The sequence below is a fragment of the Kocuria salsicia genome, assembly GCF_007681555.1.
In the GTDB taxonomy this organism is placed as follows: domain Bacteria; phylum Actinomycetota; class Actinomycetes; order Actinomycetales; family Micrococcaceae; genus Kocuria; species Kocuria salsicia.
Genome location: NZ_VELE01000003.1, coordinates 115,344 through 230,686, shown reverse-complemented (window position 1 = coordinate 230,686; position 115,343 = coordinate 115,344). Strand labels below are relative to the sequence as shown.

Below are 115,343 nucleotides of genomic sequence, written 5' to 3'. Positions count from 1 at the left end.
CGGTCCCAGGGGCTCCACGGTGGTCACCACGGGGTCCTCGAAGAGCTCCTGGGCGCGGGTGATCGCGGCCTCGAAGAGGCGACGCTGCTCGTCGTCGGCGGGGAACATGGCGGAGCGGTACTGGGTGCCCACGTCGTAGCCCTGCCGGTTCAGCGTGGTGGGGTCGTGGCCCGTGAAGAAGAGGTCCAGGATCACGTCCGCGGGAACCACGGAGGGGTCGAACGTGACCTCCACGGCCTCGGCGTGGCCGGTGGTCCCGGAGCACACGGACTCGTAGTCCGGGTGCTCGGTGTGGCCCCCGGTGTAGACGCTGCGGACCCCGAGCACGCCGCGCACCCTGCGGTAGACGGCGTCGAGGCACCAGAAGCAGCCACCGGCGAGCACGAACGTCTGCGGTGTCGATTCAGTCATGCCCTGTACAACGCGGCGCGCGGCGGAAGATTCCCGGGCCGCTGCGTGGCCGTGCTCATAGGATGGGCCCATGAGCACCGATCAGCCGTCCCGAACGCCCCACCCCACGGTCCAGGACGTGGTCCGCGCCGCGGACGCCCTGTGGCCGTTCCGGCTCCAGGAGTCGTGGGACGCCTCCGGCCTGGTCACGGGCCGCCCCGGCGCGGTGGTCAGGCGGATCCACTTCGCCGTGGACCCGGTGGACGGCGTCGTGCGGGAGGCGGTCGACGCGGGCGCGGACATGCTGCTCACCCACCACCCCCTGCTGCTGCGCGGCGTCACGTCGGTGTCCGCGGAGGGCTTCAAGGGCCGCGCCATCCACGACCTGGTCGAGAACCGCTGCGCCCTGCTGTGCTGCCACACCAACGCTGATGCCGCGCGCCGCGGCGTCTCGGACGCCCTGATCGCGACGTGCGGGGTGAATCCCGACGACGCCGCACCGCTGGTTCCGCACGCCACGGACCCGGCTGTGGGGCTGGGACGGGTGGGCACCCTCGAACGGGCCGTGACCCTGCGCGAGCTCGCCGAGCGACTTGCCGCGCGGATTCCCCAGGGGGTGCAGGGACTGCGCGTGGCCGGGGATCCGGAACGTCGCGTGAGCACGGTCGCGGTGTGCGGGGGCTCGGGCGATTCCCTCTTCGACGAGGTGCGGGAGCACGGGGCGGACGTCTACGTCACCGCGGACCTCCGCCACCACCCGGCCTCCGAGGCGCGGGAGCGGGCGGTGGGACCGGGTGGGCACGGCACGCCCGCCCTGATCGACGCCACCCACTGGGGCAGCGAGGCGCTGTGGCTACCGTGGGCCGCGGAGGATCTGCAGCGACTGCTCGCCGAGCGCGGTTTCCATGTGGAGACCCACGTGAGCACGTTGCGCACCGACCCGTGGGACTTCCGGGTCTCTGCCGATCCCCAGCCCCAGGACTGAACTGCCACCACTCCCATCGTCCGCACCGCCGCAGCTCCGCCCACCCCACACCGCCGTACCGCTGACCTCGAGGAGAACGCCATGGCACCGTCTCGAACCTCCCTTCCCGCGCTCCTTGAGCTGCAGGGCGTCGACTCCCGACTGCTGACCACCGTCAACCGGGCGCGGCAGCTGCAGAATTCCGAGTCGGTGGCCACGCTGCTGCGGCGCCGGGCGCAGGCGATCGCGGCGTCGCGCGATCTGGACGCGGCGAAGGCCGAGGCCGAGTCCGCCATCGTCGCCGCGGAGACGAAGGTGGAGGAGGTCCAGTCCAGGATTGAGCGGGACGAAAAGCGGCTCAACGCCGGTGGCACGTCCAAGGACCTCCTGGGCATTCAGCACCAGATCGAGTCCCTCACCGCCCAGCTCGCCGTGGTGGAGGAGGAGCAGCTCGTGGCGATGGACCATGCCGAGGAGGTGGCGGCGGACCGTGAGCGCAAGCTGCCCCTGCTGCGGGCCGCGGACGCGGAGGCCCGCGCGGCCGTGGCCGAGCGCGATGCCGAGCTGGCCGCCCTGAAGACGGAGCACGAGCGTCTCACGGGGGAGCGGGCACGCATGGCCGCCGCGTTCCCGGACGCAGGCCTGCTCGCCCGCTACGACGAGCACCGCACCGCACGCGGGGGAGGGCGGATCGCCGTTGCGCGCTATGAGGACGGGACGTGCGGGGCGTGCGGCACCCGGCTGAGCCCAGCGGACGCCGCCGCTCTGGAGGCGACGCCCGAGTCTGCGATCCCGCAGTGCCCCGAGTGCGCGGCGATGCTCCTGCTCTGAGACCCGCCCATCCCGCGCTCGTGCCTGCGCCGCGTGTCCCTCGCGGTAGGATCGGGGTGGACAGGTGGGCTGGGCGACCGCGCGGCGTCGTCGTCATGACGCGTCTCGAGGAAAGTCCGGGCTCCACAGGGCAGGACGGTGGGTAACACCCACTCGGGGAAACCCGCAGGACAGTGCCACAGAAAACAGACCGCCCGCCGTGTGCGGGTCAGGGTGAAAAGGTGGTGTAAGAGACCACCAGCACACCGGGTGACCGGTGTGGCTCGGTAAACCCCGTCCGGAGCAAGGCCATGCAGGGCGCGTTCGAGGGCTGCTCGCCCGAGCGTCCGGGTAGGCTGCTCGAGCCGTGCGGCAACGCACGGCCTAGATGGATGGTCGCCACCGCGGTGCGGGCAACCGGCCGCGGCACAGAACCCGGCTCACAGGCCCACCTGTCCACCACACCCACAGAAATGTGTGCATTGTCATGGACTTCTCTGTGGTGTGCGTCATGATGGTTTTATCGGATCCCCCCACCCCCCCCAGGACCCCCAGGCCTCCCAGCTGGAGACCGGGCGGACCGTGTGGAGCGGCGGCAGCAACCACGCCGACGGCGCCTACGGGCGGACTTCAGATCCTGGTGGGCCGCGAACCCGGCACCCTCAAGAAGGTCGGGGCCATGGTCACCGAGGCCCTCCACGCGGTGGGTGCGCGTCCGCTGTGAGGGGCTCCTGGATCCGTCGCGCGGACCGCTGCGGTGGTGGCCGCGCGTCGGCTCCAGGGACTCGTGGGTGACCTGTCCCGGGAGCCTGCCGCGCGCCGTCGTCGTGGAGCTGTCGGGACGATCCGCACGGTCCCTGGCAACACGAAGGGTGGGGCCACGCCGCCTACACTCGTGGGGTGCTGATTCTGCTGCCGCCCTCCGAGTCGAAGACCGCCCCCGCGAGCGGCGATCCGCTGGATCTCGCATCCCTGGACCTGCCCGCCCTCACCGGCGCGCGGTCCGAAGTGGCGGATGCGCTCGCCGCAGTGAGCGAGCAGCCGGACGCGCTCGCCGTGCTGGGTGCCGGGCCTTCCCTGGCCGACGACGTCGCCCGCAACCGTCGGCTGCGCACCGCGCCGGCCGCGCCGGCCCTGGAGGTCTACACGGGAGTCCTCTACGACGCCCTGGACGCGAGCTCGCTCTCCCCGGAGGCGAAGCGCGTGGCTGCCGAGTCGCTCCTCGTGGTCTCCGCGCTGTGGGGAGCGGTGCGTCCGACGAACCGGATTCCCGCCTACCGGTTGTCGATGGGAACAGCGCTGCCCGCCACCGGGAAGCTGAGCACATGGTGGAAGCCCCGGCTGACCCCCGTGCTCGACGAGCTCGCCGCGGACGGTGTGGTGGTGGACTGCCGCTCAGCGGCGTACGGGGCGGCCTGGAAGCCCCCGGCAGCGCGGACGGTCACGGTGCGGGTGGAGCAGTTGAAGCCGGATGGCTCCCGCTCCGTGGTTTCCCACCACGCGAAGCACACGCGCGGCGTCGTCGCGCGGCAGCTGTGCGAGGCGGCGGCGTCGGGGACGGAACCGGCCACCGTGGCAGACGTGCGGGACGCGCTCGCCGAGCAATGGACCGTGGAGCTCACAGAACCGACGGCCCGCAAGGCAGGCGTGCTCACGGTGGTGCTGGACCCGCAGTGATCCGGGGGTGACCCGGACGTGGCCCGGCCCCGGTCGCCCGCCCCAGTGCGCGTCAGTGGCCGAACGGGTCCTCGTCCACGCCCGGTAGCCAAGAGGAGTCCGTGCCCCACTTCTCCCTGGCGATCGCCTTGCGGGCCTTCCTGGACCACTTGGGGTTGAGCCGGTCCACATAGAGCTTGCCGTCCAGGTGGTCGTACTCGTGCTGCATCACGCGGGCGAACCACCCGGTGGCCTCGAACGCCACGGGGTCCCCGTTGCCGTCCTGGCCCGCGATCCGGATCCAGTCCGCGCGCTTGAGCGGCCACGCCTGGCTGGGCACGGACAGGCAGCCTTCGGCCTCCTCGTCCGGGTCCGGGGCTTTCTCGCTGATCTTCCCCGTGGTCAGCACGGGGTTCACGAGCGTGCCCCGTGGTGCCACGCCGTCCTCGTTCTCGAAGATGTAGGTGAAGATCCGCAGGCACACTCCGATCTGCGGGGCGGCGAGCCCCACGCCGTGGGACGCGTCCATCGTCTCGTGCATGTCCGCGATCAGATCCCGCAGGGCGTCGTCGAACTCCGTGACCCGCGCGGCGGGGCGGTGCAGCACGGGATTGCCGGAGATCACAATGGGACGGATGCTCATGCGGGGGTACCTCGGGTTTTGCGGACGGGGCCCCGGGGCCTGCCCGGGGGTATGAAGTGCGTGGTCCGCGCGGTGACCGCGCGGCCGGAGCACAATATATCGTGTCGTGACCATCAGCATGTTGTGTATCGTCAGCCCGGGGGCCGTGCGCTCCCGTCGGTCCGCAACCCCGCCAGCGGCGAGGCCGCGGGCAGGAGCACCCCCGGAAGGCGACGACGTCGTCCGCGAGCCCTTCGCACGCCGCGACGCCGTCCGCACCGGGCGCGCTCCCGACCCCAGCGTGTTCTGCAGTCCACCGTCGTCCGTCCCGAGCGCAGGAGGTTCCACCGAGTGAGGATCGCGTCCCTGCCCCACGGCCACGCGTACGTCCGGCACCTGAGCGACCCCGCCGGTGAGACGGGCGTCCACCGGCTTCCGGACCCCGCGCCGGCGCACCCCGTTCCGGGCGCCCCGTGGTGGCCGCTGGTGATGCTCGACGACGCCTGGATCCGCGAGCACGCGGACGAGTTCGACCTCTACCACCTGCACTTCGGTTTCGACCAGGTCGCCCCCGAGGACCTGCAGCGCATCGTGGACACCCTGCACGAGCACGGCAAGGCGTTCGTCTACACGGTCCACGACCTGCGCAACCCCCACCAGGTGGACCCTGCCACGCAGGACGCGGCCCTGGACGTCCTGGTCCCGGCCGCGGACGAGCTCATCACCCTGACCGACGGCGCCGCCCTGGAGATCGCGCGGCGATGGGGTCGCGTCGCGGAGGTGATCCCGCACCCCCACCTGCTCCCGCTGGAGCGGTGGCACGAGCACCCGCCGGTGGGGGGCGTGCCCGTGGTGGGGCTGCACGTGAAGAGCATGCGCCCCAACATGAATCCGCTCCCGGTCGCCCGGCTGCTCGTGGCCGCGGCGGCGCGCGGTGAGATCCGGCTAGTGCTCGACGCCCACACGGACGTGGTGACGCCCGGTGCGCGCCACTGGGACGGCGACGTCGTCGACCTTCTGTCCCGCGCGGAGGAGATCCCCAACGTGCGGGTGCACGTGCACGAGATCTACGACGACGCGGAGCTGGAGGACTACCTGCGCGGCCTCGACCTCTCCGTGCTCACCTACCGCTTCGGCACGCACTCCGGCTGGCTCGAGCTGTGCCACGACCTCGGGACCCGCGTGCTGGCGCCCACGGTGGGCTTCTACCACGACCAGCACCCGGGGGTGCTGGCGTTCGAGTGGGACGACGCCGGCGAACCGCGGGAGGACCAGATCCTGGCCGCGCTCGCGAGTCTGCCCGGGTCCGGTCGGTGGCAGGCGAGCGCCGAGCAGCGTGCAGAGCAGCGACGTCGTACCGCCGCCGCCCACGAGCGGGTGTACCGACGCGCGCTGGTGGCGGTCGCCGGCGAGGACGGGTGGTCCGGATGAAGGTCGCGCTGCTCGCGCACGACCGGTTCCCCGTTGCGCCGCCGTTCTCGGGCGGACTGGAGTCCTTCACGTGGCACCTGGCACGGGGGCTGAAGCGCCGCGGGATCGAGGTGGTCGTCTTCGCCGCGCCCGGCTCGGACCCCTCGCTGGGGATCGATGAGCTGGACGTGGAGCCGCTCGTGCTCAGCGACGAGGCCCGCAACGACGTCTCCATGCCGCCCGAGGCGCAGGTGAGGGAGACGTTCTCCTACCTGCAGGTGATGCGGGCGTTCGCGTCCCGGCCGGACATCGACGTGGTGCACAACAACTCGCTGCACTTCCTGCCGATCGTGATGTCCGGTGCCATCCAGCAGCCGTTGCTGACCACGCTGCACACCCCGGCCACGCCGTGGCTGGAGCCCGCGCTGCGGCTCACGCCTACCGCGCACACCGTGGCCGTCAGCGACTCCGTGGCGCAGCTGTGGAGCACCATCACCTCCGCGCGCGTGATCCGCAACGGGGTGGACCCGCACGAGTGGCGCCCCGGCCCCGGCGGGGACACCCTCGCGTGGTCCGGGCGCATCGTCCCGGAGAAGGCACCTCACATCGCGGCGCTGATCGCCAGCCGGGCCGGGAGACGGTTGCGGATCGCCGGTCCGATCGCGGACCGGCAGTACTTCGAGACCCGGCTCAAGCCGCTGCTCAACGAGAGGATCACCTACGTGGGCCACCTGGACACCGGGCAGCTGCGGGATCTCGCGGGCCACAGCGCGGCGAGCCTCGTGACCCCTGCATGGGAGGAGCCGTACGGTCTCGTGGCCGCCGAAGCCATGGCGTGCGGCACTCCTGTGCTCGCTGTGGCACGCGGCGGGCTGAGCGAGATCGTCCGCTTCCCCGGGGGCCTCACGTCCCAGCCCGGGGCGAGCGAGGCGGAGACCGTGGCCGCGGCCGCGGCCATGCTGCCGCTGGTCGTGGCCATGGACCGTGCACGGGTGCGCCGCTACGCGCTCGAGCACTGCTCGCTGGACGTCACGGTGGACGCGTACGTCGATCTCTACCGGGAGCTGGTGGGCGCGTGATCGGCTACTACGTCCACCACCACGGTCTCGGTCACCGCAACCGCGCCACGCAGATCGCACGCGAACTCACCGTGCCCGTCGTCGGGTTCAGCACGCTCGAGCGCCCCGAGGGGTGGCCGGGTGAGTGGGTGCGGCTGCCGGAGGACACCACCGAGCACCCGGTGGACCCCACCGCCCACGGCGTGCTGCACTGGGCCCCGCTGGGCCACCCCGGTCACCGCGAGCGCCTGGGCCTGATCGCCGAACGGCTGCGCTCGGACGTGGACCTCATGGTCACGGACACCTCAGCCGAAGTGACCCTGCTGGCCCGGCTCATGGGTGTGCCCACGGTGGTCCTCGCGATGCGCGGGGACCGCACCGACCGCACGCACCGCGCCGCCTACGACGCCGCCACGGCCCTGATCGCGCCGTGGTCCCGCGAGACGGCGGAGCCCTACTGGCCCGAGGAGTGGACCCGCAAGACCACCTTCACCGGGGCCATCTCCCGTTTCGACGAGCCGGTCGCCCCCGCGCCGCGGGACGCCGGCCCCACCGGGGTCACGCGCGAGCTGCCTGCCCCCGACCCTGCTGGCGTTGCCCCCGAGCTGCAGGAAAACAGCTCGAGCGGCGTCGTTCCCGCAGGCGGCGAGGACGGCCCAGGCGCCGTCGCGCCCGGACGCCGCGTGCTGGTCGTGTGGGGGCGCGGTGGCACCGAGGTGGGGGACGCCCAGATCGACGCCGCCCGCGCCGCGACCCCGGGCTGGGCCTGGACCGTGCGCACCCCGGACGCACCCTCACCGGACCTGTGGCGGGAGCTGCACGAGGCCACCGTGGTGGTGACCCACGGCGGGAACAACGCCGTGGCCGAGCTCTCGGCGGTGCAGGCTCACGCAGTGGTCGTCGCGCAGCCGCGCCCGCACGACGAGCAGGAGGCCACCGCGGCTGCCCTGGACCGGGCCGGGATCTGCGTGGGGCTTGCGCACTGGCCCGAGGCGCACGAGTGGCCCGGGCTGTTCGCGCGTGCCCTCACCCTCGGCGGCGAGCGGTGGGAACGGTGGCGTCACGGTGATGGAGCGCACCGCGCGGCCCGCGCCATGGAGGAGCTGCTGGGCGGTGGGGTCCGGTGAGCGCGGCCGTCGTGACCATCGCCAGCGGCCGGCGCACGCACCTGCGGCGTCAGCGCGAGTGGCTCGCCGCGCAGAGCGAGGCACCCCTGGCCCACGTGGTCGTGAGCATGGGGGACCCCGGGATCCGGGACGTGGTGGCCCAGCACCCGAACGTGCCGAGCGAGCTCGTGGAGCTGCCCCCGGCGGCGGAGCTGCCTTTGGCCGCGGCGCGCAACGCCGGAGTGCGGCGGGCCGCGGAGCTCGGCGCGGACACCGTGGTGCTGCTCGACGTGGACTGCCTGCCCCACGAGCACCTGGTGCGCGACTACACGTGGGCCCTCCGGGAGCTGGACGGCGCCCCGGCCGTGGTGAGCGGACGCGTGCAGTACCTGCCCGAGGGTATGTCGGAGGCCGAGCACACCCCGCAGGCCGTGGCGCGGCTGGGCCGAGACCACCCGGCGCGGGTGCTGCCGGAGCCCGGGGCGCTCGAGGCGGCCGACCCCCGCATGCTGTGGTCCCTGTCCCTGGCGTGCACGGTCAGCACGTGGGACCTCGCCGGCGGCTTCGACGAGCGTTACGTGGGCTACGGCGGAGAGGACACGGACTTCGGTCAGCGGCTGGCGGCCGCCGGGGGAACGCTGTGGTGGCTCGGGGGAGCCACGGCGTACCACCAGTACCACCCCACGCAGTCCCCGCCCGTGCAGCACGTCTCCGCCATCGTCCGCAATGCGGCCCTGTTCCAGGACACCTGGGGCTTCGAGCCCATGGAGGGCTGGTTGCGGGAGTTCGCCTCCCGCGGACTCATCGTGCGGGAGGGCGGACGCTGGCGCGAGACCGCCCGGGATTCGGGCGGTAGTGCGTGAACTTACCATTATGCTCGTGTGGTGAGTTCCGAACGTCCTGACATCTCCCTGGCCCTGATCAACGACTACCCGGTGGTGGTCGAGGGCGTGGCGCACATGCTGCGCCGCCACCCCCGGCTCGACGTGGTGGAGCTGGACTCCGGTCTGCTGCCGGAGCAGGACGTGGACGTGGTGCTCTACGACGCCTTCGCAGCCACCGGGCGCGGCACACGGGACGTGATGCGGCTGCTGGGGGAGGCCCGCTTCCGCAGGGTGGTCATGTACACCTGGAACGTCAGCGCGCAGCGTGTGGACGAAGCCCTGGCCATGGGCATGGACGGGTTCCTGTCCAAGGAGCTCAGCGCGCAGGACCTCGGCGACGCCCTGGTGCGCGTGCACGAGGGCGAGCGCGTGGTGGAGCCTGAGCCCGTGCGCGAGGACGTCACCCCGCCGGACTGGCCCGGCCGGAGGACCGGTCTCTCAGCGCGCGAGGCCGAGGTGATTGCGCTCATCACCCAGGGCTTCACCAATGACGAGATCGCCCGCAACTGCTACCTCAGCATCAACTCCGTGAAGTCCTACATCCGCTCCGCCTACCGCAAGATGGGCGTGGAGCGCCGCAGCCAGGCCGTGCTGTGGGGCGTGCAACACGGGATGGACCCCTCGAGCCAGCAGCAGCGCATCCTCTTCGCGTGAGCCACTCCCTCCCCGCTGGGTGGCCTGTCCTGCGCGGTGCCGACGGTGGGTTCGCACGCCCTGCCTCTGCAGGTGGGTGACGAGCCTCGCCGCCCCGGGGCACAATGGGCGCATGAGCGAAGACGAGTACGCAGCACAGAAGAAGGCCCAGCAGCTCGCCGGCGAGGACGGCGGCTTCCCCGAGCAGGAGCAGACCCCTCCGGGGCTGACCACGGACATGGACCCGCTGCCGGACCACGGCGAGCAGACCTGGGTGGGACGCGGGCGACTGGACGGTCTCAAGGCCCTCGTGACCGGCGGTGACTCCGGGATCGGCCGCGCCGTGGCCATCGCGTTCGCCCGCGAGGGCGCGGACGTGGCCATCAACTACCTCCCAGAAGAGGAGTCGGACGCACAGGACACCCGGCAGTGGATTGAGGAGGCCGGACGCAAGGCCGTCCTGCTCCCGGCAGACCTGCGCGAGGAGTCCCACGCGCGCGGCGTCGTGGACCAGGCGGCGGAGAAGCTGGGCGGCCTCGACGTCCTCGTGAACAACGCCGGGTTCCAGTGGGCTCGGCGTGACGGTGGCTTGCAGGGGCTGAAGACGGAGGAGATGGACCGGGTCTTCAAGACCAACCTCTACGCGCTGTTCTGGGTCTCCCAGCAGGCGCTGTCCTACCTGAAGGAGGGCTCCTCGATCATCAACGTGAGCTCCATCCAGGCCTACGACCCCTCCGAGAACCTGATCGACTACGCCTCCACCAAGGCCGCGATCAACAATTTCACGGTCAACCTGGCCAGTGAGCTGGGGGAGAAGGGCATCCGCGTCAACGCGGTGGCGCCCGGGCCCATCTGGACCCCCCTGCAGCCCGCCACCAAGGCCGGGGAGGGCATGCCCTCGTTCGGCGGGGACACCCCGCTGGGCCGCGCGGGCCAGCCCTCCGAGCTCGCCGGGGCGTTCGTGTTCCTCGCGAGCCCCGCGGAGGCCTCCTACGTCTCGGGCACGGTGATCGGCGTGACCGGCGGTAAGCCCGTCTTCTGAGACCCGCGCACCAGTACCACCCCTGCGGAGCCGCAACCGCCCCCGCAGGGGTGGTGTCATTTCACGGCGTTGGTGGTTGACTGGCCACATGCGAGCACTGACATGGCAAGGACTCGGCGACGTCCGGGTTGAGAACGTTCCCGACCCCGTACTGCAGGACCCCACCGACGCGATCGTGCGGGTAACCTCCACGGCCATCTGCGGCTCGGACCTGCACCTCTATGGGGTGCTGGCCCCGTACCTGCAGAAGGACTACGTGCTGGGCCACGAGTTCATGGGCGTCGTGGAGGAGGTCGGTTCCGGGGTCTCCAGCCTGCGTCCCGGGGACCGCGTGGTGGTGCCGTTCGTGATCGCGTGCGGCCACTGCTGGATGTGCGACCGCGGGCTGTTCGCAGCGTGCGAGACCACGCAGATCCGTGAGATGGGCACCGGCGCCGCCCTGTTCGGCTTCTCCTCCCTCTACGGCTCGGTGCCCGGCGGGCAGGCCGAGATGGTCCGCGTGCCGCACGCGGACTTCGGCCCTGTGAAGCTGCCCCAGGACTTCGAGGACGAGCGCTTCCTCTACCTCAGCGACATCCTGCCCACGGCGTGGCAGGGCGTGAAGTACGCGAACGTGGGGGAGGAGGACACCCTCGCGGTGCTGGGCCTCGGTCCCGTGGGCCAGCTGGCGGTGCGTTCCGCCGCACTGCAGGGCGTGAAACGCATCATCGCCGTGGACCTCGTGGACGAGCGCCTGGCTCTGGCGAAGAGCTGGGGCGCGGAGATCGTGGATCTGCGCGAGGTGGACGACGTCTCGGACACCCTCAGGGACATGACCGACGGGCGCGGTCCGGACGGTGTTCTCGACGCCGTGGGCATGGAGGCTCACGGCAACCCGATCGCCGAGAAGGTCGTCGCCGGTGCGGCACGACTGCCCAAGGCCCTGGGGCGCAAGGCCATCGAGACCGCGGGCATCGACCGCCTGGACGCCCTGCACACGGCCATCCACAGCGTGCGCCGTGCGGGCACCGTGTCGGTTTCCGGCGTGTACGGAGGCATGGCGGATCCCATGCCCATGATGGAGATGTTCGACAAGGGCATCACTATGCGCATGGGCCAGTGCCACGTGCGCCGCTGGACGGGCGAGCTTCTGGAGATCGCGAGCCGGTCCGAGGACGTCCTCGGGCTGGAGTCCCTGGCCACACACCATGTGTCCCTGGACGAGGCGCCGGACGCCTACAAGATGTTCCAGGAGAAGAAGGACGGCTGCATCAAGGTGGTGCTCAAGCCGTAGCGCCACCGCCCTGTGCCGCGGCGCCCGTCGAGGCGGGCCCGGGCCCGGGCATGCAGAACGCGGCACCCCGTACGGGGTGCCGCGTTCTGTTCTTCGTGGGGTGAGCGACGGGGGTTGAACCCGCGACCTCCTGGACCACAACCAGGCGCTCTGCCGACTGAGCTACGCCCACCATGCGTGCCACCGCGCAACGTTTCCGTCCCGCCGGGCAACGACGACCACTATAGCGCACCCGAGGCCCTCTGCGCGCATCCGGCGCCCGCCGCCCGCGGGGGCGGCCGCTAGCCGCGCTCGGCCGTGCGCGTGGGGGAGGCCTTGATGAGCGCGGCGACCCGCCGGGCGTCGTCGGACGTGGGGCCCGGCTCACCGGGGAACAGGATGTGGCGGTAGTAGCGAAGCTCGTCGATGGAGTCCTCGATGTCCCCGAGCGCGCGGTGGTTGCCAGTCTTCTCCGGGGCCTGGAAGTACGCCCGCGGGTACCAGCGCCGAGCGAGCTCCTTGATCGTGGAGACGTCGATGATCCGGTAGTGCAGGTGGTCCACGAGCTCGGGCATGTCACGGGAGAGGAACGTCTTGTCGGTGCCCACAGAGTTGCCGCCCAAGGGCGCCTTGCCGGGCTCGGGCACCCACTCGCGGATGTAGTCGAGGACCTTTGCCTGCGCGGTGGCCATGTCTGTGCCGCTGTCGAGCTCGGGCAGCAGCCCGGACGTCGCGTGCATGTTCCGTACGAAGTCGTTCATCTGCTCCAGGGCGGTCTGCGGCGGCTTGATCACCACATCCACGCCCTCGCCCAGCACGTTGAGCTCGTCGTCGGTCACGAGCGCGGCCACCTCGATCAACGCGTCATCGGACAGGGACAGCCCCGTCATCTCGCAGTCGATCCACACTATTCTCCGGTTTCCAGTCGTCACCCCTCCAATCTATCGCGTCGTTCCCGCCCGGTTCCCACCCGCGCACCCGACTGCGCGCGGTCGGCGGCGTCCGCACGCGCGGTAGGATCGGGCCCGACGCCGCCCCCGCGACTCTCGCGCGGCCGGCACCGCCCGCGGGCGGCCACGACCGCTACCGACGCAACGACCACCGGGAGGCCCTCGCAGTGCGCACCACGTCCAGGAAGGCCGGGCAGCCGGTGGCACCCGCCCCCGGCCACCAAGACCCCAGCTGCCTGGCACCCGAGGACACCAGCGCGTCCTCACTCACGCGCACCGTGCTGATGGGGACCCTCGGATCGCTCATGCTCGCGTTCGGCTCGCTGGGGGTCGGGTGGCTGGCGAGCGTCTCGGGGCTTCGCCGCAACCCCCTGATCATCTGGATGCGGTTCGAAACCATGGGCGTCGTCGTTTCGGTGCTCGCGCTGGCGCTCGGGGCCATGCTCCTGGTGCGGCAGTGGCTGCGTCTCGGCCAGAAGCTCGACCCCTGGGGTCCCGCCAGCGCCCGATGGGTGCTCATCGCGATCGGCGCGTGGACCCTGCCCATGCTCGTGAGCATCCCCCTGTTCAGCAGGGACGTGTACTCGTACATCGGCCAGGGGCGCGTGATGCTCAACGGGCTGAATCCCTACGAGTCCGGGGTCTCCTCGATCGACAACTTCTTTCAGCTCGGCGCCGACCAGTTCTGGGCGCAGTCGCCGCCCCCGTACGGGCCCGTGTTCCTGTGGCTCGAGCAGCTCGTGGTTACGGTCACTCGCACGGACCCGGACGCGTCCGTGCTGCTGTTCCGCGGCATGTGCGTGCTGGCGGTCATCGCGTGCATGTGGGTGATCCCTCGCCTGGCGCGGCTGCACGGCGTGAACCCGCGCCGCGCGATGTGGCTCTCGGTGGCCAACCCGCTGTTCCTCACCAACTTCGTGGTCTCCGCGCACAACGACGCCATCATGCTGGCTCTCGCCCTGCTCGGAACCTACGCCGCCGCGGTGCAGCGCAACTGGAAGGGCGGGCTTCTCGGCACCACGCTCGTGACGCTGTCCGTGGCTATCAAGCCCATCACCCTGGTCTTCCTACCGTTCGTGGGCCTGCTGTGGGCCGGGCGCAACGCATCCTGGCCCCGCCGGTTCGTGGTCTGGGCGCTCACTCTGGCGTACTCCCTAGCCCTGCTGGGGCTCATGGGGCTGCTCAACGGATTCGGTTTCGGCTGGGTCTCCGCGGTGTCCACCCCCGGCACCGTGTACATCTGGTACGCACCCATCGGCCTTCTCGGGCTCTTCGCGCAACTCGTGGGAAGCTCGTGGGGTCTCAACGGCTCCGCCTGGATGGATGCCGTGCACGCCGCAGGCACGGCACTGGCCGCCCTGGTGGTTGTGGTGCTGATGTTCGTGGGCCGCGACACCAGGATCTTCCGGCGCCTCGCGTGGGCGCTCGCGGCCTTCGTGCTGCTGTCCCCGATCATCCAGGCCTGGTACGTGGTGTGGCTCATACCGCTGTTCGCGATCACCGGCATCCGCGACGACTGGCAGGTGGACGTCCTGTTTTTTATCACGGCGTTCTTCACCGTCTATGCCGTGGCGGACCAGCTGGACGTCTTCCCCTATCTGGATCTCAACCTCCTGGCCGCCCGCGTGATTGCAGCACTCGTGGCTTGCACCTACGGCGTGTACCTGTGGGTGCTCGACCCTGCGACCCGGCGCATCGCCCGCGCCCAGGCACACAGCCGCGGCCGCACCGCGGTGCTGTAGAGCACGACGTCGTCGTCCCTGCTTCCGGACGCCGCCGTGCCTGCCCGCGGCGGCGCCACCCCGGGGACCGTGACGGGCAGCTGGTACCCGGGCGGTGCTCTGGGACCGGTTGACGGTTCCCAAGAGGTGGAGACGGAGCGAGGGCCCCGCTCGTCACGAGCGGGGCCCTCGACCGATCCGGGTGTGGGATCACACGCCGTAGTACAGCTGGAACTCCAGGGGATGGGGGACCAGGGAGAGCGGCTTGAGCTCGTTCTCGCGCTTGTACTCGATCCAGGACTCGATGAGGTCCTCGGTGAAGACGTCACCGGCGAGCAGGAACTCGTGGTCCTCCTCGAGCGCCTTCAGGGCCTCCTCGAGGGTGCCCGGGGCCTTCTTGATGTCCTTGGCCTCCTCTGGCGGAAGCTCGTAGAGGTCCTTGTCGATGGGATCCGCGGGCTCGATGCGGTTGCGGATGCCGTCCAGGCCAGCCATCAGCTGCGCGGCGAACGCCAGGTACGGGTTGCACGAGGGGTCCGGGGCGCGGAACTCCAGACGCTTGGCCTTGGGGTTCGTGCCCGTGATCGGGATGCGGATGCCCGCGGACCGGTTGCCCTGCGAGTACACCATGTTCACGGGGGCCTCGTAGCCCTTGACCAGACGACGGTAGGAGTTCACGGTCGGGTTGGTGAACGCCAGGACTGCGGAGGAGTGCTCCAGCAGGCCGCCGATGTACCAGCGCGCCACGTCCGAGAGGCCCGCGTAGCCCTTCTCGTCGTAGAACAGCGGCTCGCCACCCTTCCACAGGGACTGGTGGCAGTGCATGCCTGAGCCGTTGTCGTTGAACACGGGCTTGGGCATGAACGTGGCGGTCTTGCCGAACGCGTCCGCGGTGTTCTTGATGACGTACTTGAACTTCAGCAGGTCGTCCGCGGCTGCGGTGAGGGTGGAGAACTTGTAGTTGATCTCCGCCTGGCCGGAAGCGCCCACCTCGTGGTGGGAGCGCTCCACCTCCAGGCCGATGTCGTCCAGCGCCACGCACATGGCGTCACGCAGGTCCGCCTGCTTGTCCACGGGGGAGACGGGGAAGTAGCCCCCTTTGACCGCGGTCTTGTTGGCGAGGTTGCCGCCCTCCTCCTCGCGACCGCTGTTCCACGGTGCTTCCTCGGAGTCGATCTTGTAGAACGTGGACTGCGGCTCCACCTGGAAGCGGGCGTCGTCGAAGATGAAGAACTCGGCCTCGGAGGCGAAGTTCGCGGTGTCCGCGATGCCGGTGGAGGCGAGGTACGCCTCGGCGCGCTCGGCCACGCCGCGGGGATCGCGGTGGTAGGGCTCACCGGTGCGGGGGTTCACGATGGAGCAGGTGACCACCAAGGTCTTCTCCACGCGGAACGGGTCCACGAACGCGGACTGCGGGTCCGGGATGAGCTGCATGTCGGACTCGGCGATGCCCTGGAAGCCACGGATGGAGGAGCCGTCGAACAGCTGTCCGTCAGTGAAGAAATCCTCGTCCACCGCCTTGGCCGGCAGGTTGAAGTGCTGCTGCACACCGGGCATGTCCGTGAAGCGGAGATCGACGAAGACGACGTTCTCGTCCTGGATGTACGACAGCACTTCTTCGGCTGATTGGAACATGGACCTGTTCTCCTTCTGTAAGGGCGTCCGATCGGCGCCGCGGCGGGTGGAGCCACCGCGAGCGTCCGGTTCTGGTGTCCAGCGTAGGAACCGGGCGTTGCCCGACGGTGTCACGGGTGTTTCGTGCGTGTAACACGCGCCACCCGCGCGGTGGGGCCACGCCGACCGGTCAGTACCCTCCCCACTCTACCGGCGGGTGACGCTGCCGGAGGATCGGGCGGCTAGGGTTGAGGGCATGGTTTCACGGCAGGACATGGGCTCGTGGCTCGACGGCGCACCCCGCGAGGGCTCGCGGTACCCGGGTGAGCGGTGGGGGCGCCCGGAACGTGGTGCCGGCTCGATCGCACGGTTCCCCGCACGGCTGGTGGCACTAACGATCGACTGGCTGCTGGCGCTCGTGCTCGCGGGCCTGTTCCTGTCCCGCTGGAACGGCTCGGGACTGATGAACCTGGCCGTGTTCTTCGTGCTCAGCGTGCTCATGGTCGGCCTCTTCGGGCGAACCATCGGGCACTGGGTCACGGGGTTGCAGGTGCAAACGATGGACGGGCGCCCGGCAGGGTTCGGCAAGGCGCTCGTGCGCACCCTGCTGCTGTGTCTGGTGATCCCCCCGCTCGTCTCGGACGAGGACCAGCGCGGATTGCACGACCGCGCGGTCGACACCGTGCTGGTGCGCGTGCGCTGACAGCTCAGGAGGGGCGAGGCCCCACCGCCGGCGGCCGCTGCCCTGACGCCGGATTCCAACATGAGGCTCCCACGTCGGGCGTTGACATCGGGTGCGGGCACGCAAAACGGGCCGGGTCTTGTGACCCGGCCCGTTCGCCCTCGTTCTTCGCGGTCTCAGTCCGCTCAGCGGCCCCGCATGGACTTGCGGTCCGGGCGTGCCCGCATGGGGTCCACGCCCTTGGGGATGGGCAGGCGGTTCTGCAGGGTGCTCATGCGGCGGTGGACCACCTGCACCTCCTGCTTGGTGAGCTTGTTGTCGAGCCCGCGCATCGTCTTGGCGAGCCTGTTCAGAGGAACCTGGCCCTCTCCGTTGCCGGACTTGATCACGTGGATGGGCACGTTCTGGATCACGGGCCCGATCCGGCGGCGCTCCTTCTTCACGAGCTTGTCCACGCGGTTCACCGGGCCCTCCGTGATGAAGACGACCCCGGGGCGTCCCACGGCGCGGAACAGCAGGTCCTTGGACTTCGGGTCCATGGCCGCGGGCTCCTCCTCCACAATCCACCCGCGCTTGAGGGTGGACAGCGCGGCACCGGCGGCGCCGGGCTGACCCTCAATCCGGGAGAACGCCGCCCGCTCAGCACGCCGGGAGAGCAGGATCACCGCGGCCAGCACAGCGAAGGGGATGCCGATCAGCAGCCACGTGATCCAGTTGCCGAGCGCCACACCGATCAGCAGGAAGACCAGCAGCACGCCCAGGCCCAGCAGGATCATCCACCACAGGATGTTCGGCTCCTGCTCGCGGGTCATCTGGAAGACCTGCTTCATCTGCGCGAAGACGCCGGGCCCCTTGGCAGCCTTGCGTTGGCGCTTCTCCTCGCGCTTGCGGTCGCGTTCGGCGGCCTTGGCCTTGGTGGACGTGGCTGGTGACACGGTGGTTCCTCGCAGTTGCTGGTAGGGGATCGCGGTCATTCTATCCGCTGGGGGACGGGCGCGGAGATGACGACGCCGCCCGGGTCGCGGGCGGCGTCGTCATGCGAGAGCGGTGCCGGCTCAGCCCAGCCGGGCGAGCAGGCTCGAGGCCTCTTGCGTGGCGGAGCCGGAATCGTCGATGTGCGAGAGGTGCTCCGGGATCTCGCGGCCCATTTTCTTCATCGCGCGGGCCCACAGCTTGCCGGCGCGGTAGCTGGAACGGACCATCGGCCCGGCCATGACGCCCAGGAAGCCGATCTCCTCGGCGGCCTTGGAGAGCTCCACGAAGGTTTCCGGCTTCACCCAGCGGTCGATCGGGTGGAACGTGGGGCCGGGGCGCAGGTACTGGGTGAGGGTGATGATGTCGCAGCCGGCGTCGTGCAGGTCGCACAGCGCCTCGTAGACCTCGTCGTCCGTCTCGCCCATGCCGAGGATCAGGTTAGACTTCACGATCATCCCGTTGTCCTTGCCCTGGGTCAGGACGTCCAGGGAGCGCTCGTACGCGAAGGCCGGGCGGATCTGCTTGAAGATCCGCGGGACGGTCTCCAGGTTGTGCGCGAACACCTCGGGCTGGGCGTCGACGACCTGCTGCAGGGCGTCGGGCTGGCCCTTGAAGTCGGGAATGAGGATCTCCACGCCGGTGCTGGGGTTCATGGCGTGGATCGCACGGATGGTCTCTGCATTCAGCCAGGCGCCGCCGTCCGAGAGGTCGTCACGGGCCACTGAAGTCACGGTGGCGTAGCGCAGACCCAGGTCCCGCACGGACTCCGCGACCTTCCGGGGCTCCTGCACGTCCACCATGCCGGGCTTGCCCGTTGCGATGTCGCAGAAGTCGCAGCGCCGCGTGCAGGTGTCCCCGCCGATGAGGAACGTGGCCTCCCGGTCCTCCCAGCACTCGTAGATGTTGGGGCACCCGGCCTCCTCGCACACCGTGTGGAGTCCGCGGCCGCGTGCCATGGACTTCAGCTCCGTGAACTGGGGGCCCATCTTCGCGGTGTTCTTCAGCCAGGACGGCTTCTTCTCGATGGGGACCTCTGCATTGCGTGCCTCCACGCGCAGCAGCTTGCGGCCTTCGGGGGCGATGGTCATGGGTTCTCCTCGCTGGTGACGCTGGCGTGGCCCGTGCCCACCCGGTGCGGTGGTGGGGGCCGTTGTCGAGAGTGGTTGACGACTGGGGCGTGTCAGGACGCGGGGATGGCGTCCGGGGCGGCAGTGGTCTCCCTTGCGGCGGTGGGGACGTACTCGTGCCGCAGCATGGGTGCTGGTGCGGGGGTGGGTGGTTCGAAGGGTACGCACAAATCTGCCTCGCGGGCCGCGAGCTCCTGCTCCATACGCGCGACAACGTCCACGGGGTCGATCCGATTCCCGGTCTCCGCACTGAGAGAGGTGACGCCCGCATCCGTGATGCCGCACGGGATGATCTTGCCGAACGGACGGAGGTCGTTGGAGCAGTTCAGGGCAAAACCGTGCATGGTGGCGCGCTTGGAGACTTGGACGCCGATGGCGGAGATCTTGCGGTCCGGTCCGCGCTCGTCCGCGAGCACCCACGCGCCGGAACGGCCGGCGACGGTGGTGGCGGGCACCCCGAAGTCCCGCACGACGGCCACGATCACCTCTTCGAGGACCCGCACGAAACGCACGACGTCCAGGGGGATCGGCAGACGCACGATGGGGTAGCCCACGAGCATGCCTGGGCCGTGGTAGGTGAGTTTGCCGCCGCGGCCGATGGGCACCACCTCGGTGCCGTCCCACGGATACTCGTGCTTCTCGGTCCTGCGCCCGGCCGTGTAGACGGGATCGTGCTCGACCATCAGCACGGTGTTGCCGCGCGTTCCGGCCACGACCTCCCGGTGGACCTCACGCTGCAAGTCCAGGCACTCGCGGTAGTTCACCAGGTTCGGTGCCAAGCCGACGCGTTCGAAGTGCAGAGCCATTCGGACAGCTTATCCCTTCTCCCCAGCCTGTGGATAACGTGCGCGGAGACGGTTTCCGACGGGCACAGTGGGGTCATGAGCGAACATCGTGCCCACGGCCGGACCCGTCACGCCGGGCAGGGTCCGGGCCACGTCGAGGACACGGCAGGCGGGTCCACCGGGCGTCACCGAACCACGGAGGAACGGGTGCGGGCGGCCCGAAGGACACCTTCGGCCGCGGAGCCACTGGATCACGGGGGAGTCGTGCCACCCGCTCTCGAGCCGGTCTCTCCCGATGCTGCAGCACCCGCTGCTGCATCGCTCGTTTCTGGCCCGTCTGCGGACCTGCCGCCAGGTCCGGTCGACGGCGGGCGCACCGTTGACCGGCATGCACCCGGGGGCACCAGCGGAGCCGCCACCGCGGTTGGCGACGTGGTCGGCCGAGGTCCATCGCTTGCGGTGGAGCGCCGTGCGGCCCAGGGGGAGGGGCTGGAACTCGTCGAGCGGCTCGCGGAGGGCGGCGGCACCCGCACCTGGCTCGCCCGGGAGCAGTCCACCCGCGAGGGGTTCACCGTGACGTTCGCCGTGTCCGAGGACCCTGAACGACGCCGCCCGGTCGAGGCTGACTTCGCGGCGCTCGTCGACGCCTGGGCGCAGGAGACCCATCCCGCCCTGGTGGGCGTCCGGGCGGTGATCGCGGACGGGACGATCCACAGGAACGCCGCAGCTCCGGCTGGTGGCTCGCCCCGCGGGGACGGAGTGGACCGGGGCGCCCTCGTGGCTGAGCACGTGAAGGCTCGACCCCTCGCCGAGATCATGGGCGAGCAGGGCCGAGTGGCACCGGAGACTCTGCTGCCGGTTCTCGCGGATGCCGCCCGGGGGCTGTCACGGCTGCACGAGCGCGGGTGGGTGCACGGCGCGCTGAGTGCGCGGCATGTGCTCGTGACTCCCGACGGCAGGGCGCTGCTGGACGGCTACGGCGTTCGTGCCGGTGCCCGCCCCGGGCCTCCGGCATGGGGGCAGGCCCAGGACACGGACGCCCGCCAGGAGCTTGCGGACCGGGCCGTGGGCTTGGGCCGGGCCCACCACCACATGGACGAGGCGGGCCCGGTGGCAGCGGGTTCCTCCACCGAGGTGAGCGCGGCTCAGGACGTCCACGACCTTGCCGTCACAGGGTGGCTCGCACTCACCGGACGCTACCCGGGCCCGGATGCGCACCGGGTGCCACTGAGCCTCATGTGTCCCAACGCGCCGCGTCACCTGGTGCTGATGCTCGAGGGCGCACTGTGCGACGACCCCGCGCAGCGGCCCTCCGCTCACGAGCTCGCCACCGGATTCGACACACCTGTCCGGAAGCCGTCGCCCGCGCGTCGCCCGCCCGAGCGCATGACACCCGAGGTGATCAGGGCCGACGGGACGGTGCTGCGGCCGCGCCGTCGCCCGTTCGCCGCTGCCGCGCTCCGACTCGGCGGACGCAGCGAACGGTCCCAGGGCAGAGGGGGAGAACGTGCGCGGACGGTGGGGCAGGCCACCGCCGGGACTGCCGCCACGGACGGAGAGAGCCACGGTCCACGTCGCGTCCTTGCGATCACGGCGGCCGTCCTCGCTGCCGCAGCGATCGTCTGGGTGCTCGCGAACTGGCCCGACGGCGACGTCGTGGCCGGAACCGGAGCCACGGCGTCGCCCGCGGCTCCCGAGGACGCACGCAGCCCCGATGAGGCGCGCGGCTTCGAGGTGAGCGCCAACCCGTCCGGAACCAGCGGAGCCGGGGGAAACACCGATGAATCCGCGTCGCGGGATGCTGGGGGGACCGGCGGCGGGTCACCTCGCCAGGTGGCACCCTCGGCGTCCGGGGGATCGTCCGCGGGTACGGGAACGGCTCCGGGAGAGAGCATGCAGGACAAGGACCGGGAGGCTCGCGGGGCCGTGGGAGACCTCGTGGCCCGGAGGGCGGCCGCGCTCGCGGCCGGTGACGAGGCCGCCGCGGAGGCGGTGTACGTCCCGCGGTCCGGTCTCGCGGCCCGTGACAAGGACCTGATACGTCGAGCGGCTGCGCGGGGCGGGGCGGATGCCGGCACGACAGAGCTCTCAGAACTCCGGATGGAGGTCGTCTCACTTGCCGAGCAGAAGCCGGACACGGCGGCGCGCCTCTCACCCGCCGACGCTGCCCGCACGAGGACCTACAACGCCGAGGTGGTCACCCGGGGCTGGCGTGGCACACTGCCCACGGGACCCGCCGTGACAGGGGACGGGGACCTGGCCAGGCAACGGCTGCGCATCACCATCACGGCGACAGCGCAGGGCTGGCGTCTCGCGGACGTCACCCCGCTCACCGCGCCGGGGTGACCGGCCACGACCGGGGGCGAGCCGAAGCCGCTGCCACGGACGGCGGCGTGCGGAGGCCGACGACACGGGGACGAGGGGCGGGTGCGTCGACCAGTGGGGGAACGGCGGCGGCACGAGCTGAAGGGACGTCGATCAGTGGTGGGCGGCCTACGGCACCGTCCGCGGGAACTTGGACGAAAGGGCAAGAAACGCCGAACGCCCGGGTGAGGGCACCCGGGCGTTCGTCAGCTGTCAGCGGCTCACCAGAAGACGGCCACCGCCGCGTTGATGAGGGCCATGCCGCCCACCGCGTGGGCGAGTCCGGTGGACTCCGGCTCGCCCCGCTGGGTCTTGCGCATGCCGATGAACGCGGCGACTAGCACCACCAGGAGGATGACGAACTTCACGCCGATCTTGGCGAAGTTGAGGCTGTCGTGGCCGCCGCTCATCTCACGGATACCCACCATGACGAGGCCCGTGACGAGCATCAACACAGCGGCCCAGAACTGGCTGACCGTGACGGTGGGAGTCTTCATGGTGTAGATCCAGGTGCCGACTATGACGGCCACACCCACGATGTGAAGGAAGAGCATGAGGCTGAGAAGAAAGGTCATGCTTCGAGGGTAACCGAGTGTCGCCTGAACCATTGACACCTGCCGGGGCGTGGGGGTAGGCAAACACACTCGAGAACGACAGCGGGCCCGGACCACCGGGTGCACACGGCACGCGACAGCCCGGGCCCGCGGGCACCGGGATGGCGGTGAGGTCGAGGACCCCGTCCTCACCGCCGAGCGGTCAGGCTCAGAGACCCACCTCGGACTCGAACTGACCGGCCTCGAGGCGCTTCTTGAGGGTGCTCAAGAAGCGGCCGGCGTCCGCGCCGTCCACGAGCCGGTGGTCGTAGGTCAGGGACAGGTAGCACATGTGACGGATGGCGATGGTGTCGTTGCCGTCCGCGTCCGCGATGACCATGGGCCGCTTCACGATCGAGCCCGTGCCCAGGATGCCGACCTGGGGCTGGTTGATGATCGGCGTGTCGAACAGCGCGCCGAAGGACCCGATGTTCGTGATCGTGAACGTCCCACCGGTCAGGGCATCCGGCGAGATGCTGCCGTCCTTGGCGGCGCCACCGAGCTCGGCGATCTGCTTGGCGAGACCGCCGAGGTTCAGATCGCCGGCGTTCTTGACCACCGGCACGAGGAGTCCGCGCGGGGTGTCCACGGCGATGGCGATGTCCTCGGAGGAGTTGTAGACGATCTCCTTGGAGTCTTCCTTGAACATCGCGTTCAGCACGGGGTGCGCCTGCAGGGCTTCGGCCACGGCCTTCGCGAAGAAGGGCATGAAGGTGAGCTTGGCGCCCTCGCGCTTCTGGAACTGGTCCTTGACCTTCTGCCGCAGCTGCGCGACACGGGTCATGTCCACCTCGGTGACCTGCGTGAGCTGCGCCGAGACCTCGAGGGACTCGCGCATCCGCTTGGCAATGGTCATGCGGATGCGCGGGGCCTTCTCGGTGGTGCCGCGCTTGGGGTCGGCCGCCGGGGCAGCGGCCGGAGCAGCCTTGCCGGAGCTCTGCGTGGACACAGCCGGGGACATGTCCGCTCCGGTATCCGTGGTGGCGGGCGCCACGGACTTCTCGGCCTTCTCCGCGGCGGACAGGACGTCCTGCTTGCGGATGCGGCCCCCCACGCCGGTGCCGGAGATCGTGGAGAGATCCACGTTCTTCTCGCGGGCCAGCTTGCGCACGAGCGGCGTCACGTACCCGGGCACATCCTTGCCCGCGGACGGGGCGGACTCGGCCGGCTTCGACGGCGTCTTCTCCGACTCGGACTCAGCCGTGGGCGCCTGAGAAGTCTTCGCCTCGGCGGCCTGTTCGGTGTTCTCTCCGGAGTCGGCGGTGGTTGCGGCGTCCTCGATTGCTTCGGCCTTGGTCTCTCCGGACTGGTCGGAGGAGCCGTTGTCCGAAGAGCCGTTGTCGGAGTCGGAGGACCCGGCGGTGGACTCGTCGCCGACGATCGCCAGCACCTGGCCGACCTCGGCGTCCTCGTCCTCCTGGACCTTGATCTCCAGCAGGGTGCCGGCCACGGGGGAGGGGACCTCGGTGTCGACCTTGTCGGTTGAGACCTCAAGCAGGGGCTCATCGACCTCGATGGTTTCGCCGACCTGCTTGAGCCAGCGGGTCACGGTGCCCTCGGTCACGGACTCGCCGAGTGCGGGAAGGGTGACCTCCACCGAGTTGCCCGAGGCCTGCTTCGTGTCAGCCTTGGGCGCCTGCTCGGGCTCGCTCTTCTGCTCGGCGGGTTCCCCGGAAGCCTTCGCCGGGGCGTCGTCCTGCGTGGCGGCGTCGTCGGAACCGGCGTCGTCGGAACCGGAGTCGCCGGAACCGGAGCCGTCGCCGATGACGACCAACGCACCACCGACCTCGACGTCCTCGTCCTCCTCGACCAGGATCTTCTCGATCACACCGGCCACGGGGGAGGGGACCTCGGTGTCGACCTTGTCCGTTGAGACCTCCAGCAGGGGCTCGTCCACGGCCACTTCGTCGCCCACCTGCTTCAGCCAGCGGGTCACGGTACCTTCGGTGACAGACTCGCCCAGTGCGGGCAGGTTCACGGTTTCAGACATTGTTTCGTCCGTCCCTCTCTCAAGATTCGAAAAGTGTGCGGGGGGCCTGGGTGCGGGCCCCCGCGGAGTTGGGAACCGGGCGCCAGCCCGAGGGTGGGCACCCGGTTCCAGTGGATCAGCCGTGCAACGGGATACCGGCCAGTGCCATGGCCGCCTCACCGATGGCCTCATTCTGTGTGGGGTGGGCGTGGACGAACGCCGCCACGTCCTCCGGGTAGGCCTCCCAGTTCACCATGAGCTGGCCCTCGCCGATCTGCTCGCTGATGCGGGTGCCGATCGCGTGGAAGCCGACGATGGGGCCGTCCTTCTCGCGCACCAGCTTGATGAAGCCGCCGGTGCCGAGAATCGAGCTCTTGCCGTTGCCTGCCAGGTTGTACTCGAAGGTCTCCACGTTGTCCTTGCCGAACTTCTCCTCGGCCTTGGGCTGCGAGTAGCCCACGGACGCGATCTCCGGCTCCGTGAAGGTGACCTTGGGGACGTTGATGTCCGGGACGACCACGGGGTTCAGCCCGGCGATCTCCTCGGCCACGAAGCGGCCCTGCTGGTAGCCGCGGTGTGCCAGCTGCACGCCGGGGACGATGTCGCCGATCGCATAGATGCTGCCCACGCCCGTGTGCAGCCGCTCGTTCGGGGTCACGAAACCGCGGTCCATGGGGATGCCCTGCTCCTCGAAGCCCATGTCCGCGGTGTTGGGGCCGCGGCCCACGGCCACGAGCACGACGTCGGCCTCGAACTCCTTGCCATCCGCGAGGGTGACCTTGGCACCGTCGTCGTTCTGCTCGACCTTCTCGAAGAACGTGCCGAGGTTGTACTTGATGCCGCGCTTCTTGAACTCGCGCTCGAGCGTCTTGATGATGGCGGGGTCCTCGTTGGCGACGAGGTGGGGCAGGCCCTCGATCACGGTGACGTCCACGCCGAAGGAACGCCACATGGAGGCGAACTCGCAGCCGATGACGCCGCCGCCCAGAACGATCGCGGACTTGGGCACGAAGTCGATCTCCAGGGCCTCCGTGGAGGTCATCACGCGGCCCCCGATCTCGATGCCGAGGGTCTTGGAGACCGAGCCGGTGGCCAGGATGATGTGCTTGCCGGTGTAGGTGGTGCCGTCCACGTCGATCGTGTTGGGCCCGGTGAGCTTGCCGTTGCCAGCGATGACGTCCACCTTGCGCATCTTCATGAGCCCGGTCAGACCCTTGTACTTGCCCTGCACGATCTTGTTCTTGTAGTCGCGCACCGCACCCATGTCGATGGACTCGAGGGTGGCCTTGATGCCGTACTTCTCGGACTCCCGGGCGCCCTCGGCCAGCTCAGCCGAGTGCAGGTACGCCTTCGTGGGGATGCAGCCCCAATGCAGGCACGTGCCGCCGAGCTTCTCCTTCTCGACCAGAGCCACGCTGTAGCCCAACTGGACTGCGCGCAGTGCTGCGGAGTATCCGGCGGATCCTCCGCCCAGGACCAGGATGTCGTATTGGTTGTCGGCCACGTTGGCTCCTCGGGGTTCGAGTGCTTGGTTAGGGTGCCCGCCCGAGCCCCGATCCGGGGTCTGTGAAGGGCGGTCACGGTTGGGGTCCAGCCTAACGCCACGCCCGGGGGCCCACCATGTATTGCGTGCCGGTGGGCCCCCGCTGCGTGGCGTGTCCGCGATGGGCAGAAGCCTACTCGGCGTGCTCCCGCGCAATCGCCAACAGGGTTCGGACGCCGAAGCCTGTCCCCTCCTTGGGTGTGTAGCCCCACGGCTGGGACTCGTTGAACGACGGCCCGGCGATGTCGATGTGGGCCCAGGGGATCCTGCGCCCGCGGTGCTCCGGGACGAACTCCCGCAAAAACAGCCCGGCTACGAGCATCCCGCCGTGCTTGTCACCGATGTTCTTCAGGTCCGCGACGAATGAGTCGAGCGAGGGCCGCAGGTGCTCGGGCAGCGGCATGGGCCACGCCGGCTCGCCCGCACGGGTGGCGGCCCGCACGGCGAGGTCGCGGGCGGCGTCGTCGCCCATCACGCCGGCGGTGCGGACACCGAGGGCTGCCATCTGCGCGCCGGTCAGGGTGGCGATGTCCACGATGGCGTCCGGGTGCTCCTGCCCGGCGGCCCACAGGCCGTCGGCGAGGACGAGACGGCCCTCGGCGTCCGTGTTCAGCACCTCGACGGTGTGCCCGCTGTGCATGGTGAGAACATCGCCGGGGCGGGTCGCGGAGCCCGAGGGCAGGTTCTCGGCGAGGCACAGCCAGCCGGTCACGGCCACGGGAAGCTCCAGTGCGGCCGCGGCGAGGACTGTGCTCAGCACGGCGGCCGCGCCGGCCATGTCCGACTTCATCGTCATCATGGAGGCCGGGGGCTTCAGGGAGAGGCCGCCGGAGTCGAACGTGATGCCCTTGCCCACGAGCGCCACGTGCTTCTTGGCGCGGGACGGGGTCCAGTGCACCTTCACCAGGCGCGGTCCGTTGACCGAGCCGGCACCCACGCCGAGCAGGCCGCCGTAGTTGCCGCGGGTGAGCTCCTTCTCCGCGAGGACCTCCACCGAGACCTTCGTGCCCTTCGCAGCGGTGCGGGCCACGTCCGCCACGAACTCGGGGGTCGCGGTGTCCGGGGAGAGGTCCACGAGCGTGCGGGCCAAGCGCACGGCTCGCGCCACGTGCGCCGCGCGCTGGAGGGCGGGCCCGGCATCCTTGCCGAGGTTCTTGGCAACCGCCACGGCGGCGGAGGCCAGCGGTGCGTCGTCGTCGGAGAGGGTCCGGGACTTCTGAGCGGTGTAGTGGAACGCGCCGAGCGCGACGCCCTCGGCGACGGCCTGGGCGTCCTCGGCGCCGGTCACGGGCAGCGCGACGGTCGCGGACGCTGCCCGCCCCTGGAGGGCACGGGTGGCGGCACCGGCGGCGCGGCGCAGGTTCTCGCGGCGCTCGTCCGCCTCACCGCGGCCGAGTCCCACGAAGAGGACGTCGCCCGCGCGGACGTCGTCGGGTGCGGGCACCACGACGACGCTCTCGAGGCTGCCGCGCGCACCGGCGCGCTCGGCGAGCTCGTTCAGACGACGGCGCAGGCCCCCCTTGACGTCGCCCGGAACCGCGACGGCGCCGTCATGGGAGACGCCGAGGACCAGTGCGTCCGCGGGGGCGTCCCCGAGGGGCTTGGTGGTGACGGTGAGCTGCACCTCGTGGGTGGCGAGGATCTCCTGCGGTGTGGTCACTGTGGCGTCCTTTCACGGATGTCCTGGAAACGGGGCCGGGCCGCACGGGTGGTGCGACGGCCCCGGGCGCGGTGCGCCCACGTGTGACCGATCCTAACGACCCGCGGTGACGCGCACCGGGGAATAGGCGGTGCCCGGGATCGCGTTGTACCACCACGAGCCGGTTTCGGCCCCGTTTCCGGGGCGCACGGCGCACGAGCCCACAAGGAGGAGATGTGCTGGATCCCACGGCCCTGTACCTGGGCAATCCCGCGTTGCTGAGCGATGAGAGGCTGCGCGGCCTGCCCCTGATCGTCGCGCTGTCCGGGTACGTGGAGGCGGGTCATCTTGCCGGACAGATCGAGGCCGTCGTCCTCGACTCCATGCCCAGCGAGACCGTCGTCCGCTTCGACCTGGATCAGCTCTACGACTACCGCTCCCGGCGGCCCCGCGTCACGTTTGCCGAGGACCACTTCGAGGACTGGGAAGCTCCGGAACTGAACCTCCACGTGGTCACGGACGGGCTGGACCGCCACTTCCTGCTGCTCACCGGCCCCGAGCCGGACACCCAGTGGGAGCGCTTTGCGGCCGCCGTGGTGGGACTCGCGCAACGGTTGCGCGTGAGCCTGGTGGCGCTGGTGAGTGGGATCCCCATGCCGGTTCCCCACACGCGGCCCGTGCTGGTCTCAGCGCACGGGCCCCGCGCGGATCTGCTGCCCCGCACGGACGGCAGCAAGCCCACCTTCGAGATCAGCGCGTCCGCGTCCCACCTGCTCGAGCTGCGGCTGCAGGAGGGCGGGATCGACCACGTGGGACTGTCCGTTCATGTCCCCCAGTACCTCGCGGAGTCCTACCTCCCGCAGGCGGCGGTCGCGGCCCTGGAGTACCTCAGCGCCGTCACCGGTCGCACGCTGCCCACGGATGAGCTGCGCGAGGCCTCCCGGGACGTGGTCCGCCAGATCGACGAGCAGGCGGGCTCCTCCCCTGAGGTCCAGGCCGTGATCGAGAACATGGAACGGCGATACGATGACGTGGTGGACGCGTCCGCCCGCCGCTCAATCCTCGCCGGGCCCGACGACGCCGACCTACCCGATGCCGACGACCTCGGTGCCGCCGCAGAGGCGTTCCTGGCCGGTCGCAGCGACCCGGAGGACCACCAGCAGTAGAGGACCCGTGGCCCACGTGCGCGGGTCGCCGTGAACCAGCCCGTGGAGGCCCTCCCCTCATGTCCGACGCAGCAACACCCCCACCGTCCACGTACAAGGATTCGATCACCGCGTGGTTGATCCTGGCGATGGGGGTGTTCGCTTACTTCTCCGCCGTGGCGCAGCGCACAAGCTTCGGCGTGGCCACCGTGGAGGCGGCGGACCGCTTCCAGACCGCGGCCTCCGGGCTGTCGATGTTCTCCATGATGCAGGTGCTGGTCTACGCCGTGCTGCAGGTTCCCGTGGGGGTGCTCGTGGACCGCTACGGCCCGCGCATCCTGATCACCGTGGGAGCGGTGTCCATGGCCGCGGGCCAGCTGCAGCTCGCGGCGGCGCAGTCCGTGACCGGCGGCGTGGTGGGGCGCATCCTGGTGGGTGCCGGTGACGCCGCCACGTTCGTGTGCGTGATGCGGCTGCTTCCCGTGTGGTTCTCCGCGCTGAAGGTGCCGATGCTCACCCAGGTGGTGGGGATGACCGGCAACCTGGGGCAGCTCTTCTCAGTGATCCCGTTCGCCGTGCTGCTGCATGCCACCGGATGGGTGCCGTCCCTCGTGACGATGGCGGGCATGTGCGTGCTCGCGGCGGTGCTCTCCGGTCTCGTGCTGCGCAACAACCCGCCGGGGGTGCGGGTCCTCAACGACAGCATCTCCTTCGCCTCTGTCCGCGCCTCCATGAGCCAGTCCCTGCGCGAGCCGGGCACCCAGCTGGGGTTCTGGGTGCACTTCACCGTGCAGTTCGTGGGCAACACGTTCGCCCTGATGTGGGCCTACCCCTACCTGCAGAACGCCCAGGGTCTCGATCCCACGCAGGCGTCGTTCGTGATGACGGTCTACGTGGTCTTCAACGTGGTCGTGGCACCGTTCGTGGGCAAGCTGAGTGCACGGTTCGCCCGACGCCGCTCCCGCCTGGTGCTCTCGTTCTGCGTGATGGCATGGTCAGGATGGGCGATCCTGCTGCTGTGGCCGGGCCACGCGCCCCTGGCCGTGGTGTACGTGTGCGTGTGCATGATTGCGCTGTCCCTGCCGGCCTCGATGATCGCGTTCGACATCGTGCGCGCCTTCAACCCGCCGCAGCGCGGCGGCACGGCCACCGGTCTCGCGAACGTGGGCGGCTTCGCGGCGTCCCTGCTCGCCATCTACGTGACGGGCCTCGTGCTGGACCTGCTTCACGGAGCCGGGCTCTCACCCAGCCTGTACGACGGCGAGGCGTTCCGTCCGGCGATCGCGGCCCAGGGCCTCGTGGCACTTGTGGGCACCGTGGCCATTCTGCGCTGCACCCACAAGGTGCGCCGGGCACACGGGGCCGACGCGGTCTGACGCGACCCCGGGGCCGCACGGTGGGCGGCCTGCACAGGCGACGGGGCTGCGCGGCGGCGTCGTGGCTCGTCCCGAGGTGACGGTGGCTAACGCGTTTCCTGGGCGCGGTGTGTCGAGTCTGGTCCCATGACCCTGACCCACGAAGACCACGGACCCGTGGTCCGCATCCGCCACCCCGAGGATCTCCTCGCCCTGATTCCGCACCAGCTGGGGTACAGACCGCGTGACGCGTGCGTCCTCGTCGTTCCCGGTGGAGACAGTGGCGTGCTCCTGCTGACGATGGCACGTCCCCCGGTGGACGTCCCTCCGGAGGGGGTGAGCCGCGAGGTGTCCAAGGCCCTGGAGCACCTGCCCGGTGCCGCTGACGTGATCGTCGTCGTCTACCGGGAGGCCATACCCGAGAGCACCGCGTCCGAGCTGGTCGCGCTCACTCAGCAGTGGGAGGAGATCGCCGGGGCAGTGGGGGTGGAGCTGCTCACCGTGCTCCTGGTGACGCCCCGGTTCTGGTGGAACCCGGTCCAGCCGCACGTGGCCCGCCCCATCACGCTGGTCGAGGACAGCCCGGTCAACGCGCAGCTCGTCGCGCTGGGCAGTGCCCTGGAACCGCCGGCACCGGGGGAGGATCCACGATGGCAGAAAGCGTTGCGGGAGAAGGCGGGGGAACTCGCCGGGCCCGGACGCGTCGCGACTGCGCACGCGGCGACCAGCGGCCAGGAGGCCCGGTGCGCGACAACCGGGGGCGATCCCTGCCCGGGAGTGGATGCGGCACCTCGTGGTGCTCGGTTCGGTGACAGACCACGATCCAGTGGCACGCCAGGTTCCGGTGCCGCGTCGTCGCCCTCGCCCACGTCGCTCGCCGCGTGGGACCGCACGCTGCGGCGCGTGCAACGGCGTCGGCAGGACTGGGTGGCTGCGGTGCTCGAGACACCCGCCGCAGACCTGCGGGACATGCTGGACGGCCTGCGGGACGAGGCCGCGCGCACGTGCCTCTTCTATGCGTGGCTGTGCGGGGACCGTGTACGTGCGGAGGCCGCGTGGCTCGCTCTGCGCCCCGCCATCGCCAGGGTGCGAGGCGGAGCTGGCGGGTCCGAGCCGGATGCAGAGGCGGTCGACGAGGCGCTGCGGTGCGTGGTCGCCGTGGCCGGGGAGTGGGAGGGCCCACCGCACTGGGAGTCGATCGAGGTGGCACACCGCATCCTCCAGGTGCTGGACGGAATCGCCCACGCGCGGGTGGGCGGGGGCGGTTGCGCGCCGGCGGGCGGGGTGCTCACGGCGGAGACCGCGGACACGGTGGTGGCCGCCCTGGCCCAGCTGGAGTTCTTCCGGGGACGGGCGCACACCGCCGCGCGCCTGCTTGTCCGCTGCACCGCGGACGCGGAGTCTGCCGTGCAGCGGCCCGGCGGGGCGGTTGCGGAGGTGCGCGGGCGGCTCCAGCGCCTGGGTACGCCATGGTGGTGCACGGACCCCCGGACGGGCTGGCCGGGGAGGAGCTGGTGGGTGCGGCAGACGGCGGGCTGAGTCCCGCGGTGAAAAAAGATTCCCACCCTGGGAACAATCCCAGGGTGGGCGGCGTTACCGCCTGTAGGACCCTCAGAGTCCCGGCGAGAACCGCGTGTCGCGGTGCCGGACTTGACAGGGTCATAGGTGTGTTGGCCGCTGGTGCGGCGAGCACCCTGTCTCTGTCCAACGAAAGGCTTTCCGTGTCACCAGCTGCCAGCAAGACCGCATCCGGATCACAGGCTCCCGAGGCGGGGACCGACTCGGCTGAGACCACCGCCCAGACCACCACTGCCAAGAGGGCCCCGGCCAAGAAGTCGACCGCGGCCAAGAAGACGGCGGCCCGCAAGTCCACTGCCGCCAAGCGCACCACTGCGGTGGCGAGCAGCGCGGGCAAGACCGCCGCGACCAAGACCACTGCGGCGTCGTCCGCGGCCACTGACGAGTCCGCGGCAGCCGGGTCCACGATGTCGGAGACCGCCGCCGATGCCAAGCCCGCGGCGAAGAAGACCGCCGCGCGCAAGACGGCGGCTCCGAAGAAGACGACCACGCGCAAGACCACGGCCACCAAGACCACGGCCACCAAGACGGCCGCCACCAAGAGCACCGACGCGTCGAAGACCGCCGCCTCCCCGGCGTCCGGCACGGTGAAGCCCGCCACCCGCAAGGCGGCCGCCAAGCCCGCGGCGAAGCCCGCCGGTACGGGCCGGGGCCGCAAGAAGGCCGATCCCGTGGACGAGGTCCTCGCCGAGGACGAGCTCGTCACCGAGGAGCCCCAGGACGAGGACGAGGAGTCACAGGAGTCGCAGCAGGCTTCCGCTGAGGAATCCGCGCAGCTCATGAAGGGCCGTCAGGACCGCAGCGCCCGTGGGTTCGTGCTGACCAACAACGACGACGACGACGCCCCGGCCCAGCAGGTCGTGGTCGCCGGTGCCACCGCGGACCCCGTCAAGGACTATCTCAAGCAGATCGGCAAGGTGGCCCTGCTCAACGCGGAGCAGGAGGTGGACCTCGCGCTGCGCATCGAGGCCGGCCTCTACGCCGAGCACAAGTTCGCCGAGGAGCAGGACTCCATGGACGCGGACACCCGCCGGGCGTACAGGTGGGTCATCCACGACGGCCGCCGCGCGAAGAACCACCTGCTCGAGGCGAACCTGCGCCTCGTGGTCTCCCTGGCGAAGCGCTACACCGGTCGCGGCATGCTTTTCCTGGACCTGATCCAGGAGGGCAACCTGGGCCTGATCCGTGCGGTCGAGAAGTTCGACTACACCAAGGGCTTCAAGTTCTCCACGTACGCGACGTGGTGGATACGTCAGGCCATCACCCGCGCCATGGCGGACCAGGCCCGCACCATCCGCATCCCCGTGCACATGGTGGAGGTCATCAACAAGCTGGCCCGCGTTCAGCGCCAGATGCTCCAGGACCTGGGACGCGAGCCCACCCCGGAGGAGCTGGCCAACGAGCTGGACATGACGCCGGAGAAGGTCGTGGAGGTACAGAAATACGGCCGTGAGCCCATCTCGCTGCACACCCCACTGGGTGAGGACGGCGACTCCGAGTTCGGCGACCTCATCGAGGACTCCGAGGCCGTGGTGCCCGCGGACGCGGTGTCCTTCACCCTTCTGCAGGAGCAGCTGCACTCCGTGCTGGACACCCTCTCCGAGCGGGAGGCCGGTGTGGTGGCCATGCGTTTCGGGCTCACGGACGGCCAGCCCAAGACCCTGGACGAGATCGGCAAGGTCTACGGGGTGACCCGCGAACGGATCCGCCAGATAGAGTCCAAGACCATGTCCAAGCTGCGCCACCCGTCCCGCTCCCAGGTGCTGCGGGACTACCTGGACTGATGACAGGGACGACCGCGGGAGCGGAGCACACGATGACCGCACGGGACACGCAGGTACAGGGGATCTTCAACCGGATCACCACCTCCTACGACCGGGTCAACTCGCTCATGACGCTTGGCCGCCACGCGGCCTGGTGCCGTGAGGTCGCCCAGCGTGCCGGCGTGGGTCCCGGGGGGCGGGTCCTGGACATCGCCACCGGCACCGGCGAGATCGCCCTGGCGCTGCGACGTCGGGAACCGCGGGCGGAGGTCGCGGGCGTGGACTTTTCGGAGAAGATGCTCGAGACGGCCCGCACCAAACCCGGTGCCGACGCCATCACGTGGGAGTTCGCGGACGCCCACAGCCTGCGCTTCGACGACGAGTCCTTCGACGCGGTGACGCACGGCTACCTGCTGCGCAACGTGAGCGACGTACCGCGCGTGCTGGCTGAGCAGGTGCGGGTGCTACGCCCGGGCGGCCGCGTCGTCGTGCTGGAGACGGCGCCGCCCCGGGGCGCGCTGCGGTTGGCTATCTCGGCGGGCATGAGCGTGGTGCTGCCTCTGCTCGGTCAGGTGGTGGCGGGAGACCGCCGCGCCTACGACTACCTCAAGGACTCCACGCTCGGGTTCATCCAGCCCGCCCGCGTTGCGGAGCTGATGCGCGAGGCCGGTTTCGTGGACGTGGGCTACGAGAGCAAGTACCTGGGCACCAACGTGATCCTCTGGGGCCGCAAGCCCGGGTCCTGAGTTCGCGGACGACACTGCTGGACGCAGTAGAAGGGGCACACATCCATGGATGCGTGCCCCTTCTCGTCGTCCTCAAGGCCCGGTGTCACCCGGGCCGCGTGGTCTTCTCAGGCTCCGATGCGCTGGGTCTCGTCCTGCCACGATGACGCCAGGGGACGCAGCTTGTCCTCATTGACGCGGGCGTGGTGGGCGCAGAACAGCAGCTCGCCGCCCGTGGACTCGAGGACCACGCGCACGTATGCCTGGGCACCGCAGGCGTCGCAACGGTGGGTTGCGTTGAGTTCACGCGTTTCGACAGTCGCGTTCATGGGATCCTCCTCACAAGTACGGGATGCGGCCTCGCACGCCGGTGCGGCCGCGGTGCGGTCCCGGGAACACCCGGGGCCGCACGTTCCAGTACAACCCACGGGCCCGGGGATTGCTTCCCGGGATCCCGCGGTTTCGCCCACCGCGCACAAACGTCGGGGCCGCCGTCTAGAGTGAGACAGTCCCACCCCGCCCGCGCGCGGCACCCCCAGACTCCGGGAGAAGCTCCACCGTGACACCGTCTCGCTCCGAATACAACGCCCGTCACCTTTCCGTGCTGGAGGGACTGGAAGCGGTGCGCAAGCGCCCGGGCATGTACATCGGCTCCACGGACTCGCGGGGTCTCATGCACTGCCTGTGGGAAGTCATCGACAACTCGGTGGACGAGGCGTTGGCGGGCTACGGTCAGGACATCGCGGTGATCCTGCACAAGGACGGCTGCGTGGAGGTCCACGACGACGGCCGCGGCATCCCGATCGACACCGAGCCGCGCACAGGGCTGACCGGTGTGGAGGTGGTGTTCACCAAGCTGCACGCGGGCGGCAAGTTCGGCGGCGGGTCCTACTCGGCCTCCGGCGGTCTGCACGGCGTGGGCGCCTCGGTGGTCAACGCGCTCTCCTCGCGCCTGGACGTCCAGGTGGACCGCGGCGGGAAGACCTACCAGATGTCCTTCAAACGTGGTGAGCCGGGCACGTTCGCGGACAAGGGTGCGCCGTCGCCGAACGCTCCGTTCGAGCCCTTCACCACGGACTCGCACCTGCAGGTGGTGGGCAGGGCCAAGCGCGGGGTCACCGGAACGCGAATCCGCTACTGGGCGGACGACCAGATCTTCACCCCGGACGCCAAGTTCGCCACCGAGGATCTCGTGCGCCGTGCACGGCAGACGGCGTTCCTGATTCCCGGGCTGCGCATCACCGTCACGGACGAGCGCCGACTGCCGGGCACCCCCGGCGCGGACGGCCCCGTGGAGGAGGTCTTCCAGTACGACGGCGGCATTTCCGAGTTTGCGGAGTTCCTCGCCCCGGACGCACCCGTCACGGACGTGTGGCGGTTGCACGGGCAGGGCACGTTCAGCGAACGGGTCCCGGTGCTCGACGGCTCCGGGCACGCGCAGCTGCAGGATGTGGAGCGCACGTGCGAGGTGGATGTGGCCCTGCGCTGGGGCGTCGGATACGACACCGCGGTCCGCTCGTTCGTGAACATCATCGCCACACCCAAGGGGGGCACGCACCTGAGCGGCTTCGAGACCGCGCTGCTGAAGACGCTGCGCAAGCAGGTGGAGGCGAACTCGCGCAAACTCAAGGCGGGCAACGACAAGCTCGAGAAGGACGACGTCCTGGCCGGGCTCACCGCGGTGCTGACGGTGCGCCTGGCAGAGCCGCAGTTCGAAGGCCAGACCAAGGAGGTCCTCGGCACTCCGGCGGTGCGCCAGATCGTGGCGAAGGTGATCGAGTCCGAATTGACGAAGCAGCTGACCTCCAAGAAGCGCGACGACAAGGCCCAGGCGAACCAGCTGCTGGAGAAGGTTGTCGCGGAGATGAAGTCCCGGATCTCCGCGCGCGTGCACAAGGAGACTCAGCGACGCAAGAACGCACTGGAGACCTCGTCCATGCCCACCAAGCTCGTGGAGTGCCGCTCCGCGGACGTGGACCGCTCAGAGCTGTTCATCGTGGAGGGGGACTCCGCGCTGGGCACCGCGCGCCTCGCCCGCAACTCGAACTACCAGGCGCTGCTGCCCATCCGCGGCAAGATCCTCAACGTGCAGAAGGCCTCCATCACGGACATGCTCGCCAACGCGGAGTGCGCCGCGTTGATCCAGGTGATCGGCGCAGGCTCCGGGCGCAGCTTCGACCTCGACGCCGCCCGCTACGGCAAGGTCATCATGATGACGGACGCTGACGTGGACGGCGCCCACATCCGCACCCTGCTGCTGACCCTGTTCTACCGCTACATGCGACCGCTGGTGGAGGCGGGGCGGGTCTACGCCGCGGTTCCGCCGCTGCACCGCGTGCAGATCGTGAACCCCGGGTCCAAGGCCAACGAGATGGTCTACACGTACTCGGAGCGAGAGCTGGACACGCTGCTGGGCAGCCTCGAGGAGCAGGGGCGCCGCTACAAGGAGCCCATCCAGCGCTACAAGGGCTTGGGTGAGATGGACGCGGACCAGCTCGCGGAGACCACCATGGACATCCGGCACCGTGTGCTGCGCCGGGTGCGCGTGGCGGACGCCGAGGCCGCGGAGCACGCCTTCTCGCTGCTCATGGGCTCGCAGGTGGCCCCGCGCAAGGACTTCATCGTCGCGGGTGCCTCACACCTGAACCAGGAGCAGATCGACGCCTGATCCGGTGCGCCTTTCTGGGCGGTGGATGACGACGCGGGGCGCGGGGAGCGGCCACGGCTCCCGCGAGCGGGCCGGTCCTGCCGAGCCTAGGAAACGTCCGGAGCGTTGTCGGCGGCGTCTGCGGAGCCCGCCGAGCTCGCGGTACCCGCGTCCGACTCCTCACCCACCGCAAGCCCCGTGAGAGCGGGCCCGATCGCGGCCGCGGCTCGGTCGATCCCCACCCCCGAGCCGTCCCGGCGGCCGTACTCGGTGGGCAGCGAACGCGCGACACCGGCGGGGGAGACCGCCTTGGCGGGGCCGTGGCCGACCCACGCCAGTGTCAGGCCGTCCTCGCCCGTGAGCAGCCGCTGGGCCCGCACGCCCCCGGTGGCCCGTCCCTTTCTCGGGAACTCGGCGAGCGGGGTGACCTTCAGGGACGCCTCGCCCATCTCGGGCAGCTGGCCGTCGCTGCGGGCCTGGGTGACCACCACGGTGGACTCGCGCGGCAGCACCGCGCCGAAGAAGACCACGCGCTCACCGGCGGCGAGCTTCATGCCGGCGACGCCGCCCGCGGTCCTGCCCTGGGGCCGCACCGCGGAGGCGGGGAAGCGCAGCAGCTTGGCGTCCGAGGAGACGAAGACGAGCTCCGCGCTGTCCGGGGCTGCGCCAATGCCCACCACGCGGTCGTGGTCCTTGAGCTTGATCGCGGGCCACTGGTCCAGGTTCAGAGGGTAGTCCGGGTTCACGCGCTTGACCATGCCCTCGGCGGTGCCGATCGCGACAACCTCGTTGAGGGGCACGAGCCCCACGAGCTCCTCCTTCTTCTCCAGGCCCAGGAAGTCCGCGGCGGGGACACCGTCCGCGAGCCGGGGAACGCCGTCGAAGTCCGGGAGCACCGGGATGTCCACGCACGAGACGCGCAGCATGCGGCCCGTGGAGGTGACCGCCGCGATCTCCCCGCGCGCCGTGGCCGGCACCACGCTGGTCAGGGCGTCGTGCTTGAAGCGCCGCGCGGCGTCCACGAGCGGGGCACGCGCGGCGCTGCGGGCGATGCGCCCGGTGGTGGAGAGGAAGACCCAGCACGGGTCGTCGCTGATCTCCAGCGCCACGGACACGGCCAGGGCCTTCTTCCCACCGGCCTGGGCCGCCGTGACCGCGGGCAGGTCCTCGGCCTCGAGCAGCACCGTGCGGCGGTCGTCGCCGAAATCTTCTGCCGTCTCCGCCAGTTCGTCCGCGACGACGCCGCGCAGCGTGGCCTCGGAGCCCAGGATCGCCTCGAGCTCGGCGATCTCCTTCTGCAGCTGGTCCTGTTCGGCCTCGAGCTCGATGCGGGAGAACTTGGTGAGCTGGCGCAGCCGCAGTTCGAGGATGTGCTCGGCCTGCGCACGGGAGAGGTCGAAGACGGCGATCAGCCGGTCCCGCGCCTGCGCCGTCTCCTCGGAGGAGCGGATGATCTGGATGACCTCGTCGATGTCCACGATGGCCACCAGTAGGCCCTCCACCAGGTGCAGCCGGTCCTGCCGCTTCGCCAGCCGGAACGCGGTCCTCCGGCGCACCACCGCGATCCGGTGCTCCGTGTAGACCCGCAGCAGCTCCAGCAGCCCCATGGTGCGGGGCTGACCCTCCACGAGGGCCACGTTGTTGATCCCGAAGGACTCCTCGAGCGGCGTGTGCTTGTACAGCTGCGCCAGCACGGCCTGGGGGTTGAAGCCGTTCTTGACCTCGATGACCAGGCGCAGCCCGTTGGTGCGGTCCGTGAGGTCCACGACGTCCGAGATGCCCGTGAGCTTCTTGGCCTGGACGGCGTCCTTGATCTTCTCGGTGATCTTCTCCGGGCCCACCATGTACGGCAGCTCGGTGACCACGATGCCCTGCTTGCGGGGGGAGACCTGCTCCACGGAGACCGTGGCGCGCGTGCGGAACGAGCCGCGCCCGGTGCGGTAGGCGTCCCGGATCCCCTCCAGGCCCACGATCCGGCCCCCGGAGGGCAGGTCCGGGCCGGGGATGAACTTCATGAGCTCTTCCAGCGTGGCCTCGGGGTTGAGCACCAGGTGGCGCGCACCGGCGGCCACCTCGCGCATGTTGTGCGGTGCCATGTTGGTGGCCATGCCCACCGCGATGCCCGTGGCACCGTTGACCAGCAGGTTGGGGTACGCGGCGGGCAGCACGCCCGGCTGCTGGAACTGGTTGTCGTAGTTGGGCACGAAGTCCACGACGTCCTCGTCGAGGTCCCCGGTGAGCGTGCGAGCCGCCGGGGCCATGCGGGCCTCGGTGTAGCGCGGGGCCGCCGGACCGTCGTCGAGCGAACCGAAGTTGCCGTGGCCGTCCACCAGAGGCACGCGCATGGCGAAGGACTGCGCCATGCGGACCATCGCGTCGTAGATCGCCGCGTCCCCGTGGGGGTGCAGCTTGCCCATGACCTCGCCGACCACGCGCGCGCTCTTGACGTGGCCGCGATCTGGGCGCAGGCCCATCTGATCCATCATGAACAGGATGCGCCGCTGCACCGGCTTGAGCCCGTCCCGGGCGTCCGGCAGGGCACGCGAGTAAATCACCGAGTAGGAGTACTCCAGGAAGCTGGTCTCCATCTCCCGGGTGACGTCCACGTCCACGATGTGCTCGACGAAGTCCTCGGGCAGGTCGTCCTGGGGGGAGCGGGCGGCTGAGCGGCGGCGTGCCATCGAGAGGGAACTCCTTGAAATCGGTGCGTGCACCTGTGACCGGGGCAGACGGTTGGTTACTCTGAAGTCTATGGGTTCCACCGACGAAGCTCCGCAGCCGAAGGCCTACCCCGAGTACTGGGAGGCGGACGTGATCCTGCGCGACGGCGCCACGGCCCACCTGCGCCCCATCAGCCCCCAGGACAAGGAACTGCTGCAGGAGCTGCACTCCTCCCAGTCCCAGGACTCCATCTATTTGCGCTTCTTCTCCTACAAGCCGCAGCTCTCCCAGCGGGAACTGGAGCGCTTCACCACGGTGGACCACACGGACCGCGTGTGCTTCGTGCTGATCCTCGGCGGGAAGATGATTGGCGTGGGCCGCTACGACCGCGTCAGCCCCCGCGTGGCCGAGGTCGCGTTCATGATCTCGGACCACCACCAGGGCCGCGGGATCGGCTCCATCCTCCTCGAGCACCTGGCCGCGGCGGCCCGCGAGAACGGCATCGACCGCTTCACTGCGGAGGTGCTGCCCGAGAACCGCAAGATGCTCCACGTCTTCGTGGAGGCCGGCTACGACGTCTCCCGGCAGTTCGAGGACGGTGTGGTGATGGTCGAATTCGACATCGACCCCACGGAGAAGTCCCTTGCCGTGATGGCCGCCCGTGAGCACCGGGCCGAGGCGCGCTCGCTGCAGCAGCTGCTGACCCCCACCACGGTGGCGGTCGTGGGGGCCTCGGCGCACGCGGACCACGCAGGGCACCACGCGGTTGAGGCGATCCTCACCGGCGGCTACACCGGCACCCTCTACGGCGTGGGCCACACGCCGTACGAGCGCGAGGGGCTCGTGTTCGTCTCCTCCCTGCAGGAGATCGACGCCGCGGTGGACCTCGCGGTGATCGCTGTCCCGCGCGAGGCCGTCGAAGAGGCGGTGGCCGACTGCGGCAGGGTCGGCGTGCGGGCCGTCGTCGTGATGACGGGTGGGTATGCGGAGGACGGCGCGAGCGGCGCCGCGGACCAGCGCAGGCTCGTGCGGATCGCCCGCGCGGCCGGGATGCGCGTGGTGGGCCCCGCGAGCCTGGGGCTGATGAACACGGACCCGGACGTGTCCCTCAACGCCTCGGTGCTCCCCGAGATGCCGCGGCGGGGCGGGCTGGGCCTGTTCTCCCAGTCCGGGGCCGTTGGCTCCATGCTCTACGGCGCGGCACTGCGCCACGGTGTGGGCCTGTCGAGCTACCTCTCCGCCGGAAACCGTGCGGACGTCTCCGGCAACGACCTCATGCAGTACTGGGAGGACGACCCCGGGACCACCGTGTGCGGGCTCTACCTGCAGTCGGTGGGAAACCCGCGCAAATTCTCCCGGATCGCGCGGCGGCTGTCCCTGAGCAAGCCTGTGATCGTGGCCAAGTCCGAGGTCACCGGGCTGCGGCTGCCCCCGGGCCACACCGGGCGTGTCACCCAGGCACCGCCGGGTGCGCTGGACTCCATGTTTCGCCAGGCCGGGGTGATCCGCGCGGCCACCGCCGAGGAGCTCATGGACATCGCGGCCATCACCGAGAGCCAGCCGCTGCCCGCATCTGCCCGGATCGCGGTGGTCTCCAACGCTCTGGCCCTCGCCCAGCTCACCGAGGACACGGCGCTGCGACTGGGCCTGGAACCCGTGGCGGTCGACGGCGCGGTCGACACCTCCGGCGGTGCCGGGGACGCACACGAGGCCGTGCTGACCGCCGTCCGCGCCCAGCTCACCTCAGGGGACGTGGACAGCGTGGTGCTCGTGCTGATGCCCGTGCGCGGACTGGACCAGCGCGCGGTCGCGGCAGCGGTCGCGCAGGAGGCGAGCGCCGCCGACCGCACCACGGTGGCGGTCTTCACCGGCCAGCACGGCCCGGACGCCGTGACCACCGCGGTGCTCGCGGACGGCCACCCGGCGTTGCCGTGCTTCGACTCGCCCGGAACCGCTATGCACGCGCTCGCGCGGGTGATCGGCTACACCGCGTGGCGTTCGCAGGACCAGGGCGTGGTGGTGGACCCGGAGGACTTCGACTTCGACGCCGTGGAGAAGTTCCTGGAGCGCGAGCGCCGCAAGATCACCGGGGACGCCCTCTACGAGCTCGGCGTCGCGGAACGCAACGAGCTGCTGGGCCACGCGGGAATCCGTGTGCTCGAGTCCGTGCGCTTCCACGACCTCGAGGAGGGCGTGGCCGCTGCCGGCAGGCTCGGCTACCCCGTCGCGCTGAAGACCACGGACCCGTTCCTGCGCCACCGCCTGGACCTGGGCGGGGTGGTGCTGAACATCGCGGACGAGGGGCAGCTGCGTACTGCCGTGGAGACCATGAAGCGCACGCTCGCGGGGTGGGACGTGACCGACTTCGAGGTGCAGTCCATGGCCCCGACCGGACAGACGGTGGTGCTGCGCGCGGCAGAGGATCCGCTGATCGGGCCCGTGCTCTCCTTCGGGATGGCCGGGGACGCGGTGAACCTCCTGGACGACTGGGCCCACCGGGTGCCCCCGCTCACCGACCGGGACATCACCCGCATGGTGCGAGCCCCCAAGGCTGCCCGCAAGCTCTTCGGCTACCAGGGCGTGCCCCCGGTGGACACGACCGGCCTGGAGCAGCTCGTCAACCGTGTCGCCTTCCTCAAGGACCGCTTCCCGGAGATCGCCTTCCTGGAACTGAACCCCGTGGTGCTCTCCGGCTCGGTGCTCACGGTGCTCTCGGCCACGGTCAAGATCGGGGACCCCGGACAGCGCACGGACAGCGCCCGCCGCGCGATGCTGGGCTAGGGGCCCCGGCAGGGTGCGGGACACGATCGCTGGACGCTTCGAACTGCTCACGCCCGTTGCGGAGGGCGGCAGCGGTGCCGTGTGGCGCGCCCAGGACCTGCGGCTCGGCCGGATCTGCGCTGCCAAGGTGCTGCGCCAGCGCGACTCCGCGGACCTGCTGCGCTTCGTGCGCGAACAGTCCGTGAACCTCGAGCACCCGCACGTGGTGGCCCCCTACGGGTGGGCCGCGGAGGACGAGCACGTGGCCATCGCCATGGAACTGGTTTCAGGCGGCACCCTGGAGGCCGCGCTGCAGGATAACGGCCCGGTCTCGGACGCGCTCGCCGAGGAGCTCGTCTACCAGCTGCTCGAGGCCCTGCAGTTCGTGCACACCCGCGGCTGGGTGCACCGGGACGTGAAGCCCGCCAACGTGCTGCTCGAGCCCACGGGCTCTGCCCCGCCGGTCGCGCGGCTCGCGGACTTCGGCATTGCGGTGCGCACGGACGACGCCCGGCTCACGCACACCGGCACCGTGGTGGGCACCCCGGGCTACCTCCCGCACGAGGCGTACGCCCCCGGCAACCCCTCTCCGACCATGGACCTCTACGCCGCGGGCGTGACCGCCGTGCGCATGGTGCTGCCGGAGGTTGACCTCAGCGGGGACCCTCTGGGCCCGGACGATGTTGCCCGGCTGGGGCTGTTCGAGAACTCGCCCGTGCTGCGCCGGGGCATGGCTGGGCTGCTCAGCCGGGAGCCCGAGGAGCGCACCCGGGCGGCGCAGGAGCTGGTCACCGCTCTGTTGGAGACCGCCCCGGAGCGCGAGAACAAGCAGAGCGAGACGGCGGACGGCGAGCCCTTCGAGGTGTTCGACGTCCTGGAACCCACCACGGAGCGGGAGCTGTCCCCGGTGGCCGACGCCGCCCGACTGCCTCCCGGGGCGGGCACGCCGGACGCACCGCTCGCGTGGCACGCGGTGCACCGCAAGGCGCTGCCGGCCCAGGGGGAACCAGCTCAGGGACAACACCTTCGGAGACAGCCGGTTGACGGGCAGCGTGCGCAGGGCCTTGCCGCTGCGGGGCAGCCGGTGGCGGCGCAGTGGTCCGGGGACCCGCTGCGGCCCTTCGCCCCGGTGGAGCCCACGGAGCAGCTGGCCCCGGCGGAGGACTCCCTCGGGGAGGTCACGGACGCCACCGTTGCCATACCCACCGACGCCCACGGCACCGCTGACAGCCAGGGCTTCGCCGACGACCATGGCTTCAGTGACGGTCAGGAATTCCGTGACGGTCAGGCGCCGGGCGGTTCGGGGCAAGCGGCGGTCGACCCCTTGGTGGTCGAGCCCGTGGTGGCCACCGTGCAGGCGGGGCTGTACGAGACCGAACCCTATGACGTCGGGGCTTCGCAGGGCTCTGTGGCAGCGGCCACGGACCCGGCGACGACGGACTCCGCGGACACGGGCCTGGGGCAGGCGGCCCCGCCGCGTCGTCGTGGCCCGCGCTGGCCCTGGTGGCTGCTGATGCTGGCCCTGGTTGTGCTCGCGCTGGCGGTGGGCTACGTGTGGCTCGGGCCGCTGCTCGCCCAGTGGGGCGGTGGCACGGACCCTTCGAGTCCGAGCACCTCACCCGCACCGACCACGAGCCCCGCACAACCGGGCAACGAGGCGCCCACCGTGCCCACCGCGGAACCCACCACTGACGCCACGCCCGTGTGCACGGAGCTGGAGGACGGCACGGTCTCGTGCGTTGTGACCCCGTGAGCGGTGCGCGGCTGGTCACGGATGTGCCCCGTCCGCCCGGGTAGAGGACAATGGCGCCATGACATTCTCAGCACCCGACGGTTCACGGCTGGTCCAGGACATCGAGAAGGCGGGCTTCTACCCCCAGCTCGTCACGGACGTGGTCAAGGACTCCCTGGACGGCAGGCGTCCCGTGTCCCACCTCGTGCAGCTGGAGACCCACTTCACGAACACCGAGCTGCACCGCCACATCACGGCGCTCGTGCTCGCGGAGGACGTTCTGCACATCACGCACGTGGACGACCAGCAGTTCGACGACGTCGGCGCGGAGACCGTGGCACGAGTGTCCACGGAGACCGTGCCGATTTCCCAGATCCGCTCCGTGACGCTGAGCTACGCGTACCACCAGCCCCAGAACTACACACCCGGCACCCCCATCATGGAGCTGAACCTCGCAGTCAGCTGGACAGGCACCCAGCAGCTCGAGCTCTACCCGGCCATGTGCGAGGACCCGGAGTGCCAGGCGGACCACGGCTACACGGGTACTGCGGCGAGCGAGGACGTGGTGATGCGCATCAGCTCCGAGGCGGACGGCCAGGACGCCGTGGAGGGCGCTCGAGAGTTCGCGCGGACCCTGCGTCGGGCCAACGTGGCCCCGCTGACGGACTCAGGGGCGCAGCTCGCCCAGGCCCCGCAGTACCAGGGCACCGCCCGCACGGAGACCCCGGCACCGCGCACCCGTTTCGGCCACCGGCACAACGGGCGCGACACGGGGCGCTCCTCGTGAGCGAGGACGCCGCGCCAACCCCGTTCCTGCCCGCACCCCCGAGGTACGGCTCCCGCGGCGTGGGAGAGGTGATGACCTCCGCCGCCGCGGCCCTGGGGATCCCCGGGTTCCGCAACGCGCTGAGCCTGCCTGCCGCGCAGCGCTACGTGGTGGTGCTGGTGGACGGGCTCGGCTCGCGGCTGCTCTCGCAGGTCAGCGGGTACGCACCCACTCTGCGCTCGACCCAGTCGCTGGGGGAGCTCGACGCCGCGTTCCCGTCCACGACGTCCGTCTCGCTCGCGTGCCTGGGCACCGGGCGCGCTCCGGGCCGGCACGGGATGCTGGGCTACGACGTCCTGGACCCCGCTACGGACCGCGTGGTCAACATGCTCGGCAACTGGCCTGCCTCCCTGGATCCCCTGCAGTGGCAGCCCGGGGAGACAGTACTGGAACGGGCCTCACGCCACGTGGACGCCGTGACTGTGAGTTCCCCCCGGTTCGAGTCCTCGGCGCTGACCCGCGCGGTGTTGCGCGGTGGCAGATTCGTGGGCGCGCAGGGCGTCCACGCACGCTCGGCGCGGACTCTGGAACAGCTGAAGGAGGGCCGCCGCGGGCTGGTCTACTTCTACTGGGACGACCTCGACAAGACCGGGCACAAGCAGGGCTGGCGCTCGGACTCCTGGCTGCGCGCGCTCGAGGACCTGGACTCGGCTCTGAAGCGGCTCGTGTCCCGGCTGCCCGCCAACACCCGGGTGGTCCTGACGGCCGACCACGGCATGGTGGACGTCCCCCAGGAAAACCGCCTCGACGTCTCCGCCGTCCCGGAGCTGATGGCCGGGGTGCGGCACACCGCGGGGGAGCCCCGCGCGGTGCAGCTGCACCTGAAGCGCGGCACCTCGGCCGAGGAGGTAGTGGACCACTGGCGCTCACACTTCGGAGACGCGGTGTGGCTCGCCACCCGTGACGAGCTGGCCGCGTACGGCTACTTCGGCCCGAGCCCGGACGAGCGGATGCTCGCCCGGGCGGGTGACGTGTGGGTGCTGGGCCGGGAGGACGTCGCGCTGTACGACGTCGCGCGGCAGGGCACCCGGCCGCTGGCCATGGTGGGCCAGCACGGTTCGCTCACCGAGCATGAACGGATGGTCCCGGCACTGCTGTGGTGAGGTGACGGCAAACGACGGCATTGCGGCGGCCGAGCACACGTGAAGCCATCTCTTGATGTTTCCAGGACGTCTTGACGCCGTGGCTCGTGTGGCAGCCCGGGCAGTCCTGGCCCCTGGACCGTTCCGGTGCCCCTTCCGCCTCAGCGGCCGGCGCCCCCGGTTCCCTGGGTCGCCTTGGAGCCGGCGCCCGTGCCGCCGGTGGTGCCGCCCTGCTTTCCGGTCGAGCCCCCACCGGATTTCCCCGTGCCGCTTCCGTTGCCTGCGCCGGAACCACTGCCGTTGCCCGAACCGCCGCCGTTCGAGCCGCCGCCCGTGGAATCCCCGCCCTTGGAACCCGTGCTGCCGTCAGCGGGCGGGGTGGCGGGCTGCTTCGTGGGCGCCGGGGCCTGCGACTTCTCCGGGGTGGGGGCCGGTGCGGCCGTGGTGGGTGCGGGCTGCGGGGCAACAGGCTGCGGGGCGGGGACCTCGGGCTGGACCGGCGCCACGGGCTGGGGCGCGGGCACGTAGTAGTACTGCTCCGCGGGTTCCGTGGGCTCGGGCTCCACGCTTGGCGTGGGGGACGGGGTCGCCGACGGCGTGGGGCTGGGGGTTGCGCTCGGCGAGGCGGATGTGAAGGTGGCGGGGGCGTCGTCGTCGGAACCGCCGGAGAGACCCGTGAACGCGACCGCCCCGACCCCGGCCAGCACGAGCAGGGCCGCGCCGCCGAGAGCGACGGGCGCGAGGTACCTGTGGGCTCCCGTCGGGGACGAGGCTGCCGCGCCGTCACCGGCCTGGGCGTCGTCGCCGAAGAGATCGTCCTGGATGGAGTTGCTCATGCACAAAGTCCCTAAAGATCGCCCGAGAAGTCACGTGACCGGGACGATTCTCCCCTCAGCCCGATCCGCTCCAGTGACTTTACCGCGTGCCGCGCGATTCGCGCATCAGTGCACGTGGGAGCGGTGGACGCGGATCACGTGCGGTTGCCGAAGACGATGTCGTCCCAGCTCGGAACGGAGGAGCGCTTGGCCCGGGGCGTGCGTCCACGGGGTCCCGGCGCGGCGTTCGCGGCGGTGTGATCTTCCTCCGGGGTCTCGCTACGGTCGCCGTTGAGGGGCTCGTCGGACTCGTCGGGGGCGGAGTGCTCGGGGGCAGAGTCCTCGTGGGCGGTCGCCTCGGTGGGGGCGCTCTCGTCCGAGCGCGGCGTCTCGGGTGCGGTGGGTTCCGCAGCGGGTTCCTCCGCGTCCGCGTCAGGAGCCACGTCGTCGTTCTGGTCGGTGGTCTCCGTGTCGCCGGAGGCGAGGTGCTGCGCGGTGGCCTCGCCCGGGGCCAGCGGTGCGGTCGGGTCCTCGGCGGGGGTGGCGGCGTCGTGTCCGTAGGGGGTGGAGTCGTCCACGATCTCGATGCCCTCTCCCTGTAGGGCCTGCTCCTCCGCCACGCGGGAGGCCGCGGGCTGGATGGGCTGGTCGAAGACGGGGGAGTCCTCCGGTGCGTCGATCGGGCGGGGGCGCTGCTCCACGCGGCCCATGCCGCGGCCGAGGATCTCGGCGAGGCGGTCGTCGCCGTCCTCGTCCGATCCGAGCCGGCGGCCACGGCGGGACTGCAGGACGTCCAGGAGGTCGTCCGCCTGGCTCGCCTCGTGCTGCAGGTGGCGCAGCTGCGCGGAGGGCGTGGGGGCCACGGGGGTGGCGACCGCCGGGGAGACGGGGGCGGTCACGCCGAGCGGACCCGTCTCGCGGGGCTCCTCGCCGAGCGCGCGCGCCCAGTCGTTCTCGGCGCGCACGGTCTGGTTCGCGGGGTTGTAGCTCCACAGCGCGGGGCCCTCGGTGTCGAGTCCCGAGGCCCGGGGGTCGGACACGGAGAAGCTCAGCTGCACGTTCCACAGCTGGTCCTCGCGCAGCCAGGCGTCCCAGTCGAGGCTGCGCCGGTCCACGCCGAGCTGGGAGGCCCGCTCGTCCACGGTCTCCTCAAGCGTCTTGGGCTCGCCCTCGAACACGGAGCGGTAGCCGTCGTGGGAGGGCGCGGTGCCGGAGACCTTCACGCGGCACGCGGCCGTGACCATGTGGGAGCGTTCGGCGAGGATCGGCCACTCGTAGCGCTTGACCCGCTCGGCCTCCCACCCGGACTCCGCCACGACGTCGTCCACGCTCGCCCCGGCGCGGAAGCGCGCCTGGATGTCCCGGGGGCCGAAGGACGAGCCGCCGCGGCCGCGAGCGGGGGGCTTGCGGCGGGCGTGCTGGATGGTCTGCCGCAACTGCTGGTCGATCTTTACCCGGTACCGGGTCGAGTCGTGGGTCTCCACGATGAGGTGCTCACCGTCGTCGTGCACTCCTACCAGACGCAACTGCTCCATGCTGTCCTTCCCTCACGGGTGTCTGCGCCCCCGTGTTCCTGCGGTGCGCGCGGCGCGTTCGTGCGCCAGTCTAGTGGCACCGCGTCTGCCGGACGCCGAGGATCCGCGGCAGGGCGCGGCGGTGGTGCGGCACCGACGTCGCCAGGGGCCCGTCCGGGCCGGTTGCCGGCCGTCTGGGACCGGGTTGGAAGACCCCCTCCAGGGACAAATCTCGCGCTGGGAGAAAATGCCCGCCACGGTACTGGCTTTTTGCGGCACCATGGTGAACAATCTACGCGACACGGCCCCGGGGGGAGATCGTCCGGGGAACCGTTTCACACAGCGATCTCGCGAAGACCGGTTGGAGCGGATAGACACATGGCCACAGACTACGACGCACCGCGCAAGCAGGACGAGGACCTCAAGGAAGACTCCATCGAGGAGCTGCAGTCCCGGCGGTCGGACCACCAGTCCGGAAGCGTTGACGAAGACGAAGCCACGGCGGCCGAGAGCTTCGAGCTGCCCGGCGCGGACCTCTCCAACGAGGAGCTCTCCGTGGTGGTCCTTCCCGCCCAGGACGACGAGTTCACCTGCGGCTCCTGCTTCCTTGTCCGCCACCGTTCGCAGCTCGCGGAGGAGCGCAACGGTGTGAAGTTCTGCCACGAGTGCGTGGGCTGATCCCGCGCACCCCACCCCGGTTGCGCACCGGGGCCGCCGGACCCGTTCGGAGCTGACGGGCGGCGAGTACGACGACGGGCGGTCACCTTCTCGGTGGACCGTCCGTCGTCGTACCGGGATGGAGAGCCCGGGACGCGGGGTACCTGCTCCAACGTGGACAAGCGCTGGGTGCCGAACGCCCACCGGGGCGCACGGCCCGGCGGAGGCCGCTAGTCCGAGAGCACCTCGCGCGCAATGTTTTCGACGTCTCTGGGACTGGCGTTGATGGCGCGGGCCAGCTCCTCCGGGTGGCGCGTGGCCGTGAGCCAGTACGGAGTGGGGTCCACCGGGTCCACGATGCTGATCCGGCACAGGTCGGGGATGGACACTCGGAAGTTCATGAACGCGCGACCGTCCAGCGCGGGGCCGCGGGCCAGGCGGGCGTCGTCACCGCGCAGGGCCTCGGCCTCGCCCACGTAGCGGCGCTCGATGTGGGCGCGTCCCACGCGCAGGTCTTCGTCCGTGAGCACGATCCTGGGCGTGCCCAGGTGCACCACCACCGCGATGACGGCCACCAGCACGGCGCCCACGATCACACCCACCGCAATGCTGATGGGAGCCACGGCCACGAACCCCGCCGCGCCGACGAACAGCACGATGAGCCACACCCACCAGGAGACGGAAAGCCGCTCCTCGTAACGGACCCCGCCACCGCCCTGGAGGGGTGGCACTGTCGCGGTGGGCTCCGGTTCGGTGGACTCGGGGTGCTGGGAACTCATGGCACCACCTTGGCACACTCCCGCTGGGGATTGCCTACCGCGCCGCGGGCGGCTCCCCGGTCGGTTCCCCGGGGAGCCCGGCGCCGTGGCGAGGCCGCCGGGACGGCGGTCATCCGCGGGCTGGCCTGTTCGCGGATGGGCGCTGCCCGCGCAGAGGTGCTGCCGCGCACGCCGGAGGCCGGGGGGTGCGCGTTAGAGTGGAGGACTGTGACTGACGTGAGGGAACCCGCCACCGTGAGCGTGGCGCTGCAGCTGCTGGACACCGACCTCCCCGCTCCCGCGTACGCGCGCCCGGGCGACGCGGGTGCGGACCTGCGCGCGCGGCACGACGTGACGCTGGCCCCGGGAGAGCGCGCCCTGGTGGACACCGGGGTCGCCGTGGCGATCCCCGAGGGCTACGTGGGGCTCGTGCACCCCCGGTCCGGGCTCGCAGCCAAGCATGGGATCACCGTGCTCAACGCCCCCGGCACCGTGGACAGCGGTTACCGGGGCGAGCTGAAGGTGTGCCTGCTGAACACGGACCGCAGCACCGCCTACACCGTGCGCCGGGGTGAACGCATCGCGCAGCTGCTGCTCCAGGAGGTGACGACGGCCCGTTTCGAGACGGTCGCGCACCTGCCGTCGAGCGAGCGCGGCGAGCGCGGGTTCGGTTCTTCGGGAACGCACTGAGCCCGAGCGACCACGGTGCGGCCGCGTGGAGCTCGTTGCGCGGGGCGGCTGCCCGTCCCACCATGGTTGACGGGCCCCACGGTTGACGGGCACGCCGGGCTGACGGGCGTACCGGGACGCACCCCCCCTATTTCCTCTGCTCCACGACACCACCTACACATTTTCGGGAGATCATCGATGTTCGGACGCAAGAAGCGCACTGGCAGCCGGGACGGCGTCGTCCCGTCCGGCGAGTCGAACGCCGCGGCGGAGACGGCAGGCACCGCCTCCGCCGAGCAGGCGCAGGAGAACCCCCGTGCACTCGGCCCCCGGGACGAGAGCGAGCTGCCGGGCGAGCGGAGTGAGTACCTTGACCTGGGGGCGCTGCTCGTCAAGCCGATCTCCGGGGTGGACGTGCGCCTCGAGGTGGACCAGCGCACCCAGGAACCGCGCGCGGTGAACCTCGACTTCCGGGACGGCTCCGTGCAGCTGCAGCCCTTCAGCGCGCCCAAGTCCAGCGGTCTGTGGGAGGAGGTGCGCGCCGAGCTGATCGCCGGACTGCGCCGGGACAACGGGGACCCCAGCGTCACCCGCGGCTCTTTCGGGCTGCAGGCGGACGCCAAGTTCCCCGCCACCACCGCGGACGGGCGCCAGGGCTACCGTCTCGCGCGCTTCGTGGGGATCGACGGCCCCCGCTGGTTCCTGCGCGCCGTCTTCACGGGCGGCGCGGCCCTGCCCGGACCCACAGCGGAGGTGCTCGACGACGCCGTGCGGGCACTTGTCGTCGTCCGCGGCCAGGACCCCCGCCCGCCGCGCGACCTCCTGACCCTCTCCGTCCCCGAAGACGCTACCGTCCGCCGGATGGCTGACTCTGCGGGGCAGCCCCCGGCTCCCGTGGCGGACGCGGACGGGGTGGCACCGCGGGGTGGCGACGGCGCGCCGTCGGGCCCGGCCGTGCAGCCCCCGCGCCGGGGCCCGGAGATCACGGAGATCGGCTAGTGGCACCCGTCAACAACCCGCTTACCGGGGCTATCGACGTGCTCGGGGAGCCCGAGGCGGTCTCAGAGGACCTCGACCCGGCCTTCCGCGAGCGCCACCGCCGCCGCGCGGTCGTGGAGGGCCGGGTGGTGGAGGTCACCATCGCGCCCGTGACGCGGCAGCCGCAGTTCCGCGCCGTGCTCAAGGTGCCGCGCCCCGACTCCGCTGTGCCGTGCGCGCTCGAGCTGCTGTGGAACGGCCAGCACACCGTGCCGGGGGTGAGCGCGGGGACCAGGCTGCGCTGCCTCGGGGTGATCTGCTTCCCCGACGGGATCCCCACGATGCACAATCCGCGCTACGAGATCATCACCCCCAAGAAGGTCACGCGATGAGCTCGCCCGCAGGCCCCGGTGCGGAGGACGCCCCCCGGCAGACCCCGCTCGGCGCAGGCGACCCGGAGGCACCGGAGCGCGAGGACGTGAGCCGCCCCGCACGGGACCGCGCCGTCGAGGACTTCGCCCGCCGCTCCGGGCTGCGCCGCGACGAGGCCGGGCAGCTCGACGTGCTCTCCGCGGTGGGCGGCTGGCGCGGCCTGCTCGAGTCCCTGCTGCCAGGTCTCGTCTACCTGGTGTGCGTGGTCGTCACCGGGCAGCTGGGCCCTGCGCTGACCGCGTCCCTGGCGGCCGCCGCGCTGTTCACCCTCGTGCGCCTCGTCCAGCGCCAGCCCGTAACCCAGGCCCTCGGCGGGCTCGTGGGCGTGGGGATCTGCGCACTCTTCGCCCGCGTGGGAGGGGACGCTCTGGACTACTACGTGTGGGGGTTCGTGACCAACGCCGTGTGGCTGCTCGGACTGGCGGCCTCGGCGCTCGCCGGCTGGCCTCTGCTCGGGGTGCTCTTCGGCTACATCCGAGGGGAGGGCACGCACTGGCGTCGGGACCCCGTGCGCCGCCGCGCCTACCAGCGGGTCAACGGCGTGCTTCTCGCGATGTTCGCCGCGCGGCTGCTGGTGCAGCTGCCGCTGTACTTCGCCGGGGACGTGGCCGGGCTCGGCATCACCCGGCTGGTGATGGGGGCCCCGCTGTACGCCGCTGTGCTGTGGCTGGGATGGCTGTGGAGCCGCCCTCGCCCCGCGCCGCCTGCAGGTTGACGTCCCGGGCCGTGGTGAACATGGCCCGCAGCTGCTCCTCACCCTCCGTGGTGGTGATGAAGAACAGCTCGTCCCCGCCCTCGAGGACGTCATCCCCGGACGGGGCGATGGGCACGCCGTCGCGCAGGATCGCCACGAGAGCCACCTCCGGCGGCCACGGCACCTGCGTGACCGTGCTCGCCACCACCGGGTGCTCCCGGGGGACCGTGTATGCGGACAGTGTGGCGTCACCGGTCTGGAAGCTCAGCAACCGTACGACGTCGCCCACCTCCACGGCCTCCTCCACCAGCGCCGTCATCAGCCGCGGTGTGGACACGGCCACGTCCACGCCCCAGGCGTCGTCGAAGAGCCACTCGTTCTTGGGGTTGTTCACCCGTCCCACGGTGCGCGGCACGCCGAACTCGCTGCGGGCGAGCAGGGAGACCACCAGGTTTGCCTTGTCGTCACCGGTCGCGGCGACGACGACGTCCGCCTCCTCGGCCCTCGCGCGCTGCAGCACGTCGAGGTCGCACGCGTCCCCGACGACCCACTGGGCGCCGCGCAGGTTCGAGCGGCCGATGACCTCGGAGGTGGCGTCCACCACCACGACGTCGTGACCGTGCGAGAGCAGCTCCCGGGCAATCGAGGACCCCACGGACCCACCGCCCACGATGACCACATGCATCAGCGCCGCCCCCGTGACTGCTCCGTGGCGGCGAGTGCCACGGCCTCCATGACCTCGTCCGACGGCGGGCGCGAAAGCACGCGGGCGACCTGTTCGACGTCCTCGACGCGCATCATGGCGTGCACGATGTCCCCCTGCTGGTAGCTGGTGTCGCTCGCGGGCAGGATGCCCTCCCCGAAGCGTGTGACGAAGGCGACCCGGACCCCGGCGGCCTCCTCGATGCGGTCCAGGTGCAGCCCGGACCAGGAGTCGTCCAGCGGCAGCTCGCCGAGCTGCAGCCGCCCGGAGGCCTCGCGGAAGTCCCCGGTGATGGCGTGCTCGGGCAGGATCCGGCGCAGCACCTGGTCCGCGCTCCACCGCACGGAGGCCACGGTGGGGATCCCCATGCGCTGGTAGAACTCGGCGCGCGTGGGGTCGTAGATCCGCGCCACCACGTGCTTGACCTTGAAGGTCTCCCGGGCCACGCGCGCGGCGATGATGTTGGAGTTGTCCCCGCTGGAGACCGCCGCGAACGCGTATGCGTCCCTGATCCCGGCGCGGCGCAGCACGTCCCGGTCGAAGCCGTGGCCCGTGATCTTCTTGCCACTGAACGAGGGGCGCAGCTTGCGGAACGCGCGGTCGTCCTGGTCGATCACCGCCACGGTGTGTCCTGAGTCCTCAAGGGCGTGCGCCAGGGTGATACCCACCCGGCCCACACCCATGATCACGAAATGCGCCATGGGGCACAGCATAGGACGCCGCGGCGCGGGACAAGGCCCGGCCGAGGGACTAGCGTGTTCCTTCGTGTATGTGTCCCAATTCGTCCGCCGCGCGCTGGTGGGCAAGCCGATCCACAACGAGCGCGCCGCGGGCACGGTGCTCTCCAAGGGCACGGCCCTGCCCGTGTTCGCCTCGGACGCGCTGTCCTCCGTGGCGTACGCACCGGACGAGATCGTCCTGACCCTCGCGCTCGCCGGCAGCGCCGCGATTGCGGTCTCGCCGTGGGTGGGGCTCGTGGTGCTGGTGGTGCTCGCAGTGGTCATCACCGCGTACCGCCAGAACGTGCAGGCCTACCCCTCGGGCGGTGCGGACTTCGAGATCGCGTCCAAGAACCTGGGGCGCCCGGCCGGGGCAGCCGTGGGTGCAGCGTTGATGGTGGACTACACGCTCGTGGTGGCCGTGTCCATGGCGGCCGCCGCACAGTACCTGGCCGCGGCAGTGCCGTGGCTCGTGGGCCACCAGACGGCCGTGGCCGTCGGCGGGATCGCGCTGGTGGGACTGCTGAACCTGCGCGGGCTCAAGTTCATGGGACGCGCCTCGTCCGTGCCCACGTATGCTTTCGTGGCCGTGGTGCTCGTGCTGGTCGTGGCCGGCGTGGTCCAGGACGTGGCCGGAACGCTGGACCCCGCGCCGTCGGCGGGCTACGACGTGCTGCCCGCCACCGGCGCGGACGCCGGGTTGACGGGCCTGGCCGGAGCCATGCTGGTGTTGCGCGCTTTCTCCTCCGGCGCGGTGGCCGTGACCGGTGTGGAGACGATCACCCACTCCGTGCCCTACTTCCGCAAGCCCAAGGCGCGCAACGCCGCCCGGACCCTTGCGGTGCTGGGGGCACTGTCCGCGGCCCTGCTGCTGGGCGTGATGTACCTGACGTGGCGCACCGGCGCGGTGGTCGTGATGGACCCCGCGCGGCAGTTGCTGATCCACGGCCACACGCCGAGCGGGGACTTCTACCAGGTGCCGATCCTCGGCCAGATCGCGCAGGCGGTTGCGGGCGTGGACTCGCTGTGGTTCGTGGTGCTCGTGCTCGTGACAGTGGGCGTGCTGTTCATGGCCGCGAACACCGCCTACTCGGGTTTCCCCGTGCTGGCCTCCCGGCTGGCCTCCGCCGCCCTGCTGCCCCGCCAGCTGCAGAGCCGCGGGGACCGGTTCGCATTCACCAACGGGATCATCCTGCTCTCCGTCGTGGCTGCCGCGTTCACCCTGGTCTTCGGGGCCAACGTCAACGCCCTGATCCAGCTCTACGTGGTGGGTGCGTTCTTCGCCTTCACCCTCACGCAGGCCGGCATGGTGCGGCACTGGCTGCGCGGGCGCCGGCTGCGCACGGTGGAGGTCATTCACCGCGAGTTCGCGCTGCGGCTGACCGTCGCGGTAGTCGCGCTCGTCGCTTGCGCCGCTGTCTTCGTGGTGGTGCTGGTGACCAAGCTCGCGCAGGGCGCGTGGCTGACGATCGGGGCGATCGCCCTGACCACGGTCTTCATGCGCGCCATCGCCCACCACTACCGCGCGGTGGACGCCGAGCTGGAGGTCGGCCCGGACACCCCCATCCGCGCCCTGCCCTCGCGCGTGCACTCGATCATTGTGGTCACCTCCGTGCGCAAGCCGGTAGTGCGCGCCCTGAGCTACGCGCGCGCGTCCCGGCCCTCGAGCCTCGAGGCCGTGGTGGTGGACACGGACCGCTCCCGCACCGCGCAGATCGTGGGCCAGTGGGAGTCCCTCGAGATCCCCGTGCCCATCACCGTGCTCGCCTCCCCGTACCGCGACACCGTGGGCCCGGTGATCGCCCACATCCGGGGCATCCGGCGCAAGTCCCCGCGTGACCTCGTGATCGTGTACCTGCCCGAGTACGTGGTGGGCCGCGGCTGGGAACGCTTCCTGCACAACCAGGCCATCCGTCCGCTGCGGACCCGGCTGCACTACGAACGCGGAGTCATGATCGCCTCCGTGCCCTGGCACCTCGAATCGGTGCGCGAACTTCAACTCACGGAGAACAGCAGATGACCGACGCTCCCGCCCCCCTCGTGCTGCGCCTCGGCGCCGTCGCCCACGGCGGGCACGTGGTGGCGCGCACGGACGAGGGCCGCGTGGTCTTCGTCCGCCACGGCCTGCCCGGTGAACTGGTCCGCGTGCGCCTCACGGACCACGAGCCCGCCGCCTCCTTCTGGCGCGGGGACGTCGTCGAGGTTCTGGAACCCGTCCCCGGGCGCCGCGACACCCACGTGTGGTCCCAGGCCGACGCCGTGCTGGCAGCCGCCGCGGGCACCAGCCCGTTGGGCGGGGCCGAGTTCGGCCACGCGGACCTGGCCACGCAGCGTGCGCTGAAGACGAGCGTGGTCGCCGAGCAGCTCTCGCACCTCGCCGGACTCGAGTGGGACGGGCACGTGCGGGCCGTGGCGGGGGAGACCCCCGACGGCACCGGCTGGCGCACCCGCCTGCACCTGGACGTGGCCCCGGACGGCTCGCCCGGCATGCACCCGCACCGCAGCGGCGAGCTCGTTCCCGTCACTGACATGCCCCTGGCCACGGACGCTCTGCGGGCGCTCGCACCGTGGGACCTGCGCTACGAGGGCGCCGAGCGCGTGGACGTGGCCGCACCATCCGGCAGCGGGCCGTTGCTGCACGTGAGCTTGCACGGGGACGCCGCTCAGGAGCAGATCGACGCGCTGCGGGCCCAGCTGGCTCCGTGGGGCGAGCAGCACGGGGTGGCCGTCACCGCGCGCACGGCCGACCACCGCGACGTAGGCGTGTGGACCGGTGCGGGTCACAGCGTGGAAACCCTCAGCGTGCCGGAGGCCGGCGGGGAGTTCTCGTGGCAGGTGAGCCCCACGGGCTTCTGGCAGATCCACCGGCAGGCCCCGACCACGCTCGTGCGCGCGGTCCTCGACGCCGCACAGCTCGCCCCGGGGGATGCGGTGTGGGACCTCTACAGCGGCGCGGGACTGTTCACGGCGGTGGCCGCGCGGGCCGTGGGGGAGACGGGCAGCGTGCTCGCCGTCGAGGGCTCCCCGGTAACCTCCGCCGACGCCGCCCGCAACCTTGCGGACGCGCCGCACGTGAACACGGTGCGAGGCGACGTCGCCCGGGTGCTCACCGGGCGTGGCTCCCAGGGCCGCGGCGGGCAGCGGCGCGGGCGCGGGCGTGCGATGTCGATGCGCCCCGGTGGGCCGGCACCCGCGCGGCCGGACGTGGTCATCATGGACCCGCCGCGGGCCGGTGCCGCCAAGGACGTGCTCGCCGCGGTGGACCACGCCGCCCCGCGGCGCATCGTCTACGTGGCGTGCGACCCTGCCGCGCTGGGTCGGGACCTCGGCAGGCTGCGCCGCCGGGGCTGGCGCGTGGACGGGGTGGAGGCCTTCGACCTCTATCCCAACACGCACCACGTGGAGGCCGTGGCGCTGCTGCGCCGCGACGGCTGAACTCCGCCCGCGGTGTGAACCCGCGTACATCTAGCATCCGCGGCACGCGCCGCGCTGGCGGTGTCGGCGGTGCCGCACGGGCTACACTGGCAGGGACCGTTCCTCGCGTGCGGTGCACCGTGGTGTGCCGTGGGCCTCGAACGAAACCAACGGTGGCGAGAGGAGTTCCACACCATGACTGTGGACAGCTTTGGAGCCAAGGGCGTACTGAACGTCAAGGGCACCGACTACGAAATTTTCCGACTGAACGCCGTGGAGGGAGCACAGAAGCTCCCCTACAGCCTGAAGGTCCTGCTCGAGAACCTGCTGCGCACCGAGGACGGTGCGAACGTCACGAGCAAGCACATCGAGGCGCTCGGCAACTGGGACCCCAACGCCCAGCCTGACACGGAGATCCAGTTCACCCCTGGTCGCGTGATCATGCAGGACTTCACCGGTGTGCCCTGCATCGTCGACCTCGCCACCATGCGCGAGGCCGTCGCGGACCTCGGCGGCGACGCCTCCCGCGTGAACCCGCTGGCACCTGCCGAGCTGGTCATCGACCACTCCGTGCAGATCGACGCGTTCGGCTCCGCAGATGCGATCGAGCGCAACATGGACATCGAGTACGAGCGCAACGGTGAGCGCTACCAGTTCCTTCGCTGGGGCCAGACCGCGTTCAACGACTTCAAGGTGGTGCCGCCCGGAATGGGCATCGTGCACCAGGTCAACATCGAGAACCTGGCGCGCGTGGTGATGACCCGTGAGGTGGACGGTACCGTGCGCGCGTACCCGGACACCTGCGTGGGCACCGACTCCCACACCACCATGGAGAACGGCATCGGTGTGCTCGGCTGGGGGGTGGGCGGCATCGAGGCCGAGGCGGCCATGCTGGGCCAGCCCATCTCCATGCTGATCCCGCGCGTGGTGGGCTTCAAGCTGACCGGCGAGATTCCCGCGGGGGCCACCGCCACAGACGTGGTGCTGACGATCACCGAGATGCTGCGCGAGCACGGTGTGGTGGGCAAGTTCGTGGAGTTCTACGGCGAGGGCGTCGCGGCCGTGCCGCTGGCCAACCGCGCCACGATCGGCAACATGTCCCCGGAGTTCGGCTCCACGGCCGCGATCTTCCCGATCGATCAGGTCACCCTTGACTACCTCGAGCTCACGGGCCGCTCCGAGGAGCAGATCGCCTTGATCGAGGCGTACACCAAGGAGCAGGGCATGTGGTACGACCCCGCCAAGGAGGTCAGCTACTCCGAGTACCTGGAGCTGGACCTCTCCACCGTGGTGCCCTCCATCTCCGGCCCGAAGCGCCCCCAGGACCGCATTGAGTTGACCCGCTCCAAGGAGCAGTTCCGCGAAGACCTCGTGAACTACGTGGTGCGGGACGAGAACGTGGAGGTGGACGCCAACGTGGTGGAGTCCTTCCCGGCCTCGGACGCCCCCTCGCACGACGCCTCGGAGGAGCAGGATCCGGAGCACGAGCCCCGTTCCACCACCGCCGAGCAGCTGCGCGAGCGCGTGGAGAACCCGGTGCCCGTGTCCATGCCGGACGGCCGCGAGTTCGAGCTGGACCACGGTGCCGTGTCGATCGCCTCGATCACCTCGTGCACCAACACCTCCAACCCCTCCGTGATGATGGCGGCGGCCGTGCTGGCGCGCAACGCCACGGAGAAGGGTCTGAAGGCCAAGCCGTGGGTCAAGACCTCGATCGCCCCCGGCTCCCGCGTGGTCACCGAGTACTACGAGAAGTCCGGTCTGGTTCCCGCTCTGGAGGAGCTGGGCTTCTACATCGTGGGCTACGGCTGCACCACGTGCATCGGCAACTCGGGTCCGCTCGAGTCCGAGATTTCCCAGGCCATCCAGGACAACGACCTCTCGGTCACGTCGGTGCTCTCCGGCAACCGCAACTTCGAGGGCCGCATCAACCCGGACGTGAAGATGAACTACCTGGCGTCCCCGCCGCTGGTCATCGCCTACGCCCTGGCCGGGACCATGGACTTCGACTTCGAGAAGGAGCCCCTGGGACAGGACGCGGATGGCAAGGACGTGTTCCTCAAGGACATCTGGCCGGACCCCACCGAGGTCCAGAAGATCATCGACGCCTCGATCGACACGGAGATGTTCGACCGCGAGTACAGCACGATCTTCGACGGCGACGAACGCTGGCGGAACCTCGACACCCCCACGGGTGACGTGTTCCAGTGGGATCCCGAGTCCACCTACGTGCGCAAGCCACCGTACTTCGAGGGCATGAGCATGGAGCCCACCCCGGTGAAGGACATCGAGGGTGCGCGCGTGCTGCTCAAGCTGGGCGACTCCGTGACCACGGACCACATCTCCCCGGCCGGTTCGTTCAAGAGCGACACCCCCGCGGGCCGCTACCTGATCGAGCACGGCGTGGCGCGCAAGGACTTCAACTCCTACGGCTCCCGCCGTGGCAACCACGAGGTCATGATCCGCGGCACGTTTGCGAACATCCGCATCAAGAACCAGCTCCTGGACGGCGTGGAGGGCGGCTTCACCCGCGACTTCACCCAGGACGGCGGCCCCCAGGCCGCAGTGTACGACGCCGCGATGAACTACCAGGAGGCCGGCGTGCCTCTGGTGGTGCTCGGCGGCAAGGAGTACGGTTCCGGCTCCTCGCGCGACTGGGCGGCAAAGGGCACCTCGCTGCTCGGCGTCCGCGCGGTGATCGCGCAGTCCTACGAGCGCATCCACCGCTCCAACCTGATCGGCATGGGCGTGCTGCCCCTGCAGTTCCCCGAGGGCGAGTCCGCCGACTCGCTGGGCCTGGACGGCACAGAAACCTTCTCGATCGAAGGGGTGACCGCCCTCAACGACGGCACCACCCCCAAGACCCTGAAGGTCACCGCCGCGAAGGAGGACGGCTCCACCGTGGAGTTCGACGCCGTGCTGCGCATCGACACCCCGGGTGAGGCCGACTACTACCGCAACGGCGGCATCCTGCAGTACGTGCTGCGTCAGATCGCCAAGTAGGCGCTGCCAGCACGAGAACGCCGCCGGCCGGTGACCTTCAGGTCACCGGCCGGCGGCGTCTGCCCGTTCACGCACCCGCGGGGCGGGCGAGTAGGATCGGACGGAGCATTTCGGGCCCATGGGTGAGCCCCGGCGGGCCGCTCGCCCGTTCCCCGGGCCCGAGCACCACGAGACACCCACGGAGAGCAGGCCATGACGCTTCTGGAGAGCATCGAGGGACCCGAGGACCTGAAGGGCCTGGACGCCGCGGCCATGGCGCAGCTGGCCGAGGAAATCCGGGCGTTCCTGATCACCCACGTCTCCGCGACGGGCGGGCACCTGGGACCCAACCTGGGCGTTGTCGAGCTCACCCTGGCCGTGCACCGGGTGTTCTCCTCTCCGAAGGACTCGATCGTCTTCGACACCGGGCACCAGTCCTACGTGCACAAGCTGCTCACGGGCCGCCAGGACTTTTCCACGCTGCGCCAGCAGGGCGGGCTGGCGGGCTATCCATCCCGGGTCGAGTCGCAGCACGACATCGTGGAGTCCTCCCACGCGTCGTCGTCCCTGTCCTGGGCGGACGGAATCTCCCGCGGGTACGCGCTCACGGGACAGCAGGACAGACACGCCGTGGCGGTAATCGGCGACGGTGCCCTGACCGGTGGCATGGCGTGGGAGGCGGTCAACAACATCGCCTCCGACCGCCACCGCAAGGTGGTGATCGTAGTCAACGACAACGGCCGCTCCTACGCCCCGACCGTGGGCGGTTTTGCGAACCACCTCAAGGAGCTGCAGGCCAGCGTGCAGCAGGGCGTGGACGCGATGCGAACGGACCGCCGCTACGAGCAGACCCTCGAGAAGGCCCGGCAGCTGCTCTCGGGGTCGGGGCACCTGGGCCAGGCCGTCTACCGCGGGCTGCACGGCATGAAGCAGGGCATCAAGGACGTAGTGGTCCAGCAGGGGATCTTCGAGGACCTCGGCATGAAGTACGTGGGTCCTGTGGACGGCCACGACCAGCAGGCCATGGAGCAGGCGTTGACCAACGCCCGCAACTACGGCGGCCCGGTGATCGTCCACGCCATCACGGAGAAGGGTCACGGCTACCTGCCCGCGCGCCTGGACGAGAACGACCAGTTCCACTCCGTGCCCATCATCGACCCCGCCACGGGCAAGCCCGAGGGCACGTCCACCGCCCGCACCTGGACACATGTCTTCCGGGACGAGATCGCGAGGATCGCGGACGAGCGCGAGGACGTCGTGGGCGTCACCGGTGCCATGCTCATTCCCATGGGCCTGCAGAAGATGCAGGCCGCGCACCCCGAGCGCGTGGTGGACGTGGGGATTGCTGAGCAGCACGCCCTGACGATGGCCGCGGGCATGGCCTTCAGCGGTCTGCACCCGGTGGTGGGCCTCTACGCCACGTTCCTCAACCGCGGCTTCGACCAGCTGCTCATGGACGTCGCGCTGCACCGCGCCGGCGTGACCGTGGTCCTGGACCGCGCGGGCGTCACGGGCCCGGACGGCCCCAGCCACCACGGCATGTGGGATCTCGCGCTGCTGCAGATCGTTCCCGGCCTGCACCTGGCCGCACCCCGGGACGAGGCCACGATGGTTGAGGAGCTGCGAGAGGCGGTGGCTGTCGACGATGCCCCCACTGTCGTGCGCTACCCGAAGGGCGCGGTGGGCCAGCCCCTGCCCGCCCTCGAACGCTTCGACGACGGCGTGGACGTCCTGGCGCGCAACGGGGAGGGCACCGGGGCGGACGGCCGCGACCGGGACGTGCTTCTGGTGGGTGTGGGCGCCATGTGCACCACGGCGCTGGAGGTCTCCGAGCGGCTCGCGGCGCACGGCGTGTCCTCCACGGTGCTCGATCCCCGCTGGGTGCTCCCCGTGGCCGAGTCCGTGGTGGACACCGCGGCGGCACACAGGATCGTGGTGGTCATCGAGGACGGTGTGCGCTCCGGGGGCATTGGTTCCCTGATCCGTCAGAAGATGCGCGCCCGCGGTGTCGACACGGCCCTGAACGAGGTGGGCCTGCCCACGGAGTTCCTCGATCACGCGAGCAGGGACCAGATCCTGCAGCGCACGGGCGTCACCGCCCAGCGGATTGCCCAGGACACTCTCGCGTCCGTGCTGGGCACCAAGGTGCCCTACGCCCGCCCCGTGGCCGACGACGCCGCTGCCGCGCCCCGCGGGACGGCCGCCGAGACGCGCCGCCAGGACTAGGGCGGGCCAGGACACGGCCCCGGGACCAGGGTGCATCGCCAGGACTGGGACATGCCGCCACGACTGGGGTGCGGCGCTCAGCCGATCACCACTCGACCGTTGCGGACCGAGACCGGGTAGGACGTCAGCCCGGTGGTGGCGGGTCCCGCGGTGACGTCACCGCTGCGCACGTCGAACACGGAACTGTGGCACGGGCACACGTAGGTATCCCCGGACGGGTTGACCTGACAGCCCTGGTGCGGACACACGGGGGAGAACGCTGTGAAGGTTCCCTTGGTGGGCTGGGCGACCACGGCCTGGACACCGTCCTTGTCCACCTTCACACCCGTGCCGACCGGGATGTCCTCGGTCGCGGCCACGTCCGTGGGGGTGGCCGGAGCCGCGGGAGCTTCCGCGGCGTTCGAGCCGCCGCCGGATCCGGAACCACACGCACTCAGGGCCGCGGCGCCCACGGCGGCGAGCCCCGCCGCGCCGACCACGCGGCGTCGGGAGGCCACGGGAGGAGCCTCCTCGCCGAACTCCTGCTGGTCGCTGCCGTCGTGGTGGCGGTGGGCTGCGGTCATGGTGGTGCTCCTCCTCGTGCGCGGACGCGTCCATCCTAGATCTGCACAGTCCGGTGGATTTGCAGCGGCGCGGGGGCCCTTGCGGGGGGGGGAACTGTCAGTACCATGGTGATCAGGATCGGGCCGAGTCCCCTCGACCCGCGTGAACGGAAGGAACGCCCCATGATCAAGCGTCTTGCATTTGTGGCCGGTTTCGGGATCGGCTTCGTGGTCGGCTCCGCGTCCGGGCGGAAGAGCTACGAGTCCCTGCGCGAGAGCGCCCTGAACACCTGGAACGATCCGAAGGTCCAGTCCAAGGTCTCCGAGGGCACGGACTGGGTCAAGTCCGAGGTGCCCGTAGTGGGCGAGAAGCTCGCGGAGAGCGCCCAGAAGGCCGCCGAGACCGTGGGCGCGAAGGCCTCGGACGGTGCCGCCGCGGTCAAGGGCAAGGCCCAGGAGGGTGCGGCCACCGTCAAGGACAAGGCCGCCCAGGGTTCCCAGACCGCGCAGCAGAAGGCTCAGGAGGTCAAGGACAAGGCTCAGGAGAAGTCCTCGAAGGACTCCGAGACCGAGCTGCCCAAGCCCGCGACCACCGAGGACGAGGTGGACATGAAGCCGGCCCACCCGGCGCCGGATGCCAAGGACATGAAGAACTGACCCGCCCACGGGGCCGTCCGCGGACAGTGACGTGAAGGCTCCCGCGGGGCCTCGGTGAGACCGCGTGGCAACACGTGAAAATGCAGTGGCCGCACACCCACAGGGGAGTGCGGCCACTGCCGTGCCGGGAGCCGAACGGCGAGGCCATGGCGCCGGAACACCGCGGAGCAGGCTCAGTCCTGCGCTTCCGCCGACTTCTCAGAGCGCCGTTGGGAGCGCAGGGTTCGCCACTCGGCACCGATCACGGGGGCAACGTGCCGGATCTGCCACTCACGGGCACCGAGCTCGCGCAACCGCTCCGCCACGGCGTCGTCGGACGTGGAGCGCGGGGGCTGCCAGCAGAAGCGGCGCAGGTGCTCCGGCGTCAGCAGGTTCTCCGTGGGGAGGCCCAGCTCCTCCGCGAGGTGCGCGACGGCCGGCTTGACCACCGAGAGCCGCGCGGCGGCCTCCGGGCGTTTGGTCTCCCAGGCCTTGACCGGTGGCAGGGTGTTCGAGGGGACGGTGGCGGGCACGGGTTCCTCCGCGAGCCTCGCCTCCTGAACGGCGGTGAGCCACCGGGTGGCCTCCCGCTCCGCCTGGCGCCCGTGGAAGCCGGGTGTCCCCAGCAGCTGGGGCACCGTGCGGGGCATCGCGTTGGCGGCGGCCACGAGTGCGGAGTCGGGCAGCAGCCGTGTGGGCGCAAGGTCCTTGTGGCGGGCCAGGGTCTCCCGAGCCTGCCACAGGTTGCGCAGCGCCGTGAGCTTGCGCCGTCCGCGCACGTTGCCCATGCCGTGCGTGCGGCGCCACGGGTCCTGGCGCGGGGGCGGCGGGGGAGCGGTGCGGACGTGCTCGAACTCCTCGAGCGCCCAGTCCAGCTTCCCGGCCTGGGACAGCCGCTCCTCGGTGGCCCAGCGCAGCTGCACCAGGACCTCGACGTCCAGCGCGGCGTAGTTCAGCCAGTCCACGGGCAGCGGGCGGCGCGACCAGTCCACCGCGGAGTGCTCCTTGGACAGCGTGAACCCGAGCAGCTCCTCGGTCATCGAGGCCAGGCCCACTTTCCGCAGCCCGAGCAGACGCCCACCGAGCTCGGTGTCGAAGAGCCGGTCGGGTCGCATGTCCAGTTCGGCCAGGCACGGCATGTCCTGGGTGGCCGCGTGCAGAACCCACTCGACGCCGCGCAGGGCCTCGTCCACGCTGGCGAGGGACCCCACGGCTTCGGGGTCGATGAGGATGGTGCCCGCGCCTTCCCTGCGCAGCTGCACGAGGAACGCGCGCTGACCGTAGCGGAAGCCGGAGGCGCGCTCGGTGTCCACGGCCACCGGCCCGGTGGCGACCGCGAGCTGCTCGGCGGCCCGGGCGAGGCCACGGGCGGTGTCGACAACGCGCGGCAGACCGTCCGCGGGTCCGTTGAGATGCACGGTCGCTGGAATGTCGAAGTGCTCGAAGCCGGGCACCACGATCTCGGGCGGTCCCGGTTCGCGGGCGGGTGAGGGATCGTTGGCGTTGCTGCTGATGGGTGGTCCTCGAACGGCGGATCGGGGGTCGCGGGGTTCTCCGCGGCCGGGTCGGATGGGTGCGGGGCGGACCTACAGGTAGGTGACGCCCTCGTGGTGCGGCGGGAGCCCCGCGGCGGTGCACAGCACCTGGGCCCACGCGTTGAGGTGCGTGTGTGCCCAGTGCTGGGGGCCTCCGTGCTGGACGGGCGTCCAGGAGGCTCTGACCTCCACCTGGGCCACGTCCGCCTGCTCGGTCAGGCTGCCGTAGTGGCGTTCGACGGTGCGTGCGGCGGTGCCGCCCTCGGCGGTGAACCGCGCACCGTGCTCTCCCAGGGTGTCCGTGAGCCAGGACCAGCTCACGTCCGGGAGGAGCTCGTCGCGGCCCATCTCTGCGTCCAGGCGGGAGCGGAACCAGCTCACGATCCGGAACGGTCCCTGCCACGGCTGGGGACAGGACTCGTCGTAGAGCACGACGAACCGTCCGGAGGCCGGTGCCTCGCGGGCGGTGCGGGGTTCCTCCGGGTTGGTGAGGCGGCGGTGCAGGCCGTGTCCCACCTCGGCGGCGAAGGAGATGGCGTGGGGGGCGAGACCGCGCGGCGGGGCGATCCGGCTGAGCGCGACCTCCGGGCGGAAGCGGGCGCTCTCGAGAGCCTGCACGACCGCGCGGAACACGTCCGGAGTGCTGTTCAACTCGGTTACCGCTCCCACAACGTCACAGTAACCACAGCGTTACGAAACGCAGCGTCTTTGGCGTCGTGTCGCGCCCGCATGTCGGCCCGAGACCGGGCAGTCCCGCTCACGACGGCGTGGTCTCACACCGTCGCGTCCGAACCCTCGGCTGCCTCAGCGGGAACCAGGCGCAGCGACACGGAGTTCATGCAGTACCGCAGGTCCGTGGGCGTGCCGTAGCCCTCGCCCTCGAAGACGTGGCCCAGGTGGGAGTCGCAGGTGGCGCAACGGACCTCCACGCGCTTCATGCCCATGGTGGTGTCCTCGATGTAGCGCACCCGGTCCTCGGCCAGCGGCGCGAAGAACGAGGGCCAGCCGCAGTGGGAGGCGAACTTGGTCTCGGAGCGGAACAGCTCCGCGCCGCACGCGCGGCACTCATACACCCCCTCGGTGGTGGTGTCCACGTACTCGCCGGTGTGGGGACGTTCGGTGCCCGCCTGGCGCAGCACCTGGTACTCCACGGGGTTGAGTACCTGGCGCCACTGCGCGTCGGTGCGGGCGGCGGCGGCCTCGGGGCTCAGGGCCCGGTCCTCGCCTCGGCCGTCGGTGTCGTGCTGCTGGGTCCGGGGATCCACGGTGGTGCCTCCTGCTACTCGGTGTCATTTCTTCCCGTGGTGTCCAACGACGGAGCCGTCGCCGTTATGCCCGCGTGCCACAATGACGCCATGGCTTCCGAGACCTCTCCCCGCCCCGGCACGGACGCGCGCGCGTGGCGCCACGGCGCACTCGTGGGCGCCGCGGCCAGTGTGGGCGCGGCGTCGGCCACCTTCGCGCTGTCCGGCGGCGTGGCCGCACTCGTCGCCCGCCACGTGGTGACCCCCTCCACCCGTCCCGGCAACGTCACGGTGCTCAAGATCGAGAAGGACGCTAACTCGGGCCGGGACCTCGTGACCCTGCCGGCCACGCCGGACACCCGCGTCGCAGGGACCTACGCGCTGCGCTTCGACGAGGGCCGGGGCCTCGCCCGGATCGGCTTCGTGGTGCGACAGACCGGCGGCACCGTGACCCGCCTGGTGGAGCGCGTGTACAGCGGCGAGCTCACGGTGGGCGCTCGGGGCTGGTGGACCGGCACGGTCTATGCCCGGCCGTCGGACGCGGGCCTGCCGTACGAGGAGGTGCAGATTCCCACCCCACTGGGGGACGCGCCGGCGTGGTTCGTGCCCGCGAAGGGGGGCGACGCCGCCCGCACCGGCACGTGGGCCGTGATGGTCCACGGCCGGGGGGCCCAGCGCGCTGAGTGCATCCGTGGCGCCCGGGTGGCCCGCAGGCTCGGGCTGCACAGTCTGCTGCTGTCCTACCGCAACGACGGTGACGCGCCCGCCACTCCGGACCACCGCTACGGGCTGGGCTTCACCGAGTGGGAGGACGTCCAGGCCGGGATCCGCTACGCGCTGGAGCACGGGGCCACGGAGATCGTGCTCTTCGGCTGGTCCATGGGCGGGGCCATTGTGCTGCGCACCGCTGAGCTCACCGAGTACCGTGACCGGCTGCGCGCCCTCGTGCTCACCGGACCCGTGGTGGACTGGTACGAGCTGCTGGCCCACCAGACAAAGGTGCACCGGGTGCCCCGGCGCGTGGGGCGGATGGCCGCGGACATGATCTCCCACCGGCTGGGCCCGCGCATCACCGGGCTCGCGGCACCCCTGGACCTGCACGCCCTCGACTGGCTCTCCCGCTGGGAGGACATCGACACGCCCACCCTCATCCTGCACTCCACGGACGACGAGGTGGTACCCGTGGCGGGGTCCGTGAAGCTTGCGGACCTGAGCCCGCTCGTGGACTTCGTGGGCTTCACCGGCGCGCGGCACACCAAGGAGTGGAACATCGAGCGCAAGCGCTACGAGCGGGCGATCCAGGACTGGCTCCCGTCACGGCTCGCCCCGCGGCGCTGATCCCGTCGCGAGCGCACGGTCCTCCGGGCGGCAGAGCGCTCGGCACTCGGGTCGGTCGCGCCACGGACCGGGGTGCGGCGTCGTCGGACCAGACGGTCGAGAGACCGGGGCGGACGAGGCACGGGGGGCGACGGCGGGCGGTGGAGAACCCTGGGACGACACGAGCGCGGTGCCCGGCACCGATGTCCCGGGCACCGCGCGTTTCGTGAGGCTGGCTCAGACCGCCTGGCGTGCCTGGATCTGGCGCTTGATGCGCCCAAGCATTGCGGACATCCCCCGCATGCGCAGGGGGGACACGAGCCGGGTCAGCCCGAAGCGCTCCGGGAGGTCGTCCGGGACCTCGAGCACCTGGGCCGCAGGCAGGCCGTTGAGGCCCTCGTGCAGGATCGAGGCAAAGCCCCGGGTGGTGGGTGCCTCGGCCGGGGCCGAGAAGAAGAGGCTGACCGGGGCGTCGTCGCCGTCGCCCACCTCGACCGCGAGGAACAGGGGCGACTGGCACTCGGTGACCTGCTCCAGCTCCTCGGGGTGCTCACCCAGACGGTCGGGCAGCTCGGGCAGGGAGCGTGAGAACTCGAGCAGCAGCTGCAGCTTGTCCGGATCCGGGACCTCGTTGAACTCTCTCACGAGCTCCGCCAGCTGCTCCGGAAGGTCCTGCGCGCTCACAGGGAAGACCCCGGGGCCTCGCCGCGCTCCTCGCCCTGGGCCACGGGAACGCGCACGGCGTTGCCCCACTCGGTCCAGGAGCCGTCGTAGTTGCGCACGTTCTCGTAACCCAGCAGGTGGGTGAGCACAAACCAGGTGTGGGAGGAGCGCTCGCCGATGCGGCAGTACGCGATCACGTCGTCGCCCGGCTGCAGGCCCACCTCGTCCCGGTAGATGGCCTCGAGCTCCGCACGGGACTTGAACGTGCCGTCCTCGGCGGCGGCACGGGCCCAGGGGACGGAGGCCGCAGTGGGGATGTGCCCGCCGCGCAGCGTGCCCTCCTGGGGGTAGTCCGGCATGTGGGTGCGCTCGCCCGTGTACTCCTGGGGGGAGCGGACGTCGATCAGCGGAGTGGTGCCGAGCGCGGCCAGAACGTCCTCGCGGTACGCGCGGACGGGGGCGTCGTTCCGCTCGACCACGGGGTACTCGGCCTGGGTGACCTCGGTGGCGTCCGTGGTCAGCTCACGGCCCTCGGCGATCCACTTGTCGCGGCCACCGTCCATGAGACGGACGTCCGGGTGGCCGAAGAGGGTGAAGACCCACAGGGCGTAGGCGGCCCACCAGTTGGACTTGTCCCCGTAGATCACCACGGTGTCGTCGCGGCTGATGCCCTTGCGGGACATCAGCTCGGCGAACTGCTCTCCGTCCACGTAGTCGCGCGTGTCCGGCTCGTTGAGGTCTGTGTGCCAGTCGATCTTCACGGCACCGGGGACGTGCCCGGTCTCGTACAGCAGGACGTCCTCGTCCGACTCGACGACGACGACGCCCGGGGCCCCGACGTTCTCGGCCACCCACTCGGTGGACACCAGCCGCTGCGGGTGCGCGTACTGTGCGAACGCCTTGTTCTGCTCTGCTCCTACAGCCATTGAAACCTCTCCTTGTCCTGGCGCTGTCACGGTTGCGGCCCACGGCGGACCGCCCGTCTTCCTGCCTCCAGCGTAGTGGGGAGCCCGCGGCACGTGCATACCGGGCAGTGACTGCCCCGTCACAGCCCGGGCCGTGTTCACCACGGGCTGACCGGTAGCATCGGGGGCAGAAGGGGGTGCGTGCCAGCGCTCCCGCCAACCGTCTATGCACAGGACCAGCTGCCTGCAGGACCCCGAGCCCGGGGTGCGCGGGGGAGCAGGTCGGGAGGTCCCGGAACGTGAGCACTCAGATCGAACACCTGGTCGACCGCAACCCGCGGGTCTCGGCCGAAGAACTGCTCGACGGCTTCCGGCCCTCTGAGCGCTTCGGTGAAGTCTCCTTCGACACCTACCGCCCGGACCCCTCCCAGCCCACCCAGGCGGAGGCGGTGCAGAAGCTAAAGGCCTTCGCCGCGGGCGTCTCGGGGCGCGGCGGCCAGGGTGGCGGCGGGTTCTTCTCGAAGCTCTTCGGCGGCTCCAAGGCATCGACCGCGGCACAGGGCATCTACCTGGACGGCGGGTTCGGCGTGGGCAAGACCCACCTGCTCGCGTCCCTGTGGCACGCGGTGCCCGGGCCCAAGGCGTTCGGCACGTTCGTGGAGTACACCAACCTCGTGGGTGCGCTGACGTTCCGCCGTACGGTGGACGCCCTGAAGGAGTACTCGCTCGTGTGCATCGACGAGTTCGAGCTGGACGACCCCGGGGACACTGTGCTGATGTCCCGGCTGATGCGCGAGCTCGCGGATGCCGGTGTGAAGCTCGCCGCGACGTCAAACACGCTGCCGGGGTCGCTGGGGGAGGGGCGTTTCGCGGCGCAGGACTTCCAGCGCGAGATCCAGGTGCTCTCCTCGCAGTTCGAGGTGGTCCGGGTGGACGGCGAGGACTACCGCCACCGCGGTCTGCCCCAGGCACCGTCGCCCCTGGCCGACGACGCCGCGCTCGACACCGCGATCGAGCAGCACTTCCCGGGCAAGCGGGTGGCGCTGGACGACTTCGAGGCGCTCGTGGACCAGCTCTCCCGTGTGCACCCCTCCCGCTACCGGGCGCTGATCCAAGACCTGGACGCCATGGCGTGGCGCGGGGTGCGCACGATCGACCAGCAGGCCGTGGCGCTGCGCTTCGTGGTGCTCGCCGACCGCCTCTACGACCGGGACCTGCCCATCCTCTCCACGGGCGTCCCGTTCGACCAGGTCTTCACCGAGGAGATGATGGCCGGCGGGTACCAGAAGAAGTACTACCGCGCGGTCTCCCGTCTCACCGCCCTTGCCCGCGAGGCCGACGAGGCCTGAGGCCCCGCACGGCTGCGGGACGCCGAGTGACCGGCGCGAGAAGACTCTTGGGAGAGGCCCGCACGAAGAACAGCGCCCCCTCCGCCGAAGTGGACGGGGCGCTGTCGTGGTCTGTAGGGGGAACGACTACTCGTTGCCGCCCAAGCGGTCGCGCACGGCGTCCTGGCCCTGGTCGACCTGGCCCTCGAACTTGCCGCCGGTCTTGTCGTCGACGGCGTCTCCGGCCTTGTCGATACCCTCGTTGACCTTGTCCTGGTGGCCTCCGGCCAGATCCTTGGCCTTATCCGCGAGTCCTCCGAGATCAGGCATGATCTGATTCCTTTCGCTTGAGTCACCAGCCCGGTACCGGGTCGGCATGTCACTCATCCTGCACGGCAGTGGGCGCCACAGGGAAGACCCGCGGGGGGGCGTTCGCCCTCAGAAAACAGCCCCGGCACCGTCGACGGAAACGCGGCAGGGTCCGCGCGCGGGTGGAGTAACCTGGGAGATCCCCTGGCACGGCCCCCGCCAACCCCATGTGGTAACGACACCGCGGGGCAGTCTTCCCACGTGCGCACCGGGGCACAGTCAGCTACGAAGGAGTCTGCGCCGCCATGACCACCGAACAGGTCGAACTGCTCCGCCACCCGGCAGAGGCCATCAACTGGAATCGGGTTCAGGACGAGAAGGACACCGAGGTCTGGGACCGCCTGACCAGCAACTTCTGGCTCCCCGAGAAGGTGCCGCTGTCCAACGACGTCCAGTCCTGGAAGACCCTCACCGCCGAGGAGCAGGACCTGACCATGAAGGTGTTCACGGGCCTGACACTGCTGGACACCATCCAGGGCACCGTGGGCGCCGTCTCGCTCATCCCCGACGCCAAGACGCTGCACGAGGAGGCGGTGTACACCAACATCGCGTTCATGGAGTCGGTGCACGCAAAGTCCTACTCGTCCATCTTCTCCACGCTGTCCTCCATGAAGCAGATCGACGAGGCGTTCCGCTGGTCCCGTGAGAACGAGTACCTGCAGCGCAAGGCCGAGATCGTGCTGAGCTACTACAAGGGGGAGGACCCCCTGAAGAAGAAGGTTGCCTCCACGCTGCTGGAGTCCTTCCTCTTCTACTCGGGCTTCTACCTGCCCATGTACTTCTCCTCGCACGCCAAGCTGACGAACACCGCGGACCTGATCCGCCTGATCATCCGCGACGAGGCCGTGCACGGCTACTACATCGGCTACAAGTACCAGAAGGGTCTGCTGCAGGAGACCCCGGAGCGTCAGCAGGAGCTCAAGGACTACACCTACGACCTGCTGGACGAGCTCTACGAAAACGAAGTGGCCTACGCGGAGGCCCTCTACGACTCCGTGGGGTGGACCGAGGACGTCAAGAAGTTCCTGCACTACAACGCCAACAAGGCGCTGAACAACCTGGGCTACGAAGCGCTGTTCCCCCGCGAGATGACGGACGTCTCCCCGGCAATCCTCTCCTCGCTGTCCCCGAACGCGGACGAGAACCACGACTTCTTCTCCGGCTCCGGCTCCTCGTATGTGATCGGAAAGGCCGTGAACACGGAGGACGAGGACTGGGACTTCTGAGCCGCCCCTGAGACCCTGAGCTGACACGCGGGCGCCACCGGGCCCGGGATCCGCACGACGCGCGGGTCCCGGGCCTGCCGCGTTCCTGAAGTGGCGTGCGGTCCGGGGGGGCGTCGACGTCGCGTTGCCATTGCGCACCGCACCGCCGCTTCACACCCGGGGACAGGTGTATCCCACGTCCCCCAATGTGCGACTGTAACCGCCTCGCGCGCAGTCCTAGACTGGGAGCACAAGGGGAGGTTCCCCGTGAACTCGCAGCCGATCCGGGGGGATCGTGAGGTTCATGGGGGCACGATCGACAACCGGGGTGGCGGCGCGCGCCGCCACCGTGGAAGAGATCTTCACAGGGGGCTTGAAGGACATGACTCGTGCTGCAGCAACCGTGAAGGCGGCGGTGTCCGTCGCGGAACTCACGGCATTGAACAGGGTAATGGGTGGTACCGGATCCGTGGAGGCGTTCGAGCGCGAGCTCGTCACCCGCGTGTTCGTGGGCGCCCGCGCCTGGCTCGACGAGCTGGGGGGCCACGAGCTCACCCGGGACCAGCGCAGGCGCTGGAACGCGGCCGTGCGCCGCGTCAACCGTTTCGTCCCGCGCGGAGGCGTGACCATGACGTGTACGGTGCTCGCTTCGCTCAACCAGTCCCGTGACCTGCTCGACGACCCGCACCTGCTGAAGACCGCGCTCGTCGCCGCGGCGGCCCACGGTCCGGCGACCGCGGTTCCGCGCGTGGCGGCCCCGGCCCAGCAGCAGCCCGCCACCCAGGGAACCGGAGCACAGCGGTCCCGGGAGCAGTTGGCTCCGTCCGGCGTCTGAAGCGCTCGGCGTCGTCGCGCCCCGCCGCGTGTGGGAGCGTGTGCGGGATCTGAGTCGTGCGCGAGGTCCGGTGAGAACACCGGTGTGCCGTCCGCGGCGTTCAAGGTCGAGCCCGTGCTGGACCGCCGTCTGGGCGTTGCCTCCCTGGACTAGAGTTGGCGCCAGCATGAAACTCATACGTCAGCGCGAATCCCTGGGCGCGGAGCAGGACTACCGCCGTGCGCTCGCCATCCTCGACGCGGCCCGCGGGGGCGTCACCGAACCGGTGCTGCGCGTCTACCAGCCGCGCCCCACCGTGGCATTCGGGCGGCGGGACGAGCTCAACCCGGGGTTCGCGCACGCCCGCCAGGCCGCCGTCGACGCCGCGTTCACCCCGCTCGTGCGCCGCGTGGGCGGCCGCGCGGCCGCCTACCACGGGGGTTGCCTCGTGATCGACCACGTGGAACCGGACCCGGACCCGAAGACCGGCATCCAGGACCGCTACCGGCTGTTCGGGGACATGGTTGTGGCGGCGCTCGAGGAACTCGAGGTCCCTGCCCAGGTGGGAGAGATCCCGGGGGAGTACTGCGCGGGGGAGTACAGCGTGCACGCGCCGGGCACGGCCGAGGACCCCCGGCGCCCCGTCAAACTCGCTGGCACCGCCCAGCGCGTGGTGGCCGGGGCCTGGTACTTCTCCACGGTGCTCGTGGTCGAGGAGGCCGAACCGCTGCGCGCAGTGCTGGAGGACGTGTACGCCGCACTCGACGTGCCGTGGGAGCCGAGCACTGCCGGGTGCGTGGCAGACGTCCGGCCCGGGACCACCGTGGCCGAGGTCGAGGAGGCGCTGCTCGACGTCTACGGCCGCTACTCCGCCTACATGGGCTACGGGCGGGTCGTCGGAGACGGCGAACGGTGAGCGCCCATCAGGAAAGGAGCACACCATGTGCGGCCGCTATGTGATCGCGAGGACCCCGGGCCAGCTGGCCCTGCCCTTCGACGCCCGGGTGGACGACTCGGTGGGCGACGCCGTGGGGCCCAGTTGGAACGTGGCCCCCACCCACACCGTGCCCGTCCTGCTGGAGCGCCTGTCCGAGGACGGGCAGCTGGTCGCGGAGCTGCACGCGGCGCGGTGGGGTCTGGTCCCCTCGTGGGCCAAGGAGATCTCAATCGGCTCCAAGATGTTCAACGCCCGCTCCGAGACGGTCACCGAGAAACCATCGTTCCGTTCCGCCGTGGCCGCCCGCCGGTGCGCGATTCCCGCGGACGGGTACTACGAGTGGAAGGCCCCGGAGACGGGGAAGGGGCGCAAGCAGCCGTACTTCGTCCATCCCGAGGACGGGTCCGAGATCTGGTTTGCCGGGATCTACGAGTGGTGGCGCATCCCGGAGCACGCGTCGGACGCGGTGCGCGAGGGACAGACACGGGCCGGGAGGAACGCCGGGGGCGACGGTGCCGCGGGGCACTGGCTGCTCTCGTGCTCGATTCTCACGCGCGAGGCACCATCCCCGGGGGACGAGAACCCCCACCTGGCGCAGCTCGGTGCGCTGCACAACCGGCTTCCGATGGGCATGACCCGGGACTTTGCGCGCGAGTGGATCGCGCCGGGGAAGGACAAGGCGCACGCCGCGGCGCTCGTGGAGCGGGCCGTCGCCGAGTCGCTGGGGGTCGCCGCAGAGTGGCAGATGCACCCCGTGACCACGGAGGTGGGATCGGTCTCCTCAACGGGCCCCCGGTTGGTGGAACCCCTCGACACCCTGCTGTGACGCTACAGCCCTGACCGCACGGCACGAGGCCGCATCGCCGACACCTCACCACTGGCACCACGCTTCTGACACCACCGCCCGGCGCGGCACCCCGTGACGGCTCCGACGCCCGCCCCTACAGTGGGACGTGGTGGGAGAACCACCGCACACTCACGAGCACCGGGGGACGACGATGGTGGAACTGGGCAACACCCTGACCGAGGACGCACGATGGCTGGTGGACTTCGTCCGTGGCACCGGTGGGGCAGTGGTCGCGAGCAACAGCGGCACGGGAGCCCCGGAGTCCGCCTACGTGCTCGTCGCCGCCACGGACGCCGGGAAGATCACCTTCGGCACCAACGCGCAGTCCCGCAAGTTCACCAACATCACCTCGGACCCCCGCGTGTCCATGGTCCTGGTGCAGGACGGAGCCCACGAGGTCCAGCTCGAGGGCGAGGCGCGGGTCCTGGAGGGCTCCGACGCCGCCCCGGCCACGGAGGCGCTCGCCGCCCAGCACCCCGGCTCCACGGACACCCGGGACCCGGAGAACCTTCGGGTCGTGGAGGTCACCGTGCGCTGGGCGTCCCGCACGGACACCACGCACCAGCCGCCGCTGGCCGCGGACCTCGACCTGCGCTGACCAGGGTCTGCGCCGGACACGAGGACGCCCGGGCCACCGTTGTGGGCTACAACGTCGCGACCCGGGCGCGTGCCAGGCAGGGAGCGGACTAGAACTCGTCCTGCTCGGGGGTCCAGCGGTTGAAGTCCAGCGTGAGGTACAGGGCGAGCGCGGCGGCGTTGTCCTCCGGGATGCGCACGCAGACCTCCTCGTAACCGCTCTCGTGCAGCGAAGCCATGACCTGGCGCACGAGCTGCTCCGCGTAGCCGCGGCGGCGGTGGGAGGAGGCCGTGAAGAGCTCGAAGAGGTAGGGGACGTCCGGGAGAGTGCGGTCCTTGCGCCGCTCCAGCACCACGGCGGCGGCCACGGGGGTGCCGTTCTCGTCCTCGATCAGTTGCGACTCCCGGCTCAGGAACGGGCCGAAGTCTCCCTGGAATGCGCCGCGGATCATGCGCTCGGCATCCTCGGCGGTGCCGGAGATCTTGGAACCGTAGGCCTCCAGGAACAGGCGGGTGAGCTCCGCGGTGTCCGCCTCCGTCACGGCGCGGCTCGTGGCCGTGACCTCGCGCGAACCGGGCGCGGTGCGGGCGATCAGTGTGATGTTTCCAGTCATGACGGCCTTCCACGGGTCAGGGGTGAACACGGGTGCATCCGTCATTCAGAGTAGCGGAGAACCCCTGTAAGTCCACGCGGGGACTACCGTGGGGTGCAGACCCACCGCGGCGGCGAGAGACAGCAACGAGAGACGAGGACCATGAGCGAGCACACCGGAGCACCCTCGGCAGCGGACGCCACCCCCGCAGGCGGTTCCTCCCCCGAGGGGGAGGCCGCCCGGATCTGCCGCGAGCTGATCCGTTTCGACACCTCCAACTACGCGAGCGGGGAGGCGGAGGGCGAGCGCGCGGCCGCGGAGTACGTTGCCGGGCTGATCGAGGAGGTGGGCCTGGAGGCCCAGTACTTCGAGTCCGCGCCCGGCCGGGCGAACGTCTTCACCCGCCTCGAGGGCTCGGACCCCGGCGCGGACGCGCTGCTCGTGCACGGCCACCTGGACGTGGTGCCCGCCATGGCCCAGGACTGGTCCGTGGACCCGTTCGCGGCGGAGGTCAGGGACGGCATGATCTGGGGCCGCGGCGCCGTGGACATGAAGGACATGGACGCCATGATGCTCTCGGTGCTGCGCCACATGCGCCGCACGGGCACACGGCCGAAGCGGGACATCGTCTTCGGGTTCTTCGCGGACGAGGAGGCCGGCATGCGCTACGGCTCCAAGTACATGGTCCAGGAGCACCCGGAGGTCTTCGACGGCGTCACGGACGCCCTGAGCGAGGTGGGTGGCTTCTCCGCCGACATCGGCGGGCGCCGGGCGTACCTGCTGCAGACGGCGGAGAAGGGCTTCATGTGGCTGCGGCTGGTTGCGGAGGGTCAGGCGGGCCACGGCTCGGGGCTGCACGAGGACAACGCGGTCACCCACCTCTCGCGGGCGATGGCGAACATCGGCGAGTTCACGTGGCCCGTGGAGCTGACCAAGACCACCCGCGCGTTCCTGGACGAGGTCACCGAGCTCACGGGGGTGGAGTTCGACCCCCAGAACCCCCAGCGGCTGCTGAAGGAGCTCGGGGCGGTCTCACGGTTCGTGGGTGCCACCCTGCAGAACACCTCGAACCCCACCCGCCTGGACGGCGGCTACAAGACGAACGTGATCCCCGGCTCCGCCCAGGGCTCGGTGGACGTCCGCTTCCTGCCGGAGCAGGAGGAGTACGTGCGCGCCAAGCTGCAGGAGCTCGCGGGAGACAGGGTGCGCATCGAGACCGAGTTCGAGGACATCGGCCTGGAGGTCCCGTTCTCCGGCACCGTGGTGGACGCCATGGTGGACGCGTTGAGCGCGGAGGACCCGGACGCCGTGGTGCTGCCCTACATGCTCGGCGCCGGCACGGACAACAAGTCCCTGTCCCGTCTGGGCATCACCGGTTACGGCTTCGTGCCCCTGCAGCTGCCCCCGGAGCTGGACTTCACGGGCATGTTCCACGGTGTGGACGAGCGGGTTCCGGTGTCCTCGCTCGAATTCGGCTCCCGCGTGCTCGACCGGCTGCTGCGCAGCTACTGAGCCGCGCGGCGTCGCCTCCCCTGCACCGTTCAACCACCGCGTCCCGAACGCACCCCATGGAAAGAGCCTGAGATGAACGCCGTCACCGAACTGCTGCCGGACGAGCTGATCGATCAGATCCGGGGCCGGGCGGGCGCGGTGGACCGCGAGAACCGTTTCTTCGACGAGGACTTCGAGGCCCTGCGGGAGGCCGGGTACCTGCGGATGCTCGTGCCGCGCGAGTTCGGCGGGCTGGGCTTCACACTGGAGCAGGCAGTGGCGGCCCAGCGTCGGCTCGCCACCGCGGCGCCGGCCACGGCCCTGGGCATCAACATGCACCACGTCATCGTGGGGATCGGCTACACCCTGCACCTGCGCGGGGACGAGCGCGCCAGGCGGATCTTTGAGGACGCGGTGGCCGGGGAGGTCTTCGCGTTCGGCATCTCGGAGGCCGGAAACGACTCCGTGCTCTTCGACGCCACGACCCGCGCGCACGACACCCCCGAGGGCTGGCGCCTCCACGGCACCAAGATCTTCACGTCCCTGTCCCCGCGGTGGACGCGCCTTCTGGTCCACGCGCGCACGGAGCGGGACGACGACGCCGCGCGGCTCGTCGTCGGCTTCCTCACCCGGGCGGAGCACACCACCGCGGTGCCCGGCGTGGATGTCCGCCAGGACTGGAACGCCCTGGGAATGCGGGGCTCGCAGTCCTGCACCACCGTGCTGGACGGTGCCCTGCTGCGTCGGGAGGACCTGCTGGCCACCACCCCGGTGGGGCCGAACCCGGACCCGGTGGTGTGGGGGATCTTCGGGTGCTTCGAGCTGCTGCTGGCGGCTGTCTACACGGGCATCGCCGACCGGGCGATCCAGGTGGCGGTCGAGGTCACCACTGCGCGCCGCTCACTCGCCAAGGGCGCGCCGTACTCGGACGACCCGGACATCCGCCGCCACATTGCTCGGGCCGGGGTGCTGCGGGACGGGGTGGAGCTGCAGCTGCGCCAGCTCGCGGCGGACGTGGACGCCCTGGGGTCCGAACGAGACCCTGGACACGGCGCGCGCTGGTTCATCCTCTTCTCGGGCGTCAAGCACCGTGCCACCGAGTCCGCCCGGGAGGTCGTGGACCTTGTCCTGCGCGCCTCCGGAGGGTCCCAGTACCGCAGCGGCACGGAGCTGGAACGCCTCTACCGGGACGTGCTCGCGGGGCTGTACCACCCCTCGGACCCGGAGTCGGTGCTCGCCGCCACGGCCACCTCCCTGCTCGGGCCCGTCTGCGAGTGAGGCCCCGAGTCAGAGCGTGCGATCCACGCGCATGATGCGCCGGCGCATCACGTAGCGCCGGGCACCCCCGTAGAGCACCGCGGAGCGCATGAGCTCCCACTTGCCGTACTCCGCGTGCTCCTTGACGCGGGTCCGGGCCTCGGCAATCTTCTCGCGGGGCGCCACGGTCAGCGAGAGGTACTCGTAGCGCTCGTCGCGTCCGGTCATGGTGGGGTGGCCGGACACCGAACTGTGCTTCAGACGTTGTTCTTTCATCGCTACCCATTCTGCTCCGATACCGGCTAACGTCTACACCATGAGCACCGATCCCCGCGCCGCCCTGCAATCTCTCGTCAACGCCCTCGAAGAACACCTCGCCGCCGCGGCCAACCGCCGCTCGGACGACGACCCCTCGGTGGACGGGGCCTACCTGGCCATCGCGAACTCGTTCGAGGCCTACGAGGAGGCGCTCTACGACGCCTACGACGAGGTCACCCCCCTCACCGTCTTCGCGGACGACGACGACTCGGACGACGACTACGACGAGGACGATGACGACGAGGAGGACGACCTCCTCGAGGACAACGAGATGCTGGACGAGGACCTCGTGGACGAGGACGACTACGACGAGGACGACGACTCCTCCGCAGACTCCTCCAACGGGTCGCGCGAGCGCCGCTGACGCGACCGGCACACCGGATCGACGAGGGCCCCCACCGCTGGTGGGGGCCCTCGTGCGTTTCCCCCAGGAAGACACCCGGGGTTCCCGCCGATGACGTCGCGGCCACGCCGCCGACTGTGACGCCCGTGGCCTGTGACCCGCACCTGTGACCTCGGCGTGGATCCAGCGTGCGGATCGGGCGCGCGGTGGGTGCCCAGAGTGCTCTCAGGCCGGTGGCGGGGGAGGCCCGGAGGGGGTGCCGTACAGTTGTCGCGTGAACTGGATCGAAGCGATAATCCTGGGCCTGGTGCAGGGCCTGACAGAATTCCTCCCCGTCTCCTCCTCCGCGCACCTGCGGATCGTGGGCGAGTTCCTGCCGAACGGCGCGGACCCCGGTGCAACCTTCACCGCGATCACGCAGCTGGGCACGGAGACCGCTGTGATCATCTTCTTCTGGCGGGACATCGTGCGCATCATCAAGCGGTGGGCGCTGTCGCTGACCGGCAGGGTGGACCGCAGCGATCCGGACGCCCGCATGGGGTGGTTCATCATCCTGGGCTCGTTGCCCATTGCGGTGCTCGGCCTGCTGCTGCAGGACTACATCGAGACGCAGTTCCGTTCACTGTGGATCACGGCCACGATGCTCGTCGTCTTCGGTCTCTTCCTGGCCATCGCAGACCGGGTGGGCAAGCAGGAGCGCAGCCTGGAGGACCTGAACCTCAAGCACGCCGTGGGCTACGGCTTCGCGCAGGCGCTTGCGCTGATCCCGGGAGTCTCCCGCTCCGGCGGAACCATCACCGCCGGTCTGCTGATGGGCTACACGCGAGCCGCCGCCGCGCGCTACGCGTTCCTGCTGGCGATCCCCGCCGTGTTCTCCTCCGGGCTCTACCAGCTCTACAAGGCGGTCAGCGGTAAGGAGGCCGGCGGGGTCTACACCATGGGCCAGACGACCGTGGCCACCGTCATTGCGTTCGCGGTGGGCTACCTGATCATCGGCTGGTTCATGCACTACATTTCCGAGCGCAGCTACAACCTGTTCGTGTGGTACCGCGTGCTGCTGGGTGCCGTGGTGTTCGTGCTGCTCGGCACGGGTCTGATCAACGCCTGATCCTGCCCGGGCACCCGCCGTGGCGACCGGCCCCGGCGAGTGGCTCCCCGTGTCCCGGGGAATAGCGCACCGGCGGGGCCCGTTGCGATCGTGAGTACTGTCAGCTCCTCCTACCGAAGGTGAACATGAAGTCTTGGCCCAGCCGCCCGGTCCCGGAACTGCCCGGGACGTCCTGCGTCCCGAGGGTGCACGACACGAGTACCGGACGCACGGAGGCGGTGGCGCCGCTGGGGGACCGCGCGGGGCTCTACGTGTGCGGGATCACTCCGTACGACGCGACCCACATGGGCCACGCCGCCACGTACGTCACGTTCGACCTGCTCTACCGTGCCTGGCGCGACGCCGGGTACCCCGTGGACTACGTGCAGAACGTCACGGACGTGGACGACCCCCTGCTGGAGCGCGCGATCGCCACGGGCGTGGACTGGCGTGAGTTGGCCGAGTCACAGACGCAGCTGTTCCGCACGGACATGGCCGCACTGAACGTCCTCGCTCCGGAGCACTACGTGGGTGCCACCGAGGCCGTGGAGTGGATCGTGCCCGCCGTCGAGCGGCTCGTGGAGCGCGGGCTGGCCTACCGGGTGCCTGCGGGCACCGGCCAGGACGGGCAGCCGGCACCCGCCGGGGACGTCTACTTCGACGTCGCCGCCGCGGGGCGCCTGCGCGAGGACGACCCGGACGCCTGGGTGGTGGGCAGCACGTGCCGCATGAACCGCGGGCAGATGATGCCCCTGTTCGCGGACCACGGCGGGGACCCGGATCGCACGGGCAAGCGCGACGCCCTGGACCCGTTGCTGTGGCGCGTTGAGCGCCCGGGGGAGCCCTCGTGGGACGGTGCGTCCCTGGGCCGTGGCCGCCCGGGGTGGCACATCGAGTGCAGCGTGATCGCGCTGAAGTACCTGCCCACGCCGTTCACGGTGCAGGGTGGTGGCTCGGACCTCGCGTTCCCGCACCACGACATGGGCGCGGGGCACGCTTACGCGCTGTCCAGCGAACCGATGGCTCAGCACTACGTGCACACCGCCATGGTGGGGCTGGACGGCGAGAAGATGTCCAAGTCCAAGGGCAACCTGGTGCTCGTCTCGACCCTGCGGCAGCAGGGCGTGGACCCGGCCGCCATCCGTGTCGCGATCCTCTCGAACCACTACCGCACAGACTGGTTCTGGACGGACGAGCTGCTGGAGGACTCGAAGCGCCGTCTGGTCCGCTGGCGGGAGGCCGCCGCGAAGCCGGAGACGGCCGGGGCCCAGGCACTGCTGGAGGCCGTGCGTGCGGCACTGGCCGAGGATCTCGACGCTCCCGCGGCGCTGCTCGCCGTGGACGCGTGGGCGGCCCGGAATCTGGGCGGAGCCGCCCAGCGCGGCTCCGAGTCGTCCGCGGAGGACGCGCAGCTGGTGCGGGACACGCTCGACGCGCTGCTCGGCGTCGTCCTCTGAGGACCCGGTGGGAGGAGGGCCCACGGTCACCCCGAACAGGGTGTCCGTGGGCCCTCCTCCGTGCCCGGCGCGGTGTGTGCCCCCGTGGTGACGGGCGAGTGACCGCGGGGCCGGGTCATTTGCGGTCGTCGCGGCGGCGCAGGTAGCGCTCGAACTCGCGCGCGATCGCGTCCCCGGTGGCCTCCGGGAGGTCCACGGTGTCCTTGGCCTCCTCGAGCTGCCGGACGTAGTCCGCGACTTCCGGGTCCTCGGAGGCGAGCTCGTCCACGCCGCGCTCCCACGCCTCGGCATCCTCGACCACCGGCTCCAGGGGCAACGACATGCCGAGCAGGTCCTCCAGCTGGCGCAGCAACGCGAGCTGGGCCTTCGGGGAGGGCGAGTGCGCCACGTAGTGCGGCACGGCGGCCCACATGCTCAGCGTGGGGAAGCCCGCGAGGGCGGCCATGTGGGAGAGCACCCCCACGATGCCCGTGGGGCCCTCGTACTGGGGTGCCTCGATCTCGAGCTCCTCCCGCAACTCCTCGGTGTCCGAGGTCAGAGTCACGGGGATGGGGCGCGTGTGGGGGACGTCCGCGAGCAGGGAGCCCAGCATGATCACGAAGTCCACGTCCAGTGCGGTGGCCTGCTCGATGAGCTCCGCCGTGAAGGTCCGCCACCGGTAGGACGGCTCCCAGCCGTGCAGCAGGACCACGTCGAGGTTCGTGCCCGCCACGCTCGCCTTCGTCAGCCGGGTGCTGGGCCAGTGCAGCTTCTGCTCCCCGGTCAGTGAACGCCGGATGATGGGCCGCGAGTACTGGTAGTCGTAGTAGTCGTCCGACTCGACCTCGAAGACCTCCTTGGCCCCGAGGTGCTCGCGGATCAGCTTCAGAGAGTCGGTTGCGGCGTCCCCGGCGTCGTTCCAGCCCTCGAACGCGGCGATGAGGACCGTGACGGTCTCCTGCTCCCGACCGTCACGCACCACTCCGAAGGGACCGGTGCCGGGTTGCTCCGCATTGCTGTGCGATGTGCTCACCGCTCCACTGTACGGCGCCCGTCCCGGCGGTTCCACGACGGCCACCCAGCCCGGTGCCGGGTGGCCCACTTACCATGTGCACCATGGCCGATCCCCGCTTCCCCGCCCCCGACGCCGCCTCCTCACCCGCGGGGCGCCCGCGCCGCTCTCGCGGGGTCCGCCTGGGCCGGGTGCTCGGCGTGGAGGTCCGTCTGGACCGCTCGTGGTTCCTGATCGCGGGCCTGACCGTGGTGATGTACGGCCCGGTGCTGTGGCGGGTGTACCCGGACCTCGGGTGGCTGAACCTCGTGGTGGCGCTGGGCTTCGCCGTGGGCCTGGCGGTGAGCGTGCTCGCACACGAGCTCGCGCACGCGGCCGCCGGGCGACGCGCCGGGTGGCCCGTGGACCGGATCGTGCTCACCCTGATGGGCGGTCACACCACGTTCGGCACCGTGCGCACCCGACCCCTGCCCACCGCTCTGGTCTCCCTCGCCGGCCCGCTGGCCAACGTGGCGCTCGCGGTCCTCGGCGAGGTCCTGCTCGCTGCCGCACCGGCCGGGGCCACCGGGCCCTGGTGGGCACTCGCGCAGCTGCTCGTGATCGCGAACTGGGTGCTCGGACTGTTCAACCTCCTGCCGGGCCTGCCCCTGGACGGCGGCCGGGTGGTCGAGGCCGTGGTGTGGACGGTGACCGGCTCCGAGTGGCGGGGCACGGCCGTGTCCGCGTGGTGCGGACGGGGGATCGCCGCGCTGCTGGTGCTGTGGCTCGTGTGGACGCAGCAGTGGCGCCAGCCCGCCGTGCTCGTGGTCTCGCTGCTCGTCGTCACATTCATCGTCGCGGGTGCCGGCCAGGCACTGCGGCAGGCGCGGCTGATGGGTCGGCTCGACTCCGTGCGGGCGGAGGAGATCGCCCGCCCCGCCATGGAGTTCACGCCCGCCACCCCACTCTCGCTCGTTGACGCCACCGTCACGGCGGCCACCGGGGACGACTACCGCGGCTGGACGCCGGACGTGGTCGCCCGGGACGCGGCCCGGGGCACCCTCGGCGTGCTCGACCCCGCACTCGCGGCCCGCGTGCCGCTGCCGGAGCGCTCCCGCGTGGCACTGGGGGACGTGTGTCAGTGGTACCCGGCGGACGCGGTGGTCGCCCCGCGGACCCCCGGTGGCGAACTCGCGCGGCAGCTGGAGGCCGGGCGGCTGCAGTGGGTGTGGGTGGCCGACGACGTCGCCCCGGTCACGGGGGTCGTGCACCACGAGGACCTCGTGCGCCACGCGCTGCACCGCTGACCTCTGCGGACGGGATCCCGGCGGGCGTGGTCTCGGCAGTGCCCCCTCTCCACCCCACCCCGGCCCGCTACGAGGCGACGGCGGCCCCGCCAGCGCGCGGGCGGCGTCGTCCCCGGTGGTAGCGGTGTGGGTACGGTGAGAGAATGAGAAGAGGCCCCGGCACGGCAGTGCGGCGGGCCGAGGACGGGCGGCACCCGCCGTCATCGTCGAGCAGGTGTGAAAGTGAGCAGATGACCCAGCAGCAGCCCCGAGACATCCCCGTGACCCCCGCCCCGGTGCGCGGCGCCGCCAACCGGCGCGGTCCGTTCCGCTCCGGTGAGCGCGTCCAGCTCACGGACGAGAGCGGGAAGATGACCACCATCACCCTGGTGGATGGAGGGGAGCACCACACCCACCGCGGGGTCCTCGGCCACGACCTGCTGGTCGGGCGGCCGGAGGGCACGGTGGTGACCAACACCTCGGGCATCCAGTACCAGGCGCTGCGCCCCCTGCTCAAGGACTTCGTGCTGTCCATGCCGCGCGGAGCCGCCGTGGTGTACCCGAAGGACGCCGGGCAGATCGTGGCGATGGCGGACATCTTCCCCGGGGCGCGCGTGGTCGAGGCCGGCGTGGGCTCCGGCGCCCTCACCATCTCGCTGCTGCGGGCAGTGGGGGACGAGGGCCACGTGCGCTCCTTCGAGCGCCGCAAGGAGTTCGCCGAGATCGCGCGCGGGAACATCGAGACCATGTTCGGCGGCCCGCACCCCGCGTGGCACCTGAGCATGGGCGACCTCGCCGAGGAGCTCGGGGAGAACGAGGAGCCGGGCTCCGTGGACCGCGTGGTGCTGGACATGCTCGCACCGTGGGAGTGCCTCGACGCCGTGGCCACCGCGCTGGCCCCCGGTGGTGTGGTGATCTGCTACGTGGCCACCGTGCCGCAGCTCTCCCGCGTGGCCGAGGCCATGCGCGCTGACGGGCGCTTCACCGAGCCCGAGGCCTCCGAGACCATGGTTCGAGGCTGGCACGTGGAAGGGCTCGCGGTGCGCCCGGACCACCGCATGGTCGCCCACACCGGTTTCCTGATCCAGTCCCGCCGCCTTGCCGACGGCTCGCCCCGGCTCGCACCGAAGCGGCGCGCATCGAAGAGCGAGTACACCGAGGAGGACCTGCAGGCCTGGACCCCGGTGGCCCTGGGCGAGCGCGTGGTCTCCGACAAGAAGCTCCGTCGCGCCGGGCGCGACGCAACGTCTTTGGCCCAGCACGCCGCCCGCGCGGACCGCGAGATCTCCGAGGGTCGCGCGGAGTCGGACAGGCACCCAGTGGTGACCGCCAGCGACGACGCCACGGAAAGCGCGTCGTCGTCCCCAGACACCTCGAGCACCCAGGACACCCGGGGCGCCTCGGCCGCGCACCCGACCGTGGCCGGTGAGCGGCTGGACGAGGAGCGTCATGTCTGAGGCACCCCACCCGCAGCAGCGGCCCCAGCGCTCGTCGGAGGAGATCGTGCAGCGGCAGATGGCCATGCTGCGGGACCAGAAGCGCAACCTCGACAAGCAGCTCAGCGCCCTGGGTTCGCAGAACGAGAAGCTGGTGCGGCTGCTCAACGCGTCCCGCCAGGAGATCGTGACGCTCAAGAAGACCCTGGCTGCGGAGGCCGAGCCGCCCGCCACGTTCGCCACGATCCTGCAGGTCAACCACGGCAGGCAGCCGGTGGGAGAGGCCACCGGGGACGGCCCCGTGGTCACCGGACCCACCGTGGACGTGCTCGCGGCCGGGCGTCGGATGCGCGTGGCACTGAGCCCCCTCGTCTCTCTGGGCGCGTGCGAACCCGGCCTCGGGGTGCTGCTCAACGAGAACTACGTGGTGGTCGCGGTGCTCGACTACGAGCGCACCGGGGAGGTCGCCACCGTCAAGGAAGTGGTGGACCACGACCGCGTCCTCACTGTGGGCCGCTCGGACGAGGAGCGCGTGCTGCTGCTCTCCGGCAGGCTGCGCCGCGAGCGCCCAAAACCCGGCGACGCCGTCACCGTGGACCACCGCACCGGCTTCGCCCTGGAGCCCGTGGCCCGCACGGACGTCGAGCAGCTCGTGCTGGAGGAGGTCCCGGACGTCAGCTACTCGGACGTCGGCGGGCTGGGCCCCCAGATCGAGGCCATCCGCGACGCCGTGGAGCTGCCCCACATCCACCCCGAGATCTTCCGCGAGCACGGCCTGCACCCGCCCAAGGGCATCCTGCTCTACGGGCCCCCGGGCAACGGCAAGACACTGATCGCCAAGGCCGTGGCCCGCTCCCTCGCCGAGCGCAGCGCCGCGAAGGCCGGGCGCTCGCGGGCCGAGGGGTACTTCCTGAACATCAAGGGCCCCGAGCTGCTGGACAAGTACGTGGGGGAGACGGAGCGGCAGATCCGCTCGATCTTCGCCAACGCGCGCGAGCAGGCGGCCCGGGGCGTGCCCGTGGTCGTGTTCTTCGACGAGATGGACTCGCTGTTCCGGGTCCGCGGCTCGGGGCTCTCCTCGGACGTGGAGACCACGATCGTGCCGCAGCTGCTCACGGAGATCGACGGCGTGGAGAAGCTCGACAACGTCATGGTCGTGGGTGCCACCAACCGTGAGGACATGATCGACCCCGCCGTGCTGCGCCCCGGACGCCTGGACGTGAAGATCCGCATCGACCGCCCGGACCGCGAGGGGGCGCGCGAGATCTTCTCGCTCTACGTCACCGAGGACCTCCCGCTGCGGGAGGACGACGTCGCCCGCGCCGGTTCCCGCGCGGCCGCCGCCGAGGAGTTGGTCCGGGCCGCCGTGGAGCGCATGTACGCGCGGGTGTCGGACACCGAGTTCCTCACGATCACCCACAAGGACGGTTCGCAGGAGACCCTCTACTTCGCGGACTACGCGTCCGGCGCGGTGATCCGCAACGTGGTGGACCGCGCCAAGAAGCAGGCGATCAAGACCCTTCTCACCACCGGGCGGCGCGGGCTCACCGCTGAGCACCTGGTGCGTGCGGTGGACGAGGAGTTCCACGAGCAGCAGGACCTGCCGAACACGGGGGACGCCGAGGACTGGGCCCGGCTCACGGGACGCCGCGCGGACACGTTCCAGGACGTGCGGATCGTGCGGCACACCCCGGTGCAGGGTGATGCCACGGAGCAGGGCGCGCTCGCGTCAGCATCCTCGACCGCGTCCTCGACTGATGGGTCCACCGGATCGGAAACTGGCTCCGGCACGGGCTCAGCGGCCGGTTCGGCGGACGGCTCCGCCGCCGGTTCGGCGACCGGTTTGGATGCCCTGCGGGGTGGTGCACGGTGACGGTGCGCAGGATCATGGGCAGCGAGACGGAGTTCGGCGTGCTGGCCCAGGGCGAGCCGGGGGCCAACCCCACGGTGCTCTCGACGCGCGTGGTGACCGGCTACGCCGCCTGGGTCGCACGCCAGCACCGCACGGCCGCCACTCATCGGAATGGGGAGGCAACCCGGCCGGGTGCTGCCGCCGACCAGCACGGTGCGGGGGCGCAGGACGCCCCGCTGGGCACCGCGTGGGACTACGGCTCCGAGGCCCCGCTCACGGACGCCCGCGGCTTCACGGTGGACCGGGAAGCGGCCCACCCCTCGCAGCTCACGGACAGCGCCCCGGAGCTCACGGCGGAGGAGATCGCCGCGGAGGCCATCCAGGAGTCCGCGCTGTACGCGGAGGACATGGACTGGCGCCGGGTGGTCATGAACACCGTGATCCCCAACGGCGCGCGGGTCTACGTGGACCACTCCCACCCGGAGTACTCCTCCCCGGAGGTCACGAACCCGCTCGACGCCCTCACATGGGACGCCGCGGGGGACGTGGTGGCGCACCGGGCTGTGGACTTCCTCGCCGCGGGTTCCGGGCAGGGCGCGCCCGTGAACCTCTACAAGAACAACACGGACAACAAGTCCGTCTCCTACGGGGCCCACGAGAACTACACGGTCTCCAGAGACGTCCCGTTCGAGCGGATCACCGCGGCGCTGCTGCCGTTCTTCGCGTCCCGCCAGGTGGTCTGCGGGGCCGGACGCGTGGGGATCGGCACGGACGGCTCCCGGCCCGGGTTCCAGCTCAGCCAGCGCGCGGACTTCTTCGAGCGCACCGTGGGGCTGGAGACCACCATCCACCGGCCGATCGTCAACACCCGGGACGAACCGCACGCGGACGACGCCCGCTACCGCCGGCTGCACGTGATCATCGGAGACGCCAACCTCTCCCACACGGCCACCCTGCTGAAGTTCGGTGCCACCTCGCTCGTCCTGAACCTCGTGGAGCACGACCGTGTCCCGGAACTGGACCTCGTGGACCCCGTGGCCGCCCTGCAGAGCATCAGCCACGACCCGTCCCTGGCCACGACCGTGCCCCTGCGCGACGGCCGCGAGCTCACGGGCGTGCAGCTGCAGCGCGAGTACCACCGGGCGGCCCTGGAGCTGGAGACCGAGCTCGCCCCGGACGGACTGGACCCGGACACCGCGCAGGTGCTCGAACTGTGGGACGAGGTGCTGACGGGCCTCGCCGCGGACCCGGCCCAGCTGGCCGACCGCCTGGACTGGGCCGCCAAGTACGCCCTGCTGCAGGCCTACCGCCGCCGGGACGCGATGTCCTGGGACGACCCGCGGCTGCTCGCCATCGACCTGCAGTACGCGGACGTCCGGCCAGACAAGGGCCTCTACCACCGGCTCGCGGCGGGCGGGCGGATCCGCACCCTCGTGGACCACGCCCGGATCGTCGACGCCGCGGACACCCCTCCCGTGGACACCCGCGCGTGGTTCCGCGGCACCGCAGTGGCCACCTATCCGGAGGCAATGGCCGGGGTGGGGTGGGACACCGTGAGCGTGAGCTTCCCCGGGGTGCGCCGCGGCGCACGGATCGCGATGCCCGAGCCCGGGGACCTCACCCGGAAGGTGAGCGGAGACTGGTTCACCGCCCCGGACGCCGAGCAGTGGGTGGCCCAGGTGGCCCGGCACCGCCCCGGACTGGTCACAGGCAGCAGCACCGACTGACCCGGTGCCGCTCACAGGGACGGCGCGGCCGCACGAGCGACCACCGGCAGGCCGGGTGGCACGCGGGCACACGCACCACCGGACAAGAGACGCACGCAGACACGAACGGACACGTCCGGGTGAACGAATCCCGGGCACACAGGAGGAGACATGGCACAGGAACGCATCTTCGGCACGGGGTCCCGCCGCGAGGAGGAGCCGGACGCACCCGCGCCGGCCACCCCGCCGTCGTCCGGGGCCGCCCAGGCCCAGCACGACACCCGGGGCACGGACGACCTGCTCGCCGAGATCGACGGCGTGCTCGAGACCAACGCCGAGGCCTTCGTGAAGGGCTTCGTCCAGAAGGGCGGTCAGTGACGGCGTGGAACGGCGCATCTACGGGATCGAGACCGAGTTCGGACTGACCCACAGCGCACCGCAGGGCCGTCCCCTGGGTGCGGACGAGACGGCGCGGCGGCTGTTCGCACCGGTGCTCGCGTGGGGGCGGGCCTCCAACGTGTTCCTGCCTAACGGCGGGCGCCTGTACCTGGACGTGGGCTCCCACCCCGAGTACGCGACGGCAGAGGCTGCGACCCTGCAGGACGTCGTCGCCCAGGACGCCGCCGGCGAACGGATCGTGGACGACCTGCGCGCCCAGCTGCAGGAGAGCCTGGACGCCGAGGGCGTGGGCGGCACGGTGCACCTGTTCAAGAACAACGCGGACTCCGCAGGCAACTCGTTCGGCTCGCACGAGAACTACATGATTGCCCGCCGCACGGAGTTCTCCCGGCTGGTCCAGCACCTGCTGCCGCTGCTGGTCACGCGGCAGATCCTCGTGGGCGCGGGCCGGGTGCACCCGGACGGGCCGCCGTCCTTCGGCTCCCTGGCCCTGGGGGACGGGCGCCCCGGCTACTCGTTCTCCCAGCGGGCGGACCACGTGTGGGAGGGGTCGTCCTCGGCCACCACCCGCTCCCGCCCCATGATCAACACCCGGGACGAACCGCACGCGGACGCCGAGCGCTACCGCCGGCTGCACGTCATCACGGGCGACTCGTCCATGTCCCAGACCACCACGGCGCTGAAGATCGGCATCACGGACGCGGTGCTGCGGATGATCGAGGCGGGCCAGATCCTGCCGGACCGCACGCTCGCGGACCCGGCCGCCGCCCTGCGGCAGGTCTCCCACGACCTCACCGGTTTGGCACCGCTGGAGCTGGCCGCGGGGGGCCACCGCTCGGCGATCGAACTGCAGCGCGAGTACCTTGAGGAGGTCACCCGGTTCGTGCAGCGCCACGGCGCGCACCACGACCGCCTCGACTGGGTCCTCGGTCTGTGGGACCGCGGGCTGCGGGCCGTCGAGGAGCAGGACAGCGCGCTGGTGGACCGCGAGCTGGACTGGGCCATCAAGAAGAAGCTGCTGGACTCCTACGCGAGCGCCCACGGGATGGACTGGTCCCACCCCCGCATGGCGCAGTTGGACCTCGCCTACCACGACACCTCCGCGCGCCACGGACTCTTCCACATGCTGGAGCGCCGCGGTGCCGTGGAGACGTTCGTGACCCCGCAGGACGTCGAGCGCGCCGTCGTCGAAGGCCCTCCCACCCGGGCGCAGATGCGCGGGCGGTTCGTGGCCGCGGCCCACGACGCCGGGGTCAGCACCACCGTGGACTGGGTGCACCTGAAGCTCAACGGGGAGCACCAGCAGAGCACGGTCATGTGCAAGGACCCCTTCGCCACCACCCAGCCGGACGTCGAGGGGCTGATCGCGGAGATCACCTCCGGACGCGCCTGACCCCACCCGCCCGCAGTGTTCCGGGGACTCTCCCAGCCGCGGCCCACGCGGGCCCTCTACATTGGCCCCGAGCCAGCACCCCGATGACGAAAGGTCACCCCCTCGTGCGAAAGATCATCCCCGCCGGCACCGCCGCGCTCGCCCTGTCCCTGCTGCTGACCGGCTGCGGCGGGGGCTCGGGCTGGGACTCCGTGGAACTGTCCGCAGACCCCTCGGAGGGCACCGCGCCGTCGGTGTCCTTCGAGACCCCCCTGAAGGTGGACGACGCGCAGACCAAGGTCCTGAAGGAGGGGGACGGTGAGGAGATCCACGCCGGCGACAGCATCATGCTGCAGGCGGCCCTGTACAAGGGCTCGGATGGTTCCTCGCTGGGGGACACCTACAGTCAGGGTGCCGGACAGGTGCTGACCGTCAACGACGAGCTCAAGGACTCCCTGCCGCAGATGTACGACGCCCTGACGAAGGCCAAGGAGGGGGAGATCATCGCGTACAGCTCTCCCAAGACCAGCGGCGCGGCCTCCGAGGGGGACGACTCCACCTCGGTGGAGGTCTACCAGGTGACCAAGAAGATCATGCCGCCGCTCAACGAGAAGATGAAGACCCCCTCCAAGGGCATGCCCAACGTCACGCAGGACGACAAGGGCACCCCCACGATCGCCAAGCCCTCCGGCAGCGAGCCCAAGGAGCTGAAGACGGACGTGCTGATCGAGGGGGACGGTGACACGGTCAAGGAGTCGGACACCGTGATCGCGAACTATGTGGGCGTGCGCTGGGCGGACGGGAAGTCCTTCGACTCCTCCTACGAGAAGGGCACCCCGGCCTCCTTCCCCCTCAACGGTGTGATCGCCGGCTGGAAGGAGGGTCTGAAGGGCCAGAAGGTGGGCTCGCGCGTGGAGCTGGTGATACCCACCGACAAGGCCTACGGCACGGAGAAGGAGCTCGGCAAGGACTCCCAGTACCCCGCGGGCGCGCTCGTGTTCGTGGTGGACATCCTCGGCACCACACCCACCCCGAAGACGGAGACCGCGAGCCCGCAGGCCTCGGCGAGCGCCACCCCCGGTGCGTCCACGGCGCCGAGCGCGAGCCCGGAGTCCTCTGCGTCCGGCAAGTGAGACACGGCTACACTGTGTGCTCGGCACGGCCCCGCCCGGGGCCCACGACGAAAGGTAGAGCCCGTGTCATTCGGACAGCGCAAGCTTGATCGTTCCAAGCCGGAGATCGACTTCCCCCAGGACCCGGTTCCCACCGAGCTGCGGATCGTGGACGAGATCCAGGGCACCGGCCGGGAGGCGAAGGTCGGGGACACGGTCTCGTGCCACTACGTGGGTGTCACGTACTCGGGCGGCGAGGAGTTCGACGCCTCCTGGAACCGCGGTGAGCCGCTGGGCTTCACGGTGGGCGTGGGACAGGTCATCCAGGGCTGGGACCAGGGTCTGCTGGGCATGAAGGTGGGTGGTCGGCGTCGGCTGGAGATCCCCTCCGAGCTGGCGTACGGCTCGCGCGGCGCCGGCGCCGCGATCGGCCCGGACGAGTCCCTGATCTTCGTGGTGGACCTGCTCGACGTCCGCTGAATGGCGCCCTCCGCGGGACCCTCGGCGCGCCGTTCCACCACGGCGTCCGCCGAGCGGCTCCTCAACCTGCTGATCGCGCTGCTCGACCGCGAGTCCGGGTACACCCGTGAGCAGCTGCGCGGGATCGTGCCCGGTTACGACCGCGCCGGAAATCAGGACGCGTTCGAGCGCATGTTCGAGCGCGACAAGGCGCACCTGCGCTCACTCGGGTACCCGGTGGAGGAGATCCCGGACGACGACCCCTGGGCCTCGGACGCGCAGCTCACCCCCCGCTACCGCGTGCCCCGGGGCTCGTACCGGTTGCCCCGGGTGCGGTTCAGCGCGGAGGAGTCCGCGGTGCTCGCCGTCGCGGCGGACGCGTGGAACGACGCTGCCCAGGACCGGCTCGCACGCCGCGCCCTCGACAAGCTCGAACCGGCGCTCAGCGGCGAGGCGGCGCCGGGCCGGGACCTGCAGCCCACCGTGGCCGTGGCGGACCCCGCCTTCGAGCCGCTGCTCTCGGCAGTGCTTGCGCACCGCACGGTGCGCTTCGACTACGTGGACCGCACCGGGGCGTTCTCCCAGCGCACGGTGCAGCCGTGGGGCGTGGGCTCCCGCTACGGAGCCTGGTACCTCGCGGGCTGGGACACGGACCGGCGTGCACAGCGCACGTTCCGGCTCTCCCGCATCATCTCCGAGGTGGAGACCACGCGCGAGACGTTCGAGCCGCCCCGGGACTTCTCCATGGGCGGTCAGCTCGCGCGCATGGTCAGCCAGCCGCCGCAGCTGTGCGTGGTGGTCCACGTCCGCCAGGGCGCGGGCCAGCTGCTGCGCCGCATTGCCGCTCCGTCCGACTCGCCCGCGTGGCGGGCCCCCGAGGGCTACGACGCCGTGCAGCTCGCGGTGCACGACACCGAGTCCGCGGCGGAGCACGTGTGCGCGGCCGGACCGGACGCCGTCGTGCCCCGCGAACCGGCCCCGGGAGCGGACCCGGACGGGACGGTGGGCAAGGACACCCAGGTGGCGGTCGCGGACGCCGTGGCCCGGCGGCTCGAGGACGCACGCGCGTTCCAGGCGCGGATGTCCGGGGTGCAGGTGCAGTGGGGCAAGCAGCGCCGCCACGGTGCGGCCAAGGCCAGCACGGAGCAGCACCTCGCGCGGCTGCTGCACATCGTGCGCCACGTCTACGCGCACCAGGGTGCGGAGCTGGAGGAGACCGCACGGCACTTCGGCATCACGGACGCGGAGCTGGTCAACGACCTGCAGACCCTGTTCGTGTGCGGACGCCCCGGCCACCTCCCGGATCAGTTGATCGACGCCTCCTGGGACGACGGCCACATCTACCTGGGCAACGCCCAGGAGCTCTCGGAGCCCGTGCGGCTCACCGTGCCCGAGGCGAGCGCGCTGCTCATGGGGCTGCAGACCCTGCAGGCGGTTCCCGGCGGTGACAGCCGCGTGGTGCGCTCTGCCATGCGCAAGGTCGCCACCGCCGCGGACGCCCTGCCGCTCGCGGACGCGCTGGACGTTCCGGACGCCGACGCTGTTTCGGAGCCCCGGGACAGCGAGCTCGTCACCGGGCTGCGGGCCGCCATCGCGGACGGGCGCCGCGTGCGGCTGCGCTACCTCGTGACCTCGCGGGACGAGGTCACCGAGCGGCTCGTGGACCCGGTGCGGATGATCTTCTCGGACGGCCACCAGTACCTGCGCGGGTGGTGCCTGCAGGCCAACGCGCCGCGCACGTTCCGCACGGACCGGATCGTGGGCTGCGAGGACGCCGGGGAGGCAGAGGTGCACCCCCGGATGGAGTCCGAGGTGCGCTCGAGCATCCAGCCGGCCAAGCGCCGCCCCGTGCAGGCCGTGGTGGTCACGGACCGCCGCGGCCGGTGGATCGTGGAGCACTACCACGCCAAGCGGCACGTTGAGGTCGAGGTTCCCGCCCCGGCCACAGGGGGGCCAGGGGCCGGGGGAGCGGACGACGACGCCGCGGCCCACGGCGCGCGCGAGCCCGCCCGTCCGCGCACGGCACGGGGTCCGCGGCCGCTTCCGGAGTTCGTGGCGGCAGAGGTGGACTTCCCCACGCTGGACGCGCTGTGCTCCCTGGTGACACGCCACGCGGGACACGTGGGCGTGGTCTCCCCGCCGGAGGCCGTGGCCGCCGTGGAACAGTGGCTCGACAGCAGCGGCACAGCCCGCACCTAGGCTGACCCGCCTATACTGGCAGCATGCTCTGGTGGATGTGGGTCCTGCTGTGGACCGTGCTGGTCCTGAGCAGCGCGGCGTTCATCGGATGGCTGCTCTACCGGACCCTGCGCGGTCAGGTGCTGCCCGCCCTGGACGACCTCGAGCGCACCGCCGAGGACTTCTCCGTCCGCTGGAACGCCGCGGCCCAGGGGCAGTCCACGCCGCTGCGCACCCCCGCCCCCTCCGCCCTGTTCACCCCGGTGGACGAGACCCGCGCCGCGTACCGCAGCGGCCGCGACCAACGACAGACCGCTCGGCTCATCCGCAGGATGCAGCGTCGGGAGGCACTGGGACAGCCCCAGAGCTACCGGGACGTGCGCCGGGCAGAAACGAAAGGACTCCACCATGTTCGGTCGTCTGGCTGACAGCCCCATCACCATCATTTTGATCCTCGTGGTCATCCTCCTGCTCTTCGGGGCGCCCAAGCTGCCTGGCATGGCCCGCAGCCTCGGCCAGTCCATGCGCATCTTCAAGTCCGAGGTCAAGGAGATGAAGCACGACGACGACCCCAACGTGACGGTCAACGGCCAGCCCGTGGCCAACGGCCAACCGGTGGCCGGTGCCACAGCGCAGCAGGGCGCCACCGCCCAGGCCCCCGCCCAGCAGCCCACCGTGGCGCAGCCCGCGGCCCAGCCGACCGTGCAGCAGCCCACGGCCACCCAGCCCGCCCCGGTCCAGTCCGCGGCTCCGGTGCAGCCCGTCCAGGGGGCGCCGGTCGTGGACCAGAACCAGCGGCCCACCGCCTGAGCGGCAGCAGTCCGTCAGCCCTCGCGTGATCCGGGGCCGAGCCCGTCGGCTCGGCCCCGTCCCGTGCGAGGGGCACGCCCGTCAGAGAGGCCAGTGAGCCATGTCCACTCCCGAGACCGGGACCGCGGGTGCCTCCGCACGCCGGGAACGCAGGCAGCGCAGGAAAGCGACGTCGCGGCGTCGCAACCCCCAGGCGGAGATGGCGCTGAAGGAGCACCTGCGGGAGCTGCGCAACCGGCTCATCAAGTCCGCCGTGGCCACGGTGCTGTGCGCGGTGCTCGGCTTCATGGCCTACGAGCCGTTCATGCAGTACATCACCGCGCCGCTGCAGCGCCTCGCCGAGTCCGGGCGCACGGCAACCATCAACTACTCGTCGGTGGGCGGCTCGTTCAACATCATGGTCGAGGTGGCCCTGGTGCTCGGACTGATCTTCGCCTCGCCCGTGTGGCTGTACCAGTTGTGGGCGTTCATCACTCCAGCGCTGCACAAGAACGAGCGGCGCTATGCCCTGGGGTTCCTGGCCGCGGCCATCCCACTGTTCCTGGGTGGCTGCGCCATGGCCGTGACCGCGCTGCCTGCGGCCGTCTACGCCCTGACCGCGTTCACCCCGGAGGGCGGCGCGAACTTCGTGGAGGCCAGCGTCTACCTGCGGTTCTTCCTGCAGCTGATCCTGACCTTCGGATTCTCGTGCGTGGTGCCCGTGCTGCTCGTGGGGCTCAACATGATGGGCCTGCTGTCCGGGCGCACGGTGCTCAAGTCCTGGCGCGTGGTGGTGGTGATCGTGCTCGTGATCTCCGCGATGGCCGCCCCCGGGCCGGATCCCATGACCATGCTCTACCTGGCCATCCCGCTGCTCGTCCTGTTCTTCGTGGCGGTGGCGCTGTGCCTCTACCTGGACCGCCGTCGGGCGAAGAAGGCCGCGAAGCAGGCGGCCGCCACCGGCGCGAGCGCGGACCGGGGGACCTCCGCGGAGGCCCTGCGCTCGATGGGCAGCACCGCCGCGGAGAAGTGAGCCCGATCACCGGTCCGCGACGGCCCGGACAGGGTGTCGGAGGCACCGCGTAGGCTGGCACCATGTCTTCCCCCGCCGATCGGTACATGGCCGCCAAGGCACGCGCGGCCCACGCAGGCACTGAGCTCTCGGCGTTCGAGCAGACCCTCGACTTCGAGCTGGACCCCTTCCAGACGGAGGGCTGCCGCGCGCTCGAACAGGGTCACGGCGTGCTCGTCGCCGCGCCCACGGGCGCGGGCAAGACGGTCGTGGGGGAGTTCGCCATCCACCTCGCCCTGGCCACGGGGCGCAAGGCGTTCTACACCACTCCCATCAAGGCGCTGAGCAACCAGAAGTTCCACGAGTTCTCGCGGCGCTGGGGCCCGGAGCGGGTGGGACTGCTCACCGGGGACACGTCCGTGAACTCGGAGGCGGACGTGGTGGTGATGACCACCGAGGTGCTGCGCAACATGCTCTACGGGGGCTCCTCCACCCTCACCAACCTGGGTTTCGTGGTCATGGACGAGGTGCACTACCTCGCGGACCGCTTCCGGGGCGCGGTGTGGGAGGAGGTCATCATCCACCTCCCTGACTACGTGCAGCTGGCCTCGCTGTCCGCCACGGTCTCCAACGCGGAGGAGTTCGGTGCGTGGCTGGACGACGTCCGGGGCAGCACGGACGTGGTGGTCTCCGAGCACCGCCCCGTGCCGCTGTGGCAGCACGTGCAGGTGGGGCCGCAGCTGATGGACCTCTTCGTTGACGACACGACCGTGGAGGAGGCCGCCCAGCGCCGCTCGGACAAGCACCGGGACGAGCCCGAGGTCAACCCCGAGCTGCTGCGCCTGTTCCGCGCGCAGCACCCGCGCGGTGGTCGTTCCGGCGGTCGCGGGCCGGGCCACCGCAACCGCCGCCGCGGCCGTCCCCAGGACTCGCGCCCCGCGCGCCAGGACCGGGTCTCCCGCCCGCAGCTGCTGCGCCGCCTGGACGCGGAGGCCCTGCTGCCGGCCATCACCTTCATCTTCTCCCGGGCCGGGTGCGACGCCGCCGTGGGCCAGTGCGTGGCCGCGGACCTGTGGCTGACCACCCCGCAGGAGCAGCGCACCATCCGCGCGTTCGCCGCGGAGGCCACCGCGCACATGTCCACCGCGGACCTCGCGGCCCTGAACTACGAGGACTGGTACGAGGGCCTCGTCCGGGGCATCTCCGCCCACCACGCCGGGATGCTGCCGGTCTTCAAGGAGGTCGTCGAGCAGCTCTTCGCGGAGGGGCTCCTCAAGGCGGTCTTCGCCACGGAGACGCTCGCGCTGGGGATCAACATGCCCGCCCGCTCGGTGGTGCTCGAGCGCCTCGACAAGTTCAACGGCGAGGCCCGCGTGGACATCACCCCCGGCGAGTACACCCAGCTCACGGGCCGCGCGGGACGGCGGGGGATCGACGTCGAGGGCCACGCCGTGGTGCTGTGGCGCGACGGCATGAACCCCCAGGCCGTCGCCGGCCTGGCCTCCACGCGCACCTACCCCCTGAACTCGAGCTTCCGGCCCACGTACAACATGTCCACCAACCTGATCGCGCGCTACGGCGCCAAGCGCTCGCGCTCGATCCTCGAGACCTCCTTCGCGCAGTTCCAGGCGGACCGCTCCGTGGTGGGGATCGCCAAGCGGGTGCGCTCGCAGGAGAAGACGCTGGAGGCCTACCGCGAGGCCATGTCCTGCCACCTGGGGGACTTCTCGCAGTACGCCGAGCTGCGGCGTGAGCTCGCCGGGGAGGAGAAGTCCGCGAGCAAGTCCCGCTCGGCGCGCCAGCGCAACGACGCCGCGGCATCCCTGCAGGACCTGCTGCCCGGCGACGTCGTCGAGATCCCGCACGGGCGCAACGCCGGGTGGGCCGTGGTGCTGCGGGAGGACGCGCACCCGTTCGACCCGCGCCCGCACATCCTCACCGTGGACGGCAAGCTGCGCCGCGTGGGCGTGAACGACCTCGACGGCTCCCTGGCGCCGGAGTCCCGGATCAAGATCCCCAAGCACTTCTCCGGCAAGTCGCCCCAGGAGCGCAAGGACCTCGCGGCCACGGTGCGCGCCGCGCTGCGCGAGCACCGGCCGGCGCGCAGCGGCTCGGGCGGGCACACGATCCGCTTCGACCGCGGCACCTCCGCGCGGGACCACCGCATCGAGGAGCTGCGGCGCAGGCTGCGTGCCCACCCGTGCCACGGCTGCTCGGACCGCGAGCAGCACGCCCGCTGGGCGGAGCGCGCGTGGAAGCTGGAGAAGGACACCCAGGGACTGCGCAAGCAGATCGCCGGGCGCACCGGCAGCATCGCGGCCACGTTCGACCGCGTGTGCGCGGTGCTCACCCACTTCGAGTACCTCGAACCGGACGAGTCAGGGCACCTGCGGCCCACCCCCGCCGGCGAGCAGCTGCGGCGGCTCTACGGCGAGCGGGACCTGCTGCTCGCCCTGTCCCTGCGGGAGGGCTTCCTGGACGGGCTGGACGCGCCCGGCCTCGCCGGTGTGATGACTGCGCTCGTCTACCAGCCGCGCCGCGAGGACCAGGGCTCGCGCCCCCACCTGCCCACCGCGCACATGGAGGCCGCCGTCCAGGTCCTGCTGGAGAACTGGTCCGTGCTCAGCGCCCAGGAGGCCGAGCACCGGCTGCCGGTCACGGGCGCCCCCGAGCTGGGTCTCGTGGAGGCCATGCACCGGTGGGCGCGCGGCGCCACGCTCACGCGGACCCTCACGGGCACCGACCTCGCCGCCGGGGACTTCGTGCGCTGGGCCAAGCAGACCATCGACGTCCTGGACCAGCTGCGCAGCGTCGCAGGAATCGACCCCCAGCTGCGCGAGACCGCCCACGAGGCCATCGAGTCGGTGCGCCGCGGCGTGGTCGAGTACAGCGTCTTCGAACAGTAGGAACAGTCGCGGCGGCCACTGCCGCCGCCACGGAAGGAGTCACGTGAACTCTGCTCAGCCCGGTCAGCGGGTGTGGGTCAACGGGTCGGTCTACTCGCCCGCGGACCCGTTCGCCACCGCCCTGCTCGTGGACGGTCCCACCGTCGCGTGGGTGGGCTCCGACGACGCCGCCCGCGGCATCGCGGGTTCGAACGCCGTCCTCGGGGACCTGCGGGCCGCCGTGGTCACCCCCGCGTTCGTGGCGCACCACCTGCTCGGGGACCTCGCATCGCTCCGGGGGCAGTCGAGCGTGTCAGGATCCGACGACGACGACGCCGCGCGGCTGCCACGCGCGCGGGACGGCTACGGCGCCGTCGAGGTGCTGGGAACAGATCCCGGGGAACTCGCGGAGGCGGTGCGGCGGATCCGCGAGGACGGCATGCACGCCCTGCCCGTCCTCGTGCGGGAAGAGGCCCTGACGGGGGACGTCGACCCGGCGTCCCTGCCGTCTCCGGCGCTGGGGCTCGCCGTGCGCGAGGACACGCCCGAGGACGCGGTGCGACGCCACCTCGTCGCCTGCACCCGCGCGGGCCTTCAGGCGGTGCTCGTGCTCCCCTCGCCCCTGCCGGACGCCGCATCCACCGCCGAAGCAGCCGCGGACGGTGCCAGTGCCAGTGCGAGTGCCGATACCGATGCCGGTGATGCTGCCGCCACCGCCACCGCCACCGCCTCCGTCCCGGCCAGCACCGCTGCCGACGCCCAGGCGGCCACCCCCGCCGCGTCCACCGGCGCGGTGCTCCTGGACCGGGTGCTCTCCGCCGCCGAGGCGGCCCGCGCCGAGGTGGGGGAGCGGCCCTTCCGGGCACGGGGCCACCGCATCGTGGGCGTGGCCGACCTCGACGACGCGCAGTGCGAACGCCTGGCGAGCCTCGCCTGCACCGTCTCGTGCCGTGCCGGGCAGGCGCCGCTTCGAGATCTCGCCCGCGCCGGGGTCCCCGTGACGCTGACGACGGACGCGGAGAACCCCTGGACCGCGGTGAAGGCCGCCCTCGACGCCCCGCAGGAACGGCTGCGGACCTCCGCGCGCGCGGCCTTCCTGGCGCTGACGCGCGGCGCGTGGCGCGCTCAGGCCGGGGGCGCACCGCTGGCGGGCCAGCTCGCACCCGGGGCGGAGGCCACCCTGGCCGTGTGGGACGCCGAGTCGGTCATGGTGCAGCAGGCCCAGGGCACCGGGGCGTCCTGGAGCACGGATCCGCGCGCGAGGACGCCCGTGCTGCCCTCCCTGGACGACTCCCGGCTGCCGCTGTGCGAGGCGACGATGGTCGCGGGCACCCTGGTGAGCGGGGAGGAGCCGCGCCCCTGACGGGGTGTTTTCACCTTGGACCTTGCGTCCGCTGAGGTTAGACTGAGTTCTTACTGCCGGGTGGGTCCATCCGTCCTTAGAAAACAGAACGAGGCCGAGTGCCCCGTCTGGTCCGAAGGCGGATGGGCCTGCCCAGTGGTCTGTTCGGGCTCCGTCGCCCGAGCCCCATCGGCATGAAAGGACGCCCGGTGCGAGTTCTCACCATCATCCCCACGTACAACGAGCGCGAGTCGCTGCCCACGGTCATCGCCCGGCTGCGCGCCGCGGTGCCGGACGCCCACGTCCTGATCACGGACGACAACAGCCCGGACGGCACCGGTCGGATGGCCGACGAGTTCGCGGCACAGGACGGCAACATCCACGTGCTGCACCGCACCGCCAAGGAGGGCCTCGGCCCGGCGTACCTCGCGGGCTTCGCATGGGGTCTGGAGCACGGCTACGACGTTCTGGTGGAGATGGACGCGGACTGCTCCCACCAGCCGGAGCAGCTTCCCCTGCTGCTGGACGCCATCGAGCGGGGCGCTGACATGGCCGTCGGCTCCCGCTACGTGCCCGGTGGCCGCACCGAGAACTGGCCCCTGCAGCGCCAGCTCATCTCCCGCGGCGGCAATCTCTACTCCCGCGTGCTGCTCGGCACCTCGATCCACGACATCACCGGCGGCTTCCGCGCCTACCGGGACACCACCCTGCGGGCGCTGGACCTCGACTCCGTGCAGTCCCGCGGCTACTGCTTCCAGATCGACCTCGCGTGGCGGGCCGAGCAGCTCGGCTTCACCATCGTGGAGGTTCCCATCACGTTCGTGGAGCGTGAGGAGGGCGTGTCCAAGATGAGCAACGACGTCACCATCGAGGCCGCCACCAGCGTGGCCAAGTGGGGTCTCACGGCGCGCGCCAAGACCCTGGCGGGAAAGCTCGGCATCGGCCGCTGACCCCCGCACACGACAGTGGCCCCCGTCCGAGGACGGGGGCCACTGTCGTGAACGCGGGATTCTCAGAGAGCGTGCTGCTCCTTGTAGAACTCCAGGCGCTGGGCGAGGGTCTCCTCGAGCTCCTCCACGCTGCGCCGCTCCAGCAGCATGTCCCAGTGGGAGCGCTGGTGCTTCTCGTTGGGGTTCTCGGGCTTCTCGCCGTTGACCAGGATGGCTTCCTGACCGGTCTTCGTGGTCCACACCGGGGGGATCTCCGCCTCCGCGGCAAACATCACGGACACGGACTCGCCGTCCGCGGTGCGGTACTCCACGCGCTGGCGCGGTGCGGGCTCCACACCGGACTCGGTCTCCATGGACTGGGAGCCCAGGCGCATCCCTCGTAGGCTGCGATCACTCACGCAACGATCCTTCCTGCCGTCCGCTCGGCCGGGTCCCGCGGGGCGCACCTCGGCGTCCCGCGTCCGCGCGTGTCACCGCGCGGTCCCGACTCCTCTTCCGTGAGCACAACGGGCCGTCAGCGGTTTTCATTCCCGGGGTTCCCGGGATCCTCCGGCTGGCCGGGCTCGTCCCGGTGCTGCGCGTGCCGAGTGCCCGGCTCGCCGTCGCGGGCCGCGTCCGTGGCGCCCTCGACGACGCCGGTGACGCCCACTTCGTCCACGTGCGGATCGGCGGCCTGCTGGGCGATCGGGGACGAGTAGGGGGAGTCCGGCATCTCGAAGTCCCTCGGGTCGGTGAGCTTCAGGTCCGGCTCGAGGTCCTTCTCCGTGACCTTCACGGTCTCGTGCGCGACGATCGGCTCGTCCTCGGGGAGGTCGCGGGGGAGCACCGGCTCGTCGTCGGCGTCCGAGTCCGGGGCGTCGGAGCCCCCGGGGTTGAGGTAGGAGCCCACACCGCGCAGCGCACCGGTGAGCTCGGCGGGGATCATCCACACCTTGTTGGCAGAGCCCTCGGCGACCTTGGGCAGCGTCTGGATGTACTGGTACGCGAGCAGCTTCTGGGTGGGCTTGGCGCGGTGGATGGAGTCGAAGACCTTCGCGATGGCCTGGGCCTCGCCGTCCGCCCGCAGGATCGCGGCCTTGGCGTCACCCTCGGCGGAGAGCACCGAGGCCTGGCGCGAGCCCTCGGCGGTGAGGATCTGGGACTGCTTCTCGCCCTCGGCTGTGAGGATGGCCGCGCGGCGGTCACGCTCGGCGCGCATCTGCTTCTCCATGGAGTCCTGGATGGACGGCGGGGGAGTGATCTCCTTGATGTCAACGCGGGAGATCCGGATGCCCCAGCGCCCGGTGGTGGAGTCCAGCACGCCGCGCAGCTCGGCGTTGATCTTGTCGCGCGAGGTCAGCGTCTCCTCGAGGTTCAGCCCGCCCACCACGTTGCGCAGCGTGGCGCTCGTGAGCTCGTCCACGGCCTGGATGTAGTTGGTGATCTCGTAGGTGGCCGCGCGCGGATCGGTGACCTGGAAGTAGACCACGGTGTCGATGCCCACCACCAGGTTGTCCTCGGTGATCACGGACTGCGCCGGGAACGGCACCACCTGTTCACGCAGGTCGATCAGGGGCAGCAGCCGGTCGATGAAGGGGATCAGGAAGTGCAGACCGGGGTTCAGGGTGGCCTGGTACTTGCCCAGGCGCTCGACGATGCCGGCGCGCGACTGCGGGATGATCCGCACCGCCTTGACCAGTGCGATGACCGCGGCGAGCACCACCACGACCAGCAGGATGAGGATGACGACAGACATGGGGACCTTTCATCGGGGGGTTCCGCACGCGGTGCCGGGCCTTGCCCGTGCCCGTGTGCCGGGATCCGGTGACGACGCCGCGCTCGGCCCGCGCGGCGTCGTCACCGCTCAGGGGTGGACGCCGCGGCCCGGGCCTTCCGGGGCGACGGCCGCCGGGGCAGTTTCCGAGACCACCGCGGTGGCTCCGTCGATGCGCAGCACGAACACGCTGCTGCCCTCGACGAGGGGCGTTTCGGTGTCCGAGCGGGCCGTCCAGATGTCACCCTCCAGCCGGACGAGGCCGCTGTGCCGGCCCACGGACTCGAGCACGGTGCAGGGCAGCCCCACCAGGCGTTCGGCGTTGGAGCGGGTGGTGGGTGTCGAACGGTTCAGCCGCCGCAGCGCGAGCGGGCGGATCAGGAAGATCAGCAGCACCGAGACCACCGCGAAGAGCACCACCTGCAGGGTGAAGCTGTCCACGACCAGGCTCACCACGGTGGTGACCAGCGCTGCCAGGGACATCATCAGGAACAGGAAGTCCAGGGTGAGCATCTCGATGGCGGCCAGGGCCAGCATGACGATCAGCCAGAAGATCCAGGGGTTGTTGACCAGTGGTTCCCACACGGTGCGGCTCCGTTCTCGTCGGGGTCGACGTTTCGTGTGAATCACCCGGACGCCCTCCGGGAATCCACACCACTCGGTCCGTCCCATTGTGCCCTACGGCACTCCCGGGGCCGGGGGTGGCGCGCGGAGGAGCGGGTGGGAGCCGCTGGAGGGCGCGTCGTCGACGTCGGCCACTACACTGCGGCGGCGGCGCACGGCAACGGCGCGGCGGTTTCCCCGTGAGAGAAATCGGTGGCGACGTGTTGCCCACGTCGTAATATGAGTCACGAAGCCGGACCGCACACCCACTGCGGGGGCGGTGGCCTAACGAAGCGCACAAAACCGTGCGCTGCAAGCAGAGACTTACTGAGGAGTTAATGCGATGACCACGTTCGACGTGAATGCAATTCTGTCCAGCACGGCCTACAGTTCCGACGGTGACAAGATCGGCAAGGTCGAGCAGGTCTTCCTGGACGACAACTCGGGCGAGCCCACGTTCCTGACCGTCAACACCGGTCTGTTCGGCGCCAAAGAGAACTTCGTTCCTGTGAAGGGCGCTCGTCAGGACGGCGACCGTGTGGTCCTGCCCTACACCAAGGACGTCATCAAGGACGCTCCGAAGGTCGACGCCGACCAGCACCTCTCCCCGGCCGAGGAAGAGGAGCTGTACCGCTACTACGAGCTGAACTACGACGACGGCCGCACCGCTGGCACCGCCGCCGCGGGCCGCGACCGCCGTGACGGCGACGTCGCCGACCGCGATGCCGTGGTTGCCGACCGCGACCGCGCCGCCGGGGACCAGGACCGCGCTGCCGTGGACCAGGACCGCGCCGCCGTCGCTGGCGAGGACGCCTCCGTGGTCCGCCACGAGGAGCGCCTGAACGTGGGCACCCAGGAGCGCGAAGCTGGCCACGCCCGCCTGCGCAAGTACGTGGTCACCGACCACGAGACCGTGGACGTTCCGGTCGAGCGCGAAGAGGTGACCGTGGAGCGCACCCCGCTCAACGGAACCGAGGGCCGCGTGGACAACGGTGTGATCGGCGAGGAAGAGGTGGACGTCACTCTGCACGAGGAGCGCCCCGTCGTCGAGAAGGAGGCGGTTGCCGTCGAGGAGGTCGGGCTGAACAAGCAGACCGTCCGCGAGACCCAGCACGTCGAGGCGGACGTGAAGAAGGAGCAGGTGGACGTCGAGACGGACGTCGACCGCAACGCCGCTGGTCGTGACGACCTCGGCCGCGACGGCGACCTGCCCCGCCGCTGAACCGCACCGGCGTGAGTGACGCGCCCGAGCAGTGAGCACAGGCTGTGCCCCGGACCCCGTGTCCGGGGCACAGCCGTGTCCGGCCCGCTTCGTGCGGGTCGCGGCGGAGCGGTAGCATCGACAGCGTCGTCGGCGGCCCAGAGCGGTCCCCGGCGAGAGGCACGCCCCAGGTACGGGCGGGCACACATGACACCTGACGAGGAGAATCACCATGACGGACGCCCCTTCACTACGGCTGAGCGTGGACGGCGAGTCCCGCACCGCGGAACCGGGCACCACCGCCGCCGACCTCTACGCGCAGCAGCGCGACGTGGTGGTGGCGCACATCAACGGTGACCTCAAGGACCTGGCCACGCCCCTGCGGGACGGGGACGTCGTGGAGCGGGTGCTCGTCAGCGATCCGGAGGGCCTCGAGGTGCTGCGGCACTCCACCGCGCACGTCATGGCGCAGGCCGTCCAGGAGCTGCGCGCGGACGCCAAGCTGGGGATCGGCCCGTACATCACGGACGGCTTCTACTTCGACTTCGACGTCGCGGAGCCCTTCACGCCCGAGGACCTCAAGAAGCTCGAGAAGTCGATGCTGAAGATCGTCAACAAGAACCAGATCTTCCGCCGCCGCAGCGTCACCGAGGCCGAGGCTCGTGCGGAGATGGCGGACGAGCCGTACAAGCTCGAGCTCATCGACCTGGCCGGCGGGCCGGGCTCCGGCGCGGTGGACGAGTCCGCCGAGGGCGCCTCCGTGGAGGTGGGCGGCGGCGAGCTGACCATCTACGACAACGTGGACCGCAAGAGCGGGGAGACGGTCTGGAAGGACCTGTGCCGCGGTCCGCACCTTCCGGACACCAAGCACATCGGCAACGGCTACGCCCTGATGCGCTCCGCGGCCGCCTACTGGCGCGGCAACGAGAACAACAAGCAGCTGCAGCGCATCTACGGCACGGCCTGGCCCACCAAGGACGAGCTGAAGGCCTACAAGGACCGCCTGGCGGAGGCGGAGCGCCGCGACCACCGCAAGCTCGGCGTGGAGCTGGACCTGTTCTCCTTCCCGGACGAGCTCGGCTCGGGCCTGCCCGTGTTCCACCCCAAGGGCGGGATCATCCGCAAGGAGATGGAGGACTACTCGCGGGAGCGCCACGCGCGCGCCGGCTACGAGTTCGTCTACACGCCGCACATCACCAAGGGCCACCTCTACGAGGTCTCCGGGCACCTGGACTGGTACCGGGACGGCATGTTCCCTCCCATGCACGTGGACGAGGAGCGGGACCCCGAGACCGGCGAGCTGATGAAGCCGGGCCAGGACTACTACCTCAAGCCCATGAACTGCCCCATGCACAACCTGATCTACCGCTCCCGGGGGCGCTCCTACCGTGAGCTTCCCCTGCGGCTCTTCGAGTTCGGGGCGGTCTACCGCTACGAGAAGTCCGGTGTGATTCACGGTCTGACGCGCGTGCGCGGCATGACCCAGGACGACGCCCACATCTACTGCACGCGCGAGCAGATGAAGGGCGAGCTGACCAGCACCCTGAACTTCGTGCTCTCGCTGCTCAAGGACTACGGCATGGAGGACTTCTACCTGGAGCTCTCCACCAAGGACCCGGAGAAGTTCGTGGGCTCGGACGAGATCTGGGAGGAGGCCACCCGCACGCTGCAGGAGGTGGCGGAGGAGTCCGGCCTGGAGCTCGTCCCGGACCCGGCGGGTGCCGCGTTCTACGGCCCCAAGATCTCGGTGCAGGCACGCGACGCGATCGGGCGCACGTGGCAGATGTCCACCATTCAGCTGGACTTCAACCTCCCCGAGCGCTTCGACCTGGAGTACCAGGCCTCGGACGGCACACGCCAGCGCCCCGTGATGATCCACCGCGCGCTCTTCGGCTCCGTGGAGCGCTTCATGGGCGTGCTCACGGAGCACTACGCCGGCGCGTTCCCCGCCTGGCTGTCTCCCGTGCAGGTGCGGGCGATCCCCGTGGCGGACGCGTTCGACGACTACCTGGACGGCTTTGCGCAGAAGCTGCGGGAGAAGGGCGTGCGCGTCGAGGTGGACACCTCCTCGGACCGCTTCCCCAAGAAGATCCGCACCGCCTCGAAGGACAAGATCCCGTTCGTGGTCATTGCCGGCGGGGACGACGCCGAGGCAGGCACCGTCTCCTTCCGCTTCCGCGACGGCTCCCAGTTCAACGGCGTCTCCCAGGACGAGGCGGTCGAGCTGATCTCCGGTCACATCGCACAGCGTGTCAACGCGGACCCCACGGCCCCCGCCCAGCCCGGTGCGGTGGACGACTCCGCAGACGGTTCCGGTGGCGGCGAGGTGCGCGTGACCGAGACGGTCGTCGAGGATTCGGCGGACGCCGCGGCGTCGGCCTCGTCCCGGAAGGCAACCGCACGCGGTGCCGCCGCCGGCGGGGCGAGCACGGAAACCGGCGAGCCGGGCGTGCCGGGGCAGCCGTGACCGGGCGGGGCCCGGCGTCGGGCGAGCAGGGCGTGGGCCGGGACGACTTCGAGCTCCCGGGCGTGCCGGACGGCTTCCAGCGGCTGTGGACCCCCCACCGCCTCGCGTACGTGCGGGGGGAGGACACCTCCGTGGAGCAGCCACCGGGCTGCCCGTTCTGCGCGGCGCCCGGGCGCCCCGACGACGAGTCCCTCATCGTGCACCGCGGGGAGCACTGCTTCGCCGTCCTCAACCTGTTCCCGTACAACCCGGGGCACGTGCTCGTGTGCCCGTACCGGCACGTCGCGGACCTCGAGGAGCTCACGGACGAGGAGCTGTGGGAGCTGAACACGCTCACCCGCACCGCAGTGCGGGTGATCCGCGACGTCGCCCAGCCGGCCGCGTTCAACGTGGGCCTCAACCTGGGATCCGCCGCCGGTGGCTCGCTGTCCGCGCACCTGCACCAGCACGTGGTGCCGCGCTGGACCGGCGACGCCAACTTCATGCCGGTGATCGCCCACACCAAACCCCTGATCCAGACCCTCGGATCCACCCGCGAGGACATCGCGGCCGCCTGGCCCGAGGACTGACCCACCGGGCCCCCGGGTCCGCACCGCGGGCGAGCGTGCCCGCTCACTAGGATGGAGCCCATGTCCAGACCACTTGTACGTGCCCTCGGCCAGGGCGTCCGCTGGGCCACGAGCCTGCGCGGCGGCGGATCCGCCTTCCCCGGCCTGTTCATGGAGAAGCTGCACCCCCGCTTCGTGTCGGAGGAGCTCGCCAAGCTGCCCCTGGGAGTGGTGGTGGTCAGCGGCACCAACGGCAAGACGACCACCACCAAGATGGCCGTGCAGCTGCTGCGTTCGCAGGGGCTGCGGGTGTTCACCAACCGCACCGGCTCCAACTTCGTGCGCGGCGTGGCCGCCTCCCTGCTCGCCGAGATGGACGCGTTCGGCCGCCTGGACGCGGACGTGGCCGTCCTGGAGCTGGACGAGGCCCACGCGGTGCACTTCGTGAAGCAGGTCCGTCCGCGGACCAGCCTGCTGCTCAACATCATGCGGGACCAGCTGGACCGTTTCGGGGAGATCGACACCACGCGGCGCATGCTGCGGCAGGTGGCGCACGCGACCACGGAGACCGTGGTGCTGAACCGGGAGGACCCTCGGATCGCCTCGCTCGCCGAGGACCTCCCGGAGGGCACCGGGGTGAGCTGGTTCGGGCTCTCTGACGCGCTGCGTCCCATGTTCCCCTCGGACGACGACATGCGCGACGGCCTGCGCCAGGTGGACCCGGGCGCCGAGGACAGCGCCGTTCCCTCGGCGGAGCGCCCGCGGGCGGACGTGGTGCTCGAGGCCGTCAACGCTCGAAGCGTTGAGCTCGACGTCGCCGGCAAGGCCTACGAGGCCACGGTGGACCTCTACGGCGTCTACAACCAGTACAACGCGGCGGGTGCGCTGGCACTCGCCCTGCAGGTGCTGGGCGAGCGCGCGGACACGGCTTCCCTGGTGGCGGAGCTCGGCAAGGTCACCCCGGCGTTCGGGCGCGGGGAGACCATCACGGTCCAGGACAAGCCCCTGCAGCTGCTGCTCGTGAAGAACCCCGCCGGCTTCCGGCTCTCCCTCGCCTCCGCCTCGGCCGAGGACTACGCGACGATGATCGCGATCAACGACCAGTACGCGGACGGCCGCGACGTCTCCTGGCTGTGGGACGTGGACTTCGACCGGCTGCGCGAGGGCGGCGTGGACGTGGTCTCCGGTGTGCGCGCGTGGGACATGGCCCTGCGCCTGGACTACGACCTCGTGCCCGTGGGCACCGTGGAGCCGGACCTGGAGACCGCCCTGCGGGACTTCATCGCGGGGTCGGGGGACCGTCCCATGCGCATCTTCTGCACCTACACGGCCATGCTGTCCCTGCGCAAGATCCTGGGCGGCATGACTCACGTGGCCGCGATCTAGGAGGACTCCGTGCCAGAGACCAGCACAGAACCGCTGCGCATCGTGCAGCTCTACCCCCGGGACATGAACATCTACGGTGACTGGGGGAACACCCTCACGCTCAAGCGCCGAGCCGAACGCTACGGGCTCGCAGTGGAGGTTCACGACCACAACCCCGGTGACCCCTGGCCGGAGCAGGCGGACCTCTTCGTGGGCGGCGGCGGGCAGGACTCGGGACAGTTCCGCGTGGCGGAGGACCTCGCGGCCGTCTCGGGGCACCTGCACGACGCTGCGGAGCGCGGTGTGCCGATGCTCGCCATCTGCGGGCTGTACCAGCTCCTGGGGAAGAGCTTCCGCACCGGCGGGGGAGAGACCCTGCAGGGCATCGGGATTTTCGACCTGGAGACGGTCGCGGGCCCCGAGCGCCTGATCGGCAACATCGTGACCGAGTCACAGGAACTGGGCACCATCGTCGGCTACGAGAACCACTCCGGACTGACCCACCTGGGCGCGGGCCAGCAACCGCTCGCCGCGGTCGTCTCCGGGGCGGGAAACGACGGCCAGGACGGCACAGAGGGCGCCCGTACGGCCAACGTGCTGGGCAGCTACCTGCACGGGTCCATGCTGCCGAAGAACCCGGCCGTCGCGGACTTCCTGCTCTCAGCCGCGCTCGAGGTGCGGGGTGAGGCCCTGCCGGAGAAGACCTTCGACGACACGCTCGCGGAGCGGGCCCGCGAGGTCGCGAGCTCTCGGCCCCGCTGACGACGCCGCCCGGGGGGGCTGTCCGCAGGCGCTGGTGTGACAGCGCACGGGGCACGCTCGGTATCATGGCAGTCAATCCACCACCGCGTCCGGCCCGAGCACGGCCGGACGCACTGTTTCTAGGAGGTCATCCATGTCAGGTCACTCCAAGTGGGCCACGACCAAGCACAAGAAGGCGGCGATCGACGCCAAGCGTGCGAAGGCGTTCGCGAAGTACATCAAGGGGATCGAGGTCGCGGCACGCATGGGCGGCGCCGACACCTCCGGCAACCCGGCGCTCGAGCTCGCCGTCTCCAAGGCCAAGAAGAACTCGGTGCCCAACGACAACATCGACCGCGCCGTCAAGCGTGGTGCCGGGCTGACGGGTGAGACGATCGACTACACCGAGATCCTCTACGAGGCCCGAGGCCCTCAGGGCACCGCGCTGTACATCGAGTGCCTCACGGACAACAAGAACCGTGCGGCGTCCGAGGTGCGCGTGGCGGTGACCCGCCACGGCGGTTCCATGGCGGACTCCGGCTCCGTGGCGTACCTCTTCGAGCGCAAGGGCGTGGTCGAGGTCGCGAAGACGGACGGGCTGACGGAGGACGACGTCCTGATGGCCGTCCTGGATGCCGGCGCCGACGAGGTGCTGGACGAGTCGGACGTCTTCGAGGTGGTCAGCGAGGCCACGGACCTGCCCGCGATCCGTACATCGCTGGACGAGGCCGGGCTCGAGTACAACAACGACGACCCCCAGTTCCGGGCGACCATGAAGGTGGACCTGGACGCGGACGGCGCGCGGAAGTTCCTCAAGCTCGTGGACGCCGTCGAGGAGCTCGACGATGTGCAGAACGTCTACTCGAACGCGAACATCCCGGCCGAAGTCATGGCCGAGCTCGAGGACGACGAGTAGGACCGTGCCGCGCACCCAGGACCGCGGGGGGCGTCGGGTGCTCGCCGTGGACCCTGGCCTCACACGCTGCGGGTTCGCCGTGGTGGACATGTCCGCCCAGCGCACGGGCACGTTCGTGCACGTCCAGGTCAGCGGCACGAAGGCGGACGAGGCGCTGGAGCGGCGCGTGCTGACCATCATGGAGACCGCCGAGGAGCTGATCGAGCGCTTCCGGCCGGACGTGGTGGCCGTGGAGCGCGTGTTCGCGCAGAACAACGCCCCCACCGTGGTGGGCACCGCGCAGGCCACCGGCGTCGTCATCGCAGCGGCTGCCAGACGCGGAATCCCCGTGGCCTGGCACACACCGTCCGAGGTCAAGGCCGCGGTCACCGGTGACGGGTCCGCGGACAAGGAGTCGGTCAACCGCATGGTCGTGCGGATCCTGCGCCTGGATGCCCCGCCGCGTCCCGCGGACGCCGCGGACGCCCTTGCTCTGGCGGTGTGCCACGGCTGGCGTGGCGGCGTCTCCGGGGTCAATGCGGCCGAGCGGACCTCCACCCACTCGGGGTCCAGACCCTCCCGCGCAGGCACTGCCGGCACGCTGACCCCCGCGCAGCAGGCGTGGCGGCGGGCCGAGACGGCGTCCCGCGCGCCGGGTGCGGGAAAGCCCCGGTCCTCCGGGCACTCCGGCGGGTCTCGCTTCCGCTGACCCGCCCCGTTGCGACAGGATCGCGACGGCGCGCTGGGGCATCCGGGTGTCGCTCATCATGTCCCCGGGCCTTGGTACAGTGGCCAGCAGTATTCGCACATCTGTTCGAACGTGTGCGGCTGCCCCCTCGGTGGGACGGTTGCGCACGGACGGGCGCCCCGGCGGCGGGGCCGCCGCCACTGAGACGACCCGCGCGGAGCCGGGAGAGGGGAGCGGACCGTGATTGCTTCGGTCACCGGTGAGGTGCAGTTCGTGGGGACCACGCTCGCGGTCGTGGAGGTCGCCGGCTTCGGGGTCGAGGTCCACGCGAGCACCCACACCCTCGCGGGACTGCGGGTGGGTTCCACCACGCGTCTGCACACCGCGTACATCGCGCGGAAGGACGAGTCCCCCCTGCTCTTCGGCTTCTCCCGCGCGGACGAGAAGGAAGTGTTCACCGTGATGCTCGGGGTCTCCGGGGTGGGCCCGCGCACGGCCCTGGCGGCGGTCTCCGTGCTCGGCCCGGACGACGCCAGGCGCGCGATCGCCGCGGGTGACGACAAGGCATTCACCGCCGTGCCGGGCATCGGTCCCAAGTCCGCGCGCCGGATCGTGCTCGAACTGGCCGACAAGCTTGTACTCCCCGAGCCCGCAAGCGTGCAGGGCGCCCAGCCGCAGATGCAGGTCTGGCGTGAGCAGGTCATTGATGCCCTGACCGGTCTGGGGTGGAGCGAGAAGGACGCCGCCCGGGGCATCGACGACGCCCTGCAGACCCAGCCCGAGCTCGCCGACTCGGGCAACGTGGCGGAGATCCTGCGCGCCGTCCTGTCCTGGCTCGGCACCTCCAAGGGCACCTCTCACGCCCGCACCGGGGGGCGTTGAGCATGGCCATCGAGGACGGCGCGTCCACCGGGCAGCAGCGGCTCGTTGGTGCGGAGGGCGATTACGACGACCAGCAGCTCGAGGCGTCCCTGCGCCCGGGCACGCTCGAGGACTTCGTGGGCCAGCAGCGCGTGCGTGCCCAGCTCTCGCTCGTGCTGGAGGCGTCCAAGCTGCGCGGTCGCACGGCGGACCATGTGCTGCTCTCGGGACCCCCGGGGCTCGGCAAGACCACGCTCGCCATGATCATTGCCCAGGACCTGGACGTCCCCCTGCGGATCTCCTCCGGCCCCGCCATCCAGCACGCCGGGGACCTCGCCGCGATCCTGTCCTCCCTGACCCACGGGGAGGTGCTCTTCCTGGACGAGATCCACCGCATGTCCCGCCCGGCCGAGGAGATGCTCTACATGGCCATGGAGGACTTCCGCGTGGACATCGTTGTGGGCAAGGGGGCCGGTGCCACGTCTATCCCGCTGGACCTCCCACCGTTCACGCTCGTGGGCGCGACCACGCGTGCCGGTCTGCTGCCTGGCCCTCTGCGGGACCGCTTCGGCTTCACAGGGCACCTGGAGTTCTACTCCGTCCCGGAGCTGGAACTCGTGCTGCGCCGCTCGGCCGCCCTCTTGGACCTCACCATGACCACGGAGGCGTTCAGCGAGGTGGCTTCCCGCTCCCGGGGAACCCCCCGCATCGCGAACCGGCTGCTGCGCCGCGTGCGGGACTGGGCACTCGTGCACGGCGTGGACCGGATCGACGCGCGCGCCGCCGGCGCCGCACTGGACATGTACGAGGTGGACGTCCGTGGCCTCGACCGGCTCGACCGCAACGTGCTCTCGGCGCTCGTGGGAAAGTTCAACGGTGGCCCCGTGGGGCTGTCCACCCTGGCGATCGCGGTGGGTGAGGAGATCGAGACCGTGGAGACCGTGGCCGAGCCGTTCCTCGTGCGGGAGGGACTGCTGGGGCGCACGCCGCGCGGGCGCATCGCCATGGCGGCCGCGTGGGAACACCTGGGTCTGGAGGTCCCGAACCACGCGGCGTTCAAGGACCCGGCCCTGCGCACGGCGCTGGCCTCGAACGCGGAGCAGGAGCAGGACGCCTCCTCCTAGCCGGTCCTGTCACCGTCCAGCGGGTCACCAGATCCATCCACTAAACTTCATGCGAACCCGAGCGCGTGCTCGAATCATTCCCGCGGGTCAGCGGGCACCTGCCACGCGCGACCCCTCGCACGACGACAGAACGGATCATTTGTGACGCTCCTCGCAGAAACCCAGGAAGCTGCTGCCGGCGGAGGTGGGACCGTGTGGTTCCTGCCCGTGATGCTCGTGGTGATGGTGCTGCTGCTCTGGCTGCCCATGCGCCGCCAGAAGAAGGCCCAGGCCCAGATGAGGGCCAAGCAGGCGACCATGGAACCCGGCACGCGCGTGATGACCAGCTTCGGCCTCTACGGAACGCTGCGCGACATGGACCGCGAGCAGAACAAGGCCGTCCTGGAGATCTCCCCGGGCCAGCTCGTCACCGTGCACTCCCAGACCGTGACCACCGTGGTGGACGAGACTCCCGCGGACTCCGGGGCGGATGGGGGCGCCGTCGTCGACGGCCCTGCGGCCACTGGTACGACGACCGCGGGCACCGTGCACGACGCGTCCGGGAACACAGCCGCTGAGAACGGCAACGTCGTGACCGGCGCCGCGCGCAGTGAGTCGGACACGACCGGAACCACCCCCGGAGGTGCAACCGCCGCCGGGAACACCGCAGCTGGCGACGTCGCACCGGAGCAGGATCACCGGACCTGGCGCGACGCCCGCAACGGCGAGGACCGCGGTACCACCACCAACTGATCCACCCCCCCCGCTGGGACACGGGCCGATGACATCGGCCCGTTTCTCATGCGTCGACCGGCCCGTGCGGTGCCGGTGACGGGCTCGTTGAAGGACGGCTATGGCAGCACAGAAGAAGGCGTCGGGGACCCCCGGGGAGCCCAGGGGCTCCCGCTGGCGTCGGCACAGGACATCGGAGGAGACCGGCTTGCGCGCGAGCGGCGCGAAGGGCGGGGGCGCTACGCCGCGGCCGCGCTCGGGGGCTGCTGCTGCTGCGGCGTCGGCCCGCAAGGCCCTGCTCGCCCTCGTGGCCGTGGTCGCGATCCTGGCGGGGGTGCTGGTCTACGGGGTCAGCACGGACCGCACGGGGTGGGGTCCGAAGCTGGCCCTGGACCTCGAGGGCGGTACGCAGATGGTGCTCTCGCCCACCCTCCAGGGTGATGACGCCGGCAAGGAGATCTCCCAGGAGCAGCTTGACCAGGCCGTGGAGATCATCCGCCAGCGCGTGGACGGCGCGGGTGTCTCGGAGGCGGAGATCACGACCCAGTCC

101 protein-coding genes, 1 tRNA gene, 1 other RNA gene and 1 pseudogene (2 of these 104 cut by a window edge) are annotated in these 115,343 nt (G+C 70.9%); 72 read left to right on the top strand and 32 right to left on the bottom strand.

Translation table 11 applies throughout. The annotated features are described in order from the left end of the window. On the bottom strand, positions 1-411 hold the 5' portion of the coding sequence (msrA, locus tag FS770_RS07445) for a peptide-methionine (S)-S-oxide reductase MsrA (RefSeq protein WP_055085740.1). 129 nt of this gene lie to the left of the window's left edge; the window shows 411 of its 540 coding nt (coding positions 1-411); it begins with the start codon at positions 409-411; its stop codon lies off the left edge, out of view. 70 nt (positions 412-481) lie between these two features. Between msrA and FS770_RS07440 the strand changes: the two genes are divergently transcribed. The 4 genes from FS770_RS07440 to FS770_RS07425 all read left to right on the top strand — a co-directional run bounded on the left by FS770_RS07440 (position 482) and on the right by FS770_RS07425 (position 3,841). Then, positions 482-1,375 (top strand): Nif3-like dinuclear metal center hexameric protein, encoded by an 894-nt coding sequence (locus FS770_RS07440; protein WP_144942796.1) that lies wholly within the window; start codon positions 482-484, stop codon positions 1,373-1,375. Positions 1,376-1,456: 81 nt separating this feature from the next. Continuing rightward, on the top strand, positions 1,457-2,185 hold the full coding sequence (locus FS770_RS07435; protein WP_144942797.1) for a zinc ribbon domain-containing protein: 729 nt from the start codon (positions 1,457-1,459) through the stop codon (positions 2,183-2,185). 61 nt (positions 2,186-2,246) lie between these two features. Beyond that, positions 2,247-2,623, top strand: an RNA gene (rnpB, locus tag FS770_RS07430) — RNase P RNA component class A. 441 nt (positions 2,624-3,064) lie between these two features. After that, on the top strand, positions 3,065-3,841 hold the full coding sequence (locus FS770_RS07425) for a YaaA family protein (protein ID WP_144942798.1): 777 nt from the start codon (positions 3,065-3,067) through the stop codon (positions 3,839-3,841). Between the two features lie 52 nt (positions 3,842-3,893). On the opposite strand, the gene def is transcribed toward FS770_RS07425, so the two are convergent. Then, entirely contained in the window at positions 3,894-4,463 is a 570-nt protein-coding gene (def, locus tag FS770_RS07420) for a peptide deformylase (protein ID WP_144942799.1), read from the bottom strand. A gap of 330 nt (positions 4,464-4,793) precedes the next feature. Between def and FS770_RS07415 the strand changes: the two genes are divergently transcribed. The 7 genes from FS770_RS07415 to FS770_RS07385 all read left to right on the top strand — a co-directional run bounded on the left by FS770_RS07415 (position 4,794) and on the right by FS770_RS07385 (position 11,848). Further along, positions 4,794-5,873 (top strand): glycosyltransferase family 1 protein, encoded by a 1,080-nt coding sequence (locus FS770_RS07415; protein WP_144942800.1) that lies wholly within the window; start codon positions 4,794-4,796, stop codon positions 5,871-5,873. Next, positions 5,870-6,931: a glycosyltransferase gene (locus FS770_RS07410; RefSeq protein WP_144942801.1), complete on the top strand. Its 1,062-nt coding sequence runs from the start codon at positions 5,870-5,872 to the stop codon at positions 6,929-6,931. The genes FS770_RS07415 and FS770_RS07410 overlap by 4 nt, the downstream gene beginning before the upstream one ends. Further along, positions 6,928-8,037, top strand: coding sequence for a glycosyltransferase (locus FS770_RS07405; protein WP_144942802.1), 1,110 nt, complete (start codon positions 6,928-6,930; stop codon positions 8,035-8,037). Before FS770_RS07410 ends, FS770_RS07405 begins: the two co-directional genes overlap by 4 nt. 11 nt (positions 8,038-8,048) lie before the next feature. Further along, the gene (locus tag FS770_RS07400) at positions 8,049-8,879 is read left to right on the top strand and encodes a glycosyltransferase family 2 protein (protein ID WP_244944806.1); all 831 of its coding nucleotides are present in this window, start codon (positions 8,049-8,051) and stop codon (positions 8,877-8,879) included. Positions 8,880-8,900: 21 nt separating this feature from the next. Beyond that, positions 8,901-9,554 carry a response regulator transcription factor gene (locus FS770_RS07395; RefSeq protein WP_144942804.1) on the top strand — a complete coding sequence of 218 codons (654 nt, stop codon included), beginning with the start codon at positions 8,901-8,903 and terminating at the stop codon, positions 9,552-9,554. A gap of 112 nt (positions 9,555-9,666) precedes the next feature. Further along, a complete protein-coding gene (locus FS770_RS07390) occupies positions 9,667-10,575 on the top strand; it encodes an SDR family oxidoreductase (RefSeq protein WP_144942805.1) in 909 nt (302 codons plus the stop codon). Between the two features lie 88 nt (positions 10,576-10,663). Beyond that, on the top strand, positions 10,664-11,848 hold the full coding sequence (locus FS770_RS07385; protein ID WP_144942806.1) for a zinc-dependent alcohol dehydrogenase: 1,185 nt from the start codon (positions 10,664-10,666) through the stop codon (positions 11,846-11,848). Between the two features lie 96 nt (positions 11,849-11,944). On the opposite strand, the gene FS770_RS07380 is transcribed toward FS770_RS07385, so the two are convergent. Beyond that, positions 11,945-12,020, bottom strand: a tRNA-His gene (locus tag FS770_RS07380). Positions 12,021-12,129: 109 nt separating this feature from the next. After that, positions 12,130-12,759, bottom strand: coding sequence for an oligoribonuclease (gene orn, locus FS770_RS07375; protein WP_260983375.1), 630 nt, complete (start codon positions 12,757-12,759; stop codon positions 12,130-12,132). Between the two features lie 185 nt (positions 12,760-12,944). On the opposite strand from orn, the gene mptB reads away from it, so the two are divergent. Continuing rightward, positions 12,945-14,519, top strand: a complete 1,575-nt coding sequence (mptB, locus tag FS770_RS07370; RefSeq protein ID WP_244944805.1) for a polyprenol phosphomannose-dependent alpha 1,6 mannosyltransferase MptB — start codon at positions 12,945-12,947, stop codon at positions 14,517-14,519. 189 nt (positions 14,520-14,708) lie between these two features. On the opposite strand, the gene glnA is transcribed toward mptB, so the two are convergent. Beyond that, complete coding sequence (gene glnA, locus FS770_RS07365) at positions 14,709-16,133, bottom strand: type I glutamate--ammonia ligase (RefSeq protein ID WP_144942807.1); 1,425 nt, start codon at positions 16,131-16,133, stop codon at positions 14,709-14,711. A gap of 235 nt (positions 16,134-16,368) precedes the next feature. Here glnA and FS770_RS07360 point away from each other — a divergent pair, with 235 nt between their 5' ends. Beyond that, positions 16,369-16,815, top strand: a complete 447-nt coding sequence (locus FS770_RS07360; RefSeq protein WP_144942808.1) for an RDD family protein — start codon at positions 16,369-16,371, stop codon at positions 16,813-16,815. Positions 16,816-16,979: 164 nt separating this feature from the next. Here FS770_RS07360 and FS770_RS07355 read toward each other — a convergent pair whose 3' ends face one another. The 3 genes from FS770_RS07355 to lipB all read right to left on the bottom strand — a co-directional run bounded on the left by FS770_RS07355 (position 16,980) and on the right by lipB (position 19,702). Continuing rightward, positions 16,980-17,729 (bottom strand): DUF4191 domain-containing protein, encoded by a 750-nt coding sequence (locus tag FS770_RS07355; RefSeq protein WP_144942809.1) that lies wholly within the window; start codon positions 17,727-17,729, stop codon positions 16,980-16,982. A gap of 120 nt (positions 17,730-17,849) precedes the next feature. Next, on the bottom strand, positions 17,850-18,857 hold the full coding sequence (gene lipA, locus FS770_RS07350; protein ID WP_144942810.1) for a lipoyl synthase: 1,008 nt from the start codon (positions 18,855-18,857) through the stop codon (positions 17,850-17,852). Positions 18,858-18,949: 92 nt separating this feature from the next. Continuing rightward, positions 18,950-19,702: a lipoyl(octanoyl) transferase LipB gene (gene lipB / locus FS770_RS07345; protein ID WP_144942811.1), complete on the bottom strand. Its 753-nt coding sequence runs from the start codon at positions 19,700-19,702 to the stop codon at positions 18,950-18,952. 438 nt (positions 19,703-20,140) lie between these two features. Here lipB and FS770_RS07340 point away from each other — a divergent pair, with 438 nt between their 5' ends. Next, a complete protein-coding gene (locus FS770_RS07340) occupies positions 20,141-22,027 on the top strand; it encodes a serine/threonine-protein kinase (protein WP_145010853.1) in 1,887 nt (628 codons plus the stop codon). Between the two features lie 239 nt (positions 22,028-22,266). Here FS770_RS07340 and FS770_RS07335 read toward each other — a convergent pair whose 3' ends face one another. The 4 genes from FS770_RS07335 to FS770_RS07320 all read right to left on the bottom strand — a co-directional run bounded on the left by FS770_RS07335 (position 22,267) and on the right by FS770_RS07320 (position 27,810). Beyond that, positions 22,267-22,620: a hypothetical protein gene (locus FS770_RS07335; protein WP_145010851.1), complete on the bottom strand. Its 354-nt coding sequence runs from the start codon at positions 22,618-22,620 to the stop codon at positions 22,267-22,269. A 187-nt stretch (positions 22,621-22,807) separates the two neighbouring features. Beyond that, positions 22,808-24,628: a 2-oxoglutarate dehydrogenase, E2 component, dihydrolipoamide succinyltransferase gene (gene sucB / locus FS770_RS07330; protein ID WP_144942814.1), complete on the bottom strand. Its 1,821-nt coding sequence runs from the start codon at positions 24,626-24,628 to the stop codon at positions 22,808-22,810. Positions 24,629-24,743: 115 nt separating this feature from the next. After that, the gene (gene lpdA, locus FS770_RS07325) at positions 24,744-26,111 is read right to left on the bottom strand and encodes a dihydrolipoyl dehydrogenase (protein WP_144942815.1); all 1,368 of its coding nucleotides are present in this window, start codon (positions 26,109-26,111) and stop codon (positions 24,744-24,746) included. A gap of 172 nt (positions 26,112-26,283) precedes the next feature. After that, the gene (locus tag FS770_RS07320) at positions 26,284-27,810 is read right to left on the bottom strand and encodes a leucyl aminopeptidase (RefSeq protein WP_144942816.1); all 1,527 of its coding nucleotides are present in this window, start codon (positions 27,808-27,810) and stop codon (positions 26,284-26,286) included. A 215-nt stretch (positions 27,811-28,025) separates the two neighbouring features. Here FS770_RS07320 and FS770_RS07315 point away from each other — a divergent pair, with 215 nt between their 5' ends. The 5 genes from FS770_RS07315 to FS770_RS07295 all read left to right on the top strand — a co-directional run bounded on the left by FS770_RS07315 (position 28,026) and on the right by FS770_RS07295 (position 34,376). Then, positions 28,026-28,955, top strand: coding sequence for a proteasome assembly chaperone family protein (locus FS770_RS07315; RefSeq protein WP_144942817.1), 930 nt, complete (start codon positions 28,026-28,028; stop codon positions 28,953-28,955). A gap of 59 nt (positions 28,956-29,014) precedes the next feature. Continuing rightward, entirely contained in the window at positions 29,015-30,310 is a 1,296-nt protein-coding gene (locus tag FS770_RS07310) for an MFS transporter (protein ID WP_144942818.1), read from the top strand. Positions 30,311-30,436: 126 nt separating this feature from the next. Next, positions 30,437-31,828 carry a DUF4192 family protein gene (locus tag FS770_RS07305; RefSeq protein WP_145010849.1) on the top strand — a complete coding sequence of 464 codons (1,392 nt, stop codon included), beginning with the start codon at positions 30,437-30,439 and terminating at the stop codon, positions 31,826-31,828. Between the two features lie 182 nt (positions 31,829-32,010). Beyond that, entirely contained in the window at positions 32,011-33,651 is a 1,641-nt protein-coding gene (locus FS770_RS07300; protein WP_144942820.1) for an RNA polymerase sigma factor, read from the top strand. 32 nt (positions 33,652-33,683) lie between these two features. Further along, positions 33,684-34,376 carry a ubiquinone/menaquinone biosynthesis methyltransferase gene (locus tag FS770_RS07295; RefSeq protein ID WP_094393791.1) on the top strand — a complete coding sequence of 231 codons (693 nt, stop codon included), beginning with the start codon at positions 33,684-33,686 and terminating at the stop codon, positions 34,374-34,376. Between the two features lie 107 nt (positions 34,377-34,483). On the opposite strand, the gene FS770_RS07290 is transcribed toward FS770_RS07295, so the two are convergent. Continuing rightward, entirely contained in the window at positions 34,484-34,684 is a 201-nt protein-coding gene (locus FS770_RS07290) for a DUF7455 domain-containing protein (protein WP_094393794.1), read from the bottom strand. Positions 34,685-34,914: 230 nt separating this feature from the next. On the opposite strand from FS770_RS07290, the gene FS770_RS07285 reads away from it, so the two are divergent. Then, a complete protein-coding gene (locus FS770_RS07285) occupies positions 34,915-37,023 on the top strand; it encodes a DNA gyrase/topoisomerase IV subunit B (RefSeq protein WP_145010847.1) in 2,109 nt (702 codons plus the stop codon). Positions 37,024-37,109: 86 nt separating this feature from the next. Here FS770_RS07285 and FS770_RS07280 read toward each other — a convergent pair whose 3' ends face one another. Then, positions 37,110-39,683, bottom strand: a complete 2,574-nt coding sequence (locus FS770_RS07280) for a DNA gyrase/topoisomerase IV subunit A (protein ID WP_145010845.1) — start codon at positions 39,681-39,683, stop codon at positions 37,110-37,112. 70 nt (positions 39,684-39,753) lie between these two features. On the opposite strand from FS770_RS07280, the gene FS770_RS07275 reads away from it, so the two are divergent. From FS770_RS07275 to FS770_RS07260, 4 genes are all read left to right on the top strand, one after another. Beyond that, the gene (locus FS770_RS07275; RefSeq protein WP_145010842.1) at positions 39,754-42,444 is read left to right on the top strand and encodes a bifunctional acetate--CoA ligase family protein/GNAT family N-acetyltransferase; all 2,691 of its coding nucleotides are present in this window, start codon (positions 39,754-39,756) and stop codon (positions 42,442-42,444) included. 13 nt (positions 42,445-42,457) lie between these two features. Then, entirely contained in the window at positions 42,458-44,176 is a 1,719-nt protein-coding gene (locus FS770_RS07270; RefSeq protein WP_145010839.1) for a serine/threonine protein kinase, read from the top strand. Positions 44,177-44,234: 58 nt separating this feature from the next. After that, positions 44,235-44,942, top strand: coding sequence for a DUF5998 family protein (locus FS770_RS07265; RefSeq protein WP_144942825.1), 708 nt, complete (start codon positions 44,235-44,237; stop codon positions 44,940-44,942). Positions 44,943-45,013: 71 nt separating this feature from the next. Next, positions 45,014-46,084 (top strand): alkaline phosphatase family protein, encoded by a 1,071-nt coding sequence (locus tag FS770_RS07260; protein ID WP_145010973.1) that lies wholly within the window; start codon positions 45,014-45,016, stop codon positions 46,082-46,084. Between the two features lie 140 nt (positions 46,085-46,224). Here FS770_RS07260 and FS770_RS07255 read toward each other — a convergent pair whose 3' ends face one another. Then, entirely contained in the window at positions 46,225-46,899 is a 675-nt protein-coding gene (locus FS770_RS07255) for a hypothetical protein (protein ID WP_145010836.1), read from the bottom strand. A 134-nt stretch (positions 46,900-47,033) separates the two neighbouring features. Continuing rightward, positions 47,034-48,413 carry a septation protein SepH gene (gene sepH, locus FS770_RS07250; protein ID WP_145010833.1) on the bottom strand — a complete coding sequence of 460 codons (1,380 nt, stop codon included), beginning with the start codon at positions 48,411-48,413 and terminating at the stop codon, positions 47,034-47,036. Between the two features lie 357 nt (positions 48,414-48,770). Here sepH and FS770_RS07245 point away from each other — a divergent pair, with 357 nt between their 5' ends. Next, positions 48,771-49,070 carry a DUF4193 domain-containing protein gene (locus FS770_RS07245; protein ID WP_144942828.1) on the top strand — a complete coding sequence of 100 codons (300 nt, stop codon included), beginning with the start codon at positions 48,771-48,773 and terminating at the stop codon, positions 49,068-49,070. A gap of 209 nt (positions 49,071-49,279) precedes the next feature. Here the strand turns inward: FS770_RS07245 and FS770_RS07240 are convergent, their stop codons facing one another. Beyond that, complete coding sequence (locus tag FS770_RS07240; RefSeq protein ID WP_144942829.1) at positions 49,280-49,828, bottom strand: DUF3093 domain-containing protein; 549 nt, start codon at positions 49,826-49,828, stop codon at positions 49,280-49,282. Between the two features lie 207 nt (positions 49,829-50,035). On the opposite strand from FS770_RS07240, the gene dut reads away from it, so the two are divergent. From dut to FS770_RS07220, 4 genes are all read left to right on the top strand, one after another. Beyond that, on the top strand, positions 50,036-50,497 hold the full coding sequence (gene dut / locus FS770_RS07235; protein ID WP_244944804.1) for a dUTP diphosphatase: 462 nt from the start codon (positions 50,036-50,038) through the stop codon (positions 50,495-50,497). Positions 50,498-50,674: 177 nt separating this feature from the next. After that, the gene (locus FS770_RS07230; RefSeq protein ID WP_145010827.1) at positions 50,675-51,475 is read left to right on the top strand and encodes a DUF3710 domain-containing protein; all 801 of its coding nucleotides are present in this window, start codon (positions 50,675-50,677) and stop codon (positions 51,473-51,475) included. Then, positions 51,475-51,846 (top strand): single stranded DNA-binding domain-containing protein, encoded by a 372-nt coding sequence (locus FS770_RS07225; protein WP_144942832.1) that lies wholly within the window; start codon positions 51,475-51,477, stop codon positions 51,844-51,846. The genes FS770_RS07230 and FS770_RS07225 overlap by 1 nt, the downstream gene beginning before the upstream one ends. Next, on the top strand, positions 51,843-52,601 hold the full coding sequence (locus tag FS770_RS07220) for a DUF3159 domain-containing protein (RefSeq protein ID WP_144942833.1): 759 nt from the start codon (positions 51,843-51,845) through the stop codon (positions 52,599-52,601). Before FS770_RS07225 ends, FS770_RS07220 begins: the two co-directional genes overlap by 4 nt. On the opposite strand, the gene FS770_RS07215 is transcribed toward FS770_RS07220, so the two are convergent. Both FS770_RS07215 and FS770_RS07210 read right to left on the bottom strand, forming a co-directional pair. Next, a complete protein-coding gene (locus FS770_RS07215) occupies positions 52,507-53,265 on the bottom strand; it encodes a potassium channel family protein (RefSeq protein WP_083482442.1) in 759 nt (252 codons plus the stop codon). The genes FS770_RS07220 and FS770_RS07215 overlap by 95 nt on opposite strands. After that, positions 53,265-53,984, bottom strand: coding sequence for a potassium channel family protein (locus tag FS770_RS07210; RefSeq protein ID WP_145010824.1), 720 nt, complete (start codon positions 53,982-53,984; stop codon positions 53,265-53,267). Before FS770_RS07210 ends, FS770_RS07215 begins: the two co-directional genes overlap by 1 nt. Before the next feature lie 64 nt (positions 53,985-54,048). Between FS770_RS07210 and FS770_RS07205 the strand changes: the two genes are divergently transcribed. The 4 genes from FS770_RS07205 (at position 54,049) to dxs (ending at position 62,624) form a co-directional block, all read left to right on the top strand. Next, positions 54,049-56,022, top strand: coding sequence for an APC family permease (locus FS770_RS07205; RefSeq protein ID WP_186366720.1), 1,974 nt, complete (start codon positions 54,049-54,051; stop codon positions 56,020-56,022). Next, positions 56,019-57,437, top strand: coding sequence for a class I SAM-dependent RNA methyltransferase (locus FS770_RS07200; RefSeq protein WP_145010821.1), 1,419 nt, complete (start codon positions 56,019-56,021; stop codon positions 57,435-57,437). The genes FS770_RS07205 and FS770_RS07200 overlap by 4 nt, the downstream gene beginning before the upstream one ends. A 174-nt stretch (positions 57,438-57,611) precedes the next feature. Further along, positions 57,612-60,419, top strand: coding sequence for an aconitate hydratase AcnA (acnA, locus tag FS770_RS07195; protein ID WP_055084472.1), 2,808 nt, complete (start codon positions 57,612-57,614; stop codon positions 60,417-60,419). 192 nt (positions 60,420-60,611) lie between these two features. After that, complete coding sequence (gene dxs / locus FS770_RS07190; protein WP_145010818.1) at positions 60,612-62,624, top strand: 1-deoxy-D-xylulose-5-phosphate synthase; 2,013 nt, start codon at positions 60,612-60,614, stop codon at positions 62,622-62,624. A 77-nt stretch (positions 62,625-62,701) separates the two neighbouring features. On the opposite strand, the gene FS770_RS07185 is transcribed toward dxs, so the two are convergent. Then, positions 62,702-63,187 carry a Rieske (2Fe-2S) protein gene (locus FS770_RS07185; protein ID WP_144942838.1) on the bottom strand — a complete coding sequence of 162 codons (486 nt, stop codon included), beginning with the start codon at positions 63,185-63,187 and terminating at the stop codon, positions 62,702-62,704. Positions 63,188-63,349: 162 nt separating this feature from the next. On the opposite strand from FS770_RS07185, the gene FS770_RS07180 reads away from it, so the two are divergent. Then, positions 63,350-63,823 carry a hypothetical protein gene (locus FS770_RS07180; RefSeq protein WP_145010815.1) on the top strand — a complete coding sequence of 158 codons (474 nt, stop codon included), beginning with the start codon at positions 63,350-63,352 and terminating at the stop codon, positions 63,821-63,823. Positions 63,824-63,996: 173 nt separating this feature from the next. Here FS770_RS07180 and FS770_RS07175 read toward each other — a convergent pair whose 3' ends face one another. The 3 genes from FS770_RS07175 to msrB form a co-directional block, all read right to left on the bottom strand. After that, positions 63,997-65,259 (bottom strand): HRDC domain-containing protein, encoded by a 1,263-nt coding sequence (locus FS770_RS07175; RefSeq protein WP_145010812.1) that lies wholly within the window; start codon positions 65,257-65,259, stop codon positions 63,997-63,999. A 129-nt stretch (positions 65,260-65,388) separates the two neighbouring features. Beyond that, on the bottom strand, positions 65,389-66,006 hold the full coding sequence (locus tag FS770_RS07170; protein WP_144942841.1) for a DUF3000 domain-containing protein: 618 nt from the start codon (positions 66,004-66,006) through the stop codon (positions 65,389-65,391). A gap of 104 nt (positions 66,007-66,110) precedes the next feature. After that, a complete protein-coding gene (gene msrB / locus FS770_RS07165) occupies positions 66,111-66,602 on the bottom strand; it encodes a peptide-methionine (R)-S-oxide reductase MsrB (RefSeq protein ID WP_414672735.1) in 492 nt (163 codons plus the stop codon). 90 nt (positions 66,603-66,692) lie between these two features. Between msrB and FS770_RS07160 the strand changes: the two genes are divergently transcribed. Continuing rightward, positions 66,693-67,919 carry an alpha/beta hydrolase family protein gene (locus FS770_RS07160; RefSeq protein ID WP_145010809.1) on the top strand — a complete coding sequence of 409 codons (1,227 nt, stop codon included), beginning with the start codon at positions 66,693-66,695 and terminating at the stop codon, positions 67,917-67,919. Between the two features lie 216 nt (positions 67,920-68,135). Here the strand turns inward: FS770_RS07160 and FS770_RS07155 are convergent, their stop codons facing one another. Together FS770_RS07155 and FS770_RS07150 are read right to left on the bottom strand one after the other, a co-directional pair. Then, complete coding sequence (locus tag FS770_RS07155; protein ID WP_144942843.1) at positions 68,136-68,582, bottom strand: SufE family protein; 447 nt, start codon at positions 68,580-68,582, stop codon at positions 68,136-68,138. Continuing rightward, positions 68,579-69,487, bottom strand: a complete 909-nt coding sequence (locus FS770_RS07150; protein ID WP_144942844.1) for a sulfurtransferase — start codon at positions 69,485-69,487, stop codon at positions 68,579-68,581. The genes FS770_RS07155 and FS770_RS07150 overlap by 4 nt, the downstream gene beginning before the upstream one ends. 278 nt (positions 69,488-69,765) lie before the next feature. On the opposite strand from FS770_RS07150, the gene zapE reads away from it, so the two are divergent. Further along, the gene (zapE, locus tag FS770_RS07145) at positions 69,766-70,815 is read left to right on the top strand and encodes a cell division protein ZapE (RefSeq protein WP_144942845.1); all 1,050 of its coding nucleotides are present in this window, start codon (positions 69,766-69,768) and stop codon (positions 70,813-70,815) included. 126 nt (positions 70,816-70,941) lie between these two features. Here zapE and FS770_RS07140 read toward each other — a convergent pair whose 3' ends face one another. Next, the gene (locus FS770_RS07140) at positions 70,942-71,124 is read right to left on the bottom strand and encodes an antitoxin (RefSeq protein ID WP_145010807.1); all 183 of its coding nucleotides are present in this window, start codon (positions 71,122-71,124) and stop codon (positions 70,942-70,944) included. Between the two features lie 284 nt (positions 71,125-71,408). Here FS770_RS07140 and nrdF point away from each other — a divergent pair, with 284 nt between their 5' ends. The 5 genes from nrdF (at position 71,409) to FS770_RS07115 (ending at position 75,564) form a co-directional block, all read left to right on the top strand. Next, a complete protein-coding gene (nrdF, locus tag FS770_RS07135) occupies positions 71,409-72,389 on the top strand; it encodes a class 1b ribonucleoside-diphosphate reductase subunit beta (protein WP_144942847.1) in 981 nt (326 codons plus the stop codon). 361 nt (positions 72,390-72,750) lie between these two features. Beyond that, positions 72,751-73,203 (top strand): hypothetical protein, encoded by a 453-nt coding sequence (locus tag FS770_RS07130; protein ID WP_244944803.1) that lies wholly within the window; start codon positions 72,751-72,753, stop codon positions 73,201-73,203. Between the two features lie 166 nt (positions 73,204-73,369). Next, entirely contained in the window at positions 73,370-74,098 is a 729-nt protein-coding gene (locus tag FS770_RS07125; protein WP_145010804.1) for a lipoate--protein ligase family protein, read from the top strand. Positions 74,099-74,123: 25 nt separating this feature from the next. Continuing rightward, entirely contained in the window at positions 74,124-74,945 is an 822-nt protein-coding gene (locus FS770_RS07120) for an SOS response-associated peptidase (RefSeq protein WP_145010801.1), read from the top strand. A 130-nt stretch (positions 74,946-75,075) separates the two neighbouring features. Continuing rightward, positions 75,076-75,564, top strand: a complete 489-nt coding sequence (locus FS770_RS07115; RefSeq protein WP_244944802.1) for a pyridoxamine 5'-phosphate oxidase family protein — start codon at positions 75,076-75,078, stop codon at positions 75,562-75,564. Positions 75,565-75,652: 88 nt separating this feature from the next. On the opposite strand, the gene FS770_RS07110 is transcribed toward FS770_RS07115, so the two are convergent. Further along, on the bottom strand, positions 75,653-76,156 hold the full coding sequence (locus FS770_RS07110) for a GNAT family N-acetyltransferase (RefSeq protein WP_144942850.1): 504 nt from the start codon (positions 76,154-76,156) through the stop codon (positions 75,653-75,655). A 141-nt stretch (positions 76,157-76,297) separates the two neighbouring features. Between FS770_RS07110 and FS770_RS07105 the strand changes: the two genes are divergently transcribed. Continuing rightward, entirely contained in the window at positions 76,298-77,647 is a 1,350-nt protein-coding gene (locus tag FS770_RS07105; protein ID WP_144942851.1) for a M20/M25/M40 family metallo-hydrolase, read from the top strand. A gap of 72 nt (positions 77,648-77,719) precedes the next feature. After that, entirely contained in the window at positions 77,720-78,904 is a 1,185-nt protein-coding gene (locus tag FS770_RS07100) for an acyl-CoA dehydrogenase family protein (RefSeq protein WP_144942852.1), read from the top strand. A gap of 9 nt (positions 78,905-78,913) precedes the next feature. Here FS770_RS07100 and FS770_RS07095 read toward each other — a convergent pair whose 3' ends face one another. Further along, positions 78,914-79,159 carry a DUF5703 family protein gene (locus FS770_RS07095; RefSeq protein WP_414672736.1) on the bottom strand — a complete coding sequence of 82 codons (246 nt, stop codon included), beginning with the start codon at positions 79,157-79,159 and terminating at the stop codon, positions 78,914-78,916. Positions 79,160-79,199: 40 nt separating this feature from the next. On the opposite strand from FS770_RS07095, the gene FS770_RS07090 reads away from it, so the two are divergent. The 3 genes from FS770_RS07090 (at position 79,200) to mshC (ending at position 82,088) form a co-directional block, all read left to right on the top strand. Then, on the top strand, positions 79,200-79,565 hold the full coding sequence (locus FS770_RS07090) for a primosomal protein (RefSeq protein ID WP_144942853.1): 366 nt from the start codon (positions 79,200-79,202) through the stop codon (positions 79,563-79,565). Between the two features lie 253 nt (positions 79,566-79,818). Continuing rightward, positions 79,819-80,652: an undecaprenyl-diphosphate phosphatase gene (locus FS770_RS07085; protein WP_144942854.1), complete on the top strand. Its 834-nt coding sequence runs from the start codon at positions 79,819-79,821 to the stop codon at positions 80,650-80,652. 125 nt (positions 80,653-80,777) lie between these two features. Continuing rightward, a complete protein-coding gene (gene mshC, locus FS770_RS07080; protein ID WP_145010798.1) occupies positions 80,778-82,088 on the top strand; it encodes a cysteine--1-D-myo-inosityl 2-amino-2-deoxy-alpha-D-glucopyranoside ligase in 1,311 nt (436 codons plus the stop codon). Positions 82,089-82,203: 115 nt separating this feature from the next. Here the strand turns inward: mshC and FS770_RS07075 are convergent, their stop codons facing one another. After that, positions 82,204-83,100, bottom strand: coding sequence for a PAC2 family protein (locus tag FS770_RS07075; protein ID WP_144942856.1), 897 nt, complete (start codon positions 83,098-83,100; stop codon positions 82,204-82,206). Positions 83,101-83,183: 83 nt separating this feature from the next. Here FS770_RS07075 and FS770_RS07070 point away from each other — a divergent pair, with 83 nt between their 5' ends. From FS770_RS07070 to FS770_RS07000, 15 genes and pseudogenes are all read left to right on the top strand, one after another. Beyond that, positions 83,184-84,365 (top strand): site-2 protease family protein, encoded by a 1,182-nt coding sequence (locus FS770_RS07070; RefSeq protein WP_144942857.1) that lies wholly within the window; start codon positions 83,184-83,186, stop codon positions 84,363-84,365. 230 nt (positions 84,366-84,595) lie between these two features. Beyond that, the gene (locus tag FS770_RS07065; protein ID WP_244944801.1) at positions 84,596-85,801 is read left to right on the top strand and encodes a tRNA (adenine-N1)-methyltransferase; all 1,206 of its coding nucleotides are present in this window, start codon (positions 84,596-84,598) and stop codon (positions 85,799-85,801) included. Beyond that, positions 85,794-87,653: a proteasome ATPase gene (gene arc / locus FS770_RS07060; protein ID WP_244944800.1), complete on the top strand. Its 1,860-nt coding sequence runs from the start codon at positions 85,794-85,796 to the stop codon at positions 87,651-87,653. Before FS770_RS07065 ends, arc begins: the two co-directional genes overlap by 8 nt. Beyond that, positions 87,650-89,359, top strand: coding sequence for a depupylase/deamidase Dop (gene dop / locus FS770_RS07055; RefSeq protein WP_244944799.1), 1,710 nt, complete (start codon positions 87,650-87,652; stop codon positions 89,357-89,359). The genes arc and dop overlap by 4 nt, the downstream gene beginning before the upstream one ends. A 150-nt stretch (positions 89,360-89,509) precedes the next feature. Then, on the top strand, positions 89,510-89,716 hold the full coding sequence (locus tag FS770_RS07050; RefSeq protein ID WP_055083727.1) for a ubiquitin-like protein Pup: 207 nt from the start codon (positions 89,510-89,512) through the stop codon (positions 89,714-89,716). 4 nt (positions 89,717-89,720) lie between these two features. Then, positions 89,721-91,130: a Pup--protein ligase gene (gene pafA / locus FS770_RS07045; RefSeq protein ID WP_145010795.1), complete on the top strand. Its 1,410-nt coding sequence runs from the start codon at positions 89,721-89,723 to the stop codon at positions 91,128-91,130. A 104-nt stretch (positions 91,131-91,234) separates the two neighbouring features. Then, entirely contained in the window at positions 91,235-92,242 is a 1,008-nt protein-coding gene (locus FS770_RS07040; protein ID WP_222126497.1) for an FKBP-type peptidyl-prolyl cis-trans isomerase, read from the top strand. Between the two features lie 63 nt (positions 92,243-92,305). Further along, complete coding sequence (locus FS770_RS07035; RefSeq protein WP_126874796.1) at positions 92,306-92,701, top strand: FKBP-type peptidyl-prolyl cis-trans isomerase; 396 nt, start codon at positions 92,306-92,308, stop codon at positions 92,699-92,701. After that, on the top strand, positions 92,702-94,879 hold the full coding sequence (locus FS770_RS07030) for a WYL domain-containing transcriptional regulator (protein ID WP_144942860.1): 2,178 nt from the start codon (positions 92,702-92,704) through the stop codon (positions 94,877-94,879). Between the two features lie 23 nt (positions 94,880-94,902). Then, complete coding sequence (locus tag FS770_RS07025; RefSeq protein ID WP_144942861.1) at positions 94,903-95,286, top strand: hypothetical protein; 384 nt, start codon at positions 94,903-94,905, stop codon at positions 95,284-95,286. Next, positions 95,267-95,512, top strand: a pseudogene (gene tatA, locus FS770_RS14295) (Sec-independent protein translocase subunit TatA); the annotation flags it as partial. The gene FS770_RS07025 and the pseudogene tatA, both read left to right, overlap by 20 nt. 355 nt (positions 95,513-95,867) lie before the next feature. After that, positions 95,868-96,680: a twin-arginine translocase subunit TatC gene (gene tatC, locus FS770_RS07015; protein ID WP_144942947.1), complete on the top strand. Its 813-nt coding sequence runs from the start codon at positions 95,868-95,870 to the stop codon at positions 96,678-96,680. Between the two features lie 62 nt (positions 96,681-96,742). Beyond that, the gene (locus tag FS770_RS07010) at positions 96,743-99,565 is read left to right on the top strand and encodes a DEAD/DEAH box helicase (RefSeq protein WP_144942863.1); all 2,823 of its coding nucleotides are present in this window, start codon (positions 96,743-96,745) and stop codon (positions 99,563-99,565) included. Between the two features lie 43 nt (positions 99,566-99,608). Next, positions 99,609-100,907, top strand: coding sequence for an amidohydrolase family protein (locus FS770_RS07005; protein ID WP_145010792.1), 1,299 nt, complete (start codon positions 99,609-99,611; stop codon positions 100,905-100,907). A gap of 188 nt (positions 100,908-101,095) precedes the next feature. Continuing rightward, positions 101,096-101,836, top strand: coding sequence for a polyprenol monophosphomannose synthase (locus tag FS770_RS07000; RefSeq protein ID WP_144942864.1), 741 nt, complete (start codon positions 101,096-101,098; stop codon positions 101,834-101,836). A 62-nt stretch (positions 101,837-101,898) separates the two neighbouring features. On the opposite strand, the gene FS770_RS06995 is transcribed toward FS770_RS07000, so the two are convergent. From FS770_RS06995 to FS770_RS06985, 3 genes are all read right to left on the bottom strand, one after another. Further along, complete coding sequence (locus FS770_RS06995) at positions 101,899-102,234, bottom strand: RNA polymerase-binding protein RbpA (RefSeq protein WP_144942865.1); 336 nt, start codon at positions 102,232-102,234, stop codon at positions 101,899-101,901. A 116-nt stretch (positions 102,235-102,350) separates the two neighbouring features. Further along, on the bottom strand, positions 102,351-103,571 hold the full coding sequence (locus tag FS770_RS06990) for an SPFH domain-containing protein (protein ID WP_244944797.1): 1,221 nt from the start codon (positions 103,569-103,571) through the stop codon (positions 102,351-102,353). Positions 103,572-103,679: 108 nt separating this feature from the next. Continuing rightward, the gene (locus tag FS770_RS06985; RefSeq protein WP_144942866.1) at positions 103,680-104,174 is read right to left on the bottom strand and encodes an NfeD family protein; all 495 of its coding nucleotides are present in this window, start codon (positions 104,172-104,174) and stop codon (positions 103,680-103,682) included. A gap of 361 nt (positions 104,175-104,535) precedes the next feature. Here FS770_RS06985 and FS770_RS06980 point away from each other — a divergent pair, with 361 nt between their 5' ends. From FS770_RS06980 to secD, 11 genes are all read left to right on the top strand, one after another. Further along, positions 104,536-105,414 carry a DUF2382 domain-containing protein gene (locus tag FS770_RS06980; RefSeq protein ID WP_144942867.1) on the top strand — a complete coding sequence of 293 codons (879 nt, stop codon included), beginning with the start codon at positions 104,536-104,538 and terminating at the stop codon, positions 105,412-105,414. 211 nt (positions 105,415-105,625) lie between these two features. Further along, a complete protein-coding gene (gene thrS / locus FS770_RS06975) occupies positions 105,626-107,860 on the top strand; it encodes a threonine--tRNA ligase (protein WP_414672737.1) in 2,235 nt (744 codons plus the stop codon). Further along, a complete protein-coding gene (locus FS770_RS06970; RefSeq protein WP_144942868.1) occupies positions 107,857-108,429 on the top strand; it encodes an HIT family protein in 573 nt (190 codons plus the stop codon). Before thrS ends, FS770_RS06970 begins: the two co-directional genes overlap by 4 nt. Positions 108,430-108,480: 51 nt before the next feature. Further along, entirely contained in the window at positions 108,481-109,794 is a 1,314-nt protein-coding gene (locus FS770_RS06965) for a Mur ligase family protein (protein ID WP_144942869.1), read from the top strand. Positions 109,795-109,803: 9 nt separating this feature from the next. Then, positions 109,804-110,535: a type 1 glutamine amidotransferase gene (locus FS770_RS06960; protein WP_144942870.1), complete on the top strand. Its 732-nt coding sequence runs from the start codon at positions 109,804-109,806 to the stop codon at positions 110,533-110,535. Positions 110,536-110,668: 133 nt separating this feature from the next. Next, positions 110,669-111,430, top strand: coding sequence for a YebC/PmpR family DNA-binding transcriptional regulator (locus FS770_RS06955; RefSeq protein ID WP_144942871.1), 762 nt, complete (start codon positions 110,669-110,671; stop codon positions 111,428-111,430). Between the two features lie 4 nt (positions 111,431-111,434). After that, positions 111,435-112,118, top strand: coding sequence for a crossover junction endodeoxyribonuclease RuvC (gene ruvC / locus FS770_RS06950; protein ID WP_144942872.1), 684 nt, complete (start codon positions 111,435-111,437; stop codon positions 112,116-112,118). Between the two features lie 219 nt (positions 112,119-112,337). Next, positions 112,338-112,979, top strand: a complete 642-nt coding sequence (ruvA, locus tag FS770_RS06945) for a Holliday junction branch migration protein RuvA (protein WP_144942873.1) — start codon at positions 112,338-112,340, stop codon at positions 112,977-112,979. A 2-nt stretch (positions 112,980-112,981) separates the two neighbouring features. Then, complete coding sequence (gene ruvB / locus FS770_RS06940) at positions 112,982-114,082, top strand: Holliday junction branch migration DNA helicase RuvB (RefSeq protein ID WP_145010789.1); 1,101 nt, start codon at positions 112,982-112,984, stop codon at positions 114,080-114,082. A gap of 141 nt (positions 114,083-114,223) precedes the next feature. After that, the gene (locus FS770_RS06935) at positions 114,224-114,814 is read left to right on the top strand and encodes a preprotein translocase subunit YajC (RefSeq protein WP_244944796.1); all 591 of its coding nucleotides are present in this window, start codon (positions 114,224-114,226) and stop codon (positions 114,812-114,814) included. A gap of 100 nt (positions 114,815-114,914) precedes the next feature. Then, on the top strand, positions 114,915-115,343 hold the 5' end (the start) of the coding sequence (secD, locus tag FS770_RS06930; protein WP_144942875.1) for a protein translocase subunit SecD. 1,437 nt of this gene lie beyond the right edge of the window; the window shows 429 of its 1,866 coding nt (coding positions 1-429); the start codon lies at positions 114,915-114,917; its stop codon lies beyond the right edge, outside the window.

Coding starts and splice junctions, on each gene's coding strand:
- FS770_RS07095 (WP_414672736.1), bottom strand. CDS start 79,159: ATGAAAGAACAACGTCTGAAGCACAGTTCGGTGTCCGGCCACCCCACC.
- FS770_RS07210 (WP_145010824.1), bottom strand. CDS start 53,984: ATGGCGCATTTCGTGATCATGGGTGTGGGCCGGGTGGGTATCACCCTG.
- FS770_RS07065 (WP_244944801.1), top strand. CDS start 84,596: ATGACCCAGCAGCAGCCCCGAGACATCCCCGTGACCCCCGCCCCGGTG.
- FS770_RS07105 (WP_144942851.1), top strand. CDS start 76,298: ATGAGCGAGCACACCGGAGCACCCTCGGCAGCGGACGCCACCCCCGCA.
- FS770_RS07010 (WP_144942863.1), top strand. CDS start 96,743: ATGTCTTCCCCCGCCGATCGGTACATGGCCGCCAAGGCACGCGCGGCC.
- FS770_RS07140 (WP_145010807.1), bottom strand. CDS start 71,124: ATGCCTGATCTCGGAGGACTCGCGGATAAGGCCAAGGATCTGGCCGGA.
- lipA (WP_144942810.1), bottom strand. CDS start 18,857: ATGACCATCGCCCCCGAAGGCCGCAAGCTGCTGCGCGTGGAGGCACGC.
- FS770_RS06955 (WP_144942871.1), top strand. CDS start 110,669: ATGTCAGGTCACTCCAAGTGGGCCACGACCAAGCACAAGAAGGCGGCG.
- FS770_RS07230 (WP_145010827.1), top strand. CDS start 50,675: ATGTTCGGACGCAAGAAGCGCACTGGCAGCCGGGACGGCGTCGTCCCG.
- FS770_RS07050 (WP_055083727.1), top strand. CDS start 89,510: ATGGCACAGGAACGCATCTTCGGCACGGGGTCCCGCCGCGAGGAGGAG.
- FS770_RS07390 (WP_144942805.1), top strand. CDS start 9,667: ATGAGCGAAGACGAGTACGCAGCACAGAAGAAGGCCCAGCAGCTCGCC.
- FS770_RS07410 (WP_144942801.1), top strand. CDS start 5,870: ATGAAGGTCGCGCTGCTCGCGCACGACCGGTTCCCCGTTGCGCCGCCG.
- FS770_RS07440 (WP_144942796.1), top strand. CDS start 482: ATGAGCACCGATCAGCCGTCCCGAACGCCCCACCCCACGGTCCAGGAC.
- FS770_RS07265 (WP_144942825.1), top strand. CDS start 44,235: ATGACATTCTCAGCACCCGACGGTTCACGGCTGGTCCAGGACATCGAG.
- ruvB (WP_145010789.1), top strand. CDS start 112,982: ATGGCCATCGAGGACGGCGCGTCCACCGGGCAGCAGCGGCTCGTTGGT.
- FS770_RS07160 (WP_145010809.1), top strand. CDS start 66,693: ATGGCTTCCGAGACCTCTCCCCGCCCCGGCACGGACGCGCGCGCGTGG.
- arc (WP_244944800.1), top strand. CDS start 85,794: ATGTCTGAGGCACCCCACCCGCAGCAGCGGCCCCAGCGCTCGTCGGAG.
- tatC (WP_144942947.1), top strand. CDS start 95,868: ATGGCGCTGAAGGAGCACCTGCGGGAGCTGCGCAACCGGCTCATCAAG.
- FS770_RS07295 (WP_094393791.1), top strand. CDS start 33,684: ATGACCGCACGGGACACGCAGGTACAGGGGATCTTCAACCGGATCACC.
- acnA (WP_055084472.1), top strand. CDS start 57,612: ATGACTGTGGACAGCTTTGGAGCCAAGGGCGTACTGAACGTCAAGGGC.
- FS770_RS07025 (WP_144942861.1), top strand. CDS start 94,903: ATGCTCTGGTGGATGTGGGTCCTGCTGTGGACCGTGCTGGTCCTGAGC.
- FS770_RS06965 (WP_144942869.1), top strand. CDS start 108,481: ATGGAGCCCATGTCCAGACCACTTGTACGTGCCCTCGGCCAGGGCGTC.
- mshC (WP_145010798.1), top strand. CDS start 80,778: ATGAAGTCTTGGCCCAGCCGCCCGGTCCCGGAACTGCCCGGGACGTCC.
- FS770_RS07110 (WP_144942850.1), bottom strand. CDS start 76,156: ATGACTGGAAACATCACACTGATCGCCCGCACCGCGCCCGGTTCGCGC.
- FS770_RS07220 (WP_144942833.1), top strand. CDS start 51,843: ATGAGCTCGCCCGCAGGCCCCGGTGCGGAGGACGCCCCCCGGCAGACC.
- FS770_RS07215 (WP_083482442.1), bottom strand. CDS start 53,265: ATGCATGTGGTCATCGTGGGCGGTGGGTCCGTGGGGTCCTCGATTGCC.
- FS770_RS07240 (WP_144942829.1), bottom strand. CDS start 49,828: ATGAGTTCCCAGCACCCCGAGTCCACCGAACCGGAGCCCACCGCGACA.
- FS770_RS07120 (WP_145010801.1), top strand. CDS start 74,124: ATGTGCGGCCGCTATGTGATCGCGAGGACCCCGGGCCAGCTGGCCCTG.
- FS770_RS07125 (WP_145010804.1), top strand. CDS start 73,370: ATGAAACTCATACGTCAGCGCGAATCCCTGGGCGCGGAGCAGGACTAC.
- FS770_RS07030 (WP_144942860.1), top strand. CDS start 92,702: ATGGCGCCCTCCGCGGGACCCTCGGCGCGCCGTTCCACCACGGCGTCC.
- FS770_RS07360 (WP_144942808.1), top strand. CDS start 16,369: ATGGTTTCACGGCAGGACATGGGCTCGTGGCTCGACGGCGCACCCCGC.
- FS770_RS07180 (WP_145010815.1), top strand. CDS start 63,350: ATGATCAAGCGTCTTGCATTTGTGGCCGGTTTCGGGATCGGCTTCGTG.
- FS770_RS07200 (WP_145010821.1), top strand. CDS start 56,019: ATGACCGACGCTCCCGCCCCCCTCGTGCTGCGCCTCGGCGCCGTCGCC.
- lipB (WP_144942811.1), bottom strand. CDS start 19,702: ATGGCTCTGCACTTCGAACGCGTCGGCTTGGCACCGAACCTGGTGAAC.
- FS770_RS07100 (WP_144942852.1), top strand. CDS start 77,720: ATGAACGCCGTCACCGAACTGCTGCCGGACGAGCTGATCGATCAGATC.
- def (WP_144942799.1), bottom strand. CDS start 4,463: ATGAGCATCCGTCCCATTGTGATCTCCGGCAATCCCGTGCTGCACCGC.
- dxs (WP_145010818.1), top strand. CDS start 60,612: ATGACGCTTCTGGAGAGCATCGAGGGACCCGAGGACCTGAAGGGCCTG.
- FS770_RS07070 (WP_144942857.1), top strand. CDS start 83,184: ATGGCCGATCCCCGCTTCCCCGCCCCCGACGCCGCCTCCTCACCCGCG.
- FS770_RS07130 (WP_244944803.1), top strand. CDS start 72,751: ATGACTCGTGCTGCAGCAACCGTGAAGGCGGCGGTGTCCGTCGCGGAA.
- FS770_RS07090 (WP_144942853.1), top strand. CDS start 79,200: ATGAGCACCGATCCCCGCGCCGCCCTGCAATCTCTCGTCAACGCCCTC.
- FS770_RS07435 (WP_144942797.1), top strand. CDS start 1,457: ATGGCACCGTCTCGAACCTCCCTTCCCGCGCTCCTTGAGCTGCAGGGC.
- FS770_RS07275 (WP_145010842.1), top strand. CDS start 39,754: ATGGGTTCCACCGACGAAGCTCCGCAGCCGAAGGCCTACCCCGAGTAC.
- FS770_RS07150 (WP_144942844.1), bottom strand. CDS start 69,487: ATGGCTGTAGGAGCAGAGCAGAACAAGGCGTTCGCACAGTACGCGCAC.
- thrS (WP_414672737.1), top strand. CDS start 105,626: ATGACGGACGCCCCTTCACTACGGCTGAGCGTGGACGGCGAGTCCCGC.
- FS770_RS07255 (WP_145010836.1), bottom strand. CDS start 46,899: ATGAGCAACTCCATCCAGGACGATCTCTTCGGCGACGACGCCCAGGCC.
- sucB (WP_144942814.1), bottom strand. CDS start 24,628: ATGTCTGAAACCGTGAACCTGCCCGCACTGGGCGAGTCTGTCACCGAA.
- nrdF (WP_144942847.1), top strand. CDS start 71,409: ATGACCACCGAACAGGTCGAACTGCTCCGCCACCCGGCAGAGGCCATC.
- FS770_RS07280 (WP_145010845.1), bottom strand. CDS start 39,683: ATGGCACGCCGCCGCTCAGCCGCCCGCTCCCCCCAGGACGACCTGCCC.
- FS770_RS06980 (WP_144942867.1), top strand. CDS start 104,536: ATGACCACGTTCGACGTGAATGCAATTCTGTCCAGCACGGCCTACAGT.
- FS770_RS07185 (WP_144942838.1), bottom strand. CDS start 63,187: ATGACCGCAGCCCACCGCCACCACGACGGCAGCGACCAGCAGGAGTTC.
- FS770_RS07245 (WP_144942828.1), top strand. CDS start 48,771: ATGGCCACAGACTACGACGCACCGCGCAAGCAGGACGAGGACCTCAAG.
- FS770_RS07290 (WP_094393794.1), bottom strand. CDS start 34,684: ATGAACGCGACTGTCGAAACGCGTGAACTCAACGCAACCCACCGTTGC.
- sepH (WP_145010833.1), bottom strand. CDS start 48,413: ATGGAGCAGTTGCGTCTGGTAGGAGTGCACGACGACGGTGAGCACCTC.
- FS770_RS07310 (WP_144942818.1), top strand. CDS start 29,015: ATGTCCGACGCAGCAACACCCCCACCGTCCACGTACAAGGATTCGATC.
- FS770_RS07260 (WP_145010973.1), top strand. CDS start 45,014: ATGACCTCCGCCGCCGCGGCCCTGGGGATCCCCGGGTTCCGCAACGCG.
- FS770_RS07385 (WP_144942806.1), top strand. CDS start 10,664: ATGCGAGCACTGACATGGCAAGGACTCGGCGACGTCCGGGTTGAGAAC.
- FS770_RS06990 (WP_244944797.1), bottom strand. CDS start 103,571: ATGTCTGTCGTCATCCTCATCCTGCTGGTCGTGGTGGTGCTCGCCGCG.
- FS770_RS07335 (WP_145010851.1), bottom strand. CDS start 22,620: ATGACCTTTCTTCTCAGCCTCATGCTCTTCCTTCACATCGTGGGTGTG.
- glnA (WP_144942807.1), bottom strand. CDS start 16,133: ATGTTCCAATCAGCCGAAGAAGTGCTGTCGTACATCCAGGACGAGAAC.
- FS770_RS07305 (WP_145010849.1), top strand. CDS start 30,437: ATGACCCTGACCCACGAAGACCACGGACCCGTGGTCCGCATCCGCCAC.